The 112640-nt window shown below is 69.1% G+C and carries 107 protein-coding genes (2 of these 107 running past the window's edge); 53 read left to right on the top strand and 54 right to left on the bottom strand.

Features of this window, described 5'->3' with window-relative positions; translation table 11 throughout:
* The 3 genes from AB0M51_RS26775 to mshD all read right to left on the bottom strand — a co-directional run.
* Positions 1-721 carry the 5' portion of a PKD domain-containing protein gene (locus AB0M51_RS26775; RefSeq protein ID WP_363750978.1) on the bottom strand. 149 nt of this gene lie to the left of the window's left edge, so 721 of the gene's 870 nt are visible here — the first part of the coding sequence; the start codon lies at positions 719-721; the stop codon falls past the left edge of the window.
* Positions 718-1281: a DUF6318 family protein gene (locus AB0M51_RS26770; protein ID WP_363751504.1), complete on the bottom strand. Its 564-nt coding sequence runs from the start codon at positions 1279-1281 to the stop codon at positions 718-720. The genes AB0M51_RS26775 and AB0M51_RS26770 overlap by 4 nt, the downstream gene beginning before the upstream one ends.
* A gap of 226 nt (positions 1282-1507) precedes the next feature.
* Positions 1508-2422, bottom strand: coding sequence for a mycothiol synthase (mshD, locus tag AB0M51_RS26765; protein WP_363750976.1), 915 nt, complete (start codon positions 2420-2422; stop codon positions 1508-1510).
* A 107-nt stretch (positions 2423-2529) separates the two neighbouring features.
* On the opposite strand from mshD, the gene AB0M51_RS26760 reads away from it, so the two are divergent.
* Complete coding sequence (locus AB0M51_RS26760) at positions 2530-4335, top strand: bifunctional metallophosphatase/5'-nucleotidase (RefSeq protein ID WP_363750974.1); 1806 nt, start codon at positions 2530-2532, stop codon at positions 4333-4335.
* Positions 4336-4440: 105 nt separating this feature from the next.
* On the top strand, positions 4441-4749 hold the full coding sequence (locus AB0M51_RS26755) for a hypothetical protein (protein ID WP_344200296.1): 309 nt from the start codon (positions 4441-4443) through the stop codon (positions 4747-4749).
* Here AB0M51_RS26755 and AB0M51_RS26750 read toward each other — a convergent pair.
* The gene (locus AB0M51_RS26750) at positions 4746-5459 is read right to left on the bottom strand and encodes a response regulator transcription factor (RefSeq protein ID WP_344200293.1); all 714 of its coding nucleotides are present in this window, start codon (positions 5457-5459) and stop codon (positions 4746-4748) included. The genes AB0M51_RS26755 and AB0M51_RS26750 overlap by 4 nt on opposite strands.
* 161 nt (positions 5460-5620) lie before the next feature.
* Here AB0M51_RS26750 and AB0M51_RS26745 point away from each other — a divergent pair, with 161 nt between their 5' ends.
* Together AB0M51_RS26745 and AB0M51_RS26740 are read left to right on the top strand one after the other, a co-directional pair.
* Positions 5621-5860, top strand: coding sequence for a MoaD/ThiS family protein (locus tag AB0M51_RS26745; RefSeq protein ID WP_344200291.1), 240 nt, complete (start codon positions 5621-5623; stop codon positions 5858-5860).
* A 36-nt stretch (positions 5861-5896) separates the two neighbouring features.
* Positions 5897-7270, top strand: a complete 1374-nt coding sequence (locus tag AB0M51_RS26740; protein WP_363751502.1) for a hypothetical protein — start codon at positions 5897-5899, stop codon at positions 7268-7270.
* Here the strand turns inward: AB0M51_RS26740 and AB0M51_RS26735 are convergent.
* The 4 genes from AB0M51_RS26735 to arfB are packed head-to-tail and all read right to left on the bottom strand — an operon-like array spanning position 7224 to position 9469.
* Positions 7224-7832 carry a hypothetical protein gene (locus AB0M51_RS26735; RefSeq protein ID WP_363750971.1) on the bottom strand — a complete coding sequence of 203 codons (609 nt, stop codon included), beginning with the start codon at positions 7830-7832 and terminating at the stop codon, positions 7224-7226. The two genes, AB0M51_RS26740 and AB0M51_RS26735, sit on opposite strands and share 47 nt — an antisense overlap.
* Complete coding sequence (locus AB0M51_RS26730; protein ID WP_363750969.1) at positions 7829-8395, bottom strand: hypothetical protein; 567 nt, start codon at positions 8393-8395, stop codon at positions 7829-7831. Before AB0M51_RS26730 ends, AB0M51_RS26735 begins: the two co-directional genes overlap by 4 nt.
* The gene (locus tag AB0M51_RS26725; RefSeq protein ID WP_344200284.1) at positions 8392-9030 is read right to left on the bottom strand and encodes a hypothetical protein; all 639 of its coding nucleotides are present in this window, start codon (positions 9028-9030) and stop codon (positions 8392-8394) included. Before AB0M51_RS26725 ends, AB0M51_RS26730 begins: the two co-directional genes overlap by 4 nt.
* Before the next feature lie 31 nt (positions 9031-9061).
* Positions 9062-9469 (bottom strand): alternative ribosome rescue aminoacyl-tRNA hydrolase ArfB, encoded by a 408-nt coding sequence (gene arfB / locus AB0M51_RS26720; RefSeq protein WP_363751500.1) that lies wholly within the window; start codon positions 9467-9469, stop codon positions 9062-9064.
* A gap of 48 nt (positions 9470-9517) precedes the next feature.
* Here arfB and AB0M51_RS26715 point away from each other — a divergent pair, with 48 nt between their 5' ends.
* The 7 genes from AB0M51_RS26715 (at position 9518) to AB0M51_RS26685 (ending at position 14836) form a co-directional block, all read left to right on the top strand.
* The gene (locus AB0M51_RS26715; RefSeq protein WP_363750967.1) at positions 9518-9931 is read left to right on the top strand and encodes an HIT family protein; all 414 of its coding nucleotides are present in this window, start codon (positions 9518-9520) and stop codon (positions 9929-9931) included.
* A 45-nt stretch (positions 9932-9976) separates the two neighbouring features.
* The gene (locus AB0M51_RS26710) at positions 9977-10408 is read left to right on the top strand and encodes a thioredoxin family protein (protein ID WP_363750965.1); all 432 of its coding nucleotides are present in this window, start codon (positions 9977-9979) and stop codon (positions 10406-10408) included.
* A 60-nt stretch (positions 10409-10468) separates the two neighbouring features.
* Complete coding sequence (locus AB0M51_RS26705; protein ID WP_344200276.1) at positions 10469-11437, top strand: RDD family protein; 969 nt, start codon at positions 10469-10471, stop codon at positions 11435-11437.
* Positions 11438-11707: 270 nt separating this feature from the next.
* Positions 11708-12154: a DUF4395 domain-containing protein gene (locus AB0M51_RS26700; protein WP_344200274.1), complete on the top strand. Its 447-nt coding sequence runs from the start codon at positions 11708-11710 to the stop codon at positions 12152-12154.
* A gap of 12 nt (positions 12155-12166) precedes the next feature.
* The gene (locus AB0M51_RS26695; protein ID WP_344200271.1) at positions 12167-13015 is read left to right on the top strand and encodes a sulfurtransferase; all 849 of its coding nucleotides are present in this window, start codon (positions 12167-12169) and stop codon (positions 13013-13015) included.
* A 3-nt stretch (positions 13016-13018) separates the two neighbouring features.
* Positions 13019-13315, top strand: coding sequence for a DUF1416 domain-containing protein (locus tag AB0M51_RS26690; RefSeq protein ID WP_209697529.1), 297 nt, complete (start codon positions 13019-13021; stop codon positions 13313-13315).
* 354 nt (positions 13316-13669) lie between these two features.
* Entirely contained in the window at positions 13670-14836 is a 1167-nt protein-coding gene (locus tag AB0M51_RS26685; RefSeq protein ID WP_344200266.1) for a choice-of-anchor P family protein, read from the top strand.
* A gap of 97 nt (positions 14837-14933) precedes the next feature.
* Here the strand turns inward: AB0M51_RS26685 and dtd are convergent, their stop codons facing one another.
* Positions 14934-15359, bottom strand: coding sequence for a D-aminoacyl-tRNA deacylase (gene dtd / locus AB0M51_RS26680; RefSeq protein ID WP_363750961.1), 426 nt, complete (start codon positions 15357-15359; stop codon positions 14934-14936).
* 92 nt (positions 15360-15451) lie between these two features.
* Between dtd and AB0M51_RS26675 the strand changes: the two genes are divergently transcribed.
* Positions 15452-16273: a 3-keto-5-aminohexanoate cleavage protein gene (locus AB0M51_RS26675; protein ID WP_363750959.1), complete on the top strand. Its 822-nt coding sequence runs from the start codon at positions 15452-15454 to the stop codon at positions 16271-16273.
* Here the strand turns inward: AB0M51_RS26675 and AB0M51_RS26670 are convergent.
* Together AB0M51_RS26670 and AB0M51_RS26665 are read right to left on the bottom strand one after the other, a co-directional pair.
* Positions 16219-16656, bottom strand: a complete 438-nt coding sequence (locus AB0M51_RS26670) for a hypothetical protein (RefSeq protein WP_344200257.1) — start codon at positions 16654-16656, stop codon at positions 16219-16221. The genes AB0M51_RS26675 and AB0M51_RS26670 overlap by 55 nt on opposite strands.
* Entirely contained in the window at positions 16653-17783 is a 1131-nt protein-coding gene (locus tag AB0M51_RS26665; RefSeq protein WP_363750957.1) for a molybdopterin-dependent oxidoreductase, read from the bottom strand. Before AB0M51_RS26665 ends, AB0M51_RS26670 begins: the two co-directional genes overlap by 4 nt.
* Before the next feature lie 163 nt (positions 17784-17946).
* Between AB0M51_RS26665 and AB0M51_RS26660 the strand changes: the two genes are divergently transcribed.
* Both AB0M51_RS26660 and AB0M51_RS26655 read left to right on the top strand, forming a co-directional pair.
* Positions 17947-18504: a hypothetical protein gene (locus AB0M51_RS26660; protein WP_344200251.1), complete on the top strand. Its 558-nt coding sequence runs from the start codon at positions 17947-17949 to the stop codon at positions 18502-18504.
* A 2-nt stretch (positions 18505-18506) separates the two neighbouring features.
* Entirely contained in the window at positions 18507-20504 is a 1998-nt protein-coding gene (locus tag AB0M51_RS26655; RefSeq protein WP_363750955.1) for a hypothetical protein, read from the top strand.
* Between the two features lie 589 nt (positions 20505-21093).
* Here the strand turns inward: AB0M51_RS26655 and AB0M51_RS26650 are convergent.
* A complete protein-coding gene (locus AB0M51_RS26650; protein ID WP_363750953.1) occupies positions 21094-21456 on the bottom strand; it encodes a DsrE family protein in 363 nt (120 codons plus the stop codon).
* A gap of 1090 nt (positions 21457-22546) precedes the next feature.
* Here AB0M51_RS26650 and AB0M51_RS26645 point away from each other — a divergent pair.
* Positions 22547-23041 carry an FABP family protein gene (locus AB0M51_RS26645; protein WP_344200242.1) on the top strand — a complete coding sequence of 165 codons (495 nt, stop codon included), beginning with the start codon at positions 22547-22549 and terminating at the stop codon, positions 23039-23041.
* Here AB0M51_RS26645 and AB0M51_RS26640 read toward each other — a convergent pair.
* Together AB0M51_RS26640 and AB0M51_RS26635 are read right to left on the bottom strand one after the other, a co-directional pair.
* The gene (locus AB0M51_RS26640) at positions 23038-23715 is read right to left on the bottom strand and encodes a response regulator (protein WP_344200240.1); all 678 of its coding nucleotides are present in this window, start codon (positions 23713-23715) and stop codon (positions 23038-23040) included. The two genes, AB0M51_RS26645 and AB0M51_RS26640, sit on opposite strands and share 4 nt — an antisense overlap.
* Positions 23708-24964, bottom strand: coding sequence for an ATP-binding protein (locus AB0M51_RS26635; RefSeq protein WP_344200237.1), 1257 nt, complete (start codon positions 24962-24964; stop codon positions 23708-23710). The genes AB0M51_RS26640 and AB0M51_RS26635 overlap by 8 nt, the downstream gene beginning before the upstream one ends.
* Before the next feature lie 111 nt (positions 24965-25075).
* Between AB0M51_RS26635 and AB0M51_RS26630 the strand changes: the two genes are divergently transcribed.
* Complete coding sequence (locus AB0M51_RS26630) at positions 25076-26452, top strand: cation:dicarboxylase symporter family transporter (RefSeq protein WP_344200234.1); 1377 nt, start codon at positions 25076-25078, stop codon at positions 26450-26452.
* 74 nt (positions 26453-26526) lie between these two features.
* Here the strand turns inward: AB0M51_RS26630 and AB0M51_RS26625 are convergent, their stop codons facing one another.
* Positions 26527-27348 (bottom strand): LLM class flavin-dependent oxidoreductase, encoded by an 822-nt coding sequence (locus tag AB0M51_RS26625; RefSeq protein WP_344200231.1) that lies wholly within the window; start codon positions 27346-27348, stop codon positions 26527-26529.
* A 110-nt stretch (positions 27349-27458) separates the two neighbouring features.
* Here AB0M51_RS26625 and AB0M51_RS26620 point away from each other — a divergent pair, with 110 nt between their 5' ends.
* Positions 27459-28451, top strand: coding sequence for a glycine cleavage T C-terminal barrel domain-containing protein (locus AB0M51_RS26620; protein WP_344200229.1), 993 nt, complete (start codon positions 27459-27461; stop codon positions 28449-28451).
* 12 nt (positions 28452-28463) lie between these two features.
* Here AB0M51_RS26620 and AB0M51_RS26615 read toward each other — a convergent pair whose 3' ends face one another.
* Genes AB0M51_RS26615 through AB0M51_RS26595 form a run of 5 tightly spaced genes read right to left on the bottom strand, consistent with a single transcriptional unit; the run spans position 28464 to position 35254 of the window.
* Complete coding sequence (locus AB0M51_RS26615; protein WP_344200226.1) at positions 28464-29708, bottom strand: ROK family transcriptional regulator; 1245 nt, start codon at positions 29706-29708, stop codon at positions 28464-28466.
* Between the two features lie 10 nt (positions 29709-29718).
* Positions 29719-32163, bottom strand: a complete 2445-nt coding sequence (locus AB0M51_RS26610; RefSeq protein WP_344200223.1) for a beta-galactosidase — start codon at positions 32161-32163, stop codon at positions 29719-29721.
* Positions 32160-33068: a carbohydrate ABC transporter permease gene (locus AB0M51_RS26605; RefSeq protein ID WP_344200220.1), complete on the bottom strand. Its 909-nt coding sequence runs from the start codon at positions 33066-33068 to the stop codon at positions 32160-32162. Before AB0M51_RS26605 ends, AB0M51_RS26610 begins: the two co-directional genes overlap by 4 nt.
* A complete protein-coding gene (locus AB0M51_RS26600) occupies positions 33069-33956 on the bottom strand; it encodes a sugar ABC transporter permease (protein ID WP_344200217.1) in 888 nt (295 codons plus the stop codon). It lies immediately after the preceding gene.
* Complete coding sequence (locus AB0M51_RS26595) at positions 33956-35254, bottom strand: sugar ABC transporter substrate-binding protein (protein WP_344200215.1); 1299 nt, start codon at positions 35252-35254, stop codon at positions 33956-33958. The genes AB0M51_RS26600 and AB0M51_RS26595 overlap by 1 nt, the downstream gene beginning before the upstream one ends.
* 195 nt (positions 35255-35449) lie before the next feature.
* Between AB0M51_RS26595 and AB0M51_RS26590 the strand changes: the two genes are divergently transcribed.
* The gene (locus AB0M51_RS26590; protein WP_344200212.1) at positions 35450-36454 is read left to right on the top strand and encodes an asparaginase; all 1005 of its coding nucleotides are present in this window, start codon (positions 35450-35452) and stop codon (positions 36452-36454) included.
* Positions 36455-36576: 122 nt separating this feature from the next.
* Positions 36577-37707 (top strand): FAD-dependent monooxygenase, encoded by a 1131-nt coding sequence (locus tag AB0M51_RS26585; protein ID WP_344200210.1) that lies wholly within the window; start codon positions 36577-36579, stop codon positions 37705-37707.
* Here AB0M51_RS26585 and AB0M51_RS26580 read toward each other — a convergent pair.
* Complete coding sequence (locus AB0M51_RS26580) at positions 37693-38328, bottom strand: helix-turn-helix domain-containing protein (protein ID WP_344200207.1); 636 nt, start codon at positions 38326-38328, stop codon at positions 37693-37695. The genes AB0M51_RS26585 and AB0M51_RS26580 overlap by 15 nt on opposite strands.
* A gap of 272 nt (positions 38329-38600) precedes the next feature.
* Here AB0M51_RS26580 and typA point away from each other — a divergent pair, with 272 nt between their 5' ends.
* From typA to AB0M51_RS26565, 3 genes are all read left to right on the top strand, one after another.
* Positions 38601-40463, top strand: coding sequence for a translational GTPase TypA (typA, locus tag AB0M51_RS26575; RefSeq protein ID WP_344200204.1), 1863 nt, complete (start codon positions 38601-38603; stop codon positions 40461-40463).
* 3 nt (positions 40464-40466) lie between these two features.
* The gene (locus AB0M51_RS26570; RefSeq protein ID WP_344200202.1) at positions 40467-42122 is read left to right on the top strand and encodes a glutamate--tRNA ligase family protein; all 1656 of its coding nucleotides are present in this window, start codon (positions 40467-40469) and stop codon (positions 42120-42122) included.
* A gap of 205 nt (positions 42123-42327) precedes the next feature.
* Complete coding sequence (locus tag AB0M51_RS26565; RefSeq protein ID WP_344200199.1) at positions 42328-42924, top strand: L,D-transpeptidase family protein; 597 nt, start codon at positions 42328-42330, stop codon at positions 42922-42924.
* A gap of 27 nt (positions 42925-42951) precedes the next feature.
* Here AB0M51_RS26565 and AB0M51_RS26560 read toward each other — a convergent pair whose 3' ends face one another.
* Positions 42952-43455 (bottom strand): macro domain-containing protein, encoded by a 504-nt coding sequence (locus AB0M51_RS26560; RefSeq protein ID WP_344200196.1) that lies wholly within the window; start codon positions 43453-43455, stop codon positions 42952-42954.
* Positions 43456-43532: 77 nt separating this feature from the next.
* Between AB0M51_RS26560 and AB0M51_RS26555 the strand changes: the two genes are divergently transcribed.
* Positions 43533-44324, top strand: coding sequence for a L,D-transpeptidase family protein (locus tag AB0M51_RS26555; RefSeq protein WP_344200193.1), 792 nt, complete (start codon positions 43533-43535; stop codon positions 44322-44324).
* A gap of 1 nt (position 44325) precedes the next feature.
* On the opposite strand, the gene AB0M51_RS26550 is transcribed toward AB0M51_RS26555, so the two are convergent.
* From AB0M51_RS26550 to AB0M51_RS26525, 6 genes are all read right to left on the bottom strand, one after another.
* Positions 44326-44667 (bottom strand): DUF2516 family protein, encoded by a 342-nt coding sequence (locus tag AB0M51_RS26550; RefSeq protein WP_344200190.1) that lies wholly within the window; start codon positions 44665-44667, stop codon positions 44326-44328.
* Positions 44668-44767: 100 nt separating this feature from the next.
* Complete coding sequence (locus AB0M51_RS26545; protein ID WP_344200187.1) at positions 44768-45301, bottom strand: hypothetical protein; 534 nt, start codon at positions 45299-45301, stop codon at positions 44768-44770.
* A 25-nt stretch (positions 45302-45326) separates the two neighbouring features.
* The gene (locus AB0M51_RS26540; RefSeq protein ID WP_344200184.1) at positions 45327-45713 is read right to left on the bottom strand and encodes a helix-turn-helix transcriptional regulator; all 387 of its coding nucleotides are present in this window, start codon (positions 45711-45713) and stop codon (positions 45327-45329) included.
* Positions 45714-45808: 95 nt separating this feature from the next.
* Positions 45809-46552, bottom strand: coding sequence for an SDR family NAD(P)-dependent oxidoreductase (locus tag AB0M51_RS26535; protein ID WP_344200181.1), 744 nt, complete (start codon positions 46550-46552; stop codon positions 45809-45811).
* A complete protein-coding gene (locus AB0M51_RS26530; RefSeq protein WP_344200178.1) occupies positions 46549-47544 on the bottom strand; it encodes a hypothetical protein in 996 nt (331 codons plus the stop codon). The genes AB0M51_RS26535 and AB0M51_RS26530 overlap by 4 nt, the downstream gene beginning before the upstream one ends.
* A 78-nt stretch (positions 47545-47622) precedes the next feature.
* Entirely contained in the window at positions 47623-48366 is a 744-nt protein-coding gene (locus AB0M51_RS26525; protein ID WP_344200175.1) for an SDR family oxidoreductase, read from the bottom strand.
* Positions 48367-48469: 103 nt separating this feature from the next.
* Here AB0M51_RS26525 and AB0M51_RS26520 point away from each other — a divergent pair, with 103 nt between their 5' ends.
* The 5 genes from AB0M51_RS26520 (at position 48470) to AB0M51_RS26500 (ending at position 54390) form a co-directional block, all read left to right on the top strand.
* Positions 48470-49324 (top strand): helix-turn-helix transcriptional regulator, encoded by an 855-nt coding sequence (locus AB0M51_RS26520; protein ID WP_344200172.1) that lies wholly within the window; start codon positions 48470-48472, stop codon positions 49322-49324.
* Between the two features lie 43 nt (positions 49325-49367).
* The gene (gene mshA, locus AB0M51_RS26515; RefSeq protein WP_344200723.1) at positions 49368-50618 is read left to right on the top strand and encodes a D-inositol-3-phosphate glycosyltransferase; all 1251 of its coding nucleotides are present in this window, start codon (positions 49368-49370) and stop codon (positions 50616-50618) included.
* Entirely contained in the window at positions 50615-51103 is a 489-nt protein-coding gene (locus tag AB0M51_RS26510; RefSeq protein ID WP_344200169.1) for a YbjN domain-containing protein, read from the top strand. Before mshA ends, AB0M51_RS26510 begins: the two co-directional genes overlap by 4 nt.
* Before the next feature lie 9 nt (positions 51104-51112).
* Complete coding sequence (locus tag AB0M51_RS26505) at positions 51113-51859, top strand: phosphoglyceromutase (protein WP_344200167.1); 747 nt, start codon at positions 51113-51115, stop codon at positions 51857-51859.
* Between the two features lie 521 nt (positions 51860-52380).
* Positions 52381-54390 carry a hypothetical protein gene (locus tag AB0M51_RS26500; protein ID WP_344200164.1) on the top strand — a complete coding sequence of 670 codons (2010 nt, stop codon included), beginning with the start codon at positions 52381-52383 and terminating at the stop codon, positions 54388-54390.
* A 60-nt stretch (positions 54391-54450) separates the two neighbouring features.
* Here AB0M51_RS26500 and phoU read toward each other — a convergent pair whose 3' ends face one another.
* On the bottom strand, positions 54451-55161 hold the full coding sequence (gene phoU / locus AB0M51_RS26495) for a phosphate signaling complex protein PhoU (protein ID WP_344200161.1): 711 nt from the start codon (positions 55159-55161) through the stop codon (positions 54451-54453).
* A gap of 196 nt (positions 55162-55357) precedes the next feature.
* Between phoU and AB0M51_RS26490 the strand changes: the two genes are divergently transcribed.
* From AB0M51_RS26490 to AB0M51_RS26480, 3 genes are all read left to right on the top strand, one after another.
* The gene (locus tag AB0M51_RS26490; protein WP_344200158.1) at positions 55358-56575 is read left to right on the top strand and encodes an ATP-binding protein; all 1218 of its coding nucleotides are present in this window, start codon (positions 55358-55360) and stop codon (positions 56573-56575) included.
* Complete coding sequence (locus AB0M51_RS26485; protein ID WP_141858161.1) at positions 56572-57249, top strand: response regulator transcription factor; 678 nt, start codon at positions 56572-56574, stop codon at positions 57247-57249. The genes AB0M51_RS26490 and AB0M51_RS26485 overlap by 4 nt, the downstream gene beginning before the upstream one ends.
* Before the next feature lie 80 nt (positions 57250-57329).
* On the top strand, positions 57330-58361 hold the full coding sequence (locus AB0M51_RS26480) for an iron-siderophore ABC transporter substrate-binding protein (protein ID WP_344200155.1): 1032 nt from the start codon (positions 57330-57332) through the stop codon (positions 58359-58361).
* Between the two features lie 99 nt (positions 58362-58460).
* On the opposite strand, the gene AB0M51_RS26475 is transcribed toward AB0M51_RS26480, so the two are convergent.
* Positions 58461-59156, bottom strand: coding sequence for a hypothetical protein (locus AB0M51_RS26475; RefSeq protein ID WP_344200153.1), 696 nt, complete (start codon positions 59154-59156; stop codon positions 58461-58463).
* Positions 59157-59453: 297 nt separating this feature from the next.
* Here AB0M51_RS26475 and AB0M51_RS26470 point away from each other — a divergent pair, with 297 nt between their 5' ends.
* The 3 genes from AB0M51_RS26470 to ispF are packed head-to-tail and all read left to right on the top strand — an operon-like array spanning position 59454 to position 61117.
* Positions 59454-59939, top strand: a complete 486-nt coding sequence (locus AB0M51_RS26470) for a CarD family transcriptional regulator (protein WP_130446326.1) — start codon at positions 59454-59456, stop codon at positions 59937-59939.
* Positions 59940-59951: 12 nt separating this feature from the next.
* Entirely contained in the window at positions 59952-60650 is a 699-nt protein-coding gene (gene ispD / locus AB0M51_RS26465) for a 2-C-methyl-D-erythritol 4-phosphate cytidylyltransferase (RefSeq protein ID WP_344200150.1), read from the top strand.
* Positions 60647-61117, top strand: a complete 471-nt coding sequence (gene ispF, locus AB0M51_RS26460; protein WP_344200147.1) for a 2-C-methyl-D-erythritol 2,4-cyclodiphosphate synthase — start codon at positions 60647-60649, stop codon at positions 61115-61117. The genes ispD and ispF overlap by 4 nt, the downstream gene beginning before the upstream one ends.
* A 104-nt stretch (positions 61118-61221) precedes the next feature.
* Here ispF and AB0M51_RS26455 read toward each other — a convergent pair whose 3' ends face one another.
* Entirely contained in the window at positions 61222-62091 is an 870-nt protein-coding gene (locus tag AB0M51_RS26455; RefSeq protein ID WP_363750937.1) for a nitrilase-related carbon-nitrogen hydrolase, read from the bottom strand.
* A 42-nt stretch (positions 62092-62133) separates the two neighbouring features.
* Between AB0M51_RS26455 and AB0M51_RS26450 the strand changes: the two genes are divergently transcribed.
* Positions 62134-63000, top strand: a complete 867-nt coding sequence (locus AB0M51_RS26450) for a LysR family transcriptional regulator (protein ID WP_344200141.1) — start codon at positions 62134-62136, stop codon at positions 62998-63000.
* Positions 63001-63010: 10 nt separating this feature from the next.
* Here the strand turns inward: AB0M51_RS26450 and AB0M51_RS26445 are convergent, their stop codons facing one another.
* Positions 63011-64693 carry a carboxylesterase/lipase family protein gene (locus AB0M51_RS26445; protein WP_344200139.1) on the bottom strand — a complete coding sequence of 561 codons (1683 nt, stop codon included), beginning with the start codon at positions 64691-64693 and terminating at the stop codon, positions 63011-63013.
* 91 nt (positions 64694-64784) lie between these two features.
* Here AB0M51_RS26445 and AB0M51_RS26440 point away from each other — a divergent pair, with 91 nt between their 5' ends.
* Complete coding sequence (locus AB0M51_RS26440) at positions 64785-65525, top strand: TetR/AcrR family transcriptional regulator (protein ID WP_344200136.1); 741 nt, start codon at positions 64785-64787, stop codon at positions 65523-65525.
* Here AB0M51_RS26440 and AB0M51_RS26435 read toward each other — a convergent pair.
* The 6 genes from AB0M51_RS26435 to AB0M51_RS26410 all read right to left on the bottom strand — a co-directional run bounded on the left by AB0M51_RS26435 (position 65514) and on the right by AB0M51_RS26410 (position 75091).
* Complete coding sequence (locus AB0M51_RS26435; RefSeq protein WP_344200133.1) at positions 65514-66179, bottom strand: hypothetical protein; 666 nt, start codon at positions 66177-66179, stop codon at positions 65514-65516. The two genes, AB0M51_RS26440 and AB0M51_RS26435, sit on opposite strands and share 12 nt — an antisense overlap.
* Before the next feature lie 4 nt (positions 66180-66183).
* Complete coding sequence (locus tag AB0M51_RS26430; RefSeq protein WP_344200130.1) at positions 66184-67482, bottom strand: M1 family metallopeptidase; 1299 nt, start codon at positions 67480-67482, stop codon at positions 66184-66186.
* Entirely contained in the window at positions 67482-71405 is a 3924-nt protein-coding gene (locus tag AB0M51_RS26425; RefSeq protein ID WP_363750933.1) for a Pls/PosA family non-ribosomal peptide synthetase, read from the bottom strand. The genes AB0M51_RS26430 and AB0M51_RS26425 overlap by 1 nt, the downstream gene beginning before the upstream one ends.
* A 160-nt stretch (positions 71406-71565) precedes the next feature.
* Positions 71566-72339 (bottom strand): hypothetical protein, encoded by a 774-nt coding sequence (locus tag AB0M51_RS26420; RefSeq protein WP_344200124.1) that lies wholly within the window; start codon positions 72337-72339, stop codon positions 71566-71568.
* 2 nt (positions 72340-72341) lie between these two features.
* Complete coding sequence (locus AB0M51_RS26415; protein ID WP_344200121.1) at positions 72342-74129, bottom strand: protein kinase; 1788 nt, start codon at positions 74127-74129, stop codon at positions 72342-72344.
* Positions 74126-75091, bottom strand: coding sequence for a neutral zinc metallopeptidase (locus AB0M51_RS26410; protein ID WP_344200118.1), 966 nt, complete (start codon positions 75089-75091; stop codon positions 74126-74128). The genes AB0M51_RS26415 and AB0M51_RS26410 overlap by 4 nt, the downstream gene beginning before the upstream one ends.
* 208 nt (positions 75092-75299) lie before the next feature.
* On the opposite strand from AB0M51_RS26410, the gene AB0M51_RS26405 reads away from it, so the two are divergent.
* Positions 75300-77018 carry a DUF2207 domain-containing protein gene (locus AB0M51_RS26405; protein WP_363750930.1) on the top strand — a complete coding sequence of 573 codons (1719 nt, stop codon included), beginning with the start codon at positions 75300-75302 and terminating at the stop codon, positions 77016-77018.
* A 58-nt stretch (positions 77019-77076) separates the two neighbouring features.
* Here AB0M51_RS26405 and AB0M51_RS26400 read toward each other — a convergent pair whose 3' ends face one another.
* Positions 77077-77991 carry a neutral zinc metallopeptidase gene (locus AB0M51_RS26400; RefSeq protein WP_344200113.1) on the bottom strand — a complete coding sequence of 305 codons (915 nt, stop codon included), beginning with the start codon at positions 77989-77991 and terminating at the stop codon, positions 77077-77079.
* 2451 nt (positions 77992-80442) lie between these two features.
* Complete coding sequence (locus AB0M51_RS26395; RefSeq protein WP_363750927.1) at positions 80443-81684, bottom strand: neutral zinc metallopeptidase; 1242 nt, start codon at positions 81682-81684, stop codon at positions 80443-80445.
* A gap of 130 nt (positions 81685-81814) precedes the next feature.
* Here AB0M51_RS26395 and AB0M51_RS26390 point away from each other — a divergent pair, with 130 nt between their 5' ends.
* Positions 81815-83518 carry a DUF2207 domain-containing protein gene (locus tag AB0M51_RS26390; RefSeq protein ID WP_344200107.1) on the top strand — a complete coding sequence of 568 codons (1704 nt, stop codon included), beginning with the start codon at positions 81815-81817 and terminating at the stop codon, positions 83516-83518.
* Between the two features lie 54 nt (positions 83519-83572).
* On the opposite strand, the gene AB0M51_RS26385 is transcribed toward AB0M51_RS26390, so the two are convergent.
* The 4 genes from AB0M51_RS26385 to AB0M51_RS26370 form a co-directional block, all read right to left on the bottom strand.
* Positions 83573-84838 carry a peptidase C39 family protein gene (locus AB0M51_RS26385; protein ID WP_344200104.1) on the bottom strand — a complete coding sequence of 422 codons (1266 nt, stop codon included), beginning with the start codon at positions 84836-84838 and terminating at the stop codon, positions 83573-83575.
* A gap of 10 nt (positions 84839-84848) precedes the next feature.
* Complete coding sequence (locus AB0M51_RS26380) at positions 84849-85406, bottom strand: GNAT family N-acetyltransferase (protein WP_344200101.1); 558 nt, start codon at positions 85404-85406, stop codon at positions 84849-84851.
* Between the two features lie 31 nt (positions 85407-85437).
* On the bottom strand, positions 85438-86256 hold the full coding sequence (locus AB0M51_RS26375) for a lysozyme (protein WP_344200098.1): 819 nt from the start codon (positions 86254-86256) through the stop codon (positions 85438-85440).
* Positions 86257-86359: 103 nt separating this feature from the next.
* Positions 86360-87589 (bottom strand): neutral zinc metallopeptidase, encoded by a 1230-nt coding sequence (locus AB0M51_RS26370; RefSeq protein WP_363750924.1) that lies wholly within the window; start codon positions 87587-87589, stop codon positions 86360-86362.
* Between the two features lie 74 nt (positions 87590-87663).
* Here AB0M51_RS26370 and cysS point away from each other — a divergent pair, with 74 nt between their 5' ends.
* Positions 87664-89094: a cysteine--tRNA ligase gene (cysS, locus tag AB0M51_RS26365; protein WP_344200092.1), complete on the top strand. Its 1431-nt coding sequence runs from the start codon at positions 87664-87666 to the stop codon at positions 89092-89094.
* Between the two features lies 1 nt (position 89095).
* A complete protein-coding gene (rlmB, locus tag AB0M51_RS26360; protein ID WP_344200090.1) occupies positions 89096-90058 on the top strand; it encodes a 23S rRNA (guanosine(2251)-2'-O)-methyltransferase RlmB in 963 nt (320 codons plus the stop codon).
* Between the two features lie 53 nt (positions 90059-90111).
* Here rlmB and AB0M51_RS26355 read toward each other — a convergent pair whose 3' ends face one another.
* The 3 genes from AB0M51_RS26355 to AB0M51_RS26345 form a co-directional block, all read right to left on the bottom strand.
* Positions 90112-90996, bottom strand: coding sequence for a S1 family peptidase (locus AB0M51_RS26355; protein WP_363750921.1), 885 nt, complete (start codon positions 90994-90996; stop codon positions 90112-90114).
* 125 nt (positions 90997-91121) lie between these two features.
* Complete coding sequence (locus AB0M51_RS26350) at positions 91122-92000, bottom strand: S1 family peptidase (protein ID WP_344200086.1); 879 nt, start codon at positions 91998-92000, stop codon at positions 91122-91124.
* Between the two features lie 103 nt (positions 92001-92103).
* Positions 92104-92688, bottom strand: coding sequence for a TetR/AcrR family transcriptional regulator (locus AB0M51_RS26345; RefSeq protein ID WP_344200083.1), 585 nt, complete (start codon positions 92686-92688; stop codon positions 92104-92106).
* Between the two features lie 87 nt (positions 92689-92775).
* On the opposite strand from AB0M51_RS26345, the gene AB0M51_RS26340 reads away from it, so the two are divergent.
* The 3 genes from AB0M51_RS26340 to AB0M51_RS26330 are packed head-to-tail and all read left to right on the top strand — an operon-like array spanning position 92776 to position 95158.
* Positions 92776-93927 carry an acyl-CoA dehydrogenase family protein gene (locus tag AB0M51_RS26340; RefSeq protein ID WP_363750919.1) on the top strand — a complete coding sequence of 384 codons (1152 nt, stop codon included), beginning with the start codon at positions 92776-92778 and terminating at the stop codon, positions 93925-93927.
* Positions 93924-94691 (top strand): SDR family NAD(P)-dependent oxidoreductase, encoded by a 768-nt coding sequence (locus AB0M51_RS26335; RefSeq protein WP_344200077.1) that lies wholly within the window; start codon positions 93924-93926, stop codon positions 94689-94691. Before AB0M51_RS26340 ends, AB0M51_RS26335 begins: the two co-directional genes overlap by 4 nt.
* Complete coding sequence (locus tag AB0M51_RS26330) at positions 94691-95158, top strand: NUDIX hydrolase (RefSeq protein ID WP_363750916.1); 468 nt, start codon at positions 94691-94693, stop codon at positions 95156-95158. Before AB0M51_RS26335 ends, AB0M51_RS26330 begins: the two co-directional genes overlap by 1 nt.
* Here AB0M51_RS26330 and AB0M51_RS26325 read toward each other — a convergent pair.
* The 3 genes from AB0M51_RS26325 to AB0M51_RS26315 are packed head-to-tail and all read right to left on the bottom strand — an operon-like array spanning position 95142 to position 98763.
* On the bottom strand, positions 95142-96380 hold the full coding sequence (locus AB0M51_RS26325; RefSeq protein WP_363750914.1) for a glycoside hydrolase family 27 protein: 1239 nt from the start codon (positions 96378-96380) through the stop codon (positions 95142-95144). The genes AB0M51_RS26330 and AB0M51_RS26325 overlap by 17 nt on opposite strands.
* Positions 96374-97519, bottom strand: coding sequence for a galactonate dehydratase (dgoD, locus tag AB0M51_RS26320; RefSeq protein WP_344200069.1), 1146 nt, complete (start codon positions 97517-97519; stop codon positions 96374-96376). The genes AB0M51_RS26325 and dgoD overlap by 7 nt, the downstream gene beginning before the upstream one ends.
* Positions 97516-98763: an ROK family transcriptional regulator gene (locus tag AB0M51_RS26315; protein WP_363750912.1), complete on the bottom strand. Its 1248-nt coding sequence runs from the start codon at positions 98761-98763 to the stop codon at positions 97516-97518. The genes dgoD and AB0M51_RS26315 overlap by 4 nt, the downstream gene beginning before the upstream one ends.
* Before the next feature lie 135 nt (positions 98764-98898).
* Here AB0M51_RS26315 and AB0M51_RS26310 point away from each other — a divergent pair, with 135 nt between their 5' ends.
* The 5 genes from AB0M51_RS26310 to AB0M51_RS26290 are packed head-to-tail and all read left to right on the top strand — an operon-like array spanning position 98899 to position 103694.
* On the top strand, positions 98899-99690 hold the full coding sequence (locus AB0M51_RS26310) for an NAD(P)-dependent oxidoreductase (RefSeq protein WP_363750910.1): 792 nt from the start codon (positions 98899-98901) through the stop codon (positions 99688-99690).
* Between the two features lie 11 nt (positions 99691-99701).
* Positions 99702-101063: an extracellular solute-binding protein gene (locus AB0M51_RS26305; RefSeq protein ID WP_363750908.1), complete on the top strand. Its 1362-nt coding sequence runs from the start codon at positions 99702-99704 to the stop codon at positions 101061-101063.
* Positions 101060-102037 (top strand): sugar ABC transporter permease, encoded by a 978-nt coding sequence (locus tag AB0M51_RS26300; protein ID WP_344200059.1) that lies wholly within the window; start codon positions 101060-101062, stop codon positions 102035-102037. The genes AB0M51_RS26305 and AB0M51_RS26300 overlap by 4 nt, the downstream gene beginning before the upstream one ends.
* Positions 102034-102855, top strand: coding sequence for a carbohydrate ABC transporter permease (locus AB0M51_RS26295; protein ID WP_344200057.1), 822 nt, complete (start codon positions 102034-102036; stop codon positions 102853-102855). The genes AB0M51_RS26300 and AB0M51_RS26295 overlap by 4 nt, the downstream gene beginning before the upstream one ends.
* Positions 102855-103694 (top strand): glycoside hydrolase family 16 protein, encoded by an 840-nt coding sequence (locus AB0M51_RS26290; RefSeq protein WP_363750905.1) that lies wholly within the window; start codon positions 102855-102857, stop codon positions 103692-103694. The genes AB0M51_RS26295 and AB0M51_RS26290 overlap by 1 nt, the downstream gene beginning before the upstream one ends.
* On the opposite strand, the gene AB0M51_RS26285 is transcribed toward AB0M51_RS26290, so the two are convergent.
* Genes AB0M51_RS26285 through AB0M51_RS26275 form a run of 3 tightly spaced genes read right to left on the bottom strand, consistent with a single transcriptional unit; the run spans position 103683 to position 106459 of the window.
* Positions 103683-104654, bottom strand: coding sequence for a hypothetical protein (locus AB0M51_RS26285; protein ID WP_363750903.1), 972 nt, complete (start codon positions 104652-104654; stop codon positions 103683-103685). The genes AB0M51_RS26290 and AB0M51_RS26285 overlap by 12 nt on opposite strands.
* Positions 104654-105178, bottom strand: coding sequence for a SigE family RNA polymerase sigma factor (locus AB0M51_RS26280; RefSeq protein ID WP_363750901.1), 525 nt, complete (start codon positions 105176-105178; stop codon positions 104654-104656). Before AB0M51_RS26280 ends, AB0M51_RS26285 begins: the two co-directional genes overlap by 1 nt.
* A 39-nt stretch (positions 105179-105217) precedes the next feature.
* The gene (locus AB0M51_RS26275) at positions 105218-106459 is read right to left on the bottom strand and encodes a DUF4032 domain-containing protein (protein ID WP_344200720.1); all 1242 of its coding nucleotides are present in this window, start codon (positions 106457-106459) and stop codon (positions 105218-105220) included.
* Between the two features lie 68 nt (positions 106460-106527).
* Between AB0M51_RS26275 and AB0M51_RS26270 the strand changes: the two genes are divergently transcribed.
* The 5 genes from AB0M51_RS26270 to AB0M51_RS26250 all read left to right on the top strand — a co-directional run bounded on the left by AB0M51_RS26270 (position 106528) and on the right by AB0M51_RS26250 (position 112455).
* Positions 106528-107520, top strand: a complete 993-nt coding sequence (locus AB0M51_RS26270; protein WP_344200046.1) for a LacI family DNA-binding transcriptional regulator — start codon at positions 106528-106530, stop codon at positions 107518-107520.
* A 98-nt stretch (positions 107521-107618) separates the two neighbouring features.
* Positions 107619-108980 (top strand): extracellular solute-binding protein, encoded by a 1362-nt coding sequence (locus AB0M51_RS26265; RefSeq protein ID WP_363750899.1) that lies wholly within the window; start codon positions 107619-107621, stop codon positions 108978-108980.
* A gap of 167 nt (positions 108981-109147) precedes the next feature.
* Complete coding sequence (locus tag AB0M51_RS26260) at positions 109148-109933, top strand: sugar ABC transporter permease (RefSeq protein ID WP_363750897.1); 786 nt, start codon at positions 109148-109150, stop codon at positions 109931-109933.
* Positions 109930-110799, top strand: coding sequence for a carbohydrate ABC transporter permease (locus AB0M51_RS26255; protein WP_344200037.1), 870 nt, complete (start codon positions 109930-109932; stop codon positions 110797-110799). The genes AB0M51_RS26260 and AB0M51_RS26255 overlap by 4 nt, the downstream gene beginning before the upstream one ends.
* Before the next feature lie 114 nt (positions 110800-110913).
* Positions 110914-112455 carry a glycoside hydrolase family 13 protein gene (locus AB0M51_RS26250; RefSeq protein ID WP_363750894.1) on the top strand — a complete coding sequence of 514 codons (1542 nt, stop codon included), beginning with the start codon at positions 110914-110916 and terminating at the stop codon, positions 112453-112455.
* Here AB0M51_RS26250 and AB0M51_RS26245 read toward each other — a convergent pair.
* Positions 112448-112640: the 3' portion of a heavy metal translocating P-type ATPase gene (locus tag AB0M51_RS26245; protein WP_363750892.1), read on the bottom strand. 2021 nt of this gene lie beyond the right edge of the window; 193 of the gene's 2214 nt are visible here — the last part of the coding sequence; its start codon lies beyond the right edge, outside the window — the gene reads right to left on this strand; its stop codon occupies positions 112448-112450. The two genes, AB0M51_RS26250 and AB0M51_RS26245, sit on opposite strands and share 8 nt — an antisense overlap.

The following is a 112640-nucleotide window of genomic DNA, read 5'->3' as shown; positions in this document are numbered from 1 at the left end:
TCACGTCGCCCTTCCGGAAGTATTTGTGCGTGATCTCCTTCGCAGGATATGGGCTGCCCGGCGATGTCGTCGTCAGGTCGGGCGTCCCGTCGCCGAAGTGCCAGGTGTAGCTGACAGGCGTCCCTACGACTGTGACCGGATAGCCCAGAAGCGTAATCGGCACGCGGGTTTGGGTCTTCTTGTTGGTGTAGACGATCGTGTCGAGGTTGACCAGAGTCCGACCCGCCGGCTGGACCCGGACAGTCAGTTTCGGAAGCGGGATGTCCACCGTTTGCTGCTGGATCTGCGTACGGATGTCGTCGATCGCCTTCCGGGCGGTGTCGCGCCGATTCTTCGAGTCCAGGTAGTCGAACCAGGCCTTGCACCGAGTTGGGCCATGAATCGTGCCGTCAGGAAGGCGGCTACACACCGAGTCGTTGAGACGGTGCAACTGTTCGTCAGTGGTCTCCGTCTGTATCTCGGACAGCGTCTTCGGTCTCCGAGCGACGGCCCGATGAGTGGAGCTCGAACCGCGCCTCTGTGTGCCGGGAACATGGTGGTGGTTCTTGGTTTGTGACTTCCCGATAAGCCGCACCGCTTCCTTCAAAACCAAGGGGTCCACCTGGGGGCCATCTGACTGCCCGACCGTCGTGGTTCCGTTTGCGGTCGCTGTCAGCGATTGCCCGAACAACGCTGCCCCGAGCAAGAGGCTCATTGCCAGAGCGCCGGCGCGATGCTTCATCTGGTCGTCAACTCCATCTCGAACATCTGCCAGTTGCCGCTGACCGCTGCCAGCACCATTTCCTCGGTGTACGGAGTTGCTGGCACTACAACCGGAGTCGCCGATGGCGACCGTCGTGCCAGGTACTTGCCGACTGTTACATCGGTAGAGGCCGCGACCTTGTCCTTCCCGGTCCTGGTCAGCTCTGTGACCTCGACGACGCGCTCAAGGTAGTCGCCCCCCAGACCACCGTCGGCCTCGTTCAGCTTCTCGACGGACGTGTAGTACTTGGCGCAACCATCACAGTCCTTCGCACTGACTGACCGCATCGCGGAGGCGTCTCCCGTCGTCGCGGCGTAGTTCATCAAAGAGATGTAGTGCCGAACGAACAGCTCTGCTGCCGCCAACGTCAAACCGTAAGCTCCGTCGGGCCGTACGGGAACTGTCATGGCCACGCTTGAGTTAGCGGTGGCGGGCCTTGTCTCGGCTGCGGCTGGGATGTCAGGGCGGCCGGCCTCCGGGCTCCCAGGAGCGCAAGCGCTCAGACAGGTCGCGGCAGCGGCAGCTATCAACAGCTGCACGCTCGGCCGATTACCTGTTGTCACAGACAACACCTCTCCGTAGTTATGACCTGATGGTAATCAGGAGTCGGAGTGCAGCGCGATGTCAATAGGTGCAGTTGTGGATAAGGGCCAGGAGCCGCTCGGCTGGGGGGTTAGAGGCTCGGGCGGCTCCTGGTTGATGGGGGGACGGGTGGGGGTGGGGGTTTATGACGCGGGGTGAGTGGGGGATTCGCTGTGATGGTGGTCACTGGTTGTGAGGGGCGTACTGGACGTCCAGGGCGGCGGTGGTGAAGCCGAGGTTGGTGTAGAGGGCGCGGGCGGCGGTGTTGGTGCCGTCTACGTAGAGGACGATCTCGTCGAGGTTGCGGTCGTTCTGGAGGTGGTGGAGGCCTTGGAGGGTGAGGGACTTGCCCAGGCCTCGGCCCTGGAAGGACGGGGAGACGCCCACTACGTAGACCTCGCCGACGCCCTCCTCGACCTTTGTCCAGTGGAAGCCGGCGATGGCGCCGCTGGCGGAGTCGACGGCCAGGAAGAAGCCCTCGGGATCGAACCACGGCTGCTGGAGGCGTTCGGCCAGGTCTGCGGCGGTCCAGCTGCCCTGTTCGGGGTGGTCCGCGAAGGCGGAAGCGTTGACCTCCAGCCAGGCGGCGTTGTCCTGGCCGGGGACAAACGTGCGTACGGCGATCCCGTCGGGCCACACGGGCGACGGGAGAGTAGCCCTGGTACGGCGGAGGAAGTACAGCTCACGTGCTACCGAGAGGTCGAGGCGCTGGGCGAGTTCGTCGGCGCCAGGCAGACGCCCGTGGGCCCAGACGCGAGTACGGGCGCCGCCGTGGTCGAGCAGCATCCGGAGCAGCGCCGTACCGAAGCCCTGCCGGCGGTAGGGAACGCCAACGACGAGTTCGGCGGAGCCGTCGGGGGACAGGCCGGCGTACCCCGCGAGGTTGCGGGCGCTCTGCAGTCCGCTGACCTCGATGGTGCCGGGTTCGCCGGAGTACGCGAGCACGTGGACGTCGCCGGGGTGTTCGCCGTCCAGGTGCAGCAGGGTGCGTTCGGACAGCGGATGGACGCCGTCGCTTTCTGCTGCGGCACGGGCGAGTTCCGTGACGGCGGCGGCGGTGGCCGGGGGCAACGGTGAGGGAACGGCTTCAAGGGTCACCGGAACACAGTAAAAGGTTCAGCTGAGTTCATTCTCAGGTTCTGGAAAGAGGGTTTGCTGCTCAGGTAACTTCAGCGGACTCATCAATCAAGAACACGGAGAACGACATGGCACGAGACAGAGCACGGTTGGGGGGACGGCGGGCGGCAGGCCTGTTCGCCGCCGGGACGGCCGTCGCGCTCGCCTTGGCCACGGGGGGATCCCTGAGCCAGGCCGGAGCTGCGACCCAGTCCGATGCCGCGGCGCAGACCGCCGTACAGGCACCGAAGGCGACGCACTCGCAGATCCAGTTGCTGGCGATCAACGACTTCCACGGCAACCTGGAGCCGGCCACCGGCTCCGGCGGCAAGATCAACGACATCCCGGCCGGCGGTGCGGCGTACCTCGCCACGCACCTGAAGGAGCTCCGGGCCGCCGCCAAGGCCAAGGGACAGGACTCGGTGACGGTCGCCGCGGGTGACCTGATCGGTGCGTCGCCGCTGCTGTCGGCGGCGTTCCACGACGAGCCGACGGTGGAAGCGCTGAGCGGGATGGGACTCGAGGCTGCGTCGGTGGGCAACCACGAGTTCGACGAGGGCTGGCACGAGCTGCTCCGGATGCAGACCGGCGGCTGCCTGCCGGACGGCGACGGACAGAACAACCAGAACTCCTGCCCGGACCCGAAGCACCCGTTCGAGGGCGCGAAGTACAAGTACCTGAGCGCCAACGTGTTCTTCACGAACACCCAGAAGACCCTGTTCGCGCCGTACACGATCAAGACCTTCAAGGACGGCAAGAAGGTCGCGTTCATCGGTATGACGCTGGAGAACACGCCGAACATCGTGACCAAGTCCGGCGTCGAGGGCCTGACCTTCAAGAACGAGGTCGCGACCGCGAACGCGCTGGTCCCGGAGCTGAAGAAGAAGGGCGTGAAGTCGATCGTCGTGCTGCTGCACGAGGGCGGGTTCCCGGCCGACCCGAAGGCGTACAACAGCTGCCCGGGGATCTCCGGCCCGATCGTTGACATCAACGCCGGCCTGGACCCGGAGATCGACGCGATCATCTCCGGCCACACCCACCAGGCGTACAACTGCTCGCTGCCGGACAAGGCCGGCAAGCCGCGGCTGGTCACCAGCGCCTCGTCGTTCGGCCGGCTGGTCACCGAGGTCCGGCTGAGCATCGACAACGCGACCGGTGACGTCGACCGGACGAACACCCTGGCACAGAACCAGATCGTCACCCAGGACGTCGTCCAGGACCCGAAGACGGCGAAGCTGATCGCGAAGTACAAGGCGCTGGTCGCGCCGATCGAGGGCAAGGTGATCGGCCACATCAGCACCCCGTCGGTGGTCCGGACGAACGACGACTCGCTGGAGTCGCCGCTGGGCAACCTGATCGCGGACGCGCAGCTCGCCGACCCGTCGGTGGTGTCCGCCGGCAAGGCGCCGGTGGCGGCGTTCATGAATCCGGGCGGTATCCGCGCCGACCTCGCGTCGAACGGCGGTGCGGTCACCTTCGGGCAGGCGTTCACCGTGCAGCCGTTCAACAACTTCCTGGTCTCGATGGACATGACCGGGGCGCAGATCAAGGCCCTGCTGGAGCAGCAGTTCTCCGGCGTGAACGGCCCGGAGGCGGCGAAGTACAAGGTGCTCCAGGTCGCGGGCATCATCTACACCTGGAACCCGGCCGCAGCGGCGGGTTCCAAGGTCGTGGCCGGCTCGATCAAGATCGGCGGCCAGCCGCTGGCGGACGGTACGTCGTACCGGATCGTCACGAACAACTTCCTCTCCGACGGCGGTGACGGCTTCCCGGCGTTCACCACCGCGACGAACAAGGTGTTCGGCGGGCTGGACATCGACGCGTTCGCGAACTACCTGAGCGCGCACGACCCGTACACCCCGGTCGCCACCGACCGGATCACGCTCGGTTCCTGAGCAGCTCACCCGGAAAGGGCCGGTGCGGCGACGTACCGGCCCTTTTTCGTATCCGGTCAGGGATCCTGGTACCTTGCGTACTCAGGCATTTACGGAAGGTGAGCGATGGCGCACGTTGCTCCGACCTCGCACCGGCGGGCCACTCGCGCGTCACACCGGGGTCATCGCAGCGCGGACGGGCCGGTGCAGATCACCAGTTGGCTCGGTCTGGCGTTCGCATTCGTGGTCGGGTGGGTCCTGACGTTCCAGTCGCACGTCGGGGTGCACGCGGCCGGCATCACGATGCTGGTCATGCTGGTGCCGATCACGATCGGCACGTTGCTGGCCGGTTTCAAGCAGGGCTTCGGATCCTGGCCGGCGGCGCTGCTGCCGGCGGCGGGTCTCGCCTTCACCCTGCTGAAGTTCTTCTTCTAGGACTTGGCCTCGGCCGGCTCGCGGGTGGTCGGCGCCGGCGGTACGACGAACCGGTACCCGACGTTGCGGACGGTCCCGATCAGCGCCTCGTGCTCGGGCCCGAGCTTCGCGCGCAGCCGCCGTACGTGCACGTCGACCGTCCGGGTGCCGCCGAAGTAGTCGTAGCCCCAGACCTCCTGGAGCAGTTGCTCGCGGGTGAACACCCGCCCCGGGTGCTGCGCGAGGAACTTGAACAGCTCGAACTCCTTGTACGTGAGGTCGAGCGCCCGCCCGTTCAGCTTCGCGGTGTACGACGCCTCGTCGATCACCACGTCGCCGCTGCGGATCAGCGTGGACTCGGGCTCGTCGTTCCGGGTCGCGGCGAGGCGGCCGATCACCAGTCGCAGCCGGGCCTCGATCTCGGCCGGGCCGGCGGTGTCGAGCAGGACGTCGTCCGCGCCCCAGTCCGCGTTCACCGCGGTCAGTCCGCCCTCGGTGACGACGAGAATCAGCGGTACGTCGATCCCGGTGGTGCGGATCAGCCTGGAGGCGCTCCGGACCGCGACCAGGTCGCGCCGGGCGTCGAGCAGCACGGCGTCGGCGTCCGGGGCGTCGACCAGCGCGGCGACCTCGGCCGGCAGGATGCGGATCTGGTGCGGGAGCAGGGCGAGGGACGGCAGCACCTCGGTGGAGGCCTGCAGCGCGTTCGTCAGCAGAAGCAACGTGCTCACGCCGTCTCCTTGTGCTGATTGTCGGATCCTGCCGCAGCGATCCGGTCCTCGTGCGCGGCAGGCCCCGGCGGCGTCGTTGCCGGGGGCCTGGGACACACTGGGTCTGACAGCAAGCTGACATAATACCGGAAGACCTACTCGACCAGTGAGGCGCGGATCAGATGCCGGAAGTGACCATCAGGTACTTCGCTGCCGCACGTTCGGCCGCGGGTACGTCGACGGCGACCGCGGAGGCTGGCTCGATCGGTGATCTGGTGGCGACCGTCTCGTCCGACCGCCCGGAGCTGGCGCGGGTGCTGTCGATCTGCACGTTCCTGCTGGACGGCGAGCGGGCCGACGCCAGTACGCCGCTGACCGCGGGCGCGCTCGTCGACGCCCTGCCGCCCTTCGCCGGCGGCTGACCGGACTCCTCCCGGGGTACATTCGTCGCCGTGGCGATGGAGTCGGGGACGCTACTCACTACGGTGGGGCGGGCGGGGGTCCTGTTCGGGAAGGCCTGGCCGCGGCTGGCGGCGGTCTTCCTGGTGGCACAGCTGGTGCACCGCGGCCTGCAATGGGTCGCCGTTCAGGCGGGTGCCAAGGCCGAGGCGGCCGGGATCGCCGTACTGGCGTTGCTCGTGGTCGTCTCGCTGGCGATGTACGTGACGATGTTCCTGGTGCTGCGGAGCGACCTCCCGTTCCACCGTCGTGCGGTCGCCGAAGGGATGCTGGCGCCGGACGGTATGGAGCCCGGCAGCGAGCACAAGCCGCTCGACGCGGTCGCTGCCGCGCTGCTGCCGTTCCTGGCGTTCTACGCGGCCTACAAGTTCCTGCAGAACGAGGCGCTCAACTACGAGTACCAGCTCGCGGTCAAGAAGGTGAACGACACCGTCGCGAACGTTCTGACCGGCGGCACGGTGCCGCAGCAGTCGGAGGGGCTGCAGTCGTTGTCGACCTGGTTGTTCATCGGCCTCGGCGTCACGGCGTACCTGCTCCGCTTCGTGTTCAAGAAGTGGAAGAAGGAGGAAGAGGGCCCGGTCCGCAAGCTGTTCGTCACCTACCTCGAGGCGCTCTGGATCTTCGTCGTCGTGTACCAGGCGACCTCGGTGATCCCGCCGCCGATGACCTGGCTGAAGCAGCGGGTCGCCTGGCAGTGGCTGCAGGACGGGTACACCTGGGTGCTCGACCATCTGCTCGGCGTCAACCAGGTCCGTGAGGTGTGGGACGCGGTCACGGGATTCGTCGCGGCGGGCATCGGCGACCTGTGGAGTGCCGCCGTCCTGCCGCTGATGTGGATCACGATGACCGCGGTCATCTACGGCCGCGTCGTGCGGAAGCCCGACAAGGTGCGCTGGCGGTTCGACCGGATCACGCATCGCTGGCAGCAGACGCCGCGGATCGTCCGGGTCGCCGGCAACTCGGTGGTCGCCGACTGGAAGGAACGCTGGCTCCCGGTGGTGCAGGCGTTCCGGCTGGTCGTCCGTTCGGGGCTGCGGCCGATGCTCGGGTACTTCCTGGCCTGGGCGGTGGTCACGTTCGCCGCCGGCGGCGTGTGGATCGCGCTCAAGCTCTGGGTGCTCGGGCCGCACACGCTCCAGTTCTGGCAGGTCGTCGACGAACCGCTGACCTTGCTCACGGACGGCCTGAAGATCATGCTGCAGGTCAGCCTGCTGGCCGCGGCGTACGACCGGATGATCGGCGGCCTCGCGGGCTACCTCGAGCCGCGCACCCGCGCCGTCCACGAGCAGCCGGCCGGTGATCAAGGCGTCACCGACCTGAGCGCGGCTACCTCGGGAATGCCAGGTACTGAGGGAGCTTCGTCGGCCACGTGATCGTCGGCTGCACGCTGCCGGCGACCGACTTCGGTACGACGAAGATCGCGACCGTCTCGAACGGCTTACCCGCCGTCGGCTTCAGGTAGTACTGCGCGGCCGCACCCCGCCAGCTCTCCGGCTTGTCGTCCGTACCGCCCGTGCAGCCGGTCGGACGGTCCTGGTAGTCGTCGGCGACCACGGTCTCGTCCCAGGTCCGGCCGTCCGGAGCGCGGAGGTGCAGCGAGCAGCCGCCGAGTCCGTCGAGCACGGACAGCTTGTCCACCTGCAACCGGAAGTACACGCGGATCCGGGTGGTGTCCGGCGGGAGCTTGTCCGCGAAGCTGTTCCCGGTCCGGGCCGGCTGCGGGTCCTCCTCGACGCTCGCGGCGTACCAGATGGCACCGTTGTACGCCGTACCGCCCGCGGAGACCTGGACGGGATCGCGGGGCTCGGCGTCGTACCAGGCCCTGTAGTCGCTGTGGGTGGTCCACCAGCCGGCGAACGGGATCGTCACGACGAGGGTTGCGAGCGCGACGGAGTTCCGCCGGAACCAGCCCCGCCGCGCGCGACGCGCCGTCATTCGTCGCTCGCATCGGTCAGGGTCACGACGTCCTCGAGTTTCGGCGCGTTGTCGCCGAGCGGGACCGTGACCTGGGGCTCGAGGTCGTTCAGGATCGACTTCTCCATCACCAGGAAGGTTGCCCCCGGCACCTTGTCGGCGGGCATCTCGACCACGAACGAGCCGTGGACCGGGATGTCGGGGGAGAACGCGGTCCCGGTCAGGTCGACCTGGTCCAGGCCACTGCGGTTCGAGCCCAGGTAGGTGACACCGTCCGCGGACCGGATCTTCACGCCCATGATGTGCATCGGCTCACGGGTGGCCGTGACGGTCGCGTCGACGACCACGAAGTCCGTCAGCGAGTCGCGGTCCGGCGTGGAGAACGGGATCCGGAGCTTCTTGCCGACCCGGACGTCGTTCACGGTCAGGTCGAACCGTGGCGTCTGCACGGCGCGCCCGACGACGCCCTTCACCGGTGTCGGGTCCTGGATGTCCTTCTGGTCCGGCGTCCACCGGTAGAGCGCGACGATCGCGACCAGCACGGCGATCGTCAGCCCGAGGTTGGCGATCTTCCGGCCGTTCACTTGCGGTTGTCCTTCACCTTGACGGTGCTGTCGGCGACGATCTTGTCCGGTAGCCACTTCTCGTGGTGGTCGAGGATCGACTCGTCCTGGTGCTCGTAGCCCTGCACGGTCAGGTTGACCTCGGTCGGCAGCTTGGTGCCCTTCGGGAGCTGCCAGACGAACGCGACGTCCTCGGTGGCGTCCGGGGTGAGGACCGGGTTCATGGTCGCGTCGCGGAGGTTGGTCGAGCCGAGCGGCCCGGCGGTGTCCTTCACGCCGGGGACGCCGACCAGCCGGATCAGGTCCAGGGAAGGGGTCGTGCCGGTGTCGTCGGTGACCTTCAGCTTGGTCACGACCGCGAGCAGGACGCCGCCCGGGTCCGGGGTGAACAGCGGCTTCAGGTCCTTGACGATGACCGCCCGCTGGATCGTCACCTCGTACTGCCCGGCGTCGATCGCGGTCCCGGCGTCCACCTGCGGCGTCTCGTCGCCGGCCTTCTTCAACCCGCCGAACGCGGCGGCGATCACCAGCAGTACGGCGCCGACGCCGATCGACCAGGTCTTGACCGAACGGCCGCGCACCTTCAGATCCTGGAACTCCGGGAGTTCCTCCGGCTCCCCCTGGTCCCCGGTTCCCCCGCTCCCCGTTTCCTGCACGCCCGCAAGCGTAACCAGCGGAAGGGGCGGATCAGTCGTTCGGTCGGCCCCGGAGCCGTTTGGTCTGGCCGCGGCGCTTCTTGTCGTCCAGACGGCGGCGTACGGATGCCTTGCTCGGCTTGGTCGGGCGGCGCTTGCGGGGCGGCGGGGCGATCGCATCGCGCAGCACCACGGCCAGCCGCTCCCGCGCGGCCTCCCGGTTGCGGAACTGCGACTTGTACTCCGACGCCGCGATCGTCAGTACGCCGTCCACCAGCCGCGACTGCAGCCGCTCCAGCGCGCGCGTCTTCAGTACGTCGCTCAACGCCGACGTGCCGGCCACGTCGAAGCTCAGCTCGACCCGGCTGTCCGTGGTGTTCACCGACTGCCCACCAGGCCCACTCGACCGTGAGAACCGCCAGGCCAGCTCGGACTCCGGCACCACCACCCCGGACCGCACCGTCACTCCGCTCTCCACACCACCATTAGACCGGAGCACAATCACCAGATGGATGCCTGCGTCTTCTGCGGACTCATTTCCGCGGATTCGGCCCGCTGGATCGCCAAGGAGAGCGCCGCCGTCGCGTTCCTCCCGTTGCCGGGCGAGGAGATCGCTCCCGGGCACACGCTCGTCGTACCGCGCCGTCACACCGCGGCGGGGGTGCTGGACGTGCAGGCGGCGGACCTGGCGGAGGTGATGGATCTGGCGCAGCGGATCGCGCAGAAGATGGTGCAGCGGCTCGGGGCGACCGGGGTGTGCTTGCTGAACGCCAGTGGTCCCGGTTCCGGGCGGAGCGTCGACCATCTGCACTTCCACGTCGTACCGCGGTACCCGGGGGACGGGGACGACAGCCTGCCGTGGCCGAGTGGGCGGTCGGTGCATCGGCTGACTGGCGACGTACAGCGGCTTCTCAGTACGTGAAACGGGCGGTTGAAACGTGAACGGGGCGACGTACCGTGGGTAGCTGTGAGTCTCGGGCTGTGGGTGCTGGCCGGCGCTGTGGTCGCCGGTGTGGTCCTCAGTGTGCTCAAAGCGTGGGTGGACGGGCGGTTTCGCGGGAAGAGCGAGGACGACGTGGAGCGGGTGACGGCCGCGGAGGTCGGTGCGGAGCTGGGTGAGCGGGCGACGCTCCTGCAGTTCTCGTCGGCGTTCTGCGCTCCCTGTCGTGCCACCCGGCGGACGCTCGCCGAGGTCGAGGGCATGGTCGACGGCGTGCGCCACGTCGAGCTGGACGCCGAGTCGCACCTCGAGCTGGTTCGCCGGCTGGACATCCTGCGGACCCCGACCACGCTGATCCTGGACGCGACCGGTGCCGTGGTGAAGCGGGCCAGTGGAGCTCCCCGGAAACCGGACGTGATCGCCGCGCTGGCCGCCGCGATCGACCGTCAGCCGAGCTGACACCGTCCGCTAGGGGCCACCCGATGGCCAACGCCCCGGGGTGTAGGCAAGACTTTCCCGGTGAGCTCTCAAGCAGCAGGTTGGTACGACGACCCCGAGGACCCGGCCCAGCAGCGGTACTGGGACGGCAACGCCTGGACGGATCAGCGTCGGCCGCAGCAGGGCCCACCCCCGCTCCAGGCCCAGTTCGGGCAGCAGCGGCCGGCTGACCTCCCGCGGTACGGCGAGCCCGCCCAGCACGGTCAGGTGTACGGCGGCCAGCAGCCGCAACAGCCGCCGCAGCAGGATCAGCCGCGGTACGGCCAGCGCATCCCGGGGTACCAGCCGCCACCGGCCCAGCCGCAGTACGGGCAGCCTCAGTACGGTCAGTACGGACAACCCCAGTACGGGCAACCGCAGTACGGCCAGTACGGCGGGCCGCAGCAGCAGTACGGGCAACCGCAGTACGGCCACGGCCAGCCGGGCTACGGCTACCCGGGCCAGCGGGTCCACACCACCCCGGACGGCCAGATGCTCTCCGGCTGGTGGCGCCGTGTCTTCGCCCGCATCATCGACGGGATCATCGCGGGCATCATCGGCCTCCCGCTGACCGGCTACTTCATCTATCAGTACTCCAAGGTGCTCTGGGCCTACTTCCAGGACACCCTCGACCAGGCCGCGGCGGGTACGCCGACCACCAGCACGACCCTGCCGCCCGAGGTCTACAAATGGATGATCCCGGCCACGCTGATCGGTCTGCTGGTGTCGTTCGTGTACGAGTACCTGTTCCTCACCAAGAAGGGCGCGACGCCCGGCAAGATGCTGCTGGGGATCGCGGTCCGGCTCCGCGACGTACCGGGTAACCCGCCGGGGATCGTGGTGCTCAAGCGGTACGGCGTGTACGTGGGCATCAGCCTGCTCAGCGCGATCCCGCTGGTGGGCACCCTGTTCAGCTTCCTGGCGCTGCTGAACGACCTGTGGCCGCTGTGGGACGACAAGAAGCAGGCCCTGCACGACAAGGTGGCCGCCACCAACGTCGTCCGCACCTGATCCAACATGTGATCAGTTGTCTCATTGGATGGGACCAGCAGTGGCGGGCCCGCCCAGGTTCCGTACTCTCGACACGTGGTTTACACGACATGGCTGACGAAGCGCAGGGCAGTGGACAACTGCCGGGTGCGCTCGTCACTGTGTCGACGCCGCTGACCAGGCGGCGTCCCGAGCGCTGCGGAACCGGTCGCTGAGCACGGTTCCGCGTACGTCGTCTCCCGCACACTCGGGCGGGTTCCGGCTCGACATCCTCCTTCACCGGGAGTCGTCATGTCCGAACAACAGGCGGCACAGCAGGTCGATCCGCGCGGTCTCCGGTTCGCGGCCGGGATCACCACGGTGGTCCTGGCGCTGACGCTGATCCTGAACAACCCCTGGCCGCTCGCGGTCCAGGCCGTGGTGTTCGCGGTCTCGGTCGCCTTCGGCGTCCAGGCGTCGCCGTACGGCTGGCTGTTCAAGCGGCTGGTCCGCCCCCGGCTGGGCAAGCCCAAGGAGCTGGAGGACGCGGCCCCGCCGCGGTTCGCCCAGCTGGTCGGCCTGGTCTTCGCGGTTGCCGGCCTGGCCGGGTACCTGGCCGGCGCCACGGTGCTGGGAGTGGTCGCCACCGGATTCGCCCTGGTCGCCGCGTTCGTGAACGCGGCCGTCGGGCTCTGCCTCGGCTGCGAGGCCTATCTGCTGATCCACCGCATTCGTACGCCATCCACCGCTACCAACTGAGAGGCAGCACACATGAGCAGGGAATCCGCGCTCGTCTCGGCCGACTGGGTCGAGGAGCACAAGAACGACGCCGACGTGGTCCTGATCGAGGTCGACGAAGACGTCTCGGCGTACGACGCCGGCCACATCGCCGGCGCGATCAAGCTGGACTGGAAGGACGACCTTCAGGACGCGGTCCGTCGCGACTTCGTCAACCAGGAGCAGTTCAGCGCGCTGCTGTCCGAGCGGGGCGTGAAGAACGACGACACCGTCGTGCTGTACGGCGGCAACAACAACTGGTTCGCGGCGTACGCGTACTGGTACTTCAAGCTCTACGGCCACGGTGACGTCCGGCTGCTCGACGGCGGCCGCAAGCGCTGGGAGCTGGACAGCCGCGAGCTGACCGATGAGGTCGTCAAGCGCGAGGCCACCGAGTACCAGGCCAAGGACCCGAACCTGGACATCCGCGCGTTCCGCGACGAGGTCAACGAGGCCATCGGCGTGAAGAACCTGGTCGACGTCCGGAGCCCCGACGAGTACGCCGGCCGGCTGCTCGCCCCGGCGCACCTCCCGCAGGAGCAGGCGCAGCGCGCGGGTCACATCCCGACCGCGGCGAACATCCCGTGGAGCAAGGCGGCCAACGACGACGGCACGTTCCGCGCCGACGACGAGCTCAAGCAGCTGTACGCCGACGCCGGCGTGGACTTCGGCAAGGACACCATCGCGTACTGCCGGATCGGCGAGCGCTCGGCGCACACCTGGTTCGTGCTGCACGAGATCCTCGGCCAGGAGAACGTGAAGAACTACGACGGTTCCTGGACCGAGTGGGGCTCGCTGGTCGGCGTACCTGTTGCCCTCGGCGACGAACCCGGAAAGGCCTGACACATGTGCGGAGCGAAGCAGGGCGGCCTCGACCTCAAGGGTGTCGACGTCGACAAGGAGGCCGTGATCCAGGGCCAGGTGCTGCGCGGCGAGGAGCCGGTCGGCGGCGCGTACGTCCGGCTGCTGGACAGCACCGGTGAGTTCACCGCCGAGGTCCCGACCTCGGCCACCGGGCACTTCCGGTTCTTCGCGGCGCCGGGCAGCTGGACGCTGCGCACGCTGGCCCCGAAGGCCCAGCCCGTCGACCGCCAGGTCGTGGCCCAGTACGGCGAGGTCGCGGAAGTGGCCGTCACTGTCTGACCGGTTGGTCGTTACACAAGGTGCCACCACACCAGACGGTGGCCCACCCTGAAGTAAGCACCGAAGGGCCCGGACCTTGCGCGTCCGGGCCCTTCGGCATGCCCGGAATCGCTTGCCGGGCAGGCGTTCCGCGGACATCGCATCCGGATTAAGGGTGATGCGGCAAAGATCGCCAGATATGTAACGGTTTGATCTCGGAGCGGGGTCGGCTCGTCACCTAATGCAATCGACCGAGTTGTGTCTGTGTCCTGACCCGCAGTTCGGGTCACGTCATCACTCAGGGAGGAGGGGTCAATGCGACCCCGCATCGGATACAAGAAGCTCGCTGCCGTCGGTGTTGCGGCGGTTGTCGGCGTGGCTTCTACGATTGCGCTGACGTCTGGTTCCGCGTCCGCCTCGCCGGTCTTCGGCTACAGCGGTTACTCGTACGGGACCGATGTCGAATCCGGGCTGGCGAACAGTGGCCCGCAGGTGATCAGCAAGTTCGGTTGCACCACGGACGCCAACAAGGCTGACAAGAACGACATCGCCGCGGCGAACGTGAACGGGCAGGCGATTGCGCGCTCGGTGAAGACCGACACGCACGGCTTCAACAACGCCAGCGGTACGGGCGTCACCAGCACCGCGGTGGCCGCCGACGTCCGCGTCGGCAACCTGCTCACGCTGACCGGCGTGAAGACCACCACCACGTCGAAGTACTCGAAGGGCCAGCTGTCCTACACCGGCAGCACCACCTTCGCGGGCGTGCGGATCGGCGCGATCACGGTGCCGTCGCTGCTGAACCCGAAGCCCAACACCAAGGTCGCCGTTCCGGGCCTGGGCTACATCGTTCTGAACCGTGTCGGCGGCGTGAAGACCGCGTCCGGCATCTACTCGTACGCGCAGGCGGTCGTGCTGCACGCGACGGTGAAGAACCAGTACATCCCGCAGGGCGTCGACGTCGCGGTGCTGAAGACCCGCGCGGAGATCTCGAAGCCGGCCACCGCGCTGGTGATCGGCGACGCGTACGGCACCAAGGCCACGGCCGACAAGCTGGTCGTGTCCGACGCCACCTCGCTCCAGACCACCTGCCAGGGCACCGAGGGCAAGACGGTCCGGGTCGCGGTCGGCGAGCTGAACATCCCGAAGGTCGCCTACGTCGGCGGTGTCTACACCACCAAGAACGGCGCCATCGGTGCGGACAAGTCCTACATCAACTTCACCTCGCACGTCGCGGGCGTGAAGGTGGGCAACCTGTCCATCGGTGCGATCGAGTCCTCCGCCTCGGCGTGGAAGACCAAGGACAACAAGGCGGGCGTGAGCTCCTCCTCGACGATCGCCTCGATCAAGGTCGGCAACAAGACCTACAAGGTTCCGACCGGCGAGAACAAGACCCTGGACATCCCGGGCATCGCCCGTCTGACCTTCAACCAGGTCATGCGGCAGAAGCGCTACATCGCGGTGAACGCGCTGGTCATCGACGTCTACAGCCTGAACACCAAGGTTGTCGTCGGCCACTCGGCCGCCGGCGTCGTCAGCTGATCACGGCAGACACCATCTGAAACACGGCTGAGTCGAACCTCACCGACCCAGAGCACCGGCCCCCGGATCCCGCACGGATCCGGGGGCCGGTTCCGTTTCATACGTCCAGAATCAGCGTGACCGGGCCGTCGTTGGTCAGCGTGACCTTCATGTCGGCGCCGAAGATCCCGCGCTCGACCTTGGCGCCGAGGTCCCGCAGTGCGGCGCAGAACGCGTCGTACAGCGGCTCGGACACCGGCCCCGGGGCGGCCGCGCTCCAGGACGGGCGCCGGCCCTTGCGGGTGTCGGCGTACAGCGTGAACTGGCTGATGGCGAGGATCGGTGCCTGCTCGTCGGCGGCCGAGCGCTCGCCCTCGAGAATGCGCAGCGTCCAGATCTTCGCGGCCAGCGCCGCGGCCTTCTCGACGGTGTCGTCATGGGTGACTCCGAGCAGGACCAACAGCCCAGGCTCGTCGATCGCCCCGACCACCTCGCCGTCCACGCTGACCGACGCCTGACTGACTCGCTGTACCACGGCTCTCATGGTTGTATCTTCTCGCGCAGGAGATCGTCCGGTCATCGGACCTGCTGACCGGCAAATATCCGTTTCAGAACCCGATCTGGCAGGATTTGTCCATGGCGTCGACTCTGATCACTGTTGCCCCCACCGGTGCCGAGACCGCGAAGGCGGACTGCCCGGCGTTGCCGACCACGCTCGACGAGCTGGTCGGGACCGCGAAGCGCTGCGAGGCGGCGGGGGCCGCGATGATCCACATCCACATCCGCGACGGTGAGCACCGGCCGACCCTCGACCTCGGGCGGCTGACCGAGACCGTGGCCGCCGTTCGCGAGAACACCGCGCTGATCGTGCAGCTGTCCACAGGTGGCGCGGTCACCGATCCGTACGAAGACCGTCTGCGCGTACTGGACGCCGCGCCGGACTCCTGCTCGTTGACGATGGGCACGGTCAACTTCGGCGACGACGTGTTCATGAACCCGTGGCCCTTCGTCACCCAGCTCTTCCAGCTGACGCAGGAGCGCGAGGTGGTCCCGGAGTTCGAGCTGTTCGACCTCGGCCAGGTCGCCGCGCTGCACCGGCTGCTGGACAAGTACGGCCTGCCGTACGGCGGGCGGGTGCACTGCGACCTGGTGATGGGCGTCCCCGGCGGCATGCCCGGTACGGCGGACGCCCTCGTCGCCGCGGTCAACGCGCTGCCCGACGCCGTCACGTCCTGGTCCGCCACGGGCATCGGCCGTACGTCGCTGACGGTCGCGCTGGCGGCCCTGTCGAAGGGCGGCAACCTTCGCGTCGGCATGGAGGACACGCTGACGCTCGCGAAGGGTTTACCGGTCACGCACAACGCCGAGCTGGTCGAGCGCGCCGCCGCCCTCGCGACCCTGGCTCAGCGCCCGCCGATGTCCCCCGACGAGGCCCGCACCCTGCTGAACGTGAAGTAGCCGACGGCACCGATCACGACAATCGTTGCCTCCAGCAAAAGCCAGTCCCGGAGGTAGTCGCGGGGGAGGACGGTCGGGTTCGCTCCGGTGCCCTGCCTGAAGACGAGCGGCAGGGCGATCAGGCTGGTGATCCCGACGTACAACAAGGTCGTCCGCACCACCCCGACCGTCCGATGCGCGTCCGGCCGCTGCGACCACTTTGCGACCAACCACCCGGCCGCGAGGGTCAGTGGGGCAAGGACGAAGTCGTCCACGATCACCGCCCCGCCCAGCCACAACGGCAACCGCACCAAGCCCCGCACGTCGACGCTCTGCCACAGTTCCCAAGCACCCCAGAGGGCCATCAGCACGCCGGCGACCACCATGCCGATCCGCACCTTCATGCGACGACCTCCAACCGATGAACCCACTTGGTCTGCAGGACCCCCGGCCGGTTGGGCGCGATGATCCGCGCCGGAAACCCGTGGTCCAGCGCGAGTTCGGACCCGTTCAGCCTGAGCGCCAGCAACGTCAACGGATCCGCCGCGAAGTCCGCCGGCAACTCGCTCGTCCCGTAGAACCCGCCTTTTTCCATGGACACGACCCGGACCCGCGAGCCGGCCGGCGCCCCGCACAACTCCAGCAGGTCCCGCACCCGAATCCCCTCCCAGCTCGCGCCCTGGCTCCACCCCTCGACGCAGGCGATCGGCAACTCGGCGCGGCTCTGCGGCAGGTTCCGCAACTCGTCGAGGCTGTACGACAGGACTCGCGGCCCCGCGACCGTGAACCGCCAGTCCGCATCGATCCCGCCGACCCCCGCCGCGGCCGCCGTACGGTTCACCGGCAACGCTTGTGGGCCGATGTTCGGCTTCCTCGGCGCGAGCACGGCAACGGACCCGAGCGGCGTCGCGGACTGCCCCGCCGTCGTGATCCCGACCAGTGCGGCCGCGCCGGCCACCGTGCGGAACAACCCGCGGCGCGTGAGCCCGGTGGTCTCGGCCGGGAGCGACTCGAGCCGGCGTTCCGGCGTACGACGCCAGTTGGCGCGGATCAGCGGGAGTTTGACCGCGAGATGGACGAGGAGCGCGCCGACGATGATCCACGCGAGCGCGTAGTGCGTCTGCCGGAACGGGAACGGCCACGGATACCACTGCAGCGTGTTCACGAACCCGATGAAGAGCTCGAGTGCCATCGACGAGACGAGGACGAGGATCGACAGCCGTTCGACCAACTGGCCGATCGCCTTCAGGTCCGGCTTCGCGAAGAGCTTCGGGTAGACGGTCCAGAGCTTGGCGAGCAGCAGCGGTACGGCGACGGTGCCGCTGATCACGTGGACGCCCTGGGTGACGCGGTACAGGTTGGCCGGTCGGCTCGGGACGGTGAGCCAGCTCGGGGTGTCCTGGAGGAGGTGGCTGTAGAAGCCGGTCAGGAAACAGATCACCACGGCTGCCCCGAGCCAGCGTCCGATAACGGTCGCCACCCGCGGATGATGCAGCGGCGACGAGAACGTCGGTGGTGCCGGGAGCTTCATGTTTCCACTACATCGCAGTCGGGGACGTGTGAGCGGCGAACTGCGGTTACTGCTCGCGAACGGCGTACCCGGAACCAGTTGTCCACAGGTCTGCGATCAGCGGCTCTCGGTGGTACCGATCGGGGCATACTCTGGGTCAACTTGACGAAGGGAGTGTGGCGGCGTGAAGACGCAGGAGCGGTCGTCCGACGACGACGAACGCGCGATGGCGGACCTGGCCGAGGTCAATGACTGGCGGTCGATCTGGGGGCCGCCGGCCACCGGTGCGGAGGCGATCCGCTCGCTGGTCGACCGCGTCACCGCAGCCACCGGTTGGCGCCCGTGGGCGCCGGGCGACATCGACCCCGACCGCTACACCTGGGGTCTGGTCACCCGGCGCGAGACCGTGATGCTCGTGCTGCCCGATGCCGTGCTGCCGGAGAGCCCGCGCAGCGGCTGGTCGGCGTACGAGATCGGCCCGTCCGAGATCCCGCTCGCCGAGGAGGGCCTCGACCAGCACTGGCCGGCCCAGCTCCAACTGGCCCGGCAGTACTGGGGACCACCCGTGTACGTCGGCCCCGGCGACGACCTGCGCATCCCTCCGGAGTGGCGCGGCCGCCGCAGGCACCTGGCTGTCTGGCTCCGCCCGGGCGCCGAGTTCCACCTGTACGCGTCCCAGCCCGGTCCCGACGAAGACGTGGCCGGTTTCGCATACTCCGTCTACGCCAGCGAGGTGTCGTAACCATGTCGATGACGCACAGCGGCGATGAGCATCTCGACGAGATCCTCGACTCGCTCCGGCGCGCCGGAGCGGACCTGAAGCGCATCGTCAGCTCCGGTCGCCGCCTGTCGCAGAACCTTTGGTCCAGGCTCAGCCGCTCGCAGCGGCAACGCGCGGGTCTCGAGCAACTCCGCAACGCCCAACGGTTCCACCCCGGGATCGACCGTGCGATGCAGAGCGTCGGCGAGCAGCAGCGCGCCCGGGCCGCCGAGGTGTCCTCGCTGCAGGCGGCCGTCAACGACAACGAGCGCCGGATCAGCGACCTGAACGCCGAGCGTCAGGCGCAGCAACAGCGGATCGACACGCTGCAGCGCGACCTGGACCAGGACCGCAACAACGACCGCGACGGCGACGGCATCGACGACCGGATCGAGGACCGGACCGACCGAGACCGGAACCACATCGACGACAACGTCGACCGGGACGACCGCACCGACCAGCAGAACGACAACGCCAACGATCGCGACGGCGACGGTGTCGACGACTCCGTCGAGCGCCGCGAGGAGCAGCGCGCCGAGGCGGACCGGGAGCGGGCCGACCGGGAACGCCGTGAGGAGCAGGACCGCACGACAGAGGACGAGGCCCGGCGCGGCGTCGACCCGACCGCCGCCGCGGGAACGGCTGTCGGCGCCGCGGTCGCGGCTGAGGAACTGCAAGACCTCCAGGAAGACCAGGAAGAGCGCGACCAGGCGGACAAGGCGGACGACGAGCGACAGGCCGCCCCCGACAGCGACCTCGACGCCGCCCCCGGCACCACCGACCCGGACCGCGACCCGTCCCTGGACCCGAACGACCCGGCCAACGCCCCGGCCGTCGACGCGAACGACCCGGCTCTCGATCCGAACGACCCGTCGAACGCCCGCGCGGCCGACGCCGGCGACCCGTCCCTGGATCCGAACAACGCATCCGCCCTGGACGCGAACGACCCGTCCGTGGACCAGAACGCCCCCGCGAACGACCCGTCGCTGGACGCCAACGCCCCGGCTGTCGACGCCAACGACCCGTCGCTCAACCAGGCCGACCCAAGTGTCGACGGCACCGAACCTGGGGTAGATGGCAACGAACCGGGTGTCGACGGCAACGACCCGGCCCTGGACACGACCGACCGGGCGAACGCCCCAGCTCTCGACGCGAACGATCCGTCGCTCGACCCCAACGACCAGTCGAACCCGTACGTGACCGACGACCCGCAGTTGGACACCCCCGGCGCCGACGCCCAGCAGCAGAACGCGGACCTCGACACCGACCTGGACACCGGCGGCCCGGAGCCCACCACCGACCCGTACGTCACGGACACGTCCGTCGACCAGGACGGCCCGGACATCAACCAGGACGGCACCAACCCGTACGTCACCGACACCGCCCGCGACACCGACCTGGCCCAGGACGAGGCAGACCTCGGCCAAGATCCGGCCCCCGATCAGACTCCCGAGGTCGACGCCCAGCAGACACCGGGGCAGGACCAGCAAGTGCAGCAGGCCGACGTACCGCAGACCGACCAGCCCAGGCAGACCCAAGCACCTGAGCAGTCCCAGCAGGGCACGGAGAGCCAACAGCCCCAGCAACCCCAGGGCCCGAGCGCCCCGAACATGCAGGCCGTCGGCGCCGCCACCCAAAGCGCGGTGGAGGCCGAGGCAGAGGCACCCGGTCAGGGAACCGCTCCCGAGGGCCAGGGCAACCAGCAAGGCCCCCAGCGCCGCCAGCCCGACGGCCACGCGGAGGACGCCCTGCTCGACGGCAACCGCGAGCAGCACCCACCCGGCCAGAACATCTCCCCCCAAGAGGTGGCCCACCTGGCCGACAAGACCTCAAAGGGCCACGCCCACGCCTCGGGAGCAACCAGCGCAGACGCCGGCGTCACCGCCAACGAGCGCCCCGGCACCGCCGGCCAGCAAGCCCGCGACCGCACCGCCGACCGAGGCGACCGAGGCCGAGGCGACGACGGCGGCCGCAGCCGCTAGTCCCCAACAGCCCCCAACCGTCCAGCACCGCAGGCCCCAACCACCTGCCTGCGGTGCCGGCTCACACCCACAGTCACTCCCCAGCCCTCCTCGAACTCCCCGCCGGGTCCGGCCGCCGACGTACGTCCTTCGTACGGTTCGCGCGACTACCGCTCGGGCCTATGTCCCGCACGTACTTGCCACGCCCGCACGTACTTGCCACGCCCGCACGTACTTGCCACGCCCGCACGTACTTGCCACGCCCGCACGTACTTGCCACGCCTGCACGTACCTGCACACGGCGCCCCGCACGTACCTGCACTCGGCAACCTCGCGCATACCTGCGCCTCGCGCATACCAGTGGCCCGCACGTAGCTCCGCCTCGTGCATACAGGTGGCCGCACGTACATGCGGCCGGCGCCCCGTAGCCGTGCGCCGGATCCACCCGCGCTTGCGCTCGCGCTCGCACACCGAACTCCAACCCAGCCCTCGCCGAGTCGTGGCGATCGGCGGACGCCCCTTCGGTCGAGTCGTGAGTATTGGCCTTGTTTTGCGACCGGGATCCACGACTCGGGGAAGGGGTGGCGGACCGAACGCCACGACTCGGCGGTTAGTAGACGATTGCTTGGGTGTTCTCCGTGAGGATTTCTTCGGTGAAGGTGGGGGCGCCGGAGATGCGGGTGCCGGGGAGGACGTCTGCCTCGGTGAGGTTGCGGCGTTTGGCGCACTGGGTGCAGACGGTGAGTTGGCCGCCTTCGAGTACTGCGGCGAGCAGGTCGGCGAGTGGGGCCGCGTGGGGGAGTTCGAAGGACTCGGCGCGGCCGGGAACAGCGAACCAGACGGCTTCGCCGGTGAGCCAGAGGGAGACCGTCGCGCCGGCGGCTACGGCGGAGGCGGCGACGGTGAAGGCCTGGTTGGCGCGTTCGGCTTCCTCGGCACCTGCAGTCAGCTTGATCACCAGCGCGCGCGACATCCCGCCACCGTATCCGAAACCCCCACACCACAACCCCACGTCCACAACCCGCACCAGAACCCCACGTCCAGAACCCCACGTCCAGAACGCACGTCCGGCACCCGCGTCCGAACCTTTGTCCGGGGCTCGCGTCCGAACCTGCGTCCGAACCTGCGTCCGAACCTGTGTCCGGGCTCGCGTCCGAACCTGCGTCCGGGACCGGCATCCGGGACCGGCATCCGGGACCGGCATCCGCAGGACCTGCGCTCGCAGGATCTGCGCCCGGGTCTGGGCCCGTCCGGGACTCGCGTCCGAGCCATCGTCCGGGGTCCGCGTCCGGGACCCGCCTCCGGGACCCGCATCCGCAGGACATGCGCCCGCAGGATCCGCGCCCGCGTCCGGGACCCGCCTCCGGGACCCGCGTCCACAGGACCTGCGCCCGCGTCCGGGACCCGCCTCCGGGACCCGCGTCCACAGGACCTGCGCCCGCGTCCGGGACCCGCCTCCGGGACCCGCGTCCACAGGACCTGCGCCCGCGTCCGGGACCCGCCTCCGGGACCCGCGTCCACAGGACGTGCGCTCACAGGACATGCGCCCGGGTCTGGGACCCGTCCGGAACCGGCGTCCGAACCTGCGTCCGGGGCTCGTGTCCGAACCTGTGTCCGGGACCCGCGTTCGAACCTGTGTCCGGGACCCGCGTTCGAACTCGCGTCCGGGACCGGCATCCGCAGGACCTTCGCCCGCGTCCGGGACCCGCGTCCACGGGACCTGCGCTCACAGGGCCCGCGCCCGCAGGATCTGCGCCCTGGTGTGGGACCGGGGCTGGGCACCGCGCTCACAGGACCCGCGCTCACAGGGCCCGCACCCGCAGGACCCGCGTCCGCGGCACCTGTACCGCAGGATCTGCGTCCGTGGGTTGCGGTGCGGGGGTGGGCGTGCGGGATGTCACGTGGTGGGTGATGGGGGTGTGGGTGGGGGTGCTTTAGACTGCGGGTGTGTTGCATGTTGTGTTCACCACGTTGCTGATTCTGGTCTGTGTGTTCATGGGCTGGTTCTCGGCGTTTGTCGTCTATCGGCTGTATCGCGGCCGTCACGCGGGCTGAGTGATCCCATGGCGTTCGAGATTCCGCAGGATCTGCACCCGGATCTGATGCCGTTGGCGTGGCTGCTCGGGCGTTGGGAGGGGCGCGGGCACGGGGACTACCCGACGATCGAGAAGTTCGAGTTCGGGCAGCAGATCGACTTCACCCACAACGGGAAGCCGTACCTGCACTATGTCAGCCAGACGTTCAAGGTTGCCGAGGACGGGACCAAGGAGCGTCCGCTCGCGGTGGAGACCGGGTTCTGGCGGCCGCAGCCGGACAACAAGCTCGAGGTGATCCTGGCGCACCCGACGGGGATCGCGGAGATCTGGTACGGCGACATCGACGGCGCGAAGATCGAGCTGCAGACCGACGTGGTCGCGCGCACCACCTCCGCCAAGGAGGTCACCGCCGGCCACCGGCTGTACGGGCTGGTCAACGGCGAGCTGCTCTGGGCGTACGACATGGCCGCCGAGGGCCAGTCGCTGCAGCCGCACCTCTGGGCAACCCTGGTCCGCAGCTAACTCTCGGCCACCCAGGAGTACTCGACCTTCGGCCGGCCGCTCCGCCCGTCGTACCGTTGCGTGCGTAGCGCCTGCCCCTGATCGGCGAGGTGTTCGAGGTAGCGCCGCGCCGTGATCCGCGACGTACCGAGTGACGTCGCCACTTCCTCGGCGGTCCAGCCTTCCCGGTTTCCCAGCAGTTGTACGACGCGGTCCAGCACGCCTCCGGCAAGCCCCTTCGGCACCGACGAGACGGTTGCCGGGTGCAACAACCGGTCGACCTCGTCCTGATCCGCGACGACCTCTCCGAGGGCGGCGGCCCGTCGTTGCCGCGCGTACGCCGTCAACCGGTCCCGGAGGGTCTCGAACGCGAACGGCTTCAGCACGTACTGCACGACCCCGATCCGCGCCGCCGCCTGCACGGCGGCGACCTCCCGCGCGGACGTCACCGCGACCACGTCGGTTTGGTTGCCGAGAGCACGCATTCGCCGGACGATGTCCAGCCCGTGCCCGTCCGGCAGATGCATGTCCAGCAGCACCAGGTCGACGCCCCCGCGGGCAAGCACCTGCAGCGCGCGCCCGGCGGTACCGGCGACGCCGGCGCACGTGAACCCAGGCAGGCGATCGACGTACGTGCGATGGGCTTCCGCCGCGACCGGGTCGTCCTCGACGACCAGCACCCGGAGGTCAGGCACTCGCGCTCACCGCCCTGGGCAGCCGCACCCGCACTGTCAACGCGGGTACTTCGTCCAGCTCGGAATCCGGGTCGACCATCAGCGAACCCTGCCACCGCTCGACCGTACTGCGCACCAGTACGAGCCCCAGCCCGTGGCCCGGCTCGGCCTTCGTCGTCCAGCCGCGCTCGAACATGTGCGCCAGCTCCGCCGACCCCAGCTCGGCGCCGGTGTTCGTCACGATCAGGTCCACCGCGTCTGCGGTGGTCGCGGCCCGGAGCTCGACCTTCCGCGGCGCCGGCCCGCCGCGCGCCGCCTCGATCGCGTTGTCCAGCAGGTTTCCGACCACGGTCACCACGTCCTGCGCCGGCAGCCGGGTGTTCAGTGCCTCGTGTCCGAGGTCGAGCGTGAGCAGGACGCCACGCTCCTGCGCCTGCGACAACTTTGCCAGCAGCAACGACGCGAGCACCGGGTCGCCGACCGTACCGACGACGCGGTCCGTCATCGCCTGTGCGAACTGCAACTCCGACACTGCGAACTCCCGGGCCCGTTCCGGCTTGCCGATCTCGATCAGGCTGACCACGGTGTGCAGCCGGTTCGATGCCTCATGATTCTGTGCCTGCAGCGATTCCGCCAAACTCCGGACCGCGTCCAGCTCGCCGAGCAGCCGCTGCAACTGGGTGTGGTCCCGCAGCGTGACGATCCGCCCGCGCCCGGACGGCTGCTGGTTCACGACCACGACGCCCTGCGCGCCGAGGTGCAGTTCGTCGTACGCCGTCCGCCCGGTGGCGAGGAGCTCCGCGAGCGGGGCGCCGAGGTGCAGGTCCTCCAGCGGCGTACCGGGTACGACGGTGCGCAGCCCGAGCAACGTCAGCGCCTCGTCGTTCGCCAGCTGGACCCGCCCGTCGGTGTCGAGCAGGATCAGGCCTTCGCGCGCGGCGTGCAGTACACCCTCGTAGAAGTCGAGCATCCGCGCGAGCGACTGCGTGCCCACGCCGCGGGTCGCCCGCCGTACCCGCCAGGTGACGAGTGCGTTGCCGGCGATCGCGATCCCGAGCATCAGGCTGGCGATCCCGAGCATCGAGCGCAGGTCGAGTCTGGCCAACTCCCACCAGCTCGGTGCGGCCAGACCGCTGACCGCCGCGTCGCGAAGGGCCTGCGCGCGGGAACGACTGACCATCACGATCCAGGACATCGCGATGAGTACCGTGACCGTGACGGTCTGCAGCCAAAAGACCTGGCGGCGCAGCTCCCACGGCCTGTGCTTCATGCCGAACAGTTTGCACCGCGAACGATATGAACGAAATGCGCGCTTCTCCTGTGCGTCACGTCACAGTTACCCAACAACCCCTCCGCCAGGCTCATACAGGGAGTCCCACCAATGTCGAGCCCGACCGAACCCCGCCCGACGCCGGTCCGCAACGACCGGACCCATTTCCTCTACATCGCCGTCATCGTCGCCGTCCTGCTCGGTATCGGTGTCGGGTTCCTGTTCCCCGATTTCGCGGTCGAGCTGAAACCGCTCGGCACCGGCTTCGTGAACCTGATCAAGATGCTGATCAGCCCGATCATCTTCTGCACGCTGGTGCTCGGCATCGGCTCCGTCCGGCAGGCCGCCAGCGTCGGCAAGGTCGGTGGCCTCGCGCTCGTCTACTTCCTGGTGATGTCGACGATCGCGCTGGGCATCGGCCTCGTGGTCGGCAACATCGTGCAGCCGGGTGCCGGTCTCGACCTGACCGACAAGCTGCGCAAGACCGGGCAGGCGCAGGCCGCCGGCGCGCACACGAGCTCGACGGACTTCGTCCTCGGCATCATCCCGAAGTCGCTGCTCTCCTCGCTGACCGAGGGACAGGTGCTGCAGACCGTGCTGGTCGCGCTCCTCGTCGGGTTCGCGCTGCAGGCGATGGGCGCCAAGGGGCAGCCGATCCTGGTCGGCATCGGTCACATCCAGCGGCTGGTCTTCAAGGTGCTGTCGATGATCATGTGGACGGCACCGGTCGGTGCGTTCGGCGCGATCGCGGCCGTGGTCGGCGCGACCGGCTGGGACGCACTGGTCAGCCTCGGCAAGATCATGCTGGCCTTCTACATCACCTGCCTGCTGTTCGTGATCGTCGTACTGGGGGCGATCCTGCGGCTGGTGACCGGGCTGTCGATCTTCCAGTTGCTCCGCTATCTGGGCCGTGAGTTCCTGCTGATCGTGTCCAGTTCGTCGTCGGAGACCGCGCTGCCGCGGCTGATCGGCAAGATGGAACATCTCGGTATCGACAGGTCGGTCGTCGGTATCACCGTGCCGACCGGGTACTCCTTCAACCTGGACGGTACGGCGATCTACCTGACGATGGCGTCGCTGTACATCGCGGAGGCGATGAACACGCCGTTCTCGGTCGGGCAGCAGATTTCGCTGCTGCTGTTCATGATCCTCGCCTCGAAGGGTGCCGCCGGTGTCACCGGTGCGGGCCTGGCCACGCTGGCCGGCGGCCTGCAGTCGCACCGGCCGGAGCTGCTCGACGGTGTCGGGCTGATCGTCGGCATCGACCGGTTCATGTCCGAGGCGCGGGCGCTGACGAACTTCGCCGGCAACGCGGTCGCCACCCTCCTGGTCGGCCACTGGGTCGGCGAGTTCGACAAGGAGCAGGCCAGGCGGGTCTTCGCCGGCAACGACCCGTTCGACGAGGTCGCGTTCGCCGCCGGCGACACGCACGGCGGCGAGGCCGCGACCACAGCCCCCGCCGTCACCGGGGCCCGCACCGACGCATAGACCATCTGTCCCACCCCTCGAGCACTGCCCGCCGGAACCACAGACCGGCGGGCAGTGCTGTGCAGGGAAAGAGCTCAGCGGCCGTGCAGCAGCTCCACCACCGGCGCCAGGTCCTCCAGGTACATCGAGTTGACCGTGATGTACGACGTGCCGAACTCGTCCCGCCGCCGCTGCAGCTCGTCCGCCATCTCCTGGGGCGTACCGCGGAGCAGCATCAGCGAGTCGCTGGCCTCGAGTACTTCGGGATCCACGCCGGCCGCGCGCTTCGTCCATGGCGGCAGCTCGCGGGTACCGGCCGCGAACAGGTTGGTCGCCAGCTCGATCTCGTCGGCCCGCGATCCGGCCAGCTCAGCCAGGTCCTTGACCAGCTGGGCGACCTCGGCGCGCGGCGTCATCGCGTCCTTCGCCAGCGACACGATGTCGGCACGGGCGGCGGCCAGGGCGAGCGCCCGCGGTCCGCCGGCGGCCAGCATGATCGGCGTACGGCGGTCACCGTCGAGTTCCTGCAGCACGTCCAGGGTGCGGCGTACCTGGTCGCGGCGTTCCTTCGCCGAGCCCCACGGCAGCCCGATGTCCGCGGTCTGCTGCTCCGCGTCCGGCCGCCCGGTGCCGATACCGAACTCGAACCGGCCGTCCGTGAGCACGGTCAGCGTGTGCGCCTCCCATGCCGCGGCCCGCGGCGTACGCAACGGAGCCGCCGCGACGAACGTGCCGACCCGGATGTCCGCGACCGCGGCGGCCATCGCCAGCGACGGGAACGGTGACGGCAGCTGCAGGCCGTCGGGCATCAGTACGGTCGTGTACCCGAGCTCCGCGGCCCGGCGTACGGTCGTCGTCCACTCTGCTCCGGTCCGCGGGCTGCCGACCACGCCGAACCGGAATGCCCTGTCGCTCATCGTCCCGCTCCCTCCGAAAGTTTGTCCTTCCAGACTGGCGCTGGAAGGGGTCTGTCCACATCCCACGGCGGGAGTCCTTCGGTGTACGCCGAAGGACGTACTCTGGTGACATGTCACGCAACCGCAGCCCCCTGCTGGACCGCCCCGGCGCTGTCGAGGCCGACGGACTCGACGCCGGTGTCGCCGCGCACTACGGCTCGGATCTGCGCGAGCAACGCGCACTGGTCGCGGGTACGGCGTTCGTCGACCTCTCGCACCGGGACGTCGTCACGATCACCGGGCCGGACCGGCTGACCTGGCTGCACGCGCTGACCACGCAGTACTTCGAAGGGCTCAAGCCGGGGACGTCCACGACGGCGCTGCTGCTGTCGCCGACAGGGCACGTCGAGCATGTGATGTACGGCGTGGACGACGGCGAGACGTTCTGGTTGCACACCGAGCCGGGAGCTGCTGCCGCGTTGGTGGAGTGGCTGCAGAAGATGGTGTTCATGTCGCGCGTGGAGATCGCGGACGTGACTGACCAGTACGCGATCGTCTGGCGGCCGGGCGCGGCCGAAGGCGAGCATCTGACGCGGAGTGGTGAGGATTCGCTGGGCGGGCACGAGGTGTTCCTGCCGCGGGGCGAGCTGGCGGGGCTCGAAGGAGCAGCGGCGGGGGTTTGGGCGTACGAGGCGTTGCGGATCGCGGCCGGGCAGCCGCGGTTCGGGTTGGACACGGACGAGCGGGCGATTCCGAACGAGTTGGGGTGGCTCGGGGTCGGCGTACACCTGAACAAGGGGTGCTATCGCGGGCAGGAGACGGTCGCCCGGGTGCACAACCTCGGCCGGCCGCCGCGGCGGCTGGTGCTGCTGCACCTCGACGGCTCGGTCGACCACCTGCCGGCCCACGGGTACGCCGTCCGCGCCGGCGAGAAGCAGGTCGGCTCGATCGGCTCCGCCGCGCGGCACCACGAGCTGGGGCCGATCGCCCTCGCGCTGGTCAAGCGCAACGTCGACCCCGCGGCCGAGCTGGAAATCGTCGCCGAGGACCAGCCGACGGTCACCGCGACCCAGGAACTACTGGTCGACCCCGAGGCCGGCCTGCACGTCCGCGCCAGGCTCTAAGTCACCCGGAGGCTAAGTCACCCGGAGGCGGCGGGCGCTGGTGGGGAGGGTGGCTTTGCTGGCGAGGCCCAGGGTGCGGAGGAACTGTTCGAGGCTGAAGGCTGCCATTCCGAGGGCGACGGGGTTGCCGGGGACCTGGGAGGCCTCGACGGTCAGGTCGGGGAGCGAACCCGGCAGAACATGATCCGGGAGTTCCGCGCGGACCGCCGGGATCAGCCAGCCGCTCAGCGCGGACGTCGTCCAGCCGGTGAGCGTGATGTGCGAGATGTTCAGCAAGTTGACGAGGTCACCGAGCGACGCTGCCAGGTAGTGCGACGTACGCCGTGCCAGCTCCACGAGCGCCTCGTCGTCCCGTGCCAGACCGTCCGCGACCGCGTCCACGAACCCGCGCTGCTGCGCCTCCCGGAGCGCGGGGTGCTCCGGATCGATCTCGGCCAGCGTCGTTTGCAGCCCGCAGACCCCCAGGTACGCCTCGACGCAGCCTCGCCGCCCGCACCGGCACGCCCGGCCGTCGAGCTGGAGCAGCGTATGCCCCCACTCGCCCGCGTTGTTCGCCTCGCCGCGCAGCAGGGCGCGGTCGATCACGATTCCGGCGCCGACCCCGGTGCCGAGGTTGACCACGGCCATGCTCTTTGTGGTCCGCCCGACACCGAACCACAGCTCCGACAGCGCGACCGCCTTCAGCGGATTGTCGACGTACACGGGCAGGCCGAGGCGTTCCGCGAGCAGCGCCTCGATCGTGACGTCGTGCCAGTCCCAGTTCGGCGCGAACACCGAGACGCCGGCGTCCGGCCGCACCTGACCGGGCATGCTGACCCCGGCCCCGATGATCTGCTCCCGCTCGGTGCTGCCGTCCGCGACCGCCGCATCGATCGCGCGGACGATGCCGTCGACGACGTACTCCTGCCCGTTCTGGTGCTCGTCGAGCGGGACCTGGCTCTGCCCGAGCGGCTGCAGGAGTACGTCGTACACGGTCGCGTCGACGTACGTCTCGGCGACGTCGATGCCGAGGATGCGGCCGCGGTCGGGGTCGATGGTGAGCCGCTCGTACGGGCGGCCGACCGTGTTCTGCTCGACCGTCGCGATCCGCAGCACACCCTCGGACAGGAACTGGGTGACCAGCGTGGCCACCGTCGCCGTGCTCAGCCCGGTGTGCCGGGCGATCTCTTGCCGGGTCGACGGCCCCAGCGTGAACAGTGCGTGCAGCACCTCGAACCGGCTCTCGTTGCGCAGGTCCCGTGATGTCTGCCGCGGCAACTGTCCTCCCCTAGCTGGTCTCGATCCCGATCGTCCGAAGCTCCGGTACGGCGGGCCCGGCGGCGCCCTGAACCAGTAGCGTCAGCCCGGTCCATCCCGGCGGGATCCACAGTACGTCGGGATCGCCGCCGGAGAACGCCGGCCGGTCGCCGAGCCAGACGCGGCCGAGGCACTCCCCGGACGCCCACCCGGTGATCCGGGCCTGAGTGCCCTCGGCCCGGAGCAGAGCGCCATTCTCCAACGTTGGAAGCGACAGGTCGAGCCACGCCTCCTCGCCCGGGCGGAGCGTCAGCGGCAGTTCGACGTCCACCCCGTCCTCGCGCCGGGACGCGAACTCGGTCAGCAGCTCGTCGTTCTGGGTCGCGCAGGTCCAGTCACGGATCGCGCTCAGCGTGAGCAGCTCGGCCCGGAGGCCGCCGCCGCTCGGATCGTGGGGGAGCGTCACCGAGATCTGCTTGGTCCCGGTCGGCAGGAGCACCCACGGGTCCTCGCGGTGGACGGTCACCGGTACGCCGTCGTCCACGGTCACGCTGACCGGCGCGCGGACACCGTCCAGGTGCAGCGCGGCCGGTGCCTCGGTGTCGACCCGCCGCGTGTAGCTGATCGGCGTACCGATGCGGGTGCTGCTCCAACCGGCCAGGTTGCGCACCGGAGCCGGGTCGCCCGCCCAGTGACCGTCCACTGTCCAGAGCGCGGAGATGTCCCGTGCCTCGACGACGTTCCACAGCGTGCCGAGGCCGCGGAGCGCGCCGAGCCGCATGGACGGCAGCCGGACGTCGTCGAAGTTCGCGTGCCCCCAGATCTCGACGGTGGCCCGGAGTTCGCCGTCGAGTCCGCGGACGTCGATGCGTTCGGTTGCCCCGAAGCCGGCGAACGTGTGCACCCGGCCGCCGATCGACAGATCGACGATGTCGGCCGCACCGACCAGCAGCAGCTCACCGGTCAGCTCGGCCGTCGTCGTGTATGTACCGCGCCCACGGGACACCCCGAGCGCCTCCAGCGGCGGCGGGACCTCGTACGTACCCGCCGGGACCGCGGCCGGTGCCGACGTACGCCGCCGTACAGCGGCAACACCTGAGCCGGGGACTTCCGGCTCGGCGACCTCCGGTGGGGGCTCGACGGTGACGGCTACGCCTTCGACGATCCGGGACGCCCCGACCGGGATCTCCTCGGTGGTGCGGCCAATGATCACGGTCACCGGCACTGACGAGCAGAACAGCAGGCCGTCCTTCGCCGACATCAGGTCGGCCGACGCGAAGTGCAGAGTGCTGGTTCCGAGCGGCAGATCGAGCAGCATCAGCGGGCACGAGTCGGCGGCCACGGCGACCGTGGTCCCCTCGACGGTCGCGTACCCGTCCTCGGCACCCAGGTTCGGTACGGCGACCAGCCGGCCGCCGCCGTCCAGGTCCAGCACCGAGTGCGACGAGCTCGTCGGGAAGTCGGCGGTCACCTCGATCGGCGTACCCGGCGTCGCGGCCGCCAGCCGCGGCCCGAGAGCCTCGAGTACCCAGGCCAGCACCTGCGCCTCGGCGTACTCCGAACGCTCCACGCCGGTCGACGACACGTAGCCGCCGAAGTCGTACCCGTGGCTCATGAAGTTCCCGGGCCGTCCCCAGTTCCCCGTCGACGGGGTGTACCCGAAGTTCCACCCCGAGGACTGCAGGTACGGCGCGATCAGCGAGGCACCGCTGGCCAGCAGCCGACGGAGCGTCCGATGCCGCCGGTTCGTCTCGGTGACGAGCAGCGGCAGCCCGCGCCCCGCGAGCAGCCCCGCGTACCGCCGTACCTCCTCCTCCACGAACGGCGAGTCGTCGTCCGGATAGAAGTTGCACGCCGGTACGACGCCCGCGACCTCACCGGTGGCGCCGAACAGGTCGCCCTGCCCGGAACACGCGATCAGCGGTACGTCGACGCCGTGGGCAACGGCCTTGTCGCGCAGCGCGGCGATGTACCCGGGCCGATCCGCGCAGTCGAAGAAGTCCAGCTCGTTCTCGAGCTGCACCATGATCACCGATCCGCCCGCCCCGTGCTGACGCGCCGCCAGGATCGGCAGCACCTGGTCGAACCAGGTCATCACCTGCGCGAGGTACCTCGGCTCGTTCTGCCGGACGCGCAACTCCGGGTCGAGGCCGAGCCACGCCGGCAACGCACCGCCGTCCCACTCCGAGCAGATGTACGGACCGGGCCGGGCGATGACGTGCAGCCCGGTCTCGGCGGCGAGGTCCAGGAACGCGGCGACGTCCCGGCGGCCGTCGAACGACCAGCGGCCGGGGGACAGCTCGTGGAAGTTCCACGGCAGATACACGTCCACGCAGGTGTAGCCGGATCGCCGTACCTGTTCCAGTCGTTCCTGCCACTGCTCGCGAGGCAACCGGAAGTAGAACAACGACGCGCACAGCACGATCCGCGGCGTACCGTCGATGGTGATGCCGCGTGCATCCAATCTGACTGTCACTTGACCCCTGCGCTTCCGCCGCTGATGTCCATCTCGTACAGGTACCGCTGCCCCAGGTAGTACACCAGGATCATCGGCAGCGTGAGCAGGATGGACCCGACCATCACCAGGTTCCACGGTGGCGCCTGCAGCGCCTGCGACGTACTGGTGATGTACTGCACGCCCAGTGCCAGCGGCATCTTCGACTCGTCGTTCAGGTAGATCAGCGGGCCCATGAAGTCGCCCCAGGTCGCGGTCAGCGTGAAGATGCCGATCGCGATCAGGACCGGCGCGAGCATCGGCAGCATGATCCGCCGGTAGATGCCGAAGAAGCCCAGGCCGTCGACCATCGCGGCCTCGTCGATCTCGCTCGGCAGCCGGGACACGAACTGCCGGACCAGGAACACGTTGAACGCGTTGGAGAAGAAGTTCGGCACGATCAGCGGCAGGTAGGTGTTCACCCAGCCGAGGTCCTTGAACAGGATGAACTGCGGGATCATCGTGATCTGCGACGGGATCATCATGGTCGCGATCACGATGATGAACAGCGCGTTCTTGCCCGGCGCCCGCAACCGTGCGAACGCGTAACCGACCAGGCCGCTGGACAGCACCTGGCCGAGCACCGCGCCGGCCGAGATGATCACCGAGTTCAGCAGGAAGCGCTGCATCGGCAGCTCGGTGGAGAACACCCGGGTGAAGTTCTCCCAGTGGAACTCGCGCGGCAGGATCGTGAAGGTGTTCGCGTTCACCGTCTGGTCGCTGGACAACGCGATCGACACCACGAACACCAGCGGCACGCACAGCACGGCGGACACCAGGATCAGCGTCGCGTAGGAGAACGGCGTCGCGCGGAAAACCCCGACAACGCGTTCCTTCGGCGTACTGCGTTCGCGGGCCGGCGTCGCCGCGGACAGTGCGGTCGCCATCTACCTCACCTCGGTTTCGTAGAACACCCAGCGACGGGCGGTGCGGAAGGCCAGCAGCGTGAACCCGAGGATGACCAGGAACAGCATCCACGAGATCGCCGAGGCGTAGCCCATCTTGTAGAACGAGAACGCCTGGTCGAACAGCAGCGGAACCATCGTCTGGCTGGCGTTGTTCGGGCCGCCCTTGGTCAGGATGTACACCTGGGAGAACACCTGGAACGCGCCGATCAGCCCCATGATCAGGTTGAAGAAGATGATCGGCGTCAACTGCGGGACGGTGATGCTCCAGAACTGCCGGATCGGCGACGCGCCGTCCACCTCGGCGGCTTCATAGAGCTCCCGCGGAATCCCTTTCATTGCCGCGAGCAACAGTACGGTCGCCCCGCCGGCACCCCACACGGACAGCAGGATCAGCGCGGGCTTCACCCACACTGCCTCCAGCAGCCACGACGGACCGGGGAGGCCGAACAGGCCGAGTGCGTCGTTCAGCGGGCCGGACGGTGCGAGCACCATCTTGAAGATCATCGCGGTGGCGACCAGCGGGACCAGCGTCGGCAGGTAGATCAGCGTCCGGAACAGCTTGCGGGCGCGAACCTGCTTGTTCAGCAGGTTCGCCAGCCACAGTCCGATCACCAGTCCGAGCGGGACCGAGATCGCGGCGTAGTAGAACGTGTTCCACAACGCCTTCCAGAACACCGGATCGTCGGTGAGCAATCGGGTGTAGTTCTGCAGCCCGACCCACTTCGGCGGCGTGAACGAGTCCCAGTCGGTCAGCGAGATGTAGATCGACGAGATCATCGGCCCGAGCAGGAAGACCACGAAGCCGATGATCCACGGCGAGGCGAACAGGTAGAACCAGAGCGCCTCGCGGCGGCGCAGCCTCGACATCAGGCCGGCTTGACGATGGACTCGAGCTGCTTCTGGATCGCGGTCAGCGCGGTCCGCGCGTCCTGCTTGCCGAGCCAGAAGTCGGCCAGCCCGTCGTCGAACGCCTTCTGCATCTCGTTCCACTGCGGGATGAACGGCGCCCGGTAGACGAAACCGCTCGACTCCCCGAACACGTTCATGTTCACCGGCTTGGTCATCCAGGACGGCTTCAGGAACGCGTCGCTCTTCTGTACGTCGAGGTTGGCCGGCACGTCCTGCCCGGTCGCGATGATCTGCTGCTGCGCGTCCGGTGAGGTGAGGAAGTCGATGGCCTTCAACGCCGCCGCCGGGTTCTTCGCCGTACGGGAAACAGCCAGGCCGCTGCCGAACGCGCTCACGGCCTGCTGCTTGCCTTTCCACAGCGGCGCGATGTCCCAGTCGATCTTCGACTTGGTCAGTCCGCTGATCGCCCAGAAGCCGGTGGTGTTGACCGCGACCTTGCCGTTCGCGAACGCCTGGTCGCCGCCGATGTCCGCGCCCATGTCGGCGTACTGCTTCGCCGTCGGTACGACGCCGTGCTTGTAGATCAGGTCGCCGGCCCACTGCAGTGCCTCGATCACCTCGTCGGTGGCGACGGTGGGCTTGCCGCTGTCGTCGATGATCTTCCCGCCGTTCTGGTAGACGAAGCTCCACCATTGCGGCCACCAGCCCGAACCGCCGTACCCCCACTGCTTACCCGGGATGCTCAGTTCCTTGAACGCCGACAGCGTGTCGTCCCAGGTCCAGTCCGCGGTCGGCGCCTTGATGCCCTTCGCCTCGAACAGCGCCTTGTTGTAGTAGACGATCATCGCGCCGGAGCGGTCCGGGATCGCGTAGACCTTGTCCTGGTAGGAGTACAGCTTCCCGATCGAGCCGAACCGCTTCTCCAGGTCGATCCCGGCCTTGCTCGCCAGGTCGTCGAGCGGCTGGATCTGGTTCTTGCTCGAGTACACGTTGACGCTCTCGGCGACCTCCATGATGTCCGGCCCCTTGCCGCCGGCAATCATCGTCTGCACCTTCTGCGCGTACCCGTCGTTCGGGATCAGCTGCAACGTGATCTTCAGCTTCGGGTACTTCGCCGTGAGCAGGTCGATCCGCTTCTGGTACGCCGTCTTGTCGGACTCGCCGCCCCACACCGTCATCACCAGGTCGGCGGCTTCCGCATCGCCCGACGCCGTGGCGCTCTTGTTGTCCGATCCGCAGGCGGTCAGCGTGATGACGCCGGCTGCCAGTCCCATTCCGAGAAATCCACGCCGTCCCAGCCGTGTGTCCATCGTCATCGCGTGACCCTCCAGCATGTTGGGTCCTGAGGGTTTCTGTTCAACCCTGAGGATTTGGGTGGCGGTTAAACTAACCATTGGAATAATCGTTGACAAGACCTCGGGCCCCGAGATCCCGAACCGTGACCGGCGGCAGGCTCCGGCCGTGATCCGAATCATTCGCAACAGGCTGTTTTGCACCTGTACAGTTCAGCCGTGACCGAACCTGTGATCCTGGCCGACGTCGTCCGCAGCGGCTTCGTCGAAGGCCACCACCGCGGCTCCGTCGTGGTGTCGAACCCCGACGGCTCCGTCGAGTGGTCCGCCGGCATCGTGGACGAGCCGATGTTCCCGCGCTCCTCCAACAAGCCCATGCAAGCCCTCGGCATGCTCCGCAACGGCCTCCCGCTCACCGGCGAACTTCTCGCCCTGGCCGGCGCCTCCCACTCCGGCGAACAGTTCCACCTCGACGGCGTCCGGGCGATCCTCGCGAAGGCCGGGCTGGACGAGTCGGCGCTGCGGACGCCCACGGCGTACCCGGTGGAGCCCGCGGACCGGGACGCCTGGGTGTGCGCCGGGCGGGCGCCGGAGCGGGTCGCGATGAACTGCTCGGGCAAGCACGCCGCGATGATCCTGACCAGCACGCTCAACGGCTGGCCGATCCACGACCCGGCCACCGAGCAGGATCCGCACGCCAAGTGGGGCCGCGACGACTACCGGTCGCCGGACCATCCGCTGCAGCAGGCGATCCGGACCGCGATCGAGGACTCGGCCGGCGAGAAGGTGTCGTACGTCGCGGTCGACGGCTGCGGTGCGCCGATCTTCGCGATCAGCCTGGCCGGCCTGGCCCGGTCGTTCGGGCTCTTCGCGGCGTCGGCGCCGGACACGTACGAGGGGCGGGTGGCGAACGCCTTCCGCGAGTTCCCGCAGTACGCCAGCGGGAGTACCCGGGAAGAGACCAAGCTGATCCGCGGGGTCGACGGGTTGTTCTGCAAGGTCGGCGCCGAGGGCGTGTTCGCCGTGGGGCTCGCCGACGGGCGCGGGATCGCGCTGAAGATCGAGGACGGCGACGGGGCGAAGCGCTCCCGGGAGCTGGTGACCGCGGCGACGTTGCGCCGGATCGGCGTCGAGGCGCCGGTGATCGACGAGCTGCTCGACACCGTCGTACTGGGTGGTGGCGTGAAGGTCGGACAGATCCGCCCGAGCGCATTGTTCGGCTGAGCTTTCCGGAAACTTTTCGCCGCGGAGCGCCGACTTCTTTCCGGAAAGGACGCCCGAGGGCGGATCTGCGGATACGCCCGCTGTCGTATGCGTGCGGCGGCGGGCGTTTCTATGGTGGTCGGGTGGACGAGGCGATCGTGGTGGGTGGCGGGATCGGGGGGATGGCGGCTGCTGCCGCGCTCGGGCGGGCCGGGTGGCGGGTGCGGGTGCTGGAGAGTGCGCCGGAGTTCCGCGAGGTCGGGGCGGGGCTGGCGGTGACGGCGAACGGGTTGCGGGCCGCGCAGGTGATCGGGGCCGCGGACGGGATCCGGGACAAGGGGTACGTCGTACGGGCGGCCGGGACCCGGCGGTGGGACGGGGAATGGTTGCTCAAGGCACCGGACGCTGACGGTACCCGGATGACCGGGATCCACCGGCAGCGGCTGCACGAAGCGGTCGCCGGGGTGCAGGAGGCGGAGCTGGTCACCGGCGCTCGGGTGACCGCCGTCGAGCCCGGTACGCCGGGTGGCGAGCGGGCACGCGTGACGTGGAACGAGAAGCACAGCGCGCGGGCGGACCTGGTGGTCGGGGCGGACGGGATCCGGAGCTTCACGCGGAACGTCCTGTTCGGGAACGCCTTGAAATACACGGGTTTCAGCTGCTGGCGGGCCGCGACGGCGGACGACGTCCTCGACGACAGGTTCGCGATGACGTGGGGGCGGCGGGCGGAGTTCGGGGCGTTGCGGATCAGCGCGGACGAGGTCTACTGGTACGGGTACGTCGCGATGCCGAGCGGGCAGGTGATCGCCGACGAGGTGCGAGCCGTGCGGGAATACTTCGCCGGCTGGGCTCCCGACGTACGGCGGCTGACCGAGACCACCGGCGAGGTGATCCGGCACGACGTGTGGGTGCTGGGCCGACCGTTGCCGAGGTACACCGGAGGGCGGGTGGTGCTGCTCGGGGACGCCGCGCATCCGATGCTGCCGACGCTCGGGCAGGGCGCGAACTCGGCGATGGAGGACGCGGTGTCGCTGGGGCTGCTGGTCCGGGCCGGGGATCACCTGCCGACGGGGCTGGCGAAGTACGAGAAGGCCAGGTATCGGCGGACCCAGAAACTGGTGAACCGGTCGGCGTGGATGGCGCGGACCGGCGCGCATCTGGGGCGGGGGCAGTGGCTGCGGAACGCGCTGCTCAAACGCACCCCACCGCGAGCGGCGTTGCGGAACGGGACCCGGATCTTCGAGTGGACCCCGCCCGGTTCATTTGGCGCGTAGGCGGTCCACGGGCGGGGACGCGAACGGGAGCGGCGTCGTGGGTTCGGGGAGCGAGTAGCCGGCGTACAGGCGGCGGCGGACCGCCTCCAGCGGGAAGGTCTCGCGGTAGATCGCGAGTTTCACCGTCACGCCCTCCAACGTTGCTCTGAGCAACATCTCCTCGACGGCCGGGTCGGCGGCGCCGCGGGCCGCGAACACGTCCCGGATGGCGTCCTCGACCAGCGACAGGCGCTCGGACTTGGCGTCCTCGACGCGGGCGAACACGTCGTGGGTCCCGGGCTGCATCATCAGGCTGATCGCGAGCCGCTGGATCGGCAGGCTGGCGGCCGCGGCCGTGAGCGCGCCGTCGATGATGCCGGCCAGACGTTCATCAGGAGTTCCCTGGATGGACAGGATGCCCGCGATGCCGTCCAGCCAGCGGTCCAGGAGCTCCGCGGCCAGCTGCTCCTTGGTGGCGAAGTAGTACGCGACCAGGCCGCGGGAGACGCCCGCGACCGCGGTGATCTCGGAGATCGAGGCGGCCTCGTACCCCTTGGCGGCGAAGACCTCGAGGGCTGCGGCCAGGATCCGCTCCCGGGACCGCTCCCGCAGCTCCCGGTTCAGGCTCGCCGATCGCGGCACTGAGTTCCTCGCAATTGGTCAGGGCCCTGAAGCGCCGGGCAACCCCCACACCCCTGTGCCCGGCGCCTCGGGGCTGACCCCCCGTGGTTACGGCCCCTCCCCAGGCGCCGTTTATAGACTGGACGTCCAGTCAACAAAAGTCAAAGGCTGTCCCGTTTTCCGGACACGAGCGGTGAACAGGTAAGATGACGTTGCTGCGCCCTGTGTCGAGTGGCACGTGAAACCAGCCGTAGCCACCGCCAGATCCCTCTCATTGCTTGGAGCGCTTCCTCATGCCTGTCCGTAACGACCTGCGCAACGTCGCGATCGTGGCCCACGTCGACCACGGGAAGACCACCCTCGTGGACGCGATGCTGTGGCAGTCCGGCGCGTTCGGTGCCCATCAGCACGTCGACGAGCGGGCGATGGACTCCGGCGACCTGGAGCGTGAGAAGGGCATCACGATCCTCGCCAAGAACACCGCCGTCCGGCACAAGATGGCCAACGGCGAGCAGATGACGATCAACATCATCGACACCCCGGGCCACGCCGACTTCGGCGGCGAGGTCGAGCGCGGGCTGTCGATGGTGGACGCGATTGTGCTGCTGGTGGACGCCTCCGAGGGCCCGCTGCCGCAGACCCGGTTCGTGCTCCGCAAGGCGCTGGCCCGGAAGATGCCGGTGATCCTCGTGGTGAACAAGGTGGACCGCCCGGACGCCCGGATCTCCGAGGTCGTCGACGAGACCTACGAGCTGTTCCTGGACCTGCTCGACCACGACGCCGATCAGAGCGCGCTGGACTTCCCGGTGGTGTACGCGTCGGCCCGGGCCGGCCGCGCCTCGCTGAACCAGCCGGCCGACGGCGGCCTGCCGGACTCCGAGGACCTCGAGCCGCTGTTCGAGACGATCCTCAACAACGTGCCGGCCCCGGAGTACACCGAGGACGCGCCGCTGCAGGCGCACGTCACCAACCTGGACGCGTCTCCGTTCCTCGGCCGGCTCGCGCTGGTCCGGGTGCACGAAGGCACGCTGAAGAAGGGCTCGCAGGTCGCCTGGTGCCGCCACGACGGCTCGATCCAGAAGGTCAAGATCACCGAACTGCTGGTCACCGAGGCGCTCGAGCGGGTGCCCGGCGACTCGGCCGGTCCGGGCGACATCGTCGCGATCGCGGGCATCCCGGAGATCATGATCGGCGACACGCTGACCGACCCGGACAACCCCAAGCCGCTGCCGCTGATCACCGTGGACGAGCCGGCCATCTCGATGACGATCGGTACCAACACCTCGCCGCTGGCCGGCCGGGTCAAGGGCACCAAGGTGACCGCGCGGCTGGTGAAGGACCGGCTCGACCGTGAGCTGGTCGGCAACGTGTCGCTGAAGGTGCTGCCGACCGAGCGCCCGGACGCCTGGGAGGTGCAGGGCCGTGGTGAGCTGGCGCTGGCCATCCTGGTCGAGCAGATGCGTCGCGAGGGCTACGAGCTCACCGTCGGCAAGCCGCAGGTGGTCACCCGTGAGATCGACGGGAAGCGGCACGAGCCGGTCGAGCGGCTGACGATCGACTGCCCCGAGGAGTACCTCGGTACCGTCACCCAGCTGCTCGCGGTCCGCAAGGGCCGGATGGAGCAGATGACCAACCACGGCACCGGCTGGGTCCGGATGGAGTTCCTGGTGCCCGCGCGTGGCCTGATCGGGTTCCGCACCGAGTTCCTCACCGACACCCGCGGTACCGGCATCGCGCACCACGTGTTCGAGGGGTACGAGCCGTGGTTCGGCGAGCTGCGGACGCGCCCGTCCGGCTCGCTGGTGTCGGACCGGGCCGGCGCCGCGACGTCGTACGCGATGATCAACCTGCAGGAGCGCGGCACCATGTTCGTGGAGCCGGCCACCGAGGTGTACGAGGGCATGATCGTCGGCGAGAACTCCCGCTCCGACGACATGGACGTCAACATCACCAAGGAAAAGAAGATGACCAACGTCCGCTCGAACGCGGACGAGTTCGAGAAGCTGGTGCCGGCCCGGAAGCTGTCGCTGGAGCAGTCGCTGGAGTTCTGCCGCGAGGACGAGTGCGTCGAGGTCACGCCGGACGCGATCCGCATGCGGAAGGTCGCGCTGACGCAGATCGAGCGCTCCAAGCTCGGCCGCAAGAGCAAGAGCTGACGGATGCTGGATCGCGGAGTGATCGACGGCCTGTTCCCGAGCGACCTTCCGGAGCCGCAGCACTGGGAGGACACGTACCCGCAGCGCGAGCTGCCCGAGGGGGCGAAGGTCACCCGTCTCGGCCCGTCGCCCACCGGGTTCATCCACATCGGCGGCGTCTACGTCGGGATGATCGACCGGGACATCTCGTCGAACAGCGGTGGGGTCTACCTGGTCCGGGTCGAGGACACCGACCAGTCGCGTGAGGTCGAGGGCGCGCTCGAGCAGTTCGGGCGCGCGTTCGACTACTTCGGAATCAGCTCCGACGAGGACAAGGATCACGGTTCGTACGGGCCGTACCTGCAGTCGCAGCGCGAGCGGATCTACCTGACGTACGTGCGGCACCTGCTCCGGCAGGGCAAGGCGTACCTGTGCTTCGCGACGAAGGACGAGCTGGCTGACATCACTGCCCGCCAGCAGGCCGCGAAGCTCCCGACCGGGTACTACGGCAAGTGGGCGATCTGGCGTGACGCCGATCCGTCCGAGGTCGCCGCGAAGCTCGCCGAGGGTACGCCGTACGTCGTGCGCTTCCGCACGCCCGACGACGCCGACGGGCAGCGGACCGGCTTCGTCGACGCGATCCGCGGCCGGCTCGAGCACGAGGCGAACCGCAACGACGCGGTCATCCTGAAGTCCTCGGACCAGTCGCCGCGACTCCCGACGTACCACTTCGCGCACGCGGTCGACGACCACCTGATGCGGATCAACCTGGTGATCCGGGGTGACGAGTGGATCTCCTCGGTGCCGCTGCACCAGCAGCTGTTCGCGGCGCTGGAGTTCGACGCGATCGAGTACGCGCACATCGCCCCGCTGATGAAGCAGATTCCCGGCGGCAAGCGGAAGCTGTCGAAGCGGAAGGACCCCGAGGCCGGCGTCGACTTCTACATCGGCGAGGGCTACCCGGCCGAGGCGGTGCTGTACTACCTGCGTGGGCTGGCCAACGGACGCCTCGCGGAGCTGCCGCTCGCCGAGGCACTGACGACACCGATCGACCTGGGCCAGTGCGGCGTCGCGGGTCCGCTCGTCGACCTGGTCAAGCTCGAGGACATCAGCGCCGACTACATCGCTACGCTCAGCGGGCAGCAGATCCTCGACGCGGTCCGCGCCTGGGCCACGGAGTACGACCCCGACCTGGTGCCGGTCCTCGACAACGAGAGGGACCTGGCGCTGCGGGCGCTCGCAGTCGAGCGTGACGGTGTCGAGAACCCGCGCAAGGACCTGCGCAAGTGGTCCGACTTCCGCGCGGCGTACGGCTTCTTCTTCACCGGGCTGTTCGTCCCGGTCGCCGGGCCGGCTGACGAACGGCTCGTCCCGCTCGGTGTCGCCCCGGACGTCACCGCGGCGTTCGCCCGCGATCTTGTCGCCGGGTACGAGCACCGTGACGACCCGCAGGAGTGGTTCGACCAGGTGCGCTCGCTCGCCGCGAAGCACGGGTTCGCGCCGAACGCCAAGGAGTACAAGAAGGACCCGGACGCGTACGCGGGGTCGATCCGCGAGGCGTCGCAGCTGGTCCGCGTCGCGATCACGGGCGCGACCCGCAGTCCGGACCTGCACGCGACGGCGCAGGCGCTCGGTGAGGCAGAGATCCTGCGTCGGCTGAGGGCGCTGGCCGGCGCGTAACTGCTGTGGCTGAAGGGACTCCAGGGACTCGTAGGCCACGAACTGGACACGGTCGCTCACAGCGCGCGACCCGGACTACATCGGTGTGATAAGTAATTCTTCGGCTGCGGGGCGGGGAAAAGAAGTTCCGATTCGTTACCAACCAGACGTGAAGTAGCGACGTCTGTCTTGTGGAAGCACTCTTTGGGGGAAGGACAAGGGAATCATGGGCATTCTGCGTAAGCTCGGCGCGACCTTGACGGCTGCCGCGTTCGTCGGCGTCGGAGCACTGACGGCGTCCACCGCGGCCGAGGCCGCACCGCAGGTTGCGGGGTCGGCGCAGAGTTCGGCGACCGCGCCGAAGCCGGTGGGCCTGCCGCCGTCGGCCGCCCCGGCGGCGACGAAGAGCACGGCGGCGAGCCGGGCGGCCGTGATGCGCAAGTACCGGCTGGACAGCCGCTGCATGACCCGCGGCCGGGTGCTGTGCATCAACAAGCACACCCGCAAGCTGGTCTACCTGGTCAACGGCAAGCCGGTGCAGGTGATGGACGTCCGGTTCGGTGCGATGAAGACCCCGACCCGGAACGGCGTCTTCAAGGTCTACCGGAAGTCGAAGAACCACGTCTCGACGCTGTACCACTCGAAGATGCCGTACGCGATGTTCTTCAGCGGCGGCCAGGCGGTGCACTACTCGTCGGACTTCCGCGCCCGCGGCTACAACGGCGCCTCGCACGGCTGCGTGAACGTTCGCGACAAGAGCAAGATCGCCTGGGTGTTCGCCCGGGTGCACGTCGGCGACAAGGTCGTCGTCTACAACAAGTGAGCTGACTGATCGACAGCGGCCGGGGAGCTACTGCCCGGCCGCTGTCGCGTTCCGGAAGGCCTTGTACAACCGGGGTTCCACCAGACAGAACGTTGCCCTGGACACCTTTGCCCGCGTACCGAGCAGCGTCTGTACGGCGATGTCCGCGGCCGACTGGGCCGGCCAGCCGTAGATCCCGGCCGAGACCGCCGGCAACGTCATCGTCGCGACGCCGAGCTCGTCCGCGATCCGCAGGGCGTCGCGGTAGCAGGACTCGAGCAACGCCGGATCGCGCTGGCCGGCCGTGTAGTTCGGGCCGACCACGTGGATCACGTACGTCGCCGGCAGCGCGCCCGCCGTGGTCCACACCGCCGTACCGGTGGGGGTGCCGTTCGGGTATCGCTCGACGAGCTCTCGGAGGATCTCGGGACCACCGGCCCGATGGATCGCCCCGTCAACCCCACCGCCGCCGCGCAGCGCGTGATGCGCCGCGTTGACGATCGCGTCGGCGGGCACCGTGGTGATGTCCGCGGTGCTCAGCACGATCTCCATGAGCGATTCCTCCGGTACGCTGAGGGACCAACCATTTCGGTGGTGTGGACGTCCTACGAGTGTAGGAAGGGGGTCCGATGCGCGGGCTGATCGTTCGGAAACTGCTCTCGACGCTGGTCGTCGGCGGGGCGATTGCGGCACTCATGGGTGCTGGAATGACCGCCACCGCGTCGACCGAGGACGTGCGGGCGACGCCGTTCGAGATCAGCGGTGAGCTGCCGATCTATCCGAAGGCCGTGTTCAAGAACGGCTCCAGCGGTAAGGACGTGCGCAAGGTCGAGGCCCGGCTCGTGCAGCTGAAACTGCTCGAGAAGCGGTACCAGGACGACGACTTCGGGACCATGACCCGGTCCGCGGTGAAGAAGTTCCAGAAGTCCAAGGGCATTCCGCCGCTCGGGTACCTCGATCAGAACACCCTGGACCAGTTGGTCAAGGCGACCCACGAGCCGACCCAGGCCGAGCTGTACCCGCCGGCGCCGGTGGTGGACGGCAAGAAGCTCGACCCGCGGTGCGCGACCGGGGTGGCGCTGTGCATCGACAAGAGCACCCGCAAACTGCGGTACGTCGTCGACGGCGTCGTGAAGATGCAGATGGACGTCCGGTTCGGCGCGGTGAAGACCGCGACCCGCGAGGGCAGCTTCACGGTCGGCTGGAAGAGCCGGAACCACGTGTCGACGCTGTACGACTCGAAGATGCCGTACGCGATGTTCTTCAGCGGCGGCCAGGCGGTGCACTACTCGTCGGACTTCGCGGCCCGCGGCTACAACGGCGCGTCCCACGGCTGCGTGAACGTCCGCGACCTGGCCAAGATCAAGGTCCTCTTCGACGAGGTCCACGTCGGCGACAAGGTGATCGTCTACCGCTCGTGAGTCAGAGCGGGCGCGGCCCCCGGCGGCGCCGGATCCCCCAGCCGCCGCGGCCACGGCCGGTGGCGGCGCGCAGGGCGGGACGGGCGTCGACCAGGTAGACGGCGGACGCGACGATGCCGATCAGGCCGAAGAAGCTCAGCCATCCCTGGAACACCTGGCTGAGTGCGAACACGGCCAGGATCAGCACCCAGCCGGGCTTGGTGAGCTTGTCGGCAGCGATGAACACGGCCCGTGGCCGGAACGCCGCGTCGGCGAGCGCCACCAGTTTGATAGCCATCAGGACCCACCAGATCACGGACAGCGGATCTGCGAATCCGGGGATCAGGCTTTGCCAGATGCTCATGTTACGAGCCTAACCGACAGCCGGGCGGCCCACCGCTGCTCGAGCGCAGCGGGGGACCGCCCGGACCCGGATTCACCCCGCAGTGCGGGGATCGTCACGCTCAGTCGCCGACCTTGTCGGCGGCGGACTCGGCGGCCTTGGCGGCGGCCTTCGCGGTCTTCCGGGCGCTCGTCGCGGTCGCCTTCACGTTCCGGGACGCGGTCTGCGCGGTCTTCTTGACGGTGGTGCGGGTGGCCTTGGCCTTGCTCACCGTGGTCTTCGCGGCGGCCTCCAGGTCCTCGGTGGCCTGCTGGTGGCGGATCCGCTCGACCAGGTCCTTGCCGCGGCCGGCCAGGTCCTCGTAGGTCTCCTCGGCCTGGCCGAGGACGACGGTCAGACCGGTCTGCGCGGTCTTCGGCAGCTCGCGGAGCTTCGCCGGGGCGGTCCGGGCGTCGGCGACGATCGCCTCGAAGCGCTTGGTCAGCTCGGACTGCGCCCTGGTGAATTCCTTGGTGAGCTCGGCCTGCAGGGTCTTCTGGTCGAGCTTCGCGATCCGGGCGGTCACGTCGACGCCGACGGCGCGGACCTTCTCGACCGCGAGGTCGCCGGCGCCGGCGATCGCGTAGAACGGGGTAACGGGCGTACGGGTAGCCATCAGGCTGCTCCTCGGGGTGTCTGGTTCAGTCAGCAGTGGGGGTGTTCTCGCGGACGAACGACGCGTACACGTCCAGCAGCACTCGCTTCTGCCGTTCGTTCAGCGCCGGGTCGAGCAGGACGGCGTCGACCACACCGGAGGGCTGCTTGCCCTCCTGGCTCTCGTCCGGATCGAGGATGCCGGCCCGTACGTACAGGGTCTCCGCGGAGATCCGCAACGCCTTCGCGAGCTGCTGCAGCACGTCGGCCGACGGTTTCCGCAGGCCGCGCTCGATCTGGCTGAGGTACGGGTTCGACACTCCGGCCAGGTCGGACAACTGCCGCAGCGACAACTGCGCGTGCCGCCGCTGCTCGGCGAGGTACTCCCCGAGGGAGCCCACCGCCCCAGCTGCCCGATCACTCAGCTTGGCCATACCCCCAGTGTGCTAGCAAGGCGCTTGCAATTGCAAGCAGACCCACGGTGACCCCGCTCACGCGGACGGGCAACACCAGGGGATAACCTGCCGGGTTACTGTTCGCGGTGGACCTTGTGCTGGGCGGCCTGGGCGCGGGGGCGGACCGTGATGCGGTCGATGTTCACGTGTGCGGGGCGGGTGGCGATCCAGGCGACGATGTCGGCGACGTCGTCGGAGGTCAGCGGCTCGCGGACCCCGGCGTACACCGCGTCGGCCTTGGCCTGGTCACCCTGGAAGCGGGTCAGCGCGAAGCCCTCGCTCTGCACCATGCCGGGGGCGATCTCGGTGACCCGGACCGGCTGGTCGTACAGCTCCAGGCGGAGCGTGTCGACGACCGCCTTCGCGCCGTGCTTGGCGGCGACGTACCCGCCGCCGCCCTCGTACGCGACCTGGCCGGCCGTCGAACCCATCACGATGATCGTGCCGCGCCCGGCGATGAGGGCCGGGAGCAACGACTTGGTGACCGCGGCGACGGCGATCACGTTCACCTCGTACATCCGCCGCCAGGCGTCCAGGTCCGCCTCGGCCACCGGCTCGAGCCCGAACGCGCCGCCGGCGTTGTTCACCAGTACCTGCAGCTCGTCGCCGACGGCCTCGGTCAGCGTGGCGACGTCCGCCGCGGACGTGACGTCGCACTGCACCGCGCGGCCGTCGATCTCCTTGGCCAGCGCCTCGATCCGGTCCAGCCGCCGCGCGGCGCAGATCACCTCGAAACCCTCGCGGGCGAGGTGTCGCGCCGACGCGGCCCCGATCCCACTGCTAGCACCGGTCACCACGGCAAGAGGTCGAGTCGTCATACCCCAAGCTTCTCAAAGTCCCGGACCGGCTCGACGGGCAGTCTCACCGGCCGCCGGGCCGCCGCGACGACGCCGGCCAGCGCGACCAGGCTCACCGCCAGGAATCCGCCGAACAGGCCCAGCGTCTGTACGTCGGGGTGGATCAGCGACTGTCCGCGGAACGCCTGCACCGCGACGGTCACCATCACGCCGGTGTACGCGAAGGCCGCGACGCCGACGAGCCGCGCCCGTACCCGCTCCGGCCGCAGCCAGGTCGCCCGCCGGCCGAGGAAGTGCAGTGCGAGCAGGACGATCAGCAGGAAGTGGATCGCGTGCAGGCCGACGAAGTGCGGGATCCGCAGGTCGCCGCCGACCGTGCTCCAGTGCGTCAGCGGCATCCCCGGACCGCCGGCCTCGACGCCGATCCCGTGGCTGCCGGCGAGCGTCACCGGGTGACCGTACGCGTCCTTGACCTCGGTGTGCTGCCCGTTCGCCCCGACCAGGTAGAACGCGAGCGCCATTCCCGCGACAGCCAGCCCCAGACCGACCCGGATGGCCCGGTTCAGCGGCGCGTCGCCGACCCGCTGGAACAGCAGCATGATCGCCACCACCAGGCTCGCGCCGAACAGCCCGAGTACGCCGGACATGAACACCTGCTGCCCGACCTGGTTGAAGGTGTCGAGGTTCGCGTTGAAGTGGCTGAAGGTACCGCGAGCGGCCTGTACGGCGATGAACCCGACGTCGACCACTCCGGTGATCGCGAATACGGTGCCGGTCCACCAGCCGAAGCGTTTCGCCTTGCGCAGCTTGGAAAGCAGCCACGCCAGCGTCGCGCCGTACAGGACGAACGAGATGCCGAACTTGAACGGCTTGAGCCACACCGACTCGTTGAGGATCTCCCGGTGGTCGACTGCGAGACCGACCCCGGACGTCAGGACCAGACCGGCCATGGCGAGCACCATCAGCAGCAACGGACGATGCCACGACTTGACTTCTTCAAGGGCTGTACGCATGCCTCAATGCTTTCGGCGAACGGCCCGGACCACAGTGGGGCGAGAGCGTCAGTGGGGGTGGTGATAACCCCACCTCCGTCACGCCTGGCGGGTCGGCAACGCGATAATCTGGCGGAGGTTCAGTTCGCGGCGGCGGCTGACCGCGAACGTGACCACGTCGGCGATGTCGTCGGCGTGCAGCGGGCCGATCTGCTCGTTCATCGACGCGATCAGGTCCTGCCCGGGAGCGTCCAGGTGGGTGGCGAGTTCGGTGTCGGTGAGGCCCGGTTCGACGTTCGTGACCCGGACGTCGTACGGCGAGAGGTCCGCGCGGAGGGCCGCCGACAGCTGGGTGAGGGCCGCCTTCGTGGCGCCGTAGACGGCGTACCCGGGGAAGATCGCGTGCGCGCCGATCGACGAGATGTTCACCAGGTCCGCCGTACGGCCGTCGCCGGCGGCCTTGATCAGGTCCGGGGCGAAGGCGTGGATGAGCCGGAGTACGCCGGTGACGTTGGTGTCGATCATCCGGGTCCAGTCGTCGAGCCGGCCGTCGGCGATCGGAGCGGCCAGCATCACGCCGGCCGCGTTCACCACCAGGTCAACGTTTTCCAGGCGTTCGTGAATTTTCCTAACACCGTTTTCCACGGATTCCTGCTGGGTGACGTCGATCCCGACGCCGAAGGTCCGGTCACCGAGCTTGCCGGCCAGGTCGTCGAGGCGGTCCTGCCGCCGGGCGACCAGCGCGACCGAGGCGCCGGCCGCGGCCAGTTGGGTGGCGATCGCGGCGCCGATACCGCTGGCGGCTCCGGTGACTACTGCGTTGCGAATGCTCAGGTTGGTCATGGCATCGATCCTGGGGCGGTCGTCGCGGCTTACCCAGGTGTCTGTCGAGCCTGGTTCTGGCAGGACCAGGTTGCGGGTCCGGGCGGTCTGGATACTGGAGGACATGGATCGACGTGCGGAGCTGAGCGAGTTCCTCAAGTCCCGGCGGGCCCGCGTGCGGCCGGAGGAGCTCGGCATCAAGGTGTACAGCGGGCGCCGCCGGGTGCCGGGCCTGCGCCGCGAGGAGCTCGCACAGGCGGCCGGCGTCAGCGCGGACTACTACGTACGCCTCGAGCAGGGCCGCACGGACAACGTCTCCCAGGAGATCCTGGACGCGGTCGCCGATGTGCTGAAGCTGACCGGCGACGAGCGGAAACACCTGGCCGTGCTGGCGAAACCGGTGCGCCGGAAGCGCCGCCGTACCACGCAGCGGGTCCGCCCAGGCGTCCAACGGCTGCTCGACTCGATGACCGACGTACCGGCGTTCGTGCTCGGCTACCGGATGGACGTGCTGGCGTGGAACGAGCTGGCCGGCGCGCTGAACGGGTTCGACGACAAGCGCCGGAACGTGCCGCGGATGGTCTTCCTCGACCCCGCGCTGCGCGACTTCTACCCCGACTGGGAGGAGGTCGCCGCGGAGGCCGTCGACTACCTGCGTCTGTACGCCGGCCGGCACCCGGACGACCCGGAGCTGGCCGAGCTGGTCGGGGAGCTGTCGATCCACAGCCCGGAGTTCCGCGAGTACTGGGCGCGGCACGACGTGAAGGACAAGACGTTCGGCGCCAAGCTGCTGCAGCACCCGGTGGTCGGCGAGATCGCGGTGTCCTACGAGACGCTCCAGCTGCCGGGGGATCCGGACCAACTGCTGGTCACCTACACCGTGGAGCCCGGCTCGCCGTCCGAGCAGGCGCTGCGGTTGCTCGCCAGTTGGACGGCACCGGAGCGCGATCCGCGGCGGGTGGCCCCGGAGATACCCTGACCAGGTGACCGTATCCCCCGACCGTCCGATCCGGCGGGTCGCGATGATCAGCCTGCACACCTCGCCGCTCGACCAGCCCGGAACCGGGGACGCCGGCGGGATGAACGTGTACGTCGTGGAGCTGTCGAAACAGCTGGCCGGGCTCGGGATCGAGATCGACGTCTTCACCCGGGCGACCGCGTCGGCGCTGCCCGCCCGGGTCGAACTGCTGCCCGGCGTCACGGTCCGCAACGTTGCCGCCGGCCCGTACGAGGGCCTGACGAAGAACGAGCTGCCCGCCCAGCTGTGCACGTTCGCCCGCGCCGTGCTGCGCGCCGAGGCGATCCACGAGCCCGGCTGGTACGACGTGATCCACTCGCACTACTGGCTGTCCGGCCAGGTCGGCCTGCTCGCCCGCGATCGTTGGGCGGTCCCACTGGTTCACACCATGCACACGATGGCCAAGGTGAAGAACGCCAGCCTGGCCGAGGACGACGTACCGGAGCCGCCGGCGCGGCTGATCGGCGAGGAACAGGTCGTCGAGTCCGCGGACCGGCTGCTCGCGAACACCTCCGACGAGGCGGCCGAGCTGATCTCGTTGTACGGCGCGCAGCCGGCGAAGGTCGGGGTGGTGAACCCGGGCGTGGACCTGGAGCTGTTCAGCCCGGGGGATCAGGCTTCGGCCCGGCGCGAGGCCGGGCTGCCGGAGGACGCCGTCGTACTCGCCTTCGTCGGTCGCATCCAGCCGCTGAAGGCGCCCGACCTGTTGATCCGGGCCGCGGCGCGGATGCTCGAGCGGGACCCGGAGCTGCGTTCGCGTCTGGTCGTGGCGATCATCGGCGGCCCGTCCGGGAACGGGATGGAGCACCCCGAGTCGCACGCCGAGCTGGCGCGGGCGCTGGGGATCGGCGACGTGACCCGGTTCGTGAAGCCGATGGAGCGGGCGCGGCTGGCCACCTGGTACCGGGCTGCCTCGGTCGTGTGCGTCCCGTCGTACTCGGAGTCCTTCGGGCTGGTCGCGTTGGAGGCCCAGGCGTGCGGTACGCCGGTGGTCGCGGCGGCTGTCGGCGGCCTGAGTACGGCGGTCCTCGACGGGCGGACCGGCTACCTCGTGCACGGGCACGGGGTGGACGACTTCGCCGACGCGCTGGCGCGGATCGCGACGGATCCGGCCGTTCGCGAGAGCATGGGCCGCGCTGCGGTCTCGCACGCCCAGGGGTTTGGGTGGGAGCTGACCGCGCGCAAGACGCTGGCGGCGTACCGGACCGCAGCGGACACAATGGCGGCGGACATCGCCGCGGAGGTAGCCGGGTGAGAGTTTCTGCGGCGGACGTCATCCGCCAGGTGCTGACCGAGAACGAGCTGGAGTTCACCGAGGACGAGCCGGGAGTCTTCGCGGCGGATCTGCCGGGGGAGCGCAAGCTCAAGACGACCGTGATGCTGTCGGTCGGGCCGCAGGCGGTCCACGTCCACGCGTTCGTCGCGCGGCATCCGGACGAGAACCACGCGGCCGTCTACCGGTGGCTGCTCGAGCGGAACCTGAAGATGTACGGCGTCGCCTTCGCCGTCGATCACCTCGGGGACATCCACCTGGACGGGCGGGTCCCGTTGCACGCGATCACACCCAGTGAGGTCGACCGGCTGCTCGGGGCGGTGCTGGAGTACGCCGACTCGTCGTTCAACACGATCCTCGAGCTCGGGTTCGCGACCTCGATCCGGCGCGAGTACGAATGGCGGGTGTCGCGGGGCGAGTCGACCCGGAACCTGGACGCTTTCAAGGGCTGGCTGGAGCCTCGGTAGTCTTCGGGTATGACCTATCGCCTGATCCTGCTCCGCCACGGCAACAGCGAGTGGAACGCCAAGAACCTGTTCACCGGCTGGGTCGACGTCGACCTGAACGCCCAGGGCGTGGAGGAGGCACAGCGCGGCGGCGAGCTGCTCCGCGACCGTGACCTGCTGCCCGACGTACTGCACACCTCGGTGCTGCGCCGCGCGATCCGGACCGCGAACATCGCCCTCGAGGTCGCCGACCGCCAGTGGATCGACGTACGGCGCTCCTGGCGGCTGAACGAGCGGCACTACGGCGGCCTGCAGGGCAAGGACAAGAAGCAGACCCTGGAGGAGCTCGGCGAGGAGCAGTTCATGCTGTTCCGCCGCTCCTACGACACCCCGCCGCCGGCCATCGAGCGCGGCTCCGAGTACGACCAGGCCGGCGACCCCCGGTACGCCGGGCTCCCGCCGGAGATCCTGCCCGCGACCGAGTGCCTCAAGGACGTCGTCGAGCGGATGCTCCCGTACTGGTACGACGCGATCGTGCCGGACCTGCGCGACGGCAAGACCGTCCTGGTGACCGCCCACGGTAACAGCCTCCGCGCGCTGGTGAAGCACCTCGACAACCTCGACGAGCAGACCGTCGTCGGCCTGAACATCCCGACCGGCATCCCGCTGTACTACGAACTCGACGACAACTTCAAGCCGGTCACCCCCGGCGGCGAGTACCTCGACCCCACCGCCGCCAAGGAAGCCATCGAAGCAGTCAAAAACCAGGGCCGCTGACCCACTCCTCCAGCCGCGCCAAGGTCCCCACCTTCGGCGCGGCTGTTCTGTTCCCCGGGTGCGTGGCGCTGACGCGCCGGCGCGGGATGCGGTGGTGGATTTGAAAGGTCACGCCTGCGGCGTGGCTGCCTGTTGCCGGCTTCGCCGGGCGCGCGGGAGGTGGTTGTCGGGCAGGGGCGCTGGCGCCGGGCTCGGTGATGGCGTGGGGAAGTCGCCTGCCGGAGCAACCTGTCGCGAGGGGTCCGGCCTGCCGGCCCAGGTACACGACGGGATCGCCCATGGGCAACCCGAGGTGAGCGCCGCCCCGTCGCGGCAGGCCGCGCCTTTGCGGAAGGTTTCCGGCAGTATGTGCAAATTTTCTTCCGAAGAACCGCCACTCCTGGGCAGGTCGTCCCGGGGAATCAACCGCACATACGGCGACGAGGCCTTGCCGAGCGGTACAACCGGGCTTAATCTCTTATTTACGGGAGATAGTTTCAGAATACCGGAAATAGCCGTATTCCACCGCTCTGGAGGACGGGATGATTCGTCGTGTCTGGATTCTGTTGGTTGCGTTGTTGTTGATGCCGGCCGCCGTGCCCCGGGCCGCCGCCGGGCCGCCAGGTGAAGGGGTGGCGCAGCCGAAGCCGTTCCTGTCCGCCATGGAGGGCGGCAACACTGTCGAGGCCAAGATCCGGGAGGCCGCGCCGCGGGCCGACGGGTTCCGGCATATCGATACCCCGGCGACGATCCGCCGGCTGCAGCAGATGCACGCGACGATGTACACGTTCGGCATCTGGGACAAGGCGACCGACTGGGACGACCTGCGGCTGGAGTTCGCGCCGGCCGCGGCTCGAGCGGGGATCGACGTGATGGTGTACCTCGTGCCGCCGTCGGAGTGCTTCCTCAACTCCGTGCGGTCTCTCGACGGGCGCTGCTCGCGACCCTTCAACACCGACTACATCCGCTGGGCGACCGAGCTCGCCAAGCTCTCGCTGACCTACCCGAACATCAAGTCCTGGGGCATCGACGACTTCCTGGTCGGCTCCAACAGCACGCTGTTCACGAAGGACTACCTCGGTCAGGTCCGCGCCGCGATGAATGCGGTCAACCCGCACCTCAAGTGGTACGTCACGCTCTACTCCTGGGACATCACCCCGGCCACGGCCGACAAGATCAAGGGCAACCTGGACGGCGTGATCTTCCCGTACACGGGCTACATCAACAACTCGATCGATCCCACCTGGCTGGAACCCCGGCTGGACTCGTCCCTCGACGTCCTGCGGCCCGCCGGCCTCAGCCTGGTGCTGCTCGTCTACACGGGCCGCTTCCTCGACGGCATGATCCACCCGGACGAGCGGTACGTCGCGGACGTGCTGCGCCGCGCCACGCCGTACCTGAAGGACGGCCGGCTCGACGGTGTCATCGCGTACGGCGCCCCGGTGCGGATCGATCTGCAGCAGCCGAGCTGGGATTTCTGGGGCCACAGCGGGAACGGCCGGCTCAGTCTCAGCGTCGGGAACTTCACCTCGACCGTCGACGGGAGCTACGCCGCCGCCTCGCAGCAGATGGTTGTCTCTGGCAACGGGCCGCGCTCGATCACCTTCAAGCACAGGGATCCCGACGTCGGCGGCCTCCGCGGATACCAGTTCAAGCAGGTGCTCGTCGACGACCAGGTGGTCTGGCAGGCCGATGTCGAGGAGGATCCGAAGGAGACCTGGCTCACCACGACGGTCGACCTGACCGCGGCGCTGCAGGGCAAGACGTCCGCCAAGGTGACGTTCCGGCTGTTCGACCAGCGGGGCGTCGGCTGGTGGCCGCTGGACTGGAGCGTCGACGACGTCACCGGCCGCGGCGTCGTCGTTCGCAACGGCGGCTTCGAGCAGAACCGGGACTGGGAACTGACCCGCAACTACCCGACCATGCAGCCGTACGTCGACATCTACTCGATCGACCGCCCGGCCCGGATCTTCAACGCGATCGGCGCCGCGTACGCCCGGTACCAGGGCCAGCCGTACGTACCGGTCCGAGGGCCGCGCGGGAACTCCGTGAAGATCGGACCGGACAACCGGGCGATGTACGGCAACGGCCGGCTCGCGTTCACCGTGCCGACCGGTCCGATCCCGGCGAACACCTGTGCTTCCGCCACCCAGCAGGTCCGGGTGAAGCCGGGGCAGCCGCGGTACGAGCTGTCGTTCTGGCACGCGGATCCGGAGCAGGCGCGGTTCGGCGAGATCTTCAAGCAGCTGTGGATCGACGGCCAGCTGATCTGGAGCCGGGACGCCGGTGACTACTGGCCGTGGTTCTACATGAACGGATCCGACCACCAGGGCGGCATCGACGTGACGGACTTGGTGAAGGGCAAGCAGTCGGTGGCGATCCAGTTCGGGATCTGCACCAGGCAGGCGGTCACCAGCCCGGGCATGGTCGTCAACTTCGACCACCTCGAGGGCGTCAACCTCGACATCCACAACCCCGGCTTCGAGAACCGGTCGGCCTGGTCGCTGACCGCGAGCAGCCCGTTCCAGGCGGACATCGCCATCGCCCGCTGAACAGAAACAGGCGCCCCCGGCAACGAGCCGGGGGCGCCTGCCTCAGAAGTCAGAAGAAGGTCAGTCGTTGCCGTGCGGGTTCGGCGCCGAAGCGCCCGCGCCGGAGCCGGCCGCGGTGCCGCCGACGGCGACCGGGAGCTCGCCGGTGACCAGGTACACGACCCGGCGGGCCATCGCGACCGCGTGGTCGGAGATGCGCTCGTAGTACCGGCTGAGCAGCGCCATGTCGACGGCGACCTCGACGCCGTGCGGCCAGTCCGCGTCCATCATCAGCCGGAACTGGTTGGAGCGCAGCTTGTCCATCTCGTCGTCGGTGGCCTCGAGCTTGCCGGCCGCCTCGACGTCACGGGTCGCGATCACGTCGCCGGCGGCGTCGACCATCTTGCCGGCCACCGAGCCCATCGACTCGATCACCTCGTGCAGCTCGGTCGGGATCGCGGGCGCCGGGTAGCGCATCCGGGCGATCTTCGACACGTGCGCGGCCAGGTCGCCCATCCGCTCGAGGTCGGCGACCATCCGGAGCGCGGCGACCAGCATCCGGAGCTCGTTGGCGACCGGCGACTGCCGCGCCATCAGCTCGAAGACCTTCTCCTCCACACCCTCGCCGGCGGCATCGAGCTGGATGTCGGCGGCGATGACCTCCTCGGCCTTGCGGATGTCGGCCTCCAGCAGCGCGGCCGTGGAGCGGCGTACGGCGGTGGACACCGTCCTCGTCATCCGCTCGAGCTCGGCGAGGATGTCGTCGAGCTGCTCGTGGTAACTGTCACGCATGGTGTTCGAATCCGATCTGTGGTGTCCGGTGCCGCGGGCGGGCCTCAGCAAGGTACCCGCCCATCGGTGACCGTATGCCGTCGAGGTTGCCGGACGGCGACGAGTGGTGAACGCCTGATGAACAGTTGAGACGCGTCCCGGTCATCCGGTGCTCATTCGGTCTTTCCCTGCTGGTCGCCCGCGTAGCATCGTTGCCGTGGACCCCACGCTGGCTGCGGTGCTGGGCGGCGTCATCGGCGCGGCCCTGGCCCTGCTTTCGCTCGGAGCGATGATGCTGTCGGAGCGGTCCCAGCGCAAGATCCCGGAGTCCCCGGAGCCGATGGTCCCGGCCGGCGTCGCGACGGTGCTGTCGGTACTGCGGTCCTCGGCCGTCGTGATGGGCCCGGAGGACCAGGTGCTGCAGGCCAGTGCCCCGGCGCACGTGCTCGGCATCGTCCGCGGTGAGCGGCTGGTCGTCGACGACATCCTGACGATGGTCCGCCAGGTCCGCCGGGACGGGGAGATCCGCCAGCAGGACCTGGAGATCGTCCGCGGCCGCCTCGGCGCCACGCAGTACGTCAGCGCCCGGGTGGCGCCGCTGGGCAGCCAGCTGGTCCTGGTGCTGGTCGAGGACCGGACCCGGGAGCGCCGCCTGGAGGCGATCCGGCGGGACTTCACCGTGAACGTCAGCCACGAGCTGAAGACCCCGGTCGGCGCGCTGATCCTGCTCGCCGACGCGGTCTCCGAGGCGTCCGACGACCCGGAGGCGGTGCAGCGGTTCTCGGACCGGATGCGGGTCGAGGCGTCCCGGCTCAGCCGGCTGGTCAAGGAGATCATCGAGCTGTCCCGGCTGCAGGGCGACGACCCGCTGGAGAACCCCGGACCGGTGGACATCAACGGCGTGATCGAGACCGCGGTGGACCGCTGCCGGATCGACGCCGACGACCGGGACATCAAGATCGTGGTGAAGACCGAGCCCGAGCTCGAGGTGCTGGGCAGCGCGGACCAGCTGGCGATGGCGATCGGCAACCTGGTCGAGAACGCCATCAACTACAGCCCGGACGGCACCCGGGTCGCGGTCGCCGCGCACCCGATCGGGGACCTGGTCGAGGTGACGGTGTCCGACCAGGGCGTCGGGATCCCGAGCAGCGACCTGGAGCGGATCTTCGAGCGCTTCTACCGGGTCGACCGGGCCCGCAGCCGGGAGACCGGCGGCACCGGTCTCGGCCTGTCGATCGTGAAGCACATCGCCTCCATCCACGGCGGCGACGTACGCGTCTGGAGTGTCGAGGGCCAGGGCTCCACCTTCACCGTGAGACTCCCGTTGCGGTTCGAACCCGCACCGGGCCAGACCGCCTCCCCCGGCCAGGAGGAAGCGGCCCTAAACCCGGCGCCCACCCCGCCGGTTCAGATCGCAAAGGAGACAGCTTCGTGACCCGAGTGCTGGTCGTCGAAGACGAAGAGAGCTACAGCGACGCGCTGTCGTACGTGCTGCGCAAGGAAGGGTTCGAGGTCGCCGTCGCGGAGACCGGACCGGACGCGCTGGACGAGTACGACCGCGCCGGTGCGGACATCGTCCTGCTCGACCTGATGCTGCCGGGGCTGTCCGGCACCGAGGTCTGCCGGGCGCTGCGCAGCCGGGGCAATGTCCCGGTGATCATCGTGAGCGCCAAGGACACCGAGGTCGACAAGGTCGTCGGGCTCGAGCTGGGCGCGGACGACTACGTGACCAAGCCGTACAGCCCGCGTGAGCTGCTCGCCCGGGTGCGCGCTGTACTGCGTCGTGGCCAGGACGTCGAGCTGCTCCCGGACACCCTCGAGGCGGGGCCGGTGCGGATGGACGTCGAGCGGCACGTGGTGACCGTCGGCGGTACCGAGATCCGGCTCCCGCTGAAGGAGTTCGAGCTGCTCGAGATGCTGCTCCGGAACACCGGGCGGGTGCTGACCCGCGGCCAGCTGATCGACCGGATCTGGGGTGCCGACTACGTGGGCGACACCAAGACCCTGGACGTGCACGTGAAGCGGCTGCGTTCCAAGCTCGAGAAGGACCCGTCGAACCCGCAGCACCTGGTCACCGTGCGTGGCCTCGGGTACAAGTTCGAGTCCTGAGTCACACCGCTGCGGGTCGCAACGACCGGCGGGGTTAGCTTAGGCTCTCCTTAGTTGAGGCAAGCTAAGGAGAGTCACTCATGTCCTGGTCCCGTACCAAGGTCGCCCGAGGTGTAGCAGGCATGGTCACCACCGTGCTGCTCGCCACGACCTCGCTGGCCGCGTGCGGCAGCGGCGACGACAAGCAGGCGGTCGGATCGGACGGTACGTCGTCCTCAGGGTTCCCGGTCACGCTCAAGAACACGTTCGGCGAGACGACCATCACGAAGAAGCCGGAGCGGATCGTCACGCTCGGCTGGAACGCCCAGGACGTGGTCTACGCGCTCGGCGAGACCCCGGTAGGGATGCCGAAGATCATCTACGGGCAGACCCCCGACGGCGTCACCGCGTGGGACGCCGGCAAGTTCGACAAGTCGAAGACGACGCTGCTGGACACCGGCGACAAGTACCCGTTCGAGAAGATCGCGGCGCTGCGGCCGGACGTCATCCTGGCGCCGTACGAGGGGTTCGATGCGGCGACGTACAAGACGTTGAGCGACATCGCGCCGACCGTCGCGTACCCGGGAGCGCCGTGGCAGACCACCTGGCAGGACCAGACGCTGCTGATCGGCGAGGCGCTCGGCAAGAAGGCCGACGCGGAGAAGCTGATCACCGGCATCCAGGACAAGATCAAGCAGGTCGCCGCCGCGCATCCGGAGTTCAAGGGCAAGACTGTCACCGTCGGCTCGTTCGGCGCCGAGAACTACATCTACATGCCCGGCGACCCGCGGGTGCAGATCCTGAACGAGATGGGCTTCAAGAACGCGCCCGGCGTCGAGGCGCTGGAGAAGACCAACTCCAAGAAGGAGTTCTCGCTGACGGTCAGCAAGGAGAAGGTCGCGGACGTGGACGCCGACGTGCTGATCGCCTACGTCGACGGGATCGGGACGCAGAAGTTCCTGGCCGACCCGGTCTACTCGTCACTGAAGGCGGTCAAGAGTGGCGGCGCGTACCCGCTGCAGGACCAGCAGATCATCTCCGGGATGAGCGCCGTCAGCGTGCTGAGCGTCCCCTGGGTGCTCGACAAGGTCGTCCCGGGCCTGTCCAAGGCTGCCTCAGCAGGCAAGAACTGACAGACGGGGTACGGCGAGCCGCGGCCACCGGCTCGTCTGCCGCAGCAGAACGGGCCGTCCCGCGCCGGGGCGGCCCGTTCTGTGTCGGTTGCCGGGTGTCTACTGCGCCGCCGGCGGCGGGGTCGGCGAGTAGTGGTCGTCGGTGAGCACCGGGACGTACGTCGAGATCGGTGCCGCGGTGCCGAAGGTGATCGTCACGTTGACCATCTGGCCCGGCTTCGCGCCGGTGACGACGACCGAGGGGCCGTTGTCCTCGGCACCCGGCGTCGATGCCGACGGGGTGTCGGTGGCGGCAGGAGCCGACGGGGTCGCCGGGGTCGCCGTCGGACCGGGGGTGGCGGGCGTCGCCGTCGGACCTGGGGTCGCGGGCGTCGCCGTACCGGTGGCCTGGGCCTCGGCGGCGGTCGTGCCGGCCAGCAGGAGCGCCGAGTCCGGCGCCAGCTCGACCGGGCCCTTGATCCCGCTGAAGGTCACCTGGCCGGCCTGCCAGCTGCCGTCCTGGCCGTCCTGCGTGCCGGAGGGGGCCTGCGCGAACCCGACCAGGGTGTCGGCCTCGGTGCCGTCGTTCACGATGACGCCGTGCAGCTCGCCCTTGCCGGCCGTGTCGGCCAGCACCAGCAGGTTGCGGACCTTGATCGGACCGCTCTCGACGTTCGTACCCTCGGCGGCCTGGTACGGCTGCAGGGTCGGCGCGTCGAAGCTCGCGCTGCACGCCCCGAGCGCGAGACTGAGGGTGACTGCGGCACCCGCCAGCGCGGCGCGCCGGGCGAACCGCGAGGACAACGTGATCGGCACTGGAATCCCTCTCGTGCAAGCTGATTCAGCACTGTGTGCGGACAACTGCGGACTACTCCGGACCTGTTGCGAACACCGCCAGGCAGCGGCCTCCGGCGCCCCAAAGCGTAGCCCTCGGTCGTCGCGGGCCGGACGCCGGGATGCCGATCACCGATGTCCGAGGCAACGGCCCACGCGCGCACGAAGCATTCCGGAGACCGTTTGTCAAGGCAGGAAGTGGGCCCTGACCAGCGCAAACGCCCCGACCGGACCACGGGTCACGTGGTAGGATAGATCTCGGAAAGGGGCACTTCACACATGACTTTCACAGTCGGCGAGACGGTTGTTTACCCCAATCACGGAGCGGCCGTCATCGAGGACATCGAGACCCGTCAGATCAAAGGTGAGGACAAGACCTATCTGGTCTTGAGGATCGTCGCTCAGAACGACCTGGTCGTCCGGGTCCCCGCGTGCAATCTCGATCTCGTCGGCGTGCGTGACGTCGTGGATCAGGCCGGCCTGGAGCGCGTCTTCGACGTGCTCCGTGCACCGCACACGGAGGAGCCGACCAACTGGTCGCGTCGTTACAAGGCGAACCTGGAGAAGCTGCACTCCGGTGACGTGCTGAAGGTGGCAGAGGTCGTCCGCGACCTGTGGCGCCGCGAGCGTGACCGCGGTCTGTCGGCCGGTGAGAAGCGGATGCTGGCGAAGGCTCGCCAGATCCTCGTCTCCGAGCTGGCGCTGGCCGAGCACACCAACGAGGACAAGGCCGAGGCCATCCTCGACGAGGTCCTCGCTTCCTAACGCAAGAGTCGCATGAGCAGCGCGGTCGTGATTCCCGCGGCCGGGTTGGGCCTGCGGCTCGGTGGTGAGACACCGAAGGCATTTCGAGAGGTCGGTGGCGATTCGCTGCTGGTCCACGCGGTGCGTGGCCTGAAGGCAGCGTCCGCCGCCGACCTCGTCTGTTTCGTGGTCGCGGTGCCGCCCGGCTCCGAGGAGACGGTCGGCAAGGAGCTGGCGCCGTACGTCGGTGACGCGCGGTTGATCGTGGTGGCCGGCGGTGCCGAGCGGGCCGATTCGGTGCGGGCGGCGCTCGACGTACTGCCGGTCGACGGGATCGACTGCATCCTGGTGCACGACGCGGCCCGGGCGTTCGTTCCGGCGGACGTGATCGAGCGGGTGGTCGCGGCCGTGCGGGCCGGGGCCGGGGCCGTCGTACCCGTGGTGCCGGTGACCGACACGATCAAGGTGGTCGGGCCCGGTGGCGAGGTCGTCGACACGCCCGACCGGTCGACGCTGGTCGCCGTCCAGACGCCGCAGGGGTTCGCGCCGGACGTCCTGCGGCGGGCGCATGCGGCGGGGGCCGACGCCGGGGTGACCGACGACGCGATGATGTGCGAGCGGATGGGGATCACCGTGCGGACGGTCGAAGGGTCGCCCGATGCGTTCAAGGTGACCCGACCGCAGGACCTGCTGCTGGCGGAGGCGCTGCTCGCGGAGAGGCGGTTGCCGTGAGGATCCCGCGGGTCGGCAACGGTGTCGACGTACATCCGCTCGAGGACGGTCGCCCGCTGTGGTTGGCCGGCCTGCACTGGCCGGACGAGCCTGCCGGTCTGGCGGGACACTCCGACGGCGACGCGGCGGCGCACGCGATCTGTACGGCGTTGCTCACCGCGGCGAAGCTGGGCGACCTGGGGTCGAACTTCGGGACCGCCGAGCCGGAGTGGGCGGGTGCTGCCGGGGTGGCGCTGGTCGCGGAGGCCGCCCGGCGGGTGCGCGCCGCCGGGTTCGAGATCGGTAACGTCACGGTCCAGATCGTCTGCAACCGACCGCGGATCGGTGCCCGCCGCGAAGAGGCCGAGAAGGTGCTCTCGGCCGCCTGTGACGCCGAGGTATCGGTCAGCGCCGCAACCACCGACGGCCTGGGCTTCCCCGGCCGCGGCGAAGGCATCACCGCCCTCGCCACCGCCCTCATCTACTGACCCACCCCACCCACCCCACCCGCGACCCCGCGGCACCCCCGGTCCCGGGCCAACTTTGAGAAGCCACCGATCATTCCTGGGGCGAAATCATGGTTGGTGGGTTCTCAAAGTTGGACGGGGTCGGGGGAGAAGCGGGCGGCTCGGGGGTCCAGTTCGTTGCCGATTCGCTCGGTCAGTGGGGTGTACAGGTCCGGGCGGCGGCCGCGGAGCCAGCGGCGGCCGGTCGACAGCGGGACGAGGTCCAGGTCCAGGTCGGCGGTGACGACCGACTCGGCGGGGACGGGCGTCTCGGCGACGATCCGGCCGTACGGGTCGAGGATCATGCTGTTGCCGGTGCGGAGTTCGTCGTCGTCGCGGCCGACCCCGTTGCTGAACAGAACGAACAAGCCGTTGTCGTGGGCACGGGCCGGCAGCCAGCGCATCAGCCAGCCGCGGCCACTCGGTCCGTTGAAGGCCTCCTCGAGGGCCTCGGGGTCGCTGACCCGGTTCTCCCACAACGACAGCGGGAGAGGCTTCATGCCGTGCGGGCTGCGGGAGTTCGTCCCGCCGGTCTGGTGCGGCGCGAGCAGGACCGTTGCGCCGAGCAACGCCGTGATCCGGACGTTCTCGACCAGGTTGTTGTCCCAGCAGATCAGCACCCCGGCCCGGAACCCCCACGGTGTGTCGAAGACCGTGTACGTCGACCCGCTCGCGATCGCTTCGTGCTCGAACGCGTGCAGCTTCCGATGGACGTGCACCTGCCCGTCCGGCAGGCACACGGCGTACGCGTTGAACAACACACCGTCGTCCTCCTGGAGAAACCCGAAGCCGATCCCGGCGTCGAGTTCCTTGGCCAGGGCAACGATCCGGCGGACCGACGGCCCGTCGGCGGACTCGGCCAGGTCGTGGCGGCGGGCTGGTCCGGGGTCGGCTCGAACTGGACAACGGCTGCGCGGAAGGTCGTCATACAGCCATCGAAACGCCGACGCATCCATGACGTCCAATCACTGTTTGCACGGATTCCATATCCTGAAGTTATGGATCTGCGGCTGCTCCGGGCGTTCGTCACGGTTGCCCGCCTGCGGAACTTCGGGTCGGCGGCCGCCGAGCTGTCGACCAGCCAGCCGGCGTTGACGAAACAGATCCAGGTGCTGGAGCGCCGGGTCGGGTCGGTGCTGTTCGTCCGTGGGCGGCACGGCGCGCGGCTGACTCCCGCGGGGGAGTTGTTGCTCGCTGACGCTCTGGAGTTGCTGGACCGGGCGGAGGCCTTCGAGCGCAGGGCCGCGCAGGTCGCGTCCGGGGCCGAGGGATCGTTGGCGATCGGGTTCGGGCTGTCGGGGATCGAACTGGCGCCGCGGGCGGTCGCGTTGTTCCGGAGCCGGTGGCCCGGGGTGACGATCTCGCTCGAGGACATGTCCTCGGCGACGCAGTGCGAGCGGCTACTGGCCGGCAGCCTGCAGATCGGCTTCGTCCGGCTGCCGGTGCCCGCGGGCCTCGAGCATCTCCGGCTGCGCCGCGACCGGCTCACCCTCGCCGTACCGGCCGGCCAGACCCTGCCCCGTGATCTGGCCGGCTGGATCGATGCCCGCCCGCTCGTCCGCCTGACGCCCGGACGTGGACCGGGGCTGACCGCCCAGATCAACACGCTGTACGCCGAACTTGGTTGCCATCCGCAAATACTTCAGGAGGCCGGCGACCTGCAGACCGTGCTGGCGTTGACGGCCGCGGGAGCGGGGCCGGCCGTCGTACCGCAGACCGCCGAGCGGATCGCGCCGCCCGAGGTCCGCCTGGTACCGCTCCCGGGCCGCGCGGCCACCTGGTGGACCGGCGCCGCCTGGGCGACCCGGACCCCACTCACCGAACGCTTCGTCGAAGCCGCCGCCGAGATCGCCCGCACGACCTGAGGCGATCGGCTCAGGAGCCCACTGAGCCCCAGAAGGCGCACTGGTGTTCCTTGGCCAGGTCGGCGGAGGTGATGCTCGACGAGCCGAGTGACTGGACGTGCCCGTTGTTCTGGAACGGCTGCCACTGTGGCTGACCCGCGCTGTTCGGGTTTCCGGTGTGTGCGAACTGCGTCCAGTAGCTGATCATCGTCGCGGCGAGTTGCTTCTGTGCCGGGGTGCTCGGGCCCGGGAGCTGCTCGTCGTGGAAGAGGTACTGCAGCTCGGCGCCGTGGAACGCGCCGGTCGGGAAGTTGGGCTTCGGGAGGGTGCTGAACCACGGCGCAGTGTCGTCGGCGAACTCGTACGCGTAGAGCGGTGTGTGCGCGGCGAGTGCGCGGTCTCGGGACAGGACCGGGCAGCCCCATGCCCAGTCGGTGACGACGGTGGACAGTGCTTCGCCGGCGGACCGGAACTTGTCGACCGGATAGCGGGCCAGGACCCGGGCGGCGTCCGAGGGGGTGAAGAGCGCGCCGATCTGCTCGCGGTAGGAGGCGGGGGTCGTCACTTCGCCGGTTGCCGCTTCGATCGCCGCGGTGAACAGGTGGTGCTCGTCCCGCGTGGTGCCCTGGATGATCGGGACCTTGTTGAAGTCGCCGGTGGCGAAGGCGCGGTCCGGGCTGATGGGCAGCATGCCGCCGCCGACGGTCGGTCCTGACCCGACTCCGTCGTCGGACCACTTGGCGAGCTCTTCCGTGGACTTTGACCGCAGGCAGGGCGCAGCGGCCCGCGGGTTGGCGCAGCCGAGCTTGGTCGCGACCTCGAGGCCGTGCTGCTCACGCTCGGACCGCGGCAGCGGGAACCAGGTCGGCGGTCCCGGTGACCACTTCCGCCCGGTGCACTCGCCGCTCTGCAGGATCGCCTTCTGGAACAGCCCTGCCGACCCCGGCGCGACCAGCTGCGAGCAGACGCTGGTGCCGCCGGCGGACTCGCCGAAGATCGTGACATTGCCCGGGTCGCCCCCGAACGCCGCCGCGTTGCGCTGGACCCATTGCAGCGCCGCCTGCTGGTCCTCGAGGCCGAAGTTGCCCGAGAGCTGCCGCGCCCGGCCGCGGTCCAGTGCCGGGTGTGCGAGGAAGCCGAAGATACCCAGGCGGTAGTTGGGGCTGACCACGACGACCTGGCCGCTGTCCGCCAGCTGCTGTGCGCCGTACAGGCTGCCGGCTCCGTTGATGAAGCCGTTGCCGTGGATCCACACCATGACCGGCAGCTTGCGAGCGCTGCTGTCCCGCGGCGTGGTGACGTTGAGGTAGAGGCAGTCCTCGGTGGTGCTCGCCTTGTCGATCAAGCCCGCGGACTGGGCACAGCGGTTCCCGGGCTTGGTCGCATCCCGGATCCCGCGCCACGACGCGGCCCGCTGCGGCGATGCCCAGCGGAGCTGTCCGACCGGCGGAGCGGCGTACGGGATTCCCTGGAAGAGCCGGGCGTCCGAGGTGAGCGTGCCGCGGACGGCGCCCGCGTCCGTCGAGACCACGGTCGGCGCGGGAGCTGCCGGCGTGCGCGCGGGAGTTTCCGGTGTACCGCGGGTCGCGGATTCCGCGACGCCGCCGCACGCTGCCACCGAGCTCGCGAGGATCGCCGCGAGCAGCAGCCCTCCGAACCGGCCGGCCCGCGGTCGCCGGCGATTCTGTCCGTCGTGGTGATCGTGCTGTCGCATTGCCTGCTCGCCTTCGTCGACTGAGTTCGTGTGTGGGTCACACGAATATAAAGTGTAAGGTACACACGAAGTCAAACCGAGGAGCGTCCTGATGCCGATCACCGACGATGCGCACCTGCCGCCGGGACTGGTGCTGGCCTGGGGGCAGCCGGCCAAGTCGCACAGACTCGGCAGGAAGCCGACGCAGAGTGTGGAGCAGATCGTCGACGCGGCCCTCGACCTGGCCGACGCCGACGGGTTCGCCGCGCTGTCGATGCCCAAGCTCGCCCAGAAGCTGGGGCTGACCGCCAACGCGATCTACCGGTACGTCAGGTCCCGCGACGAGTTGCTCGTCCTGCTTGCCGACGCCGCCTGGGGTCCGGCGCCGGACCTCGACGCGGGGGACTGGCGGGCCGGCGCGGCGGCCTGGACCCGGGCGATGGTCGATCGCTGCGACATCCACCCCTGGTTGTGCGACCTCCCGATCCGCGGCGCGCCGATGACCCCGAACCTGCTCGGCTGGGCCGAGGCGGTCCTGAGAGTGCTGACCGGCGCCGGGCTGACCCCCGACGAAGGCCTGTCGTGCGCATTGCTGCTGGACGGTTACGCGCGGCGGACCGCCAGCGCCCGGCGCGATGTGCGGGACAACGCCACCACCTCCGTCGACCCGGCAGCGGTCGCACAGTTCCTGGAGCCGCGGCTGCACGAGCTCGGCTACTCGATCCTGGCCGCCCTGATGGCCGGCGACCAGTACACCGACGAGGTCCACGACGACGACATCGCCTTCGGCCTCGAACGGATCCTCGACGGCATCGACGTACTCATCACCCAGAAGCGGTCGTCACGGTCCTGAGCTGTAGCCGGGGTTGGCGACGTGCGGCACGTTGCCGCGCAGCCGGCGGTTCTTGATCGCCGCGGCCACGACGATGCCCGCGGCTCCGAGCAGCATCAGGATGCTCGAGACGACCTTGGTGGTGACGTGCAGCGGACCGTCGAACTGCGCGGGCAGTACGTTGTTCGGGTCGACGATCAACCGCACCTGGCCGTTCGGGAAGTGTTTGTAGTCGCCGCTGGACATGTCGTGGCTGTGGCCGTCCGGGCAGTCCGCGGTGAACGACTGGACGCCGGTGCCGTCGTAGTCGCGGACCTTGCAGGTCACGGTCCGGCCGACGTGCGACATCACCAGCGGGGCGGGCGTCATCATCCACGGGACGGCCGCCAGCCCGGCCGCCACCGCACCGAGGTATCCGTAGTACCCGCCGCCGAGGGTCGCGATGCCGATCACGAAGAACCCGCAGCCGAGCACCATCACCAGCACCGCGATGACGACGTTGTGCGGCGGCAGCGTGTACAGGCCGCCGGCCAGGACGAACAGCACCGCGCCGATCGCGATGTTGCGCCAGGTGGGTCCCTTCGGCGAGCCCGGACGGCGGAGCCGTCGTCCGGCCACGATGACGATCAGCAGGATCAGCGCGGTCCCGCCGTAGAACTCCCACCCGACACTCATCCGATCAACGCCTCCGAGGCAGCGACGGTAACTCGTAGGCGTCCAGCCACGCGGCGAAGAGTTGCCGCAGCGCGTCCTCGTCGGGGCTGAACGTCGTTGCCAGCGCGATGAACTGCGCCGTACTCACGGATCCGTGCCGGTGCGTCTTCGTCCAGGTGCGGAGCAGTTCGAAGAACGCGTCGTCGCCGAGGTGTTTCCGCAGCACATGCAGGGTGATCGCGCCGCGCTTGTAGAGCCGGTCGTCGAACATCAGCTCCGGACCCGGGTCCGACAGCAGCAGGTCCTGATCCAGGCCCTTCAACCGGCTGTGCGCCTTCGCGACCTGCTGGTCCGCGGTCAGCCCGCCGGACTCCTCCGACCACAACCACTCGGCGTAACAAGCGAAGCCTTCGTTCAGCCAGATGTGCTGCCAGTTCGACGGGGTCAGGCTGTTGCCGAACCACTGGTGCGCCAGCTCGTGCGCGACCAGCCGCTCGGAGCCGCGCCGCCCGTCCACGTGGTTGCTGCCGAACACCGAGATGCCCTGCGCCTCCAGCGGGATCTCCAGCGGGTCGTCGGTCACCACGACCGTGTACCCGCCGAACGGGTACGGCCCGAACAGCCGGCAGAACAGCTTCATCATGTCCTGCTGGCGCCCGAAGTCGTGCCGGAACTCGCGGATCTGCCCGCCCGGCAGCACCCCCCGGATCGACACCGGGGACGCGGCCAGATCGACCTCGTCGTACCGCCCGATCTGCACGGTCGCGAGGTACGTCGCCATCGGCGCCGCCTGGTCGAACACCCAGGTCGTCCGGCTGGCCTTCACCCGCCGGGACACCAGCCGCCCGTTCGCGACCACCTGGTACGGCGAATCCGTGGTGATCGAGATCCGGTAGTGCGCCTTGTCGCCGGGGTGGTCGTTGCACGGGAACCAGGTGGCCGCGCCGCTCGGCTGGCTGGCGACGATCACGCCCTCGGTGAGTTCGTCCCAGCCGAGCTCGCCCCACGGGCTGTCCTCGGGCTTCGGGTTCCCGTTGTACTGGATGTCGACCGAGAACTCGGCGCCGTCCGGGATCGGCGCGGTGACGTAGAGCTTGCCGGCGCGCTGGGTGAAGCGCTGCGGACGGCGGCCGTTCACCGCGACCTTCGACGCCCGGAGCCCGGACAGGTCCAGGCTGAAGCGGGTCAGCGGCTCGGTGGCGAACGCGGTGATCGTCGCCTTGCCGCTCAGCCGGTTGCTGTTGACCCGGTAGTCCAGCTCCAGGTCGTACGACTCGACCTTGTAGCCGGGGTTTCCGTGGGAAGGCACATAACGGTCAACCATCAGCCCTGCCAGGGAGCGATCGGGTTCCCAGCCCAGCCCGTACCCGCTGGAACACCTTCACCACGCATGACAAGAGACACCGGGCCGATGGTAGCGCCTGCTCCTACGCCGGCGGCCGGGAGGACGATGCCGTGCGGCCCGAGGGTTGCCCCGGGCCCGAAGGTGACTGTGTTCATGGAGAGAACTCGATCATGAAAAAGGTGCGTCTGCAGCACACAACCGCGATTCACCGTGGCACCGTCGCCCAGGGTGATCAGGTCCGCCTCCGGCAACCAGTACGTCTCGCACCAGACGCCCTTGCCGATCTTCGCTCCGAGTGACCGCAGCCACAGGTTGAGCACCGGCGTACCGGCGGCGGCGTTCGCGAACCAGGGCGCCGCGACCAGCTCGACGAAGCTGTCGACGACTTCGTTGCGCCACACGAAGGAACTCCACAGCGGGTACTCGACGGCGCGGGTGCGGCCGACGATCAGCCATTTCGCGACCGTCGCCATCCCGCCCGCGACCGCGCCCGCGGCCAGGATCACCACGCCGGAGAGCAGGACGGCGAGCCAAGGGCCGAGCCAGATGTCCAGCGCCTGCAGCCCGAACAGCACACCGAGCGCGATCAGCACCGTGCACATCATCGGCACGAACCGGCACAGCTCGACCAGCGCGCGGAGCACCTTCAGCTTGTACGGCGGGTTGTAGGTGCGGCTCTGGTCGCCCGAGACGGCCTGCCGGCGGAGCTTCACCGGCGGGGAGCCGAGCCACGACGTACCGGCCTTGGATTTCTTCGGCGCCGCCGACAGCACCGCGACCAGGCCGTTCTTCGGCACTGACCGCCCCGGCGCGGTCATCCCGGAGTTGCCCAGGAACGCGCGCTTGCCGACCTTCGCGCCGGCCACGTGCAGCCAGCCGCCGCCCAGTTCGTACGAGGCGATCATCGTGTCGTCGGCCAGGAACGCGCCCTCACCGACCGTGGTCATCTTCGGCAGCAGCAGCACCGTCGACGCCTCGACGTCGCGGCCGATCCTGGCGCCGAGCGCCCGCAGCCACCACGGCGTCAGCAGGCTCGCGTACAGCGGGAACAGCAGCGTGCGGGCCGAGTCCAGGAGACGTTCCGTCGCCCAGACCTGCCAGCCGATCCGGCTGCGGACCGGGTAGTGGCCGGGCTTGATGCCGATCCCGAGCAACCGGACGCCGATCAGCGTCAGTACGGCGATCGTCGCGAAACCGACCACTGTCATCAGCGGGACGGCGGCCAACGCGTGCAGCGCCGCTTCCTGGAGGTCCGAGGTGCCCCGCAGCGCGTGGCCGAGGACGGCGAACGCGGCCACGGCACCGGCCACCGGGATCAGCGACATCAGCGCGGACTGGGCGCCGTACGCCGCCACCCACCAGGGCGCGCGATTGGGCCGGTGGTCCGGCCACGGGTGCCGGGCGCGGCTGATCCGGGTCGCGGGTGAGCCGGACCAGCGCTCGTTGGCCGGGACCTCGCCGGAGACCGCGGAGCCGGCCATGATCTCGGCGTTCCGGCCGATCTCGGCACCCGGGAGCAGCGTGCTGCGGGAGCCGACCACGGCCTCGGCGCCGACCGCCACCGGGCCGACGTGCAGTTGGTCGCCGTCGGTCCAGTAGCCGGCCAGGTCGACCTCGGGCTCGATCGACGCGCCACGGCCCATCGTGAGCATGCCGGTGATCGGCGGGAGCGTGTGCAGGTCGACGCCGCGGCCGATCTTCGCGCCGAGCGCACGGGCGTAGTACGTGATCCAGGGCGCGCCGGCGAGGTTCGCGGCGCCGGCCGCGTCGGCCAGGTTCTCGGCGGCCCAGAGCCGGACGTGGACGTTGCCGCCGCGGGGGTATGTCCCTGGCTCGAGGCCTCGCAGCAGAATCCGGGCGCCGACCACCGCGATGCCCATCCGGCCCGCCGGGCTGATCAGGATCAGCCAGCCGGCCAGGATCCACCACCAGGACACGGTCCGCGCCCACGGCAACGGGTCGATCAGCGCGGCGAGCAGGTTGTTCAGCGTGAACAGGTAGACCAGCCAGCGGACGCCGACGACGGTCTGCAGGATCAGCGTGAGCGCGGTCTGCAACAGCTGGGTGCCGCGCGGCGTCGGCCGGATCTCGCGCAGCTCGACGGGCTCCTGCGCTGCCGGCTGGAAGTCGTCGAGCCGCTCCGCGAGCGCCCCGAGCCGCGGGTACTCGTAGATGTCGCCGACCGTCACCTCGGGGTACTGCTCGCGCAGCGCCGACACCAGCTGCGCCGCGGCGAGGCTGCCGCCGCCGTGCAGGAAGAAGTCGTTGTCGGGTCCGGTGACCTTGGCACCGAGCACCTTCGTCCAGCGCTCCGCCAGCCAGCCCGCCGTACCGCTGAGCTCGGCCGCCGGGCCGTCGCCGTCCATTCCGGGCAGCGGCCAGGGCAGGGCATTCCGGTCGACCTTGCCGGACGTCCGGGTCGGCAGCGTGTCGACGATCGCGAGCAGCGGTACGAGCGCCGCGGGCAGCGCCTCCCGGAGTCGTTCGGTGGCCTTCGCGTTGTCGAACGCGTCCGGATCCTCCGGTACGACGTACCCGACGAGGAGCTGGTTGCCGGCGGCACTGTTCCGTACGGCGGCCGCGGCGCCGGTCACCCCCGGCAGCGCCTGGAGGGCGGCGTCGACCTCGCCGAGCTCGATCCGGCGGCCGCCGAGCTTCACCTGCTCGTCGGCGCGGCCCTGGAACAGCAGGCCGAGCGGGTCCGACCTCACCAGGTCGCCGCTGCGGTACGCGCGGTCCCAGCCGAGCGTCGGCAGCGGCGCGAACTTCTCCGCGTCCTTGACCGGGTCGAGGTACCGGGCCAGACCGACGCCGCCGATGATCAGTTCGCCGATCTCGCCGTCGGCGACTTCGTTGCCTGCAGCATCTACTACCGCGAGGTCCCAGCCGTCCAGCGGGAGACCGATCCGGACCGGACCCTGGCCGGTGAGCTGCGCGGCACACGCGACCACGGTCGCCTCGGTCGGGCCGTACGTGTTCCAGACCTCGCGGCCGTCGATCGCGAGCCGCTCGGCCAGCTCCGGCGGGCAGGCCTCGCCGCCGAAGATCAGCAGCCGGACCTGGTCCAGCGCGTCGGCCGGCCAGAGCGCCGCCAGGGTCGGCACGGTCGAGACCACGGTGATTCCCTGGGCGACCAGCCACGGGCCGAGGTCCATGCCGGTCCGGACCAGGCTGCGCGGCGCCGGGACCAGGCAAGCGCCGTGCCGCCAGGCCAGCCACATCTCCTCGCAGGACGCGTCGAACGCCACCGACAGGCCGGCCAGCACCCGGTCGTCCGGGCCGATCGGCTCGTCCTGCAGGAACAACCGGGCCTCGGCGTCCACGAACGCGGCGGCAGAGCGGTGCGTGACCGCGACCCCTTTCGGTACGCCGGTCGAGCCCGAGGTGAAGATGATCCACGCGTCGTCGCCGGGCTCCGGGCCGGTCCGCCTGGATTCCGTCGTACTCGAGGAGTCCATCCGCGCGGAGTACGGGTAGTCGAAGGCGCCGTTGGCCGCGTCGTTGTCGATCGGGTCCGGCTGCGGGCGGGTCAGCGTGAGCGTCAGGTCGTCGCCGACCGTTGCCGCGACATCGGCCTCGCCGAAGACCAGTTCGGCGCGTTCCTCCGGGTCGTCGGCGTCCACCGGCACGTACGCCGCGCCGGCCTGCAAGGTGCCGAGGATCGCCACGTACAGGTCGTTGTGGCCGGAGGATATCCGGATCCCGACCCGGTCGCCCGGACCGATTCCCGCCGCCGTCAGCCGGGCCGCGAACCTGCCGGTGTGCACCAGCAGCTCGCGATAGCTGAGGCTGACGCTGCCGTCGTCCAACGCCGGCTCGTCGGCGTACCGGTCGGCTGTCTCCTCGAGGACGTCCACCAGCGTCCGCGCGGCAGTCGCCAACTCCCCGCGTCGCAACGTCACGCGCGGATAATACGCCGCTCAGTTACCAGTTGGATAACCCGAAGCAAACACGTGGGTGCGTCCATCAACCGCTTGAGCTACACCGGAACGTTGACTGCGTTGTCGCGTTTCTTGGTCATGCGGCGAAGCTAAGTCCGGTCGCCGGGGACCCCTCCCGAGCTCAGTCGTCCAGTACGTCGAGGTCCCGCGGGACCAGCGTGGTGGTCAGCAGCAGCGTCCGGAACAGGTTGTCGTTCAACGCATTGCCGACAGGCTCGCCGACCTCCTCCCGGGTCAGTCCCGGTACGCCGTCCCGCGACAGCCGGGTGCGTACGTTCGACACCAGGTGCTCGACCCGCTTGCCCGTCCAGTTCTCGTCGGGCCGGAGTTCCGCCAGTTGGTCGGCGGCCTGCCGCCAGGAGAGCGGCAGCGGGTGCAGGTCGTGCAAGAGGTACCGCTGGCCGACCACGATCAGGGCGAGCTTCTCTTGTGGTGACAGCTGCCAGGTGCGCGGGGGCTGCGTGGGGTCGCGCGGCCGAAGTACGGGCCGGCTGCCGCTCTCGCCGACGACGTACACCTGCAAGAGGTGCTCGCGGCCGCTGGAACCCTGGACGAACAGCGGCGTGTAGCCGGCGGCGAGCGGCATCGGGTCCTCGCCGCCGAACAGCATCTGCTCGCGCGGGAACCGCACAGGCAGCCGCCCGGTCACCGCGACCCACCACTGACCGCCCCGATAGCTGATCGATCCGTGCATGCGGCTGACGCGCTGGTCGTCCTCTCCGACCGAGACGTGAACCTCTGCACGGTTCCGCCCGAACAGGATGGTCCGGTGCGCGCCGGGGTCGGCGCTGACACCGCCCTCGACGCTCAGCACGAAGACGGTGCCGGGGACGGCGTCGGGTACGCCGCTTGCCAGGCTGCGCTGGTCCTGCGGGAGTCTGCGGATCGGCTCCATCGTCACGCCTTCGGGAGCTTCGGGGCGGCCGCCTCGGCCAGCTTCGTCGCGAGCCCGCACAGCGTGCCGGGTTTCGCCGTACCGGCGACGGACATCGTCACCAGTTCGTCCTGGTCCTGCCCGTTCGCGTCGACGTACTCCCGGAAGACGATCACCACGGCGCAGGTATCCGGGCCGTCGTTCTCGTTCGACAGGATCGCGGACCGCCCGCCCACCTTCAGCGGCTGGCCGTCTGTCGAGCCCGGCTGGTCCCGGTCGAAGTACAGGTCCACCTCGAGGTCGGTCGTCGTACTGTCCCAGCCGCATCTCCAGTTGCCGAACGACCTGTCCGGCTGGGATGCGTCGACACCGGGGATCAGCTTGAGCGCTTTGCTGTCCAGCAACGTGCATGCGTTCACGTGTGCCAGCGAGTTGGCCGGCAACGGCGTCGAACGGCGGGGGACCGGGCCTGCTTGCAGTACGTCGATCGCCTTCTGCGTAACGGCATCCGCCATCCCGCACACGTTCATCCCTGACCCGTGCGTGTGCTTGGCCACCACCTGGATCTGCGTACGGTCGGACAGCACCAGTACCCGCTCGCAGTCGTCACCGCCGGACTTCACCCTGGTCACAGTCCGCAGGTTGCCGGAGAACTTCTGCACGTCGCCTCTCGCCGGCACTGTGCCGGGCAGATTCAGCTCTGCCCGTACGTCGGCCTCCTGGTCGCCGTTGCCGGTCACGATCACGTCGCATCGGTCGAAGTTCCCGTAGGCCGGCTCCAGCGTCGTCTGGCCGAACCGCGTCAGTGAGGCTTCGTCGATCAACGAGCACGGGTCGACGGTCAGCGGGTCACCTACCGGGCTGGTGGCTGCAGCTGTTGGCGGTGTCGACGAGGTGGTGGTTGTCGGTGCGCTTGAGGGTTTTGAGGGCTCTGAGACGGCCTTTCCGATCAGTACGCCCATCACTGCTACTACGGCGACGCCTGCGGCGGCTGCGGGGATTGCCCAGCGTTTGCGGCGACGGTCCGGCGCCGGCGTCGTACCGCCCAGTTGCTGGACCACCTGGTCGACGGTCGGCCGTTCCGCCGGGTCCACGGCGAGCATGCGGGTGATGAGCGGAGTCAGCTCGCCGCCGTGCCGGAGCGGCTCGACCTCGCCGCGGGCCGAGCGTCGCAGTACCGCCAAGGGGTTCGGGTCGTCGCCGAACGGCGAATGGCCCTCCAATGCGCTGTAGAGCACGGCGCCCAGCGAGAACACGTCGGACGCCGGCGTGGGATCGTTGCCGTTGGCTACTTCCGGCGCGAGGTGGGTCGGCGTACCGACCGACGCGCTGTCGGTCAGTGTCGCCTCCGCCCACAACCGCTGCGAGATCCCGAAGTCCGCGAGCTTCGCCGTACCGTCCGCGGTGACCAGCACGTTCGCCGGTTTCAGATCCCGGTGGATGATTCCGGCCGCGTGCACCGCTCGTAGCGCGGACGCGATCTGCGCGCCGATCCGCGCCACCTCGCCGACCGGCAACGTCCCCAGCTCGGCCAGGCTCCGCGACGGCAGATACTCCAGCACCAGCCAGTGCTCGTCCCCGTCCGAGACGACGTCGAAGATCGTCACCACATGCGGATCGTGCAGCCGGGCACCTGTGCGGGCTTCGCGACGCAGGCGCCGCCCGTCCTGGTCGTCCACACCGGGGTGCGCCCGTTTGAGCGCGACCGTACGGTCCAGCTGCTGGTCGTGGGCACGCCAGACCGAGCCCATACCGCCCGAGCCGAGCGGTTCCCCCAAGAGGTAGCGCCCCCCGATCAGGCGGCCGGTCACTTCACCAGGTCCGCCGATACCGCGAAGGTGTCACAGGCCTTGTTCGCGCCGATGTTGAAGCCGTTCTGGATCCAGAACCCCTGGCTGGTCGCGAGACCGTGCGTACGCTCGTCCTCCGGCGTGTCCGGCGACTCACCGAAGCTGTTGCTGGACTGCTCCTTGAACTCGTCCAGCCGATCGGTCAACGGGTACGACTTCGCCACGGCCCGGCTGAACACACCGCCGAAACAGGACGCCTGCAACTCGTTCCGCCGCGAGCTCTCCAGCTTCTGGTCCGGGTGGTCCTGCAAGTACGCCGCCCGTGCGTAGAACAATCCGGTCACGCCCTGCACGTGATGCCCGTACTCGTGCGCGATCGTCATCAGGTAGGCCAGGTCTTCCTTGGGACCGAAAGCCTTGTCCATCTGCTTCACGTCGACGTACATGACCTGGTTGCCGTAGCAGTAGAAGGCCAGGACCCTTCCGGACAGCGGCTCGAAGTTCCCGCACGCGGTCTGCACGGGCTTGTCGAAAACGACCAGCCCGGGGTCCGGCTTGTCCTGCCCGAGTTCGTGGAAGACCGGGCGCCAGGCGTCGTTCAGGCACTTGAAGAGACGCTGGTAGTACACCTTCTGCGCGGCCAGGCCACCGTTGCCGAGGTCGGCCGACTTGCAGTTCTGCTCCGTCAGCGGGCCGGTCCGATAGACGTCCGCGTTCAGCAGGAAGTCCTCCGCGGTTCCCTTCTCCGGGTTGGTGGTCGGCGTCGGCACGATCGACGGACCGCTCACCTTGGGCTCCACCGGCCCGGAGGCGGTGGACGTGCTGCCTCCGGTCCACAGCACGACGGCCATGATCGCCGCCGCGATACCGATCACCACCAGCAGGGAGAACCCGAGCAGCACCAGCCGGAACGAGCTGTCCCGGCGGGGTGGCGGCTGGAACCCGTTGAAGTGGCCTTGACCGCCGTACGGCTGGCCCTGCATCTGACCTTGGTGCGGGGCTTGACCCTGTTGCGGGGGCCACGGCGCGGACTGCGGCGGCGGGAGGACACCAGGCGGCGGGCCCAGCGGCCGGCCCTGTTGCTGGCCACCGTAGCCGTACGGGCTGCTCACAGCTGTTGGCCTCCCTGTGGTCGGGTCACGCGGACTGTCGGGTTCGCTGCACGAACCGGCACGAGACTACCCTCGACCCATGTCACCGAAGCGCCGCCTCCTTCCGGCTGCCCTCCTGATCTCCCTGACCGCCCCGGTCGCCGGCCTGTTCGTTGCCCTGAGCCCGATGTCCGCCCAGGCCTCTGTGGCCACTGTGACCGCGGACGACCAGATCACGGCGTACACCGCGGACGCGACCCTGACCAAGGACGGTCAGCTGCAGGTCAAGGAGACCGTGGACGTGGCCGCCGGCGGTACGACGTTCAGCCGGACGCTGGCCACCCGGGTCCGGGCCGACGCCGAGCGGGACCGGACGTACGAGATCAAAGACGTGTCCGCGACGGTCAACGGTCAGCCCGCGCAGGGCTTCCAGAACCAGAGCGTCGACGACGGCCGCAAGCTCACGCTGAACGTCTCCGGGAAGTCGCAGATCGTCTACAACTACACCGTGGACAACGTGGTCGCCGACTCGGTCGACGGCCGCGAGGTGAGCTGGCCGGTCGTGCAGGGCTTCGGCGTGTCGATCCCGCAGGCCAAGCTGAACATCAGCGTCCCGTTCGCGACATGGGTGACCTGCTTCGCCGGCCGCACCGGTTCGAGCATGCCGTGTACGACGTCCCAGCTGGGGGAGTCCGCCGAGCTGGAGATCCAGCAGAACGGGGTACCGGCGGCCGGCCGGGTGACGTTCCTGACCGGGCTGAGCGACCAGGCCACGGTGCAGCCGAACGCGAAGTACGCGACGCCGTGGTCGCTCAGCCGGGCGTTCACCGTCGACTCGACCACCGGCGGGCTCGCGATCCTGGTGTTCGGCCTCGGGCTGCTCGGCGCGGTCGGTCTCTGGTTCTTCCGCGGCCGGGACGCCGCCAAGGTCGGGGACGGTACGCCGGAGCGCCCGGTGCTCGACGGCGCCGAGGGGCCGCAGTTCGCCGCGCCGGACGGCATCCGCCCGGGTCAGGTCGGCACCGTGGTGGACGAGTCGGCCGACATCGTCGACATCACTGCGACCCTGCTGGACCTTGCCGTCCGCAACTACCTGACGATCGTCGAGCAGCCGCGGGACTCGCACTTCGGCAAGCTGGACTGGGAGCTCAAGCGGCTGCACCCGGGCGGGCCGGAGCTGCTCGCGTACGAGAAGGCGCTGCTGGACGCGGTGTTCGCGGACGGGGACTCCGTACTGGTGTCGAACCTCGGCCACTCGCTGCGGCCGCGGCTGAACCTGGTCCGGGAGCAGCTGTACTCCGACGTCGTCACGCAGGGCTGGTTCGCCAACCGCCCGGACGCCGTGCGGAACCGCTGGACCACGGCGGGCGTGGTGCTGCTCGGTGCGGGCGTCGTACTGACGATCGTGCTCGCCATCGTCAGCAAGTTCGCCTTGGTCGGTTTCGCGGTGATGGCGGCCGGGCTGGTGCTCGCACTGGTCGGCCAGGCCGCACCGGCCCGTACCGCCCGCGGTGCCGCCGTACTCGGCCGGGTGTTCGGTCTGCAGCACTACCTGGCCAACGAGACCTCGGCGGACCTGCCGGAGGGCAGTCGGCTCGAGTTCGCGTCCCGGTGTCTGCCGTACGCCGCCGTACTCGGGCTGACCGAGAAGTGGGCGCTGGAGATCGCGGCCACCGATGACGACGACGACCCCGACGAGGGCATCGGCTGGTACTCCGGCCCGGAGAACTGGCACCTGTCGAACATCGGGGAGTCGCTGAGCAACTTCGTCACCTCGTTCGGCGGCTCGCTGAGCAACGCGCGGCGGCTGTTCGGCTGAGTTACGGCAAAGAGCCGGCCCGTCGTGGTGACGGGCCGGCTCTTGTCATGTCCGAGGGTCAGTTGACCCGGACAGGTGCGGCGGTGAAGGTGTTGCAGGAGTTGGGCTGCTTGCCGTTGTAGCCCGCGATCGACCACTGGTAGTTGCTGACCCGGTTGCCGTGGTCGTGCCCGCGCGGCACGGCGTAGTCGTCGCCCATGTGCGCGATCAGCAGCTTCCAGTTCGCCAGCAACGGGCCGGACATCGGGATGAACTTCGCGTTCGCGCCGAGGTAGACCGATCCGAGACAGGTCGCCTGGAGCTCACGACGCCGGCTCTCGGTCAGCTGCTGGGTCGGGTTCATGCTCTTCTGCCGCGTCATCGACGAGGCCAGGATCCCGGTCAGCTTCTGCACGTGGTGCCCGTACTCGTGGGCGAACGTGTTCAGCATGATCGCCCGGGAGTAGACCGGGTTCTTCGTGTAGTTCACGTTGTCGACCGTGAACGGCAGGTAGATGGTCTCGTTCGCCAGGCAGTACGCCGCCCGTACGCTGCGCTGCATCCCGCACGGCGACGACAGCTTGCCCACGTAGACGACTGCCTTCGGGTTGCGGAACGGCAGGTTGCCCTTCTTCATCGCCAGCCACCAGGTGCGGCCCATGCAGAGCAGCAACCGGTTGTAGTACTGCTGGTCGGCCGCGACGGTCGCCGGTGCCCATGCGGGCTCCACACACTTCGACGCAGCCACCGGCCCGATGCTGTAGAGCGGGCTCGCCTTCACCACCTCGTCCACCGTCGGCCCACGCGGCGTGGACGGCGACGGCGACGACGGGGTGGGGGACGGCGTCGGCGAAGGCGTCTCCGAGGCGGGCGCCGTCGGCGTCTGCTTCGCCTCCGCGTCCCCACCACCGACACTGCGCACGATCAACGTGATCCCGGTCCCCAGCACCAGCACCGCCAGCGCGACCAGCCCGATCAGCAGCGGCCGGGTCAACCTCTTCTTCTTCCGCCGACGCCCACCGGGCGGCTGCGGAATAGGAATCGGCGGATACTGCCACGTAGGCGCCTGCTGCACAGGCTGCCCCATAGGCCCAATCTGCCCCCCATGCCCGGCCTGCCCCCCGTGCCCGGCCTGCCCCCCGTGCCCAGCCTGCCCACTGTGCCCCCCAGGACCACCGGGACCACCGGGACCACCGGGACCACCGGGACCACCGGGACCACCGTGCCCGCCCGGAGCGCCGGGACCGGCGTGAGACCCCTGCCCGCCCGGTCCTGACGGCCCGGACTGCCCGGCCCATCCGGCCTGGCCCGACCATCCGCCCTGCCCAGCCTGCCCAGCCTGCCCAGCCTGCCCAGCCTGCCCAGCCTGCCCAGCCTGCCCAGCCTGACCGCCCTGCCCAGCCTGACCGCCCTGCGCCGCGGAGTGCCGCCCGCCGCCCTGCTGGTTCTGAGGCGGCAACGCATTACTCCACGGCGAGGCCGGCTGCTGCTCCTGCTCGCCCTGCGCCCCCCACAGATAAGACCCCTCAGAATGCGGCCCGGCCTGCTGCCGAGGCTCCTGCTGCGAAGGCGCAGCCTGCCAAGCACTCGACTCCGACTGCCCGGACCCCCCACGCCCACCGGCCTGCAAGGTCCAGGACTGACTTCCCCAAGAGCCCCCCACCTCCCCCTGGGAGCCACCACCCTGACCGCCGCCCGCACGCGAACCCCCGGCCTGCGAGGAGCCGTGTGCGGATCCGCCCGGAGTAGGGCCGTCGGGCGTAGCACCCGCCGCGCCGCTGTCCGACGTACGTGAGCCGCCGGTAGACGAAGTACCGGACGTGCTGCTGGACGACGTACCGGAGGTGGATGAACCGTCCTGCGGCTGACCTGCGCCGGACTCGGGCGGCTCGGACCAGGACGGCCGCGGCTGCCACGGATCGGGGCTGCTCGTCCCGGACTGCCCCTGGTTCGGCTGCCACAGCTCAGACGTGGCCGAAGCAGACTCACCCGACTCCGGTTCGGCCTGTGACCAGGACGGCGTCGACGGAGCCCAGTCCGGATTCGACTGCCAAGCCTCCGACGCCCCACCCTGCCCAGCGCCGGACCGAGACTGGTTGGAGCCGACGTCGCTCGCCCCCGACTGACCCCACCCGGTCTGACCACCGCCCTGCCCAGACCCACCCTGCCCCGTGCCGGACTGCCCCGTGCCGGACTGACCAGCGCCGAACTGGCTCGGGCCGGGCTGGCCAGGGGTGAAGTGTCCGGAGCCGGGTTGACCTTGGCCGGGTTGACCTTGGCCGGGGTGACCGGCGCCAGGTTGACCGGAGCCGGGCTGGCCGGGGGCGTGCTGGCCTGGTGTGGGCCGGCCCGGGGTGGGCTGGCCCGCGCCTGGCGCTGGGCGGGAGCCGGCTTGGCTGCTGGGGGGTTGGTTGGTGACCGGTTGGTCCGGGTGTTCCCGTCGGCTGGGCTCCCAGCCGCCGTCGAACCAGTTGTTGGCGGGGGTGTCGGGCTGACCCGGGCTCTGGAACTCGCGCTTGGCCTGGTTGTCGCCACTCCACCAACTAGACGGCTGCCCGTCACCACCAGCCGGCTGTTCACCGGAAGCAGGTGCCTGCGGACCGCGGTCGTTGTCCCGCGTCCCGAACCACCCACCGGACGACCCTTGCCCGCCGCTGGAACCACCGGAGCCACTGGAACCGCCAGGCCCGTCCTGGCCAGCCGTACCCGGACCACTCGCCTCAGGTCCACGCCGGGAGAACCAACTCTCCCCGGACCCCGGCTTCCCCGAGTCGCCCTGCCGCGGACCCTGTACGCCGTACCCACCGGAGCCGGAGCCACCGGAGCCGGAGCCGGGGCCACCCGAGCCCGAGCTACCCGAGCCCGAGCCGCTGGGCCCGCCCGGACCGCGGGAGCTCGCACTGCCCGTGCCAGGACCGCCCGCGCCGGGGTTGCCGGTGTTGGGGTCGTACTGGCCGGGTGCGCCGGAGCTGTTCCGAACGGGGCCGTAGTTGCCAGGCCCGTCCGGGCCGGACGCGCCCGCGCCGGGACCGCCCGCGCGAGAACCGCCCACGCGAGAACCGCCCACGCGAGAACCGCCCACGCGAGAACCGCCCACGCCGCCGGGTCCGCCCGCGCCGGGACCGCCCGCGCCAGGACCGCCCGCGCCTCGACCGGGGTTGCCCGTGTCTGCGCTGCCCGTGCCAGGGGTGCCCTGGTCGGGTGTGGCTGGGGTTGTGGGGTGGTCAGGAACGGGCTCCTGTGGGCGGTCCGGCTGGGGTTCAGCCGGGTCGCTCCCCGGGGGCTGGTTCCAGTTGTCCGACATCGATGCTCCTCACGACCTTGCTCGGCGTAGCTCGTTGGTGGGGCGCCGACGCCGCCTCCCCGGCACATACTCTGCGGGATCCCGACCAACCAGGCTAGCTAGTTCGGCCAGTCGGTTCGCAGGAGTGACCGGACCGTGCTCTCACTGGACCTTGCCGGCTGACGCGGACCAGGTGTTGCAGACGCGTGGGTCGCGGGCGTTGTAGCCGCGGAGCGCCCAGTACTGGTGGTTGTTGGCGTCGCCGTGGTCGTTGTTCAGGTCGGTGACGTGGCCGATCAGCCAGCGCCACTGGACCTGCGACTGCCCGGTGACGGGGTAGCTGCTCTTGTTCGCGCCGATGAAGATGTCCGAGAAGCAGGAGGCCTGGAGTTCGAGCCGCCGGCTGTCCTGGAGTTCCATCGCGTAGTTCGGCCGCTCGTACCGGATCCGCGCGTACGCCTGCAGGATGCCCATGTTGTTCTGGACGTGGTGCCCGTACTCGTGGGCCATCTGGTGCAGCATCCACATCCGCGCCCACACCTTCTGGTAGCTCTGCGGGTAGCGGTTGTAGTTGCCGGTGTCCTCGGTGAGGTTCATGTAGATGGTGTCGTTGGTACCGCAGAAGAACGGCGGGTTCGTGTCCATATGGGTGCCGCACGGCGACGACACCGACCCGCTGAACGTGATCACGTGCGGCGCCCGGAACCGTCCGCCGGCCTTGGCGACCATCGGCGCCCAGGCCTTGTTCAGGCAGCCCAGCAGGTTCTTGTAGTTCGCCCTGGCGCCGGCTGCGCTGCTAGGCCGTGCGCTGGCCTCCCTGCAGTGCACCGAAGACATCACACCGGCCTTGTACAGGGCGTTCTTCACGACCAGGTCGCTGTCCGACGGGCCGGGGTTGGTGGTCGGCTTCGCCGTGGTCGTCGTCTGCCGGCTGGCCGTCGGACGGGTCGGCCGGGTAGTCGACTGCGTCGTGGTCGGCTCACCTCGCGTCGACGGTGCCTCGGTCGGTTCGGTCGGCTCGGTCGGGCTGTACGTCGTCGTGATGCTCGGCTCCGACGTGGGGTCGCTGTCGTGCTTCAGCGCCGACGAGATCGCCTTGAGCGCCGTACTGCCGATCACGAGCACCCCGAGGAGCACCAGTACGGCGATCAGCGGGCCGCGGCCCTTCTTCTTCGGTGGCCGTGGTCCGCCGGGCGCGGCGCCCCAGCCGAACTGTTGCTGCGGCTGTCCCGGTCCGTGGTACGGCTGCCCCGGAAATGGTTGCCCTGGGTAACCAGGTACCCCTTGCGGGGGCCGTCCAGGCGGCGGTGTTCCGCCGTACCCAGGCGCCTGCTGCCACGGTTGCGGTGGCTGCTGCGGTGGGTACTGCTGACCGGGCGGTGGTCCCCATTGGTTGCCTGACACCCCGTTGACGCTACCGGAGTGCGGGCTCAACTTCGGCAGCGGTCAGGGTGCCCCGTTGCGTACCTGACACCCGGCGGACGCTAGGGTGCCCGGTGTCAACCTGACCCTCTCTCTACGGTGTGATTGGGCGATGCGTCTACGTCTCCTCGGGCTATCCCTGTGTGCCCTCGGCCTGCTCGGCCTGTCCGCTGTCCCCGCGGGCGCGGCCGGGACCGGTGCAGCTGCCGGAAGCAGCGCGACCGCCGACCCGGTGGTCACCAACTACGACAGTCAGGTCCGGGTCGAGCGCGACGGCCTGCTCCGGGTTTCGGAGACCTGGAAGCTGAGCAACGTGAACGGGACCTTCACCCGGTTCGTCGTGACTCGTGACCACCTGGACAACGACATCGATCACGTCCAGGAGATCGGCGACCTGCAGGTCAAGGCCGGCGGCCAGGACAAGAAGACCGAGGTGAAGACGGACGGCGACGTCACGTCGATCGCGGTCCCGGACGTGACCAGCAGTACGACGGAGCTCGACTTCACGTACACCGTGAAGGGCGCGGTGTCGAAGACGCTGGACGGCACCGAGGTGCAGTTCGCCCCGCTGACCGGGATCAGCATCCCGATCCAGGAGGTGAACACGGTCTTCAGCGTCCCGGACGTGACGCACGTGGCCTGTTTCGCCGGGCCGGTGAACAGCAACGTCCCGTGTTCGCTGGCGCAGATCGGCGAGACCTCCGGCCCGACGTTCAAGCAGACCGCGCTGCCGCCGGGTAACACGGTCCGGATGATCGTCGGGTTCCCGAAGGACCAGATCGCGGCGAACACGATCGTCGAGTACCGGCACACCTTCAAGCGCGCCTTCTCCACCGACGCCGCGCAGCTGATCACCGCGCTGCTGGTGCTGCTGCTCGGCGCGATCGCGCTGGGCGTGCTGTACCGCCTCCGCGGCCGCGACCAGGTGGACCCGCGGCGCGTCGTACCGGCGTCGCTGTTCAGCCTGGGCACCGACGCGCGGATCGACTTCACGCCGCCGTCCGACCTGCGGCCGGGTGAGGTCGGCACGCTGATCGACGAGCGCATCGACCCGGTCGACGTGACCGCGACGATCATCGACCTCGCGGTCCGCGGCCACATCACGATCATCGAGCTGGACAAGCGCAGCGAGTACGCCCGCGGCGACTGGGAGCTGCGCCGGGTCGCGAACGCGCCGGCCGAGGAGCTGCACCGCTACGAGAACGTCCTGGTCCGGGCGATCTTCGGCGACGCCGACTCGGTGCTGGTGTCGGAGCTCGGCAAGCAGGTCCGCGCCGGCCTCGAGCAGGTCCAGGACGCGCTGTACGACGGTGTCGTGAAGCGCGGCTGGTTCACCGAGCGCCCGGACCGGACCCGTTCGCTGTGGGCGACGATCGGGATCGGGACCACCGTCGTCGGGGTGATCGCGACCGTACTGCTGGCGCTGCTGTCGACGTGGGGTCTGCTCGGGATCGCGATCACGCTGGTCGGTGTCGGTCTGCTGGTGATCGGCCGCTACATGCCGGCCAAGTCCCCGGCCGCCGGCCGCGTCCTCGGCCAGGTCGCCGCGATCCGCGGTGAGCTGCTGGAGATGGACGTCAGCGAGCTTCCGGCCGACCAGGCGGTCGACCTGTGCTCGCGGGCGCTGCCGTACGCCGTCGTGCTCGGCGGCTCGGACCGCTGGATCGACGCACTGGTCGCGACCGACTCCACGCCGGGCGTGGAGGACGAGGGCTTCCCGTGGTACCGCGGCCCAGGCGGCTGGCACCTGCAGTACCTGCCGGACTCGCTCCGCAACCTCACGACGAACCTGACAGGCGCACTCTTCGCCCGCTGACGCCGGTAAGAACAGAGCCCGCCACGCCGCCCCGGCGTGGCGGGCTCTGTCGTCTCACCAGTTGTGTTGCGGATCGGATGGCGCCGGCAGCGCCGTACCTTCCGGGTGCACCACGTAGACCAACCCACCGGAGTGCGGCACCCACGCGTTCTCGAACGCCGCCCGATCGTACGTCGTCCGCACCTGGTCGTTGCTGGCGATCAGATGCGACGCCGGATCGTTGACGACCACGTTGCCGGCCTGGTCGAACCCGACGATCACCATCAGGTGCCCGTTCGTTCCGTACCCCGCGCCGGGCAGGTCGCCCTTCTTGAACGACAGCGACGCGATCAACGGGATCCCGGCCTTGATGAACTGCTCCGCCTCGGTCAGCGACCGCAGCCGCGTCACGAACGCGTCCAGCCCGCGGGAGCCGGCGTACGCCGTGTTGAACGGCCAGTTGCCGGCCCCGTCGTACGCGTAGTCGAACACCGAACGCGCCGAGTGGTCCACCTGCGGGTCGGTGTACGACGGATCCACCCACGCGGTCTCGGCCGCGGTCGGACCGGCGCCCCAGTAGTCCAGCACCATCGCGGTCGAGGTCGCCGAGCACCAGGCCTCACCACCGCCGTCCCACTGCGGGTACTGGCCGATGTGCGTCTCCTGCGAGTACGTCGGAACGTTCAGTACGACGCCTTCCGCGCCGCCGAGGGGGCTCGCGGCAACCTTCTTGTCGGACGGCAGCGCCGACGCCATCGCGCCGACGGACCGCACCACCGGGGCCTGGGTCGTCCCGCTCAGCCGGTACAGCGTGACCTTCAACTGCCAGCGGTCCAGCCACTTGCCGGTCGCGGCCTGGAAGGTGTCGACGGCAACGGATCCGTCCGCGTCGCCCTGGTTCGGTACCGACGTACGGTGGATGTCGCCGGCGGTCGTGTCGTCGCCGCCCGACCAGCGTCCCATCACGTACCACTTGGTCGTGGTGCCGGTGTCCGTGACGCCGGCCATCGACACCTCGACCCAGGTGCCGGGCGGGGTGCTGGCGTTCCAGGACGCGACCAGCTCGGTCAGCCCGAATCCGGTGCTGACCTGCGGCGACACCCAGCTGGTCCGGTCGTACGACTTCGCGGTGCCGTCGCCGAACGGGTCGACGTACGACGCGGTGCCGGTCGACGTGCCGAACGTGAGCGCACCGTCGGCGACCGTGGTGCCGAGCTGTTGGCCGGCCAGGAAGTCCGCGGTCGACGTCCAGCTCCGGTAGGCGATCTCGCGTGCCGGAGCGACCTTCACGGCCTGGCTCGGCAAGGCGCCGGCGCTGAGCACGACCACCCCGAGCCCCACGGTAAGAACTTTACGAGCGGTCGTCCCACTCGCTGTAGAGCATCGCGAAAACCAGTTCATCGGTCCACTCGCCCTTCAGGTACTCGTTCTGCACGAAGTGCGCCTCCTGACGCAGCCCGAGGCGCTGCAACAGCTTCACCGAGCCCGTGTTGCGGGCGTCCAGCCGGGCGATGACGCGATGCAGGCCGAGCTCCTCGAACCCGAGGCGCAGCAGTTCGACGGAGGCCTCCGCGGCGTACCCGTGGCCGTGCGACTCGGGATGGAAGACGTACCCGATCTCGCCGGTCCGCTGTTCGGTGCTGTTCAGGAACAGCGTGACCTCGCCGAGGTGCCGGCCGGTGTCCCGCAGGATCACTGCGACGGTGAGCGCTTGACCGTCAGCATCCATCGGGACATCGGCCAACCGGCCGGTGAGGGCCTCCTTGACCTGCTCGGGCGTCCGTACGTCGTACAGCAGGAACCGGGTGACGTCCGGGTTGGACTGCAGCCTGAGCAGGTCGTCGTAGTCGTTCTCGACGTAGCGTCGAAGGGTCAGGCGGTCGGTCTCGATCGGCAGCGAGTAGCTCACCGATCGAGACTATTCGACCGTCGCAACCCGATTAGCCGTTGGCCAACGCCTGCAGGCGGCTGTAGTCGCCGTTGAAGTGGCTCTGGTCGAGCGGCGACGACGTGTACTGCCAGAAGGTGTAGAACGGCCAGCCACCCGGCAGCGTGCCCACGGTGGACGAGTAGCGCGCAACCCAGAGCGGGTTGGTCGCGTTGAACGCGGTGCTGTTGCCGGTGCAGGTGCTCCACCAGTTGTAGTTGGTGTAGATCACCGCGTCGCGTCCGGTCCGGGACTTGTAGGTGTTGAGGAAGTCGCGGATCCAGCTCACCATCGAGGCCTGGCTGAGTCCGTAGCAGGTGGCGCCGTACGGGTTGTACTCGATGTCGAGCGCACCCGGCAGCGTCTTGCCGTCCTTGGACCACCCGCCGCCGCTACTGGCGAAGTAGCCCGCCTGGGTAGCGCCGCTGGACGTGTTCGGGGTGGCGAAGTGGTATGCACCGCGGATCATGCCGACGTTGTACGAGCCGTTGTACTGCTGGGCGAAGTACGGGTTCTTGTACGACGTGCCTTCGGTGGCCTTCACGTACGCGAATCGCTTGCCTTGACCCCACCAGTACGTCCAGTTGACGTTGCCCTGGTAGCTGGCGACGTCGATGCCCTCGACAACCGCCGTCGTGCTCATCGGCGAGGCTGCGGTGCTGGTGGTGGTCTTGTTCTGCGTCCAGCCCATGTAGGCCTCGCCGGCTTTGGTGATGCCGTGCTGGCGGGCCTGCGCGGTGGGCTGTGGTGCGGGGCTTGCTTGGGCGGAGCCGACCGAGGCCAAGAGCAGGCCAAGAGTCACGGCGGCACCCGTGAAAAGGGCGGACTTCACGGTTCTCCTCCAGAGCGATATGAGGGGCGGACAAAGCGCTCAGCGGAGGTATTACCCGGCTTCGGAGGAAATCAACCCTTTACACCTTGTGTTTGGTGATCATTTACCGCACGTACGACGCGGGCGCGGTGAAGGTGTTGCAGGACGACGGGCTCCGGCTGGTCCAGCCGGCGTTGGTCCAGATCGGGTACACGGCGCGGCTGCCGTGGTCGGGCTGGACGCCGTACTCGTCGCCCTGGTGCGAGTGCAGCCACTGCAGCTGGTACCGCTTGTCACCGCTGATCCCGAAGCTGGACCGGTTGGCGCCCAGGAACACGTTGCCGAAACAGCTGGCCTGCAGCTCCGTCCGGCGGCTGATCTCCAGCGCCTTGGTCTGCGACGACGCGTACCGGAGGTTCCAGGACGCGGTCAGGATGCCGACCATGTTCTGCACGTGGTGCCCGAACTCGTGGGCCACCGTGTCGGCCATCTTCATCCGCACCCAGTCGCTCTGGTACGAGACGTTGCCGTTCTTCCGCCAGAACGTGACGTCGCTGCCGGCCTCCATGTAGATCATCTGGTTCGTCGGGCAGTAGAACGAGATCCCGGCGCCGACGCCTCCGCCGCACGGGCTGGTCGCCGAGCCGGAGAAGATCATCAGGTTCGGCGGCCGGAAGCGGCCGCCGGCGGCCTTCACCTGGCCCGGCCAGAAGCGGTCGAGGCAGATCAGGACCGTGGCGTAGTACTTGCGCGCGTTCGTGAGGCTGGTCGGGCGGGACCCCGGCTCACGGCAGTTCACCGACTTCATGACGCCGGCCTTGTAGATCCGGTTCTTCGTCACCATGACGTTGTCCGACGGCGGGGCGGCAGTGGTGTGGGTCTGCGTCGGCTGGGTGGTCCGGGTCGTGGTGGTGGTGCGGGCCGGCTGCGTCGGGCGGGTGGTCGCCGGGGCGGAGGTCGTCGCGGGCTCGGTCGGGTACGCGGACGTGGCCGGCTCCGGCTGCGTGGTGGTGTCGTCGCCGTTGTGCTTGAGGATCGAGCTCACCACGAACAGGCCGACGGCGCCGAACAGCAGCACGAGCGGTACGACGATGAAGGGGGCTTTGCTCTTCTTCCTCGGTGGCGGCGGGGAGAACCCGAATCCCGGGCCTTGCGGCGGTCCCCAGTTCGGCGGGCCGGGCGGCGGGCCGTACTGCGGTCCGCCCGGGTACTGCGGAGGACCGGCGTACTGCTGCGGAGGACCGGCGTACTGCTGCGGGGGACCGGCGTACTGCTGCGGCGGACCGGGGTTGGGGTACTGCTGTGGCGGTGGGTACTGCCCTGGTGGCGGCCCGTACGGCCCTTGGTTCGACAACTGACCCGTCCTCCCGGAGATGTGCTGTGGATATCTTGTCAAGGACCGGTGCCACTTCCCGTTACCCTTGACCGGTGACACTTCGCTTGTACGACACCGCAACGGCAGCAGTGAGGGATTTCGAACCGGTCCACCCGGGCAAGGTCGGGATCTACCACTGTGGGCTGACGGTGCAGGGTGCCCCGCATGTCGGGCACATCTACAAGGAAGTGGTCTTCGACGTCCTGCGCCGCTGGCTGGAGCGCTCCGGGTTCGAGGTCACCGTGATCGCGAACGTGACCGACATCGAGGACAAGATCCTCGCCAAGTCGGCCGAGCGCGGCGTCCCGTGGTGGGCGCACGCCTACGAGTTCGAGCGCGAGTTGCACTGGGCGTACGACGTGCTCGGCTGCCGCCCGCCGACGTACGAGCCGCGCGCCACCGGTCACATCCCGGAGATGCTCGAGCTGATCGAGCAGCTGATCGACCGCGGCCACGCGTACGTCGCGCCCGACGGGTCCGGCGACGTCTACTTCGACGTCCGCTCCTGGCCGGAGTACGGCGCGCTCTCGCACCAGAAGATCGACGACATGGAGGCCGCCGAGGACGCCGACCCGCGCGGCAAGCGCGACCCCCGCGACTTCGCGCTCTGGAAGGGGTACGTCGAGGGCACGCCGCGGACGGCCTCCTGGCCGACCCCGTGGGGCCGTGGCCGCCCGGGCTGGCACCTGGAGTGCTCCGCGATGGCCGGGAAGTACCTCGGCGACGAGTTCGACATCCACGGCGGCGGGCTGGACCTGCGGTTCCCGCACCACGAGAACGAGCTCGCCCAGTCGACCGCGGTCGGGCAGAAGTTCGCCCGGTTCTGGATGCACAACGCGCTGGTCACCACGGCCGGCGAGAAGATGTCGAAGTCGATGGGCAACAGCGCCGTCGTGCGGAACGTGGTGGAGCGGGTGCGCCCGATCGAGCTGCGCTACTACCTCGTGCAGTCGCACTACCGGTCGGTCGTCGAGTTCTCGTTCGAGGCGCTCGAGGAGGCGGCGAAGAGCTTCCAGCGGCTCGAGGGGTTCGTCGACCGGGCCACCGAGGTGACCGGCGGCGTCGAGCCGGCGGCCGGGCTGCCGTCGGACTTCGTCGCCGCGATGGACGACGACCTGGGGACGCCGGCCGCGATCGCGGTGCTGCACAACACCGTGCGGGACGGCAACAAGCTGGTCGCCGACGGCGACTCCGAGGCGTTGCGTGAAGCGCTCGCATCGGTGCGCGGGATGCTCGGCGTGCTCGGGCTGGACCCGCTGGCCGAGCCGTGGGTGTCGCGCACCGGCGGCAGCGACGAGCTGACCGAGGTCGTCGACGGCCTCGTGAAGGCGCTGCTCGAGCAGCGCCAGGCCGCCCGGGAGCGCAAGGACTACGCCGCCGCCGACGCGGTGCGCGACCGGCTGAAGGCGCTCGGCGTCGTCGTCGAGGACACCCCCCAGGGGCCGCGATGGTCCCTCGCATCTACATCTACAGAAGGAAACTGACGTGCCAGGCAGCAGCCAGCGCAAGGGAGCCATCCGGAAGAAGCCGCGGGGCAACCCGACGGCCGGTTCCGGCGGCCGGGTCCGCCGCGGTCTCGAGGGCAAGGGCCCGACGCCGAAGGCGGTGGACCGGGTCAAGCACCCGGCACACAAGCGGGCGAAGGCGGCCGAGCGCGCCAAGGAACGCGAGCAGCGTGCCCGCCGCCCGGCCCGCAAGGACGCCGACTCGACCGTCGAGTGGGTGTACGGGCGGAACCCTGTCGTCGAGGCGCTCCGGGCCGGCGTCCCGGCCTCCGCGCTGCACGTCGCCGAAGGCACCGAGCGGGACGCCCGCCTGCGCGAGGCGCTGCTGGTCGCGGTCGAGACCGGCGTCTCGGTGCTCGAGGTGCCGCGCACCGAGCTGGACCGGGTCACCGCGGGCGGCTCGCACCAGGGCGTCGCGCTGCAGATCCCGCCGTACGAGTACGCGCATCCCGACGACCTGCTGCAGCGGGCCCACGACGCGGGCGAGGTGCCGTTGATCGTCGCGCTCGACGGCGTCACCGACCCGCGGAACCTGGGCGCGATCACGCGTTCGGCGGCCGCGTTCGGCGCACACGGTGTCGTCGTACCGGAGCGCCGTACGGCGTCGATGTCGGCGTCGGCGTGGAAGACGTCGGCAGGCGCCGCGGCCCGGATCCCGGTCGCCCGGGCCGGCAACCTGAATCGTGCCCTGAAGTCCTACAAGGACGCCGGCCTGCTGGTCATCGGCCTGGACATGGACGGCGCCGTCGACCTCCCCGACTTCGAGGCCGCCACCGAGCCGATCGTCCTGGTCATCGGCTCCGAGGGCAAAGGCCTGGCCCGCCTGGTCCGGGAGAACTGCGACCTGATCGTCTCGATCCCCATGACCAGCGCCACCGAATCCCTCAACGCCGGCATCGCCGCCGGCGTAACCCTCTACGAAATCTCCCGCCGCCGCGGGTAGCACACGAGTGTGGGGCCGGGAAACATCTCCCCGGCCCCACAGTCATGTCTGGATCAGTAGACGCTCACGCCGTAGCGGGAGAGGGCTTCGGTGACGGGCTGGAAGTAGGTGGTGCCGCCGGAGGAGCAGTTGCCGGAGCCGCCGGAGGTGAGGCCGAGGGCTACCGAGCCGGCGAAGAGGGCGCCGCCGGAGTCGCCGCCTTCGGCGCAGACGTTGGTCTTGATCAGACCGGTGACGGTGCCTTCGGCGTAGTTGACGGTCGCGTTGACCGCCGTGACGGTGCCGCTGTGTACGCCGGTGGTGCTGCCGCTGCGCTTGACCGACTGGCCGACCGTCGCGTTGCCGGCGGACGTGATGTCCTGCGAGGAGCCGTTGTACAGGTCAACGGTTCCGGGGTGGTTCGTGTACGAGGTGCTGTACTTGACGATCGCGTAGTCGTTGCCCGGGAAGCTCGACCCGTACGTCGTACCGAGCAGCGTGGTCTTGCCGGAGTTCGAGTACCAGCTGGAGGCGATGTTGCCGCAGTGGCCCGCGGTCAGGAAGTAGTACGTGGTGCCGCTGCGGACGTTGAAGCCGAGCGAGCAGCGGTACTGCCCGCCGTAGATGGCGTCGCCGCCGGCGATGTACTTGGTCAGCTTGCCGGACATCTTCTCGAGCTTGATCCGGCTGCCGAACTGCTTGGTCACACCCGTCAGCTGCGCCAGCTTGGCGCCGGTGACGGTGTCGTCGTACGACACGATGATCCGGCCGTTCGGATCGGTCTCCCAGGCGGTGCCCGGGATCGTCGCGTTCTCGGCCAACGTCGACGTGATCGCCGCGGCGGACAACGTCGCCGGGTTGACCGGTGCGGCCGAGGCCTGTGACGCCAGAAGTCCGGCGGCAGCAAGCCCGGCCGCGGCCAGGAGAGCGGTGGTACGGCGGAGTGGGGACAGGTTCATGGTTTCAGCCTCCTCACGATGAGGACGCCTTCGGGGCGGGGCGTCCTTGACTTCAACCGTGACGAGTCCTACCCACAATCTCGGTGAGTATTCAGGCAATCTCGGAGCGTAGGGGAAACCTCCGCTCAGTAGATGTAGACCCCGTACGCGTTCAGCGCCTGCACGATCGGCTGGAAGTACGTCACGCCGCCCTGCGTACAGTCACCGGAACCGCCGGACGTCAGCCCGAACGCGTACTGCCGGTAGAACAGCGGGCCGCCGGAGTCGCCCGGCTCCGCGCAGACGCTGGTCCGGATCAGGCCGACCACACGGCCGTCGCCGTAGTTGACCGTGGCGTTCAGCCCGGTGACCCGGCCGCTGTGCAGCCCGCTGGTGGCGCCGGAGCGGTACACCAGCTGGTTGAGGCCGGGGTTCATCGCCCTGGTGATGTCCTGCGAGTGGCCGTTGTACAGGTAGACGCTGCCGCCCGGGGGCTTCGTCTTGATGTCGGTGCGGTACACGACCAGGGCGTAGTCGTGGTACGGGTACGTCGCGTTCCAGACGGCGCCCGTGTAGACCTTGTGTGCCTGGTCCTGGTACCAGCGGGCCGCGTCGACACCGCAGTGGCCGGCGGTGAGGAAGTAGTACTTGCCGCGCCGCTGCACGTTGAAGCCGACGGAACACTTGTACTGGCCGCCGTACGTCGCCATGCCGCCGCTGATGTACTTCTGCAGCTTGCCGGGCAGCTTCTCCATCTTGACGTTACTGCCGAGCTGCTTGGTCAGGCCGGTCAGCTTGGTCAGCTTCGTGCCGGTCACGGTGGAGTCGTACGACACCACGACGGTGCCGTCCGGCTTCGTCATCCACGCCGTACCCGCGGTGTGGATCTGATCGTTCAGAGTGGCGGTGATCGCCTTGGCGGACAGCCGGGGCGGCTTCACCGGATCTGCCCCGGCCGGCGCTGCGGCGGTGAGAGCGAGAGCGGCGGCCGCCACCACGGCCGCGGTTCGTCGGAGAGATTTCATGGTGATCAGCCTTCCGGGGCGTACGGCTCTGATGCACGAGATGGCAGCAAGAGGACGGGCCCCAACCCTAAGGGGCAGGGGGTGCGTCGCCCGACCCCACGGTTCAGTCGAGGCGGAGGGAGTGCAGGACGAAGGAGGCGAGTTCCCGGTAGGCCTCGGCGTCGTTCAGGCCGGTACGGCGGGCGATGTCGCCGCGCTGGATCGCCTGCATGGTGTGCGCGATCATCTCGGCGGCGAAGGCGATGTCGACCTGCCGGAACGTCTTGTGGTTGATGCCGTCCTCGATCAGCTGCCGGACCCGCTCGGCGGCGATCCGGGTGTTCCGCTCGTACACGGACCGGGCCGGCGCGAACGTCGCCACGTCGTCCAGGAACGTCCGGCTGGCCGGCCGGAGCGCGTCCGCGACCGCGCCGAGGTACGCCGCGATCCGCCGGTCGTGCCGGGTCTGCCGGGCCACGGCGGACTCCACCTGCGCGGTGGCATTCTTGAAGTAGTGCTTGACCACCTCGACGGCGAGCTGTTCCTTGCTCGGCGCCAACGCGTACAGGGTCGTCTTGCTGCACCGGAGCTCGGCGGCCAGGTCGTCCAGGGTGAACCGGCTGAACCCCTGCTCGAGGAACAAGGACAGGAGCCGGTCCAGCAGCTCGGACTGCCGGCGGGTGCGTCGGCCCGGAACGACTGTTGTCATATTGAGACAGCATAGAACGATACTCAGACAGGTCCGCCAGTATCGTTTTTGGTATCATTTTCCCCGGCTGTTGAGAGGGGGTTCCTGATGACCGTCGACCGGCTCCTGCCCACTGACGAAGCCGTAGATCTGCTCGCCCTGGTCCGCGACCTGTGCGAACACGAACTGGCGCCGCGCGCCGCGCACGCCGAGGAGACCGAGGCGTTCCCGCGGGACGCGTTCCGGACACTCGGCAAGGCCGGCCTGCTCGGCCTGCCCTATCCGGAGCAGTACGGCGGCGCCGAGCAGCCGTACGAGGTGTACCTGCAGATGCTCGAGGAGATCGCGTCCGCCTGGATGTCGGTCGGCGTCGGCGTCTCGGTGCACACGATGACGTCGTACGGACTGGCCACGTTCGGCAGCGACGAGCAGAAGGCCCGGCTGCTGCCGGACATGATCGGCGGCGAACTGCTCGGCGCGTACGCGCTGTCCGAGCCGCAGGCCGGCTCCGACATCACCGGCATGACGACCCGGGCGGTCCGGGACGGAGACTCCTACGTCCTGAACGGGACCAAGGCGTGGATCAGCCACGGTTCGCACGCGGACTTCTACACGACGTTCGCGCGGACCTCCGACGACCGGACGCACGGGATCTCTGCGTTCCACGTGCCGGCGGGCGTGGCCGGGCTGAGCTTCGGGGCGCCCGAGCGGAAGATGGGTCTGACCGGGTCGACGACCACGCTGGTGAACTACGACGACGTCCGGATCCCGGCGGCGAACCTGATCGGCGCGGAGGGCGACGGGATGCGGATCGCGCTGTCCGCGCTCGACTCCGGGCGGCTCGGGATCGCGGCGTGCGCGGTCGGGCTGGCGCAGGCGGCCCTCGATCTCGCGACGGCGTACGCGCAGGAGCGGCAGCAGTTCGGGCACTCGATCGCGGATTTCCAGGGCATCCAGTTCCTGATCGCGGACATGGCCGCGGCGGTCGAGTCCGGGCGGGCGACGTACCTGCACGCGGCCCGCCGGCGCGACCTGGGCCGGGCGTTCACCCGGGAGGCCGCGATCGCGAAGCTGATCTGTACGGACGCGGCGATGAAGGTCACCACCGACGCGGTCCAGGTGCTCGGTGGGTACGGTTACACCCGGGAGTTCCCGGCCGAGCGGTACATGCGCGAGGCCAAGGTGACCCAGATCTTCGAAGGTACGAACCAGATCCAGCGACTGGTGATCAGCCGCGACCTACTCAGGAGTGCCACATGAAGTTTGGTCCGTCGGACGTCGCCTTGGTCACCGGTGGTGGTTCGGGGCTCGGGGAGGCGACCGTACGGCGGTTGGCGGCGGACGGGCTCGGCGTGGTGATCGTCGACCTGCCGTCGTCGGCGGGCAAGGCGATCGCGGACGAGCTGGGCGACCGGGTGGTGTTCGCGCCGGCCGACGTCACCGACGAGGCCGCGGTGACCGCCGCTCTGGATGCCGCCGCGGAGCTCGGGACGCTGCGGGTGGCGGTGAACTGCGCCGGTGTCGCGACCCCGGGCCGGGTCGTCGGCCGGAAGGGGCCGTTGCCGCTGGCAACCTTCCGGCAGGTGATCGAGATCAACCTGATCGGCACCTTCAACGTGCTCCGGCTGGCGGCCGAGCGGATGATCGGATCCGAGCCCTCCGAGGACGGCGACCGCGGTGTGGTCGTGATGACCGCGTCGATCGCGGCGTACGACGGGCAGATCGGGCAGGCGGCGTACGCGTCCAGCAAGGGCGGCATCGTCGCGCTGACGCTGACCGCCGCGCGTGACCTCGCCGACAAGGGCATCCGGGTGATGACGATCGCTCCCGGCACGATGGAGACGCCGATGCTCGCCGGCCTCCCGGAGGAGACCCGCACGGTCCTGGAGCAGCAGGTCCCGCACCCGTCCCGCCTCGGCAAGCCGACCGAGTACGCCGCGCTCGTCCGGCACATCCTCGACAACCAGCTCCTCAACGGCGAGGTCATCCGCCTCGACGGCGCCCTCCGGATGCCCCCGCGCTGATGCGCATCCCCGCGATCCTGCTTCGCGCCGGATCGCCGTTCCTGCAGCTGTGGTGGCGAATCCGTAGACCCACCACCTTCGGCGTCAAAGCTCTGCTGCGGCTGCCGGACGGCCGCTTCCTGGTCGTCCGGCACTCGTACGCCGACATCCACCGCTGGGCGCTGCCCGGTGGCGGCTACAAGCCCGCCCGGGAGACCCCCGCCGAGGCAGCTGCCCGGGAGGTCCAGGAAGAGCTCAGCCTCACCATCCGCCCGGCTGACTTCAAGGTCCTGGACACCACTGTCACCACGCTCGAAGGCAAGCACGACACGCTCACGACTCTCACGGCACTGGCGCCCTCCACCTCCACCGTCCTGTCTCCGGAAATCGCCGAGGCCCGCTGGGTGAAGGACCTCCAGGAACTGGGCGATGCGCCGCTGTCCAAATGGTTGCTGTCGGCCCTCGTTGTGCTCAGATCGGTGTCCTGAGCTCAAGCCAGCGGACGCCGTGCGCAGGCACGGTGCCAGCGCGTTCGGTGGTGGGTTCGCCGGTCCACAGATCGCGGGCGGGAGCGGGGAGGTCCGCCGGCAGCGTCACCTCTCGCGGTGTGGCACCGGTCCAGAACAGCGCTGCGTACGAGCAGTCGTTGCCCTGGGCGGTCCAGACGATCAGCTCGCCGTCGTCCAGCGGCTCGCGGATGATTTCGCGGCCGTCGGACGAGGATCGCAGCAGCTCGGCGAGCGCCGGATTCGTCAACAGGGCAAGGGTTTCCGGTGGTGTGGTAGGCAGATCGCCGCCCATCATCAGCGGCGAACGGCCCATCACCCACAGCGTCAGCAGCGTCTGCTGCTCGTCGACGGTCAGCCGACTCATCCGGTCGTCGCCGCGCTCGGCGCGGATGCCGATGTGGCCGAGCGGGAGCATGTCCGCGTCCGCCCAACCGCCGTCCTGCTGGAACGGAGACCAGCGCGCCAGCCGGGCGAACTGCGCGTGCACGTCCTCCCACCGGTCCCACAGGTCGTCCGAGATCCGCCACATCACCGCGTTCGCCCGCAGGTGGTCCAGGTGATGCGTCGACAACCGGGTCCCCGGGGACAACGACAGCACGATGTCCCGCCCGCTCCGCTCGATCGCCCGCGCGTACGCCGCGATCTCCCGGTCGTGGTACGGCGCCAGCATGTCGTCGGCCTTGACGAAATCCACGCCCCACTCGGCGAACTGCGCCACCTGGGCGTCGTAGTACGCCTGCGCGCCCGGGTGGTCGTGGTCGAGCCCGAGGTTGTCCGGGTTCCACGGGCACACGTGGTCGTGGTCCGCGACCTCACGCGCGGTCCACTCGGTCCCGTAGACGGGCAGGTCCAGCTCGACCGCCCGTCGCGGGATCCCGCGCATGATGTGCAGCCCGAACTTCAGCCCGAGCGCGTGCACCTTCGCCGCCAGCGGCCCGAAGCCGGCGCCGTCCACGGCTGAGGGGAACCGTGACGGCGCCGGCAACTGGCGGCCGTAGCCGTCCAGGACGACCGGCGCGTTCTCGTTGTAGCCGTGCGACCGCGCGGTCGGGTCGTACCAGGCGATGTCCACGACGACCGTGTCCCAGCCGAACGCCAGCAACCGGTCGTGCATCACCTGCGCGTTGGCCAGCACCTCCTCCTCGGTCACGGTGGTGCCGAAACAGTCCCAGCTGTTCCAGCCCATCGGCGGCGTCACCATTCCGCGAACGATCCGTCGTCGTGCCGCAGCACGGGTGATCGCCAGCGGTGCGGCTCCGCGGCAGCGGCCCGGACGACGTCCTCGTTGACCTCGATGCCCAGGCCGTGACCGGTCGGGCGCTGGACGTGCCCGTCGGTGAAGGCGAACACGTCCGGATCCACCAGGTAGTCGAGCAGCGCGTTGCCGCCGCCGTACTCGATGCCGAGGCTCTGCTCCTGGATCAGGAAGTTCGGGATCGCGAAGTCGATCTGCAGGCTGGCGGCCAGCGTGATCGGTCCGAGCGGGCAGTGCGGCGCGACGCTCACGTCGTACGTCTCGGCGAGCGCGGCGATCCGGCGGACCTCGGAGACGCCGCCGGCGTGTGAGATGTCCGGCTGGGCGACCGCGATGCCGGTGGGCAGCACGTCCCGGAAGTCCCACCGGGAGAACAGCCGCTCGCCGATCGCGATCGGGATGCTGGTCGACTCGGTGATCCGGCGCAGGTCGCGGGAGAACTCCGGGGTGACCGGCTCCTCGACGAACATCGGCAGCAGCGGCTCGAGCAGCGGCAGGATCTGCCGGGTGGCCGCCGTACTGAACCGGCCGTGGAAGTCGAGGGCGATGTCGATCCCGTCGCCGAGCGCGTCCCGGAGCGCCTCGACGCGGCTGACCGAGGCCCGCAGCTGCGCCGCCGACGGGATCGGCGGCAGCGCTTCGGACAGGTTGAGCTTGAGGGCGGTGAACCCCTTCGCCACCTTGGCCTGCGCCTCGTCGACGAGCTCGGCGTTGTCGCGACCGTGGACCCAGGTGTAGACCCGCGCCCGCTCGCGGACCGGCCCGCCGAGCAGCTCGTGCACCGGGACCTCGTGGAACCGGCCCTTGATGTCCCAGAGCGCCTGGTCGATTCCGGCCAGCGCACTCGACAGCACCGCACCGCCGCGGTAGAAGCCGCCCTTGGCCATCACCTGCCAGTGCTCCTCGATCCGCAGCGGATCCGCACCGACCAGGTACTCCATCAGCGCCGCGACCGCGCCCTGCACGGCCTCGGCGCGCCCCTCGACGATCGGCTCACCCCACCCGCTGATGCCCTCGTCGGTGTCGATGCGCAGAAACTGCCAGCGCGGCGCCACCAGGAACGTTTCGTATCCGACGATCTTCACACGGCCTCATTCGGTTGGCGGACGGGAGCGGCGAGCAGGGCCGCGACGAGCTGGTCGGTCTGCCGCAGAACCAGGGCGGCCGCCCCGGAGGCGCCGGCCCGGGCGCCGAGGTCGAGCTCGGCGGCGACCACGTCGGCGTCCCTGGTCAGCGACATCGCGGTCCGGCGGAGGGTGCCGCGGATCGGCTCCAGGATCAGGTCGCCGGCCCGGGCGAGCTCGCCGCCGACGATGATCCTGGCCGGGTTCAGCAGGTTGCAGATGTTCGCCAGCACCCGGCCGGTCAGCTCACCGGCTTCACGGAGCGCTTGTAAGGTTTCCGGCTGTCCGGCCGCCGCGGCCGCGAGCAGCTCGTCGAGGCCGGCGTCCGCGCCGAGCACCGGCTCGAGCTTCGCGAGCACGGCGGGCAGCGACGCGTAGTGCACCAGGCAGCCGCGGTTCCCGCAGGGGCACGGGATGCCGGAGGTGTCCGCGGACAGGTGTCCGATCTCGCCGCCGCCACCGCGGGCGCCGCCGTGGTGGAGGTTGCCGTCGACAAGCATCCCGGACCCGATCCCGGTCGAGAGCCCGACGTACAAGACGTCCGCGAGATCGCGGCCGGCTCCCCAAGTGAACTCCGCGACCGCTTCCAGACGGGTGTTGTTCTCCACCAGCACCGGCACGGTGAGGTGCCGGCCGAACTCGGCCGCGACGTTCACCCCCGCCCAGGCCTGCCCCGGTAACGACGGACCGACCACGCCGGTCTGCAGGTCGATCGGGCCCGGCACGCCGATCGCGATGCCGACCAGGTCGGTGCGCTCCAGGCCGGCCTGTGTGAGCAGCTCGTCGAGCAGCGTGAGGCCGGTGGTCAGCCGCTCCTGCCAGGGCGTGTCGGGCGCCGCACGAACGCCGTCGCTGGCCAGCGTCGCGCCAGACAGGTCGGTCACGTGGCACCAGACGCGCTCGAGGGTGAAGTCGAGTCCGGCGGCCGCGCCGGCTGCCGGGTTCGCACGCAGGAACCCGCGGGCCCGGCCGTCGACCTCGGACGCGTCGATCCCGGCCCGCGCGGCCTGGTCGCCGTTCACCTCGATCACCACGCCGCCCACGATCAGGTCGGCGGTGATCGTCGACACCGTCGTCCGGGAGACGCCGCAGATCCGCGCCAGCTCCGCCCGATGCAGTGCGCCGTGCTCCATGAGCGCGGACAGCATCCGTTCGGAGTTGGTGCGCCGTAGCGCTCGGAGAGATCCGGTGTCCTTCGCAGCCACGAGGTCGAGTATCGACGATCCGCGGCGACCGAGTCAATTCAACTGACAATCTGTGTACGAAGACTTGACACAAACGCCGAACTGCTCGAACAATTTCGCCACAGCCCCGGGGATCGGCCCGGGCCCGGCGACCGGATGACCGACATGGACGGTGCGCAGAACGGCGAGCTGCCGCTGGTGGTGATCACCGGCGGGCTGGGGCGCGTGGCCACGGTGGTGCTGCCGGCGCTGCGCGAGCGGTACCGCGTCCGGTTGGTCGACCGCGCGACAACGGGGACGCGAACAGCTGAGGTGGTCCAGGCGGACATCGGTGAGCCCGAAGCGGCGCACCGCGCGTTCGCCGGGGCTGAAGCGGTCCTCCACCTCGCCGGGAACAGCAGCCCGTGGCAGACCTGGGACAGTGTGTACGCCGCCAACGTGCGGACGACGCAGATCGTCCTCGAAGCGGCCGCGGCGCACGCCGTACCGAAGGTCGTGCTGGCCAGCTCGATCCACGCGTTGGGTGAGTACAACCGCCCGGCGTACTGGCCGGTCGATCCGCGGCTCGACCCGCGCCCGTGCTGTCCGTACGGCCTCGGCAAGGTCGTGCTCGAGGCTCTTGGCAGGACCCACGCCGAGCGGACCGGAGCCTCGGTGACCTGCCTGCGGCTCGGATTGACCGGCTGGCCGCCGACGGAACGCCGGTACCTGGGCCAGTGGCTGTCCGACGGCGACGCCGGTCGTCTGGTCCTCGCGGCGCTCCGAGGCGGCGAACGGTACGGCGTGCACTTCGGCGTCTCCGCCAACAGCCGCAACCAGTGGGACATCACCTCGGCGCGGCACGAACTCGGCTACCGCCCCGAGGACGACAGCGAAGCCTTCGCAGACCGGGCCGGCCCCTCCTCCGGCCCGGTGTGCCGGCTCTTCGACCCCGAGATTTCAGACTGAGAGAGGTTGCCATGACCACATCGACCCAGGGGCTCTCCCGCCGCCGATTTCTCGCCCTCGGCGGCGCCGTGGCGGGCGGGTCCCTCGCGGTGGGCTGCTCGCCCGCGTCGTCGACGAACACCCCGGTCGCCGCCGGCACCGGATCGTCCGCGAAGGGCGTCGTCACGGTGATGTCCCAGTCGGGCGAGTTCGGCCCGAAGGAGGCGAAGGCCGCGTCGCAGGCGCTCGGCCTGACCGTGAAGACGGTCGAGTACGACCTCACCAAGCTGACCGCGATGCTGGCCAGCGGCAACCCGCCGGACGTCGTCCGGGGCATGGGGGCGACCGAGACGCCGTACCTCGTCGCCCGGCAGGTCGCGGAGAACCTGGACCCGTACTTCGCGAAGTCCTCGCTGATCAAGGCCGACGACATCGACCCGGTGAACGACGTCTGGCGGTACGACGGCCAGAAGCAGGGCGCCGGCCCGCGGTACGGGTTCGCGAAGGACTACTCGCAGGACTGCACGATCTGGTACAACAGCGCGCTGTTCGACGCGGCGAAGGTGAGCCACCCGAGTGCGACGACGCCCTTGCTGCTGGACGAGTTGCTCGACGAGGGCAAGCGCCTGGTGAAGCGGCAGGGCGCGAAGGTCAGCGTCTACGGCCTGAACCCGAACGGGCTCGGCCTGTTCGGCCAGCTCACCTGGATGACCGACCTGGCCGGCGGAAAGCTGACGTCGGACGATCTCGCCTCGGTCGACTTCAGCACCCCGGAGGCACAGCGGGCCCTGACCTGGTACCTCGACTACGCGAAGGCCGGCATCGGACCGACCGTGCTGAACCCCGACCCGAACGGCTGGGACGGCCCGACATTCCAGGCCGGCCGGATGGCGGCCACGCTGAGCGGCTACTGGCTCGGCGGGCTGTTCGCCGGTGACCCGAAATCCGCCAAGGTGGCGGGTTTCGCCCCGGCGCCGCAGTTCGACACCGGTCGCCGGGTCAGCCCGTGCTTCGGCGCGACCGGGTTGTGGATGCCCAAGGCCGGCAAGAACAAGGACGCCGCGTGGGCAGTGATGGAGTGGTACCTCGCCGGCGACCCGGCCAAGGCTCGTGCGGCCGGCGGCTGGGGCATCCCACCGCTCAAGTCGTTGCAGAAGCTGATGCCGCAGAAGCTGCCGTACCAGAAGCAGGCCTACGAGACTCAGATGGCCGAGAAGCAGCACTTCTCGGTGACCTCCTACACGCCGTACGTCCGGCAGGACGCGATCAACGCGATCATCACCCGTGAACTGCCCAAGGCGATCAAGGGCACGACGACCGCCGGTCAATTCGCCGACACGCTGAACTCGCAGATCAACGCGCAGCTCACGGACGGAAAGAAGCGGTTGCGGTGAGCTCGGCGTTGACCGAGGTACGGCGGTCTGCCGCGGCGACCGCCGTGGATCCGGGGCGCGAGAAGAAGCCGCCGAGCCTGAAGAAGGCGCGGACCTTCTACCTGTTCGTCGCGCCCTGGGTGCTGGGCTTCGTCGGACTGACCGTCTTCCCGCTCGGATACGCGCTGTGGCTCAGCATGACCGACTCCGACGGCCTCTCGCCACGCACGCACTTCGTCGGGTTCGACAACTACGTGGAGATCTTCCACGACCCGCTGACGCTGAGTTCACTGGGCAAGACCGGGCTGTTCGCGCTGGTCACCGTGCCGTTGTCGATCTTCGCGGGCCTACTGCTGGCCGTGATGGTGAACCAGCCGATCCGGGCCAGAGGTTTGTTCCGGGCACTGATCTACCTGCCCGCGGTGGTTCCGCCGGTGGGTGCGGCGATGACGTTCCGGTTGATCTTCGACCGCGACGCCGGCGCGGCGAACGGCGTACTGAGCACTCTCGGCGCGAACCCGATCACCTGGCTGGTCGATCCGAACGCCAGGTACGTGCTGTATGCGCTGGTCCTGTGGGGCTGCGGCGGATCGATGATCATCTCGCTGGCGGGGCTGCAGGACATTCCGCGAGAGTTGCTCGAGGCGGCGCAGGTGGACGGGGCGTCGTACTGGCAGTCCTTTACCCGGATCACGATCCCGCTGCTGTCGCCGGTGATCCTCTTCCAGGTGATCACCGGGGTGATCGGGTCGCTGCAGTCGTTCGCGCCACTGCTGCTGTCGTCCGGTTCGCTGAGCGGTGCCGGAACAGTGCCACAAGGCAACTACCTCTACATGATCCACGTGTTCGCGCAGTACTTCAGCGCCGCTCGCTTCGGCTACGCCTCGGCGATGCTGTGGTTGCTGTTCGCGGTGATTCTGGTCGTCACCCTGCTGATCATCAAGGTGAGTGCCCGGACCGTGTTCTACACCGTCGAACCTGAGGGGAAGAAATGACCCGGACGTACCGCTGGGCGCTCTACATCGTGCTCGCAGCTGTCGTTCTGGCGATGCTCAGCCCGATCTACTGGCTGGTGCAGACCTCGCTGAAGTCTCCGGCCGAGATGGCGTCGTTCCCGCCGAGTTGGTGGCCGTCGACGCCGCGGTTCGCGAACTACACGGACGCGATCAGCAAGGTCAACTTCATCGGCGCCGCGCAGAACTCACTGACCATCGCGTTCATCAGCACCACTCTGACGACGCTCAGCTCGGCCTGGGTCGGATTCGGGTTCGCGCGGCTGACGGCGCCCGGAAAGAGGCAGTTGTTCGTCGTGCTGCTCGCCACGATGATGCTGCCCGGGATCGTGACGCTGGTGCCGACGTACCTGATCTTCGCCAAGCTGCACATGGTCAACACGTACTGGCCGTGGGTCGCGTGGGGCCTGGGCGGCAGCGCGTTCCTGATCTTCCTGTTCCGGCAGTTCTTCGCCGGCATCCCGCGGGAGATGGAGGAGGCCGCGATCATCGACGGGTGCGGGTACGTCGGGATCTTCTGGCGGATCTTCCTGCCGCAGTCCTGGCCGGTGATCGCGGCGAGTGTGATCCTGTCGTTCACGCACGCGTGGGGCGACTTCGTCGGCCCGGCGATGTTCCTCAGCCAGGACAGTACGACGCTCGCGGTCGCGATGGCGAGCGGGTACGTCAACGACAAGGGCCTGCCGATGAACAACCTGGTCGCCGCCGGCGCGGTCATGTACGTGCTGCCGGTGCTCGTCCTGTTCATGTTCATGCAACGCCGCTTCGTCAGCGGCTTCTCAACATCCGGGATCAAATGATGAAGCTCAAGCTCGGAATCGCAGTACTGCTCGTGCTCGCCGGCCTCACCGGCACCGCACAGGCGGCGGACAAGCAGTTGCCTCAGGCAAATGAAACGACGTGCTCCGCAGCTGGGCAGCAACGGCCGGCCGGGATGCGGCTGGCCTGGCACGACGAGTTCGGGGGCAAGACCGTGGACCGGCGGTCATGGAGTACGGTGATGGACTTTCCCGGACGGGCGGGCGGGCACTACCACAACACGTCGTACGGGAGCTACGCCGTCGACCGCAACGTGGTGCTGTCCGGTGGCAAGTTGCGGCTGGTGACCGACAACAAGCCGGTCACTGGGACCGATCCGGCGGGGACGTACCAGTACACGGAAGGGTTCATCTCCTCGCACGACAAGTTCTTCCAGCAGTACGGGTACTGGGAGATCTGTGCGAAGTTCCCGGCCGGCAAGGGGTTGTGGCCGGCGTTCTGGCTGATCCCGCAGGACCGTAGCTGGCCGCCGGAGATCGACGTCGCCGAGTGGTTCGGCTCGATCGGCAGCATGCACAGCGGCCTGGCGTCGGGGACCTGGCCGGACGTCCGCTGGGACAGCCACTGGGCGACGGGCCCGGCGCCTACGACCGGCTGGCACCGGTACGGGCTGCTGTGGACAGCGGATCGCATCACGTTCACGGTGGACGGCGTACCGACCTCGACGATCACCGGAGACCAGGTCCCCGACAAGCCGATGTACGTCGTGCTGAACAGCGGCACCTGGGCGAACGCGGACCGCGGCGGCCCGCCGGACGCAACCACCCCGTTCCCGAACTCGTTCGACGTGGACTATGTCCGCGTGTACTCAGCGCGCTAGCGGCTTGATCCGTTCGACCGGGTCGAAGCCGGTGGCGGGTTGGAGCTGGTGGTGTACGCCGGTCCGGATGAAGGAGAGGACCGCGGGAAAGTAGCGGACGCACGTCGTGTAGGGGAGGTGGACCGGCCACACTCGGTCCTCGGAGCGCAGCAGGACGACGTACTCACGGGACTCGGGATCCTGGCAACCGGCCGGGATCAGCGGGTCCGTGTGCGGATTGAAAGTGTCGCGGAGCCCGGTTGTGAGCGCGGAGACCGTCGCCGCCGGGACGGCCGAGCCCGCGATCAGGTCGCCGTTCCAGTACTCACAGATCGAGGCAGCGGTCACACGGGTCGCCGGCGGCCGGCCCCGGTCGTCGAGGGGCTGCGTCGGGGCGCAGCCGTACGAGTCGGTGTCGGTGATCGTTCGCGCCGAGTCCAGGATCCGCTGCCGGAGCGCGGCGTCCTTCGTGAGGACGCTGAGCTTCACGCCGCCGACCGCCCGGGTCTCCTCGGTCCAGCCACCGTCGTACTGCTTGATGCCCGGCTTCTGTACGTCGTCGAACCAGAGGTACGGCTGCCGCTGGGCCAGCGGGATGACGGGCGTGCGGCACGTGTACTCGCGGCTGGCCGACCACCCGTTGACCCGTCCGATGGAAGGAACCGCCGGGTTGGCCATGAACGTGCAAGGCGCCGGGCCGGAGATGTACTGCGTCCAGCCGGCCGGGACCTGTACCTCGACAGTCTTGAAGGACTCCCAGCGCCATCCCGGAGCTGGGTCCTGCTGTGCGGGTTGCGGATGCGTGGTGGCCTGCGACGCGGTGAGCGCTGTGGCGACGGCTGCGGCCGCGACGACGACGGCGCCGATGGCGCGGTGCGTACGGCGGCGATGCAGGCGGGCGTGGACACCCGCCAGCAGGTGGTCGTCGGTCGGGGCGTCGGCGGCGTGTTTCGCCAGACTGTCGGCGATGAGGCGTTCCATCAGCGCTTGACCTCCTCGGTCCCGATGGTGGTGCGCAGCGATGCCAGCGCGCGGTGGATCTGCGAGCGGACGGTGGCCGGCGAACAGTCCAGGATCACGAGGATCTCCGCGTCCGGGAGATCCTCGTAGTACCGCAGTACGACAGCTGCCCGTTGTTTCGCGGGCAGCGTCGCGCACAACGCCCAGACCGCATCGTGCTCGGCCTGAGCGTCGGCGGGATCCGGCGCTGCGTGATCCTGCGCGGTGCGGTCCCGCGTCGTGCGCGGCGTACCGGGATTCTCGGTCGGGGTCTCGCGGCGGAAGAACCGCCGCCAGCGGGAGATGTCCGCGTTGACGATCGACCGTCGGACGTACGCCTCCGGGTCCTGCGCGCGGCAGATCCGCGACCACCGGGAGTACGCCGAGATCAACGCGTCCTGGACCGCCTCCTCCGCGCGGCTGTGGTCGCGCGTGACGAGGTACGCGAACCGCAGCAACGCCGTGCCGCGCTGCGTGACCCACTCGTCGAAGTCGGGTGTCTCCACATCCAGATCACGCTCCGGAGACCCCGAACGTTGCATGCGTCAGTCGGATTCCGTCGGGGTCGGTAGCGCCAGTTTCTCGTCGGGCTTCGCCGCGAGTACGTCGTTCACGTACGAGCGGGCCGCCTCCATGGTGTCGACCTCGTGCCCTGCCTGTTCGGACAGGAACCAGCGGTGTTCGAGTACCTCGTGGAAGATCTCCGCGGGCTCGAGCTTGCGGCTGAGGTTCCGCGGCACCGACCGGACGACCGGTTCGAAGACCTCGGTCAGCCATTGGTGCGCGACGATCTCCTCGTCCTCGTTCTGCTGGTCGGTCGCGGCCGCGAACGAGTCGAGGTCGTTGAGCAGCCGCCGGGCCTGGTTCTCCTCGACGTCCAGCCCGGTCAGCCGGAGCAGCCGTCGCGAGTGGTGGCCGGCGTCCACGACCTTCGGCTGGATCCGGACCTGGCTGCCGTCCCAGTCGGTGATGATGTCGATCTCGGCGACGTCGAACCCGAGCTCGTTCAGCCGGCGGATCCGCGAGTCCAGCCGGTGCATCTCGTCTTCTCCGAACTCCTCCGGCGCGGTCAGCTCCGCCCACAGCGCCTCGTAGCGCTTCTGGATCGACTCGACCGTCTCCTGCGGGTCGATCGACTCGTCGAGCAGCCCGCCTTCCTGCAGGTCGAGGAGTTCGCCGAACAGGTTGATCTCCGCGGTGTACAGGTCGTGTGCGCGCTGCCCGTCGGAGATGTCCTGGTGCAGCTCGCCGGTCTCGGCGTCCACGAGGTACGCCGCGAACGCGCCGGCGTCGCGGCGGAACAGCGTGTTGGACAGCGAGCAGTCGCCCCAGAAGAACCCGAGCAGATGCAGCCGCACGATCAGCGCGACCAGTGCGTCGATCAGCCGGTTGACGGTGTCCGGGCGCAGCGTGCTGGAGAACAGCGCACGGTACGGCAGCGAGAACTGCAGGTGCCGGGTGATCAGGATCGAGTCGATCGGCTCGCCGTCACGGTCCACCCGGTCGGTGATCACGCCGACCGGTTCGACCGACGGGGCCTCCAGGCGTTCGAGGTCGCGGAGCAGCCGGTACTCGTGCATGGCCAGGTGCTCGAGGACCTCCTTGATCGCGTACACGCTGCCGTTGACGCGGACGAACCGGACCACGTGCCGCGAGATACCGCGCGGCAGCGCGACCAGTTGGTCTTCGGGCCAGTCCTCCAGCGGGATGTCCCACGGGAGCGACAGCAGGCCGGTGTCCGGGCGGGTGGCGACGAATCGAGGCACGGCCACCAGTCTGTCAGGAATCTTGAGGGTTCAGGGAGGGCACGCAAGCTCTTGCAAGAACTTGCGTGATCTGGCGTAGAGTTTGCGTCATGACACGACGACTTGCAGAGGTGGCGAAGAAGGTCGGCGTCAGTGAGGCGACCGTGAGCCGCGTCCTGAACGGGAAGCCCGGCGTCTCGGACGCCACCCGGGAAGCCGTGCTCACCGCGCTGGACGTGCTCGGCTACGAGCGGCCCACGCAGCTCCGCGGCGACCGGGCCCGGCTGGTCGGCCTGGTGCTGCCGGAGTTGCAGAACCCGATCTTCCCGGCGTTCGCCGAAGTCGTCGGTGGCGCGCTCGCGCAGCAAGGTTTCACGTCCTTGCTCTGCACCCGGACCCTCGGCGGCGTGTCCGAGGCGGACTACGTGGACCTGCTTCTCCAGCAGCAGGTCTCCGGCGTGGTGTTCGCCGGCGGGTTCTACGCGCAGGCCGACGCGCCGCACCAGCACTACGAGCTGATCCAGGAGCGGAAGCTGCCCGCCGTCCTGGTGAACGCGGCGGTCGACCACCTCGGCTTTCCCCAGGTCTCGTCGGACGACCATGTCGCCGCGGAGATGGCGATCGGCCACCTGCGCGCGCTCGGGCACCGCCGGATCGGCATGGTGCTCGGGCCGCGCGACCACATCCCGTCGCGCCGGAAACTGGACGCTTTCCTGGCTGCCGAGGAGGCCGATCCGGGGCTCGTCGAGCACAGCATGTTCTCGCTCGAGGGCGGGCACGCGGCGGCCACCAAGCTGGTCAACGCGGGCGTCACCGGCATCGTCTGTGCCAGCGACATCCTCGCGCTCGGCGCGATCCGCGCGGTCCGCCGGGCCGGGTTGAGCGTCCCGGACGAGGTCTCGGTGATCGGGTACGACGACTCCGCGATGATGAACTGCACCGACCCGCCGTTGACCACCGTCCGGCAGCCGATCGACGCGATGGGCCGGGCCGCCGTGGACATGCTGGTCGCGTTGATCGAGCGCGCCGCCGTGCCGGCCGACGAACTGCTCTTCGAGCCCGAGCTCGTCGTCCGCGCCTCCACCGCTCGCGCTCGAACATAGGCCATTCAGCAGTCAATTTTTTGCAACTTCAAATCGAAGTATTGCGCTCATGCATCCAGTTCCCTACGGTGACGGCACCGGAAAGGGAGAGGGTGGACATGACCACAACGCGTCGCGGGCTCAGCCTGCTGCTGGTGATGGGACTCGGGCTGGTGGCCGCGTCCTGCGGAACGGACAAGAAGCCGGCGGGGGACTCGGCCGGCGGTCAGGTGACGATCACGGTCGGCTGCGAGCCGCCGAAGAGCAATCCGAAGGAACGCGAGGCCTGGGAGGCGGACGTCGCCGCGTTCCAGAAGGCGCACCCGAACATCACGGTGCAGGGCAAGGACGCGTTCCCCTGCATCAACCCCGACACGTTCCAGGCCAAGCTCGCCGGCGGGACGCAGGAGGACGTCTTCTACGTCTACTACACCGACGTACGGAAGATCATCGAGAAGAAGCAGGCCGCGGACATCAGCCAGTACGTCGGCAGCGTCGGCGCGGTGAAGGACCTGCGGCCGGACGTGATGGGCGTGTTCAAGGACGGCGACAAGACGTACGGGCTGCCGCGGAACAACTACAACATGGGCCTGGTCTACAACCGGAAGCTCTTCACCCAGGCAGGGCTCGACCCGGCGAACCCGCCGACGACCTGGGACGAAGTACGGGCGGCCGCCAAGAAGATCGCGGCGCTCGGGCCGGGATACGTCGGGTACGGCGAGTACTCGGCCGGGAACACCGGCGGCTGGCACTTCGCCGCCGAGCTGTATGCGCGCGGCGGGTCGATGGTCAGCGACGACGGGAAGACCGCGGCGTTCAACAGCGACGCGGGCAAGGCGGTGCTGGAGAACCTGAAGCGGATGCGCTGGGACGACAACTCCATGGGCAGTAAGCAGTTGCTGCAGTGGGCGGACCTGATGCGCATGATGGGCGGCGGCAAGCTCGGCATGATGATCGGGGCGCCGGACGTCGTGCAGTCGGTGAACAACGACTTCAAGGGCAAGTTCGAGGACTACGGGGTGACCGCCGTACCGGAGTCGGGTGGGCAGTCGTCGCTGAGTGGTGGCGACGGGTACATGTTCAACCCGAAGGCGTCGCCGGAGAAGATCAAGGCGGGGCTCCAGTGGCTGGAGTTCCACGAGCTGACGCCGGGGGAGGGGCAGTTCAACTACGCGCGGGCCAAGGAGCAAGGGCGTCCGGTAGGGCTGCCGATCCCGGATCTGTACGGGGACAGTGCCACCGGCAACAAGATCAACGCACTGCGGAAGCAGTACGCGACGGTGCCGATCGACAACTTCACGCCGTACGTCGAGGCCCAGGCCAAGATCACCAACAAACTCGAGCCGCCGAAGGCACAGGAGCTGTACGCCGTCCTCGACGTGGCGATGTCCGCGGTACTCACCCGTAAGGACGCCGACATCGACAAGCTGCTGTCGGACGCCGAAGCCAAGGCCAACAAGATCCTGGCGAAGAACACGTAATGACGGTGACCGAGCAGCAGGTCCGTCGCTCTCAGGCTCAGGGAGCGACGGACCCGCGATCCACAGCCGACCATGGTGCTCTGCGGAGGGCGGTTGGGCGCAACCTGACCGCCTACGGGTTCTTGTGTGGGGCGTTGATCTGTTTTGCGCTCTTCTCCTGGTATCCGATGGTGCGGGAGATCGTGCTGAGCTTTCAGCAGAACAACTTCGTCGACCCGGGGAAGTGGGTCGGGTTCGACAACTTCACGACGGTATTCGCGGACCCCGCGTTCGGGGCCGCCTGGTTGAACACGGCGGCGTTCAGCGGGCTGGCGTTGGTGATCGGGTACGCCGTGCCGTTCGTGCTGGCCGTCGTACTCAACGAGTTGAGGCACGCGAAGGCCTACCTGCGGTTCGTTGTCTACCTGCCGGTGATGTTGCCGCCGGCGGTCGCCGTACTGCTGTTCAAGTGGTTCTACGACCCCGGCTCGGGGCTGTTCAACCAGGCGCTGGGCGTCGTACACGTCCCGGCGTTGAGCTGGCTGGACTCCAGGAGCACAGCGCTGGTCAGCCTGGTGATCGTCTCGACCTGGATGAATCTCGGCACCGGCACGTTGATCTACCTCGCCGCGTTGCAGAGCATTCCGGGTGAGCTGTACGAGTCCGCTGAGCTGGACGGCGCCGGGCTGTTGAAGCGCGTGCGGCATGTGACGGTCCCGCAGACCAAGCTGATCCTGCTGGTGATGCTGCTCCTGCAGATCGTCGCCACCATGCAGGTCTTCATCGAGCCGTACCTACTCACCGGCGGCGGTCCGGAGAACGCGACCGTCACCGTCGCGTACCTGATGTACCAGTACGCCTTCAACTTCGGTGACTTCGGCGGCGGGTCCGCGCTCGGCCTGATGCTGATGGTCGTGCTGCTGGTGTTCTCCACGATCTACCTGCGGGTCTCACGCGAGGAGGCCGAACGATGAGGACCCTGGTCTCTCCGCTGGCGTTGCGCACGCCGCGCGGCCGGATCGTCTACTGGACCGTCCTGGTGCTGACGGTGGTCGGGTTCACCGGGGCGTTCGTGTTCCCGCTCTACTGGATGGTGACCGGGGCGCTCAAGTCGCCGGACGAGCTTGCGCAGATCCCGCCGAGCTTCTTTCCGAAAACGTTTGATTTCCAGGTGTATGCCGATGCGTGGGAGCAGTTGCAGCTCGGGGTGTTCCTGAAGAACACCGCGCTGTACGCCGGCGGCGCCTGGTTGTTCACGCTCGCCGTTGACGTGTCCGCGGCGTACGCGCTGTCGAAACTGCGACCGGTGCTCGGGAAGCTCGTGCTCGGGGCGATGCTGGCGACGTTGATGATCCCGCCGATGGTGCTGCTGCTGCCGATGTACCTGGTGGCGAAGGACGTGCCGGTGGTGCATGCGGACCTTTTGAACACGCCGTGGGCGATTTGGTTGCCGGCGGCGGCTAACGGGTTCTTCGTGTTCCTGCTGAAGCGGTTCTTCGACTCGATCCCGAAGGAACTGCTGGAGGCGGCGGAGATCGATGGTGCTTCGCCTCTGCGGATTCTGTGGTCGATCGTGTTGCCGGTCTCCCGCCCGATCCTCGGGGTGGTGTCGATCCTGTCGGTGGTGACCGCGTGGAAGGACTTCGTCTGGCCGCTGCTGGTGCTGCCGGAGACCGAGAAGATGTCGATCAGCGTGGGGATCGCGTCGCTGTCGGCGCAGATGCCGCAGAACGTGCTGATCGCCTCCCTGGTCATCGCCAGCCTGCCCACCATCCTCGTCTTCTTCATCTTCCAGAAAAACATCATGTCCGGCCTCACCGCCGGCAGCCTGAAGGGCTGACACCCCCGCCCTCGCTCCGCTCGGGCGGGGGGAGGAGGAGCCGCTCCCGAGCTCGGGGCGGCAACGAGACAACCCCCGTCCCGAGCGGAGCGAGGGGCGGTTGAGAGGAGAGTTATGAGTGGGGAATGGTGGCGTGGGGCTGCTATTTATCAGGTGTATTTGCGGAGTTTTGCGGATGGGAACGGGGACGGGATCGGTGATCTCGCCGGCCTCCGGGACAAGCTGCCGTACCTCGCCGAGCTCGGGATCGACGCGATCTGGTTGAACCCGTGGTACCCGTCCCCGATGGCCGACGGCGGGTACGACGTGGCGGACTACCGGGCGATCGACCCGGTCTTCGGCACCCTCGCCGAGGCGGAGGACTACATCGCCGAAGCGCACGCCCTCAACATCAGAACCATCGTAGACATCGTCCCGAACCACGGATCGGACCACCAGGACTGGTTCCGCCAAGCCCTCCAGGCCGGCCCAGGCTCGCCGGAACGCGACCGCTTCCTCTTCCGCCCCGGCAAGAACGATGGCCCGCCCAACGACTGGCAGTCGATCTTCAACGGCCCGGCCTGGACGCAGGTGGCGGACGGCGAGTGGTACTTGCACCTGTTCGCCCCGGAGCAGCCCGACTTCAACTGGCGCAACCCGGAGGTCGTCGAGGAGTTCCACGACATCCTCCGGTTCTGGCTGGACCGCAGCGTCGACGGCATCCGGATCGACAGCGCCGCCGTACTCTTCAAGGACCTCGACAGTACGGCGGAGTCGTACACGGACCACGACGACGTACACGAGGTGTACCGCGGCTGGCGCCGGATCTCCGACCAGTACGACGACAGGTTCTTCGTCGGCGAGATGTGGATGCCGGACCAGGAACGGTTCGCGCTCTACCTGCGCCCGGACGAACTGCACACCGCGTTCAACTTCGACTTCCTGTCCCGCCCGTGGGACGCCGCCGAGCTACGCGCCTCGATCGACCTCACGCTGTCGACCCACGCCCCGATCGGCGCTCCGCCGACCTGGGTCCTCTCGAACCACGACGTCACGCGCCCGGTGACGAAGTACGGGCGCGCGGACACGTCGTTCTCGCACCAGGATCGCAAGCACGGCATGCCCACCGACCTGGCGCGAGGTGAACGCCGCGCGCGTGCGGCCGCGTTGCTGGCGATGGCGCTTCCCGGCGGACTGTACGTCTACCAGGGCGAGGAGCTCGGCCTCCCCGAAGTCGAGGACCTGCCGGACGAGGTCCTCCAGGACCCGATCTTCCGCCGCTCGAAGGGCACCGACCGGGGTAGAGATGGTTGCCGGGTACCCCTACCGTGGTCGGGAAGCGAACCCCCGTTCGGGTTCGGCGACGGTACGCCGTGGCTTCCGCAACCGCGGGACTGGAAGAACCTGACGGTCGAAGCTCAGCTCGACGACCAGAACTCGATGCTGACCCTGTACCGGCACGGTTTGAAGCTGCGCCGAGAGCTGCTGGGCGATGGCTCGCTGACATGGTTGCCATCAGCCCCGGATGTGCTGGTGTTCGAGCGGGAGCAACTCATCTGCGTCACCAATCTCAGCGGTGAGGCAGCAGACCTGCCGCCGTACGAGGAGGTGCTGATCTCCAGCATTCCCCTCGACGGCGGCAGGCTTCCGAGTGATGCGACGGTCTGGCTCAGGTGAGCGCCTTGAACCGTCGCAGCCGCAGGCTGTTCGACACCACGAAGACCGAGCTGAAGGCCATCGCGGCACCCGCGAGCATCGGGTTCAGCAGGCCGGCCGCGGCCAGCGGCAGGGCGGCCACGTTGTAGGCGAACGCCCAGAACAGGTTGCCCTTGATCGTGCGGAGCGTGCTGCGGGAGAGCCGG

It is taken from the genome of Kribbella sp. NPDC051137 (assembly GCF_040682535.1).
GTDB classification, from domain to species: domain Bacteria; phylum Actinomycetota; class Actinomycetes; order Propionibacteriales; family Kribbellaceae; genus Kribbella; species Kribbella karoonensis.
This window is presented reverse-complemented; position numbering and strand designations above follow the sequence as displayed.

Bases quoted from the DNA above. Each gene is read 5' to 3' on its own strand.
- AB0M51_RS26760 (WP_363750974.1), top strand. From the start codon at position 2,530: ATGGCACGAGACAGAGCACGGTTGGGGGGACGGCGGGCGGCAGGCCTG.
- AB0M51_RS26755 (WP_344200296.1), top strand. From the start codon at position 4,441: ATGGCGCACGTTGCTCCGACCTCGCACCGGCGGGCCACTCGCGCGTCA.
- AB0M51_RS26745 (WP_344200291.1), top strand. From the start codon at position 5,621: ATGCCGGAAGTGACCATCAGGTACTTCGCTGCCGCACGTTCGGCCGCG.
- AB0M51_RS26740 (WP_363751502.1), top strand. From the start codon at position 5,897: ATGGAGTCGGGGACGCTACTCACTACGGTGGGGCGGGCGGGGGTCCTG.
- AB0M51_RS26735 (WP_363750971.1), bottom strand. From the start codon at position 7,832: ATGACGGCGCGTCGCGCGCGGCGGGGCTGGTTCCGGCGGAACTCCGTC.
- AB0M51_RS26715 (WP_363750967.1), top strand. From the start codon at position 9,518: ATGGATGCCTGCGTCTTCTGCGGACTCATTTCCGCGGATTCGGCCCGC.
- AB0M51_RS26700 (WP_344200274.1), top strand. From the start codon at position 11,708: ATGTCCGAACAACAGGCGGCACAGCAGGTCGATCCGCGCGGTCTCCGG.
- AB0M51_RS26695 (WP_344200271.1), top strand. From the start codon at position 12,167: ATGAGCAGGGAATCCGCGCTCGTCTCGGCCGACTGGGTCGAGGAGCAC.
- AB0M51_RS26690 (WP_209697529.1), top strand. From the start codon at position 13,019: ATGTGCGGAGCGAAGCAGGGCGGCCTCGACCTCAAGGGTGTCGACGTC.
- dtd (WP_363750961.1), bottom strand. From the start codon at position 15,359: ATGAGAGCCGTGGTACAGCGAGTCAGTCAGGCGTCGGTCAGCGTGGAC.
- AB0M51_RS26675 (WP_363750959.1), top strand. From the start codon at position 15,452: ATGGCGTCGACTCTGATCACTGTTGCCCCCACCGGTGCCGAGACCGCG.
- AB0M51_RS26670 (WP_344200257.1), bottom strand. From the start codon at position 16,656: ATGAAGGTGCGGATCGGCATGGTGGTCGCCGGCGTGCTGATGGCCCTC.
- AB0M51_RS26665 (WP_363750957.1), bottom strand. From the start codon at position 17,783: ATGAAGCTCCCGGCACCACCGACGTTCTCGTCGCCGCTGCATCATCCG.
- AB0M51_RS26655 (WP_363750955.1), top strand. From the start codon at position 18,507: ATGTCGATGACGCACAGCGGCGATGAGCATCTCGACGAGATCCTCGAC.
- AB0M51_RS26650 (WP_363750953.1), bottom strand. From the start codon at position 21,456: ATGTCGCGCGCGCTGGTGATCAAGCTGACTGCAGGTGCCGAGGAAGCC.
- AB0M51_RS26645 (WP_344200242.1), top strand. From the start codon at position 22,547: ATGGCGTTCGAGATTCCGCAGGATCTGCACCCGGATCTGATGCCGTTG.
- AB0M51_RS26635 (WP_344200237.1), bottom strand. From the start codon at position 24,964: ATGAAGCACAGGCCGTGGGAGCTGCGCCGCCAGGTCTTTTGGCTGCAG.
- AB0M51_RS26630 (WP_344200234.1), top strand. From the start codon at position 25,076: ATGTCGAGCCCGACCGAACCCCGCCCGACGCCGGTCCGCAACGACCGG.
- AB0M51_RS26625 (WP_344200231.1), bottom strand. From the start codon at position 27,348: ATGAGCGACAGGGCATTCCGGTTCGGCGTGGTCGGCAGCCCGCGGACC.
- AB0M51_RS26620 (WP_344200229.1), top strand. From the start codon at position 27,459: ATGTCACGCAACCGCAGCCCCCTGCTGGACCGCCCCGGCGCTGTCGAG.
- AB0M51_RS26605 (WP_344200220.1), bottom strand. From the start codon at position 33,068: ATGGCGACCGCACTGTCCGCGGCGACGCCGGCCCGCGAACGCAGTACG.
- AB0M51_RS26600 (WP_344200217.1), bottom strand. From the start codon at position 33,956: ATGTCGAGGCTGCGCCGCCGCGAGGCGCTCTGGTTCTACCTGTTCGCC.
- AB0M51_RS26595 (WP_344200215.1), bottom strand. From the start codon at position 35,254: ATGACGATGGACACACGGCTGGGACGGCGTGGATTTCTCGGAATGGGA.
- typA (WP_344200204.1), top strand. From the start codon at position 38,601: ATGCCTGTCCGTAACGACCTGCGCAACGTCGCGATCGTGGCCCACGTC.
- AB0M51_RS26570 (WP_344200202.1), top strand. From the start codon at position 40,467: ATGCTGGATCGCGGAGTGATCGACGGCCTGTTCCCGAGCGACCTTCCG.
- AB0M51_RS26565 (WP_344200199.1), top strand. From the start codon at position 42,328: ATGGGCATTCTGCGTAAGCTCGGCGCGACCTTGACGGCTGCCGCGTTC.
- AB0M51_RS26560 (WP_344200196.1), bottom strand. From the start codon at position 43,455: ATGGAGATCGTGCTGAGCACCGCGGACATCACCACGGTGCCCGCCGAC.
- AB0M51_RS26555 (WP_344200193.1), top strand. From the start codon at position 43,533: ATGCGCGGGCTGATCGTTCGGAAACTGCTCTCGACGCTGGTCGTCGGC.
- AB0M51_RS26550 (WP_344200190.1), bottom strand. From the start codon at position 44,667: ATGAGCATCTGGCAAAGCCTGATCCCCGGATTCGCAGATCCGCTGTCC.
- AB0M51_RS26545 (WP_344200187.1), bottom strand. From the start codon at position 45,301: ATGGCTACCCGTACGCCCGTTACCCCGTTCTACGCGATCGCCGGCGCC.
- AB0M51_RS26540 (WP_344200184.1), bottom strand. From the start codon at position 45,713: ATGGCCAAGCTGAGTGATCGGGCAGCTGGGGCGGTGGGCTCCCTCGGG.
- AB0M51_RS26535 (WP_344200181.1), bottom strand. From the start codon at position 46,552: ATGACGACTCGACCTCTTGCCGTGGTGACCGGTGCTAGCAGTGGGATC.
- AB0M51_RS26530 (WP_344200178.1), bottom strand. From the start codon at position 47,544: ATGCGTACAGCCCTTGAAGAAGTCAAGTCGTGGCATCGTCCGTTGCTG.
- AB0M51_RS26525 (WP_344200175.1), bottom strand. From the start codon at position 48,366: ATGACCAACCTGAGCATTCGCAACGCAGTAGTCACCGGAGCCGCCAGC.
- AB0M51_RS26520 (WP_344200172.1), top strand. From the start codon at position 48,470: ATGGATCGACGTGCGGAGCTGAGCGAGTTCCTCAAGTCCCGGCGGGCC.
- mshA (WP_344200723.1), top strand. From the start codon at position 49,368: ATGATCAGCCTGCACACCTCGCCGCTCGACCAGCCCGGAACCGGGGAC.
- AB0M51_RS26505 (WP_344200167.1), top strand. From the start codon at position 51,113: ATGACCTATCGCCTGATCCTGCTCCGCCACGGCAACAGCGAGTGGAAC.
- AB0M51_RS26500 (WP_344200164.1), top strand. From the start codon at position 52,381: ATGATTCGTCGTGTCTGGATTCTGTTGGTTGCGTTGTTGTTGATGCCG.
- phoU (WP_344200161.1), bottom strand. From the start codon at position 55,161: ATGCGTGACAGTTACCACGAGCAGCTCGACGACATCCTCGCCGAGCTC.
- AB0M51_RS26480 (WP_344200155.1), top strand. From the start codon at position 57,330: ATGTCCTGGTCCCGTACCAAGGTCGCCCGAGGTGTAGCAGGCATGGTC.
- AB0M51_RS26470 (WP_130446326.1), top strand. From the start codon at position 59,454: ATGACTTTCACAGTCGGCGAGACGGTTGTTTACCCCAATCACGGAGCG.
- ispD (WP_344200150.1), top strand. From the start codon at position 59,952: ATGAGCAGCGCGGTCGTGATTCCCGCGGCCGGGTTGGGCCTGCGGCTC.
- AB0M51_RS26455 (WP_363750937.1), bottom strand. From the start codon at position 62,091: ATGGATGCGTCGGCGTTTCGATGGCTGTATGACGACCTTCCGCGCAGC.
- AB0M51_RS26450 (WP_344200141.1), top strand. From the start codon at position 62,134: ATGGATCTGCGGCTGCTCCGGGCGTTCGTCACGGTTGCCCGCCTGCGG.
- AB0M51_RS26445 (WP_344200139.1), bottom strand. From the start codon at position 64,693: ATGCGACAGCACGATCACCACGACGGACAGAATCGCCGGCGACCGCGG.
- AB0M51_RS26440 (WP_344200136.1), top strand. From the start codon at position 64,785: ATGCCGATCACCGACGATGCGCACCTGCCGCCGGGACTGGTGCTGGCC.
- AB0M51_RS26435 (WP_344200133.1), bottom strand. From the start codon at position 66,179: ATGAGTGTCGGGTGGGAGTTCTACGGCGGGACCGCGCTGATCCTGCTG.
- AB0M51_RS26430 (WP_344200130.1), bottom strand. From the start codon at position 67,482: ATGGTTGACCGTTATGTGCCTTCCCACGGAAACCCCGGCTACAAGGTC.
- AB0M51_RS26420 (WP_344200124.1), bottom strand. From the start codon at position 72,339: ATGGAGCCGATCCGCAGACTCCCGCAGGACCAGCGCAGCCTGGCAAGC.
- AB0M51_RS26410 (WP_344200118.1), bottom strand. From the start codon at position 75,091: ATGCAGGGCCAGCCGTACGGCGGTCAAGGCCACTTCAACGGGTTCCAG.
- AB0M51_RS26405 (WP_363750930.1), top strand. From the start codon at position 75,300: ATGTCACCGAAGCGCCGCCTCCTTCCGGCTGCCCTCCTGATCTCCCTG.
- AB0M51_RS26390 (WP_344200107.1), top strand. From the start codon at position 81,815: ATGCGTCTACGTCTCCTCGGGCTATCCCTGTGTGCCCTCGGCCTGCTC.
- AB0M51_RS26355 (WP_363750921.1), bottom strand. From the start codon at position 90,996: ATGAACCTGTCCCCACTCCGCCGTACCACCGCTCTCCTGGCCGCGGCC.
- AB0M51_RS26350 (WP_344200086.1), bottom strand. From the start codon at position 92,000: ATGAAATCTCTCCGACGAACCGCGGCCGTGGTGGCGGCCGCCGCTCTC.
- AB0M51_RS26345 (WP_344200083.1), bottom strand. From the start codon at position 92,688: ATGACAACAGTCGTTCCGGGCCGACGCACCCGCCGGCAGTCCGAGCTG.
- AB0M51_RS26340 (WP_363750919.1), top strand. From the start codon at position 92,776: ATGACCGTCGACCGGCTCCTGCCCACTGACGAAGCCGTAGATCTGCTC.
- AB0M51_RS26335 (WP_344200077.1), top strand. From the start codon at position 93,924: ATGAAGTTTGGTCCGTCGGACGTCGCCTTGGTCACCGGTGGTGGTTCG.
- AB0M51_RS26330 (WP_363750916.1), top strand. From the start codon at position 94,691: ATGCGCATCCCCGCGATCCTGCTTCGCGCCGGATCGCCGTTCCTGCAG.
- AB0M51_RS26325 (WP_363750914.1), bottom strand. From the start codon at position 96,380: ATGGTGACGCCGCCGATGGGCTGGAACAGCTGGGACTGTTTCGGCACC.
- AB0M51_RS26310 (WP_363750910.1), top strand. From the start codon at position 98,899: ATGACCGACATGGACGGTGCGCAGAACGGCGAGCTGCCGCTGGTGGTG.
- AB0M51_RS26305 (WP_363750908.1), top strand. From the start codon at position 99,702: ATGACCACATCGACCCAGGGGCTCTCCCGCCGCCGATTTCTCGCCCTC.
- AB0M51_RS26295 (WP_344200057.1), top strand. From the start codon at position 102,034: ATGACCCGGACGTACCGCTGGGCGCTCTACATCGTGCTCGCAGCTGTC.
- AB0M51_RS26290 (WP_363750905.1), top strand. From the start codon at position 102,855: ATGAAGCTCAAGCTCGGAATCGCAGTACTGCTCGTGCTCGCCGGCCTC.
- AB0M51_RS26285 (WP_363750903.1), bottom strand. From the start codon at position 104,654: ATGGAACGCCTCATCGCCGACAGTCTGGCGAAACACGCCGCCGACGCC.
- AB0M51_RS26270 (WP_344200046.1), top strand. From the start codon at position 106,528: ATGACACGACGACTTGCAGAGGTGGCGAAGAAGGTCGGCGTCAGTGAG.
- AB0M51_RS26265 (WP_363750899.1), top strand. From the start codon at position 107,619: ATGACCACAACGCGTCGCGGGCTCAGCCTGCTGCTGGTGATGGGACTC.
- AB0M51_RS26260 (WP_363750897.1), top strand. From the start codon at position 109,148: ATGGTGCGGGAGATCGTGCTGAGCTTTCAGCAGAACAACTTCGTCGAC.
- AB0M51_RS26255 (WP_344200037.1), top strand. From the start codon at position 109,930: ATGAGGACCCTGGTCTCTCCGCTGGCGTTGCGCACGCCGCGCGGCCGG.
- AB0M51_RS26250 (WP_363750894.1), top strand. From the start codon at position 110,914: ATGAGTGGGGAATGGTGGCGTGGGGCTGCTATTTATCAGGTGTATTTG.